We start from the raw sequence: 115,343 nt of genomic DNA on the forward strand, positions 1-115,343 counted from the left end.
CGTGAGTGACTTAAAGCCTATTGTAACTGTTTGTGGCGACGGCCAGCTGGCCCGCATGATGCAGCCGGCCGCCGCGGAGCTCGGTATTCACCTGCGGATTCTAGCCAGCAAGCCGGATTCTTCCGCGGCGCAGGTCACCCCGGACGTGGTGCTGGGGGACTATACCTCCCTGGAGGAGCTGCGCGGCGTGGCCGAGGGCGCGGATGCCATCACTTTCGAGCACGAGCACGTGCCCAATGAACACTCCGCCGCGCTTATCGACGCCGGTTTTAACGTCCAACCTCAGCCCACCGCCCTCATTTACGCGCAGGACAAGTTAAAGATGCGCGAAAAGCTTGCCGCATTTGGTGCCCCCGTGCCACGCTTTGCTGCGATCGACTCGGTGGCCGATGCCCGCGCCTTCTTCGACGCCGTCGATGGTCGCGTCTGCCTCAAGGCCCGCCGCGGTGGCTACGACGGCAAGGGCGTGTGGTTCCCCACCGCCGATAATTGCTTTGAGCTGGTTTCCGAGCTGCTCGAGGCCGGTACCCCTCTCATGGCTGAGGAAAAGGTGGACCTGACCCGCGAGCTTTCCATCCTCGTTGCCCGCCGCCCCTCCGGTGAGGCCAAGGTGTGGCCGATTACCCAATCCCGCCAGGAAAACGGCATCTGTGCCGAGGCCATCGCGCCCGCCCCCGGCCTTACCCCGGAACTTTCCCAGCGCGCTTCCGAGCTGGGACTATCTATTGCCGAGTCCTTGGGCGTGACCGGCGTGCTCGCCGTAGAACTCTTCGCCTTTGACGGTCCCGACGGCGAGGATATCTCCGTTAACGAACTGGCCATGCGTCCGCATAACACCGGTCACTGGACTCAGGACGGCTGTGTTACTTCCCAGTTTGAGCAGCACCTGCGCGCCGTGCTCGACCTCCCGCTAGGTGCGGTCGATGCGCTTGCCCCCGTCACCGTCATGGCCAATGTCTTGGGAGCCGACGAAGATCCTGCCATGCCCATGCCGGAGCGCGTTCGTGAAGTAATGAAGCGTTACCCGCAGGCCAAGATTCACCTCTACGGCAAGGATCACCGTCCCGGCCGCAAGATTGGCCACGTCAACGTTACCGGTGAGGACACCGACGAGACCCTGACCATCGCCCGCAAGGCAGCGCACTTTCTCGTGCACGCCGAATGGGCATAAAACTCTGCTTATAGAAAGGACAGCATGCAACCACACGTAGGCATCATCATGGGCTCTGATTCTGATTGGCCCACCGTTGAACCCGCCGCCCAGGTCCTCGCAGACTTTGGCATCCCCTTCGAAGTTGGCGTGGTCAGCGCTCACCGCACCCCAGAAAAGATGCTCGCATACGCAAAAGAAGCCCATACCCGCGGCCTGAAAGCGATTATCGCCTGTGCCGGTGGCGCCGCGCACTTGCCCGGCATGGTTGCAGCGGCCACGCCGCTGCCAGTCATCGGCATCCCGCGCGCTTTGAAGGAGCTCGATGGCCTCGATTCCCTTCTTTCCATCGTGCAGATGCCTAGCGGTGTGCCGGTCGCCACCGTTTCTATCGGCGGTGCAAAAAACGCCGGCCTGCTTGCTGCGCGCATTCTCGGGGCAGGTGACCCCGCTATACAGGACAAGATGGTGGACTACCAAAAGCAGATGGCCGAGGAAGTCGAGCAGAAGGATAAGAACCTGCGCGACAAGCTGCTGGGAGAGTAGCTCTTAGGAAAAGAAGTAAATAAAACAAGCACGTTTAGCCACAACCGCGGAGGTTTCGGCAAAACGTGCTTGTCTTCTGCGCGGTGACGTCGACGAACGCTAGAAGGGCACGCCGGAGCGCAAGATGACATTGGCAAACGGCGTGGTGGAACCGGTGCGCACGACAAAGGAGGCGCGGGCAACTTCGCGTTTGAGGTCGTCATGGGAGACCTCGGTGAGGGGTACTGCGGGAAGCAAGGAACGCACCTCGGTCGGGGTGGAATCGGCGATGGTGGCGGCTTCGACTACGACTTCGTCGAGGAGGGCGGCCAGCGTATCGGCAAAGGTGGGGATGCCAAAAATCAAAGTGAGGTCGATGACCGGCACCTCGTGGGGAATGGGCAGGCCGCAATCAGCGATGACAAAGGTATCAGTGTGGCCAAGGCGCGCAACGGCACCGGCGAGCGCGGGATTAAGGAGACCGGACTTACGCATTGGTGACCTCCGGCAAAGTGGATGCGGTCGTGGGGTAGGAGGGCTGCGCGCCGTTACCGGTGGCGGCGAAGGCGCCGACGCGGGCGGCGAAGGTGGCGGCATCGACAAGCGAGGCTCCAGCGAGGAGCTGGGCGCAAAAGGCACCTGCGAAGGCATCGCCGGCGCCGGTGGTATCCACGGCGGTCACGCGCGGGGTGGGGATATCCGCGCCGCCATCCGGGGTAGCAACGTGGGCGCCGTGGGCGCCAAGGGTCAGCACGACGGAACGGAAGCCTGCCTCTACCAGGCGGTGGGCGAGTTCGCGCGGGGCGCCGTCTGCAGGTAGGCCGAGCTGGTCCAAGATGAGCCCCGCTTCGTGTTCGTTGGCCAGCAGGGGATCGGCCTGCAGAAGCGAGTCACGGTCGACCTCGACTACCGGAGCGAGGTTAACCACCACGCGACCTTGCGCAGCGTCGACTGCCGCCTGAAAACCAGAGGCAGGGATCTCGCCTTGGAGGAGCACCACGTCGGCATCGGCGATGGTGGAGGCGCGGGCGGTGACAAAGGGGGCGTCGACAAGCGCATTGGCGCCGGGGGAGATGACGATGGTGTTCTCGCCATCGGCCGAGACGGTAATGACGGCGAGGCCGGTATTGGTATCGGCCTGCTCTACAGCACCCAGATCGATTCCGGAGGTGCGCATATAGTACATGGCGGGCTCAGCATAAGGATCGGAGCCCACCGCGCCCACAAAAGCCACGTTGGCGCCCAGCTGCGCCGCCGCAACTGCCTGATTGGCGCCCTTGCCTCCAGCTAAAATCTCGCCGCCGGAGCCCAGCAGGGTCTCGCCGGGCTGCGGGTGGCGCTCGGCGTGGACGATGAGATCGGCATTGATGGATCCGACGACGGTTAGCTTGCTCATTGGAAATCCTCTACATTGTCGCGGGTGACGGTGATGACCTCGACGGGGACGTTCTTCTCCGCCGTGCCACCGTGCAGGAGCGCTGCGGCTTGTTCGATGGCGCGGGCACCGAGCTCTGCGGGCTGCTGGGCGATGGTAGCTTCCAGCTTGCCATCTTTGACCGCCTTGAGGCCATCGAAGGTGCCGTCAAAAGCCACCACCTTGACCTCAGTACCGGCGCGCGAGCCCAAGGCTTCGACCGCGCCGAGCGCCATTTCATCGTTTTCTGCAAAGATCGCCTTGATATCGGGGTTGGCTTGCAGCAGGTTGGTGGCAACGTTGAGGCCCTCCGTACGGTCAAAATTCGCCGATTGCTTGCCGACGACCCGAATATCCCCGTACTTCGCAATCTGCTCTGCAAAGCCTTTGCCGCGCTCGCGCGAGGCGGAGGTACCGGCGGTTCCCTGCAGGATAAGTATCTCTCCCTTTTCCCCGATGGAGTGGGCGAGGGTATCCGCCGCCTGTGCGCCGCCGGCGACGTTATCGGAGGCCACCATGGAATCCAGTTCTACGCCGTTGACGTCGCGGTCCACGCCGATAACCGGCACGCCGTCATCCCTGATGCCGCGCACGGCCGGGGCGACGGCATCGGAATCGGTGGGGTTAACCACGACGACCTTGGCTCCCATCGACGTGGCATTGCCCAGTTGATTGACCTGTTGGGCGGGGTCATCGGAGGCGTCTTGGATATCCAGCGGAACGCCGAGCTCCTTGGCCTTATCTTGTGCGCCGTGGCGCAGCTCAATGAAGAAGGGGTTGGTCTGTGTCGACAGCGCTAGCGTGATGCGGTTGCGGTCTTCTTCCGAACGATTGCAGGAGGCAAGGCCAAGCGCGAGGGCGGGCACGAGAAGGGTGGCGATGAGCTTCTTCATGGTGGGTGCTCCTTAGCTGGCCGTCTTATTACGGATAACGTCGAAGCCGACGGCCAGCGCAATGACCAAACCAATGACGATCTGCTGCCAGAACGAGGAGACATTGAGCAGATTCAGACCGTTGCGGATAACGGCCAAAAGAATTGCGCCGACCAGCGTGCCGGTGGCCTTGCCCTGGCCGCCGGAGAGCGAGGCGCCGCCGATGACGACGGCCGCGATGGCATCCAATTCATAGCCGGTGCCGGCCTGAGGTTGCGCAGATTCGAGGCGGCCTGCCATGACCATGCCGGCCCAGGCGGCAAAGAAACCGGAGAGTGCGAAGACGGCGATCTGGATGCGCTTGACCGGCAGGCCCGAGAGACGGGCGGCCTCGAGGTTGCCGCCGATGGCGTACATGGAACGGCCGAGTACCGTGCGCTCTAGGATGAACCAGCACATGAGCCCGGCGATGACCATCATGATGATTGGAACTGGAAAGCCCGCGATATCGCCGCCAAAGGCGTTGACGGCTGGGGCGGTTTCAATGGGCGAGCCTTGGGAGATGACCAGGGTAAGTCCGCGGGCGATGGACATCATGGCCAGCGTTGCGATGAAGGACGGAATCTTGCCCCACGCGGTGGCCATGCCGCAGATGGCGCCGGCCAGCGCTCCTACGATAAGGCCGATGAGCAACGTGAGCCAGCCAGGTAGACCAGCGGTGGAGAACATATAGGCCGAGACCATGGCACCGAGCGCGGCGACCGAACCTACCGAAAGGTCGATGCCAGCGGTGACGATGACAAAGGTCATGCCGAAGGCCAAGATTGCCACCGTGGCGGCCTGGATGCCGATATTGAGCAGGTTCGCCACGGTAAGAAAGTACGGGGTGGCGATAAACAGCGCGATGCACAGGGCAATAAGGCCAACGAGTGCGCCATTATTCATCGCCCAGTTAACTACTCGATTCTTGGTCAAGCTTCATCCTTGGGGTCAGTTCCGGCAGGTGCGGCAGCAGCGGCGGAAGTAGCGGAGGTCACATTGGATACGGCGAAGGCCATGACCTCGTCTTGGGTGGAGTTCTTGGGGAGTTGGCCGGCGAGTTGTCCACCGGACATGACGAGGATGCGATCGGACATGCCGAGCACCTCGGGTAAATCGGAGGAGGCCATGAGCACGGCGCCACCGGCTGCGGTGACCTCATTAATAATGTTGTAGATTTCCACCTTGGCGCCGACGTCGACGCCGCGGGTGGGTTCATCGAGCAGAAGGACCTTGGAACCGGCCAGTACCCAGCGGCCGAAGACCGCCTTTTGCTGGTTGCCGCCGGATAGGTTGCGGATGGGCTGGGAGAGATCCGCCATGCGGATGCGCAGCTTTTCTGCTACTTCTGTCGCGCGGCGGTGCTGGCCGCTGCGGTCTGCAAGCCCCGCCTTGGCGGTGGGGTAGAGGGTGGCAAACCCCAGGTTATCGCCCACGGAGGCGTCAAGGACGAGCGCCTGGGACTTGCGGTCTTCCGGGATATGGCCCACGCCGGCGCGGATGGCGGCACGTATATCGCCGCTGCGCAGCTGCGTGCCGCCAACGCGGATGGAGCCGGAATCGTAAGGATCGGCGCCTGCGATGGCGCGAATGACCTCGGTACGGCCAGCACCCACGAGTCCGGCTAGGCCGACGACTTCGCCGGCATGGACGGAGAAGGTGACGTCGTGAAAGGCGCCGTCGGAAGTCAGCTCGGAGACTTCTAGTAGGGCCTCGCCGTGTTCAGGGGGAACCTTGCGCGGGTATTGATTTTCAATCTCGCGGCCAACCATGAGCCGGACCAGCTCGTCCTCGTCCGTATCGGCAGGGACTTCGGCAATGAAAGAACCATCGCGCAGCACGCTAATGGTCTCTGCAATTCGCGCTAGTTCCTCCAAGTGATGGCTGATAAAAATCATGGCCACGCCCTTGGCCTTGAGCTCCTCAAGCACGGCAAAGAGGGCATCGACCTCCTTACCGGTGAGCGCGGCCGTGGGCTCATCCAGGATAAGAATTCGCGCATTCATGGACAGCGCCTTTGCGATTTCTACGAGCTGCTGCTTGGCGACGCCGAGCTCACCCACCGGCATATCCAGGTCCACGTCCAAGCCGATGAGATGCAGCGCGGCTTGGGCCTGTGCCTTGAGGTGTTTGTGGTTGACCAACCCGAAGCGGCGCGGGGTGCGCCCGAGCATGATGTTCTCGGCCACCGATATGGTGGGAACGAGGTTGAGCTCTTGGTGGATGGTGGCGATGCCCAACGCCTCGGAGGCCTTGGTGTCGGGGATTTTAACCTCTGCGCCATCCACCACAATGCGGCCGGAATCTGGTTGGTGGACACCGGCAATCATCTTGATGAGCGTGGATTTTCCGGCGCCGTTTTCACCCAGCAAGGCTTGGACCTGACCCCGGCGGACGGTGAGATCCACGCCTTTAATGACTTCTACCTGGCCAAAGGATTTGGTTACGCTTTCTAAGCGCAATACGTGGTCACTCATGGCGTGGCCTCATTGAGGTGGTGGGCGGTGGACATGCGTGGGATGTAGCGGGTGTCTAGCACTTCGCCCTCTGGCTGGCGCTTTTCGTTAATAGCCGCGATGAGCTTAGCCGTGGCGGTCTCGCCCATCCGTGCAACATCCTGGTCCACTACCGAGATGGGGGAGGGCTGGAAGCGCAGGTAGATAAAATCATCGAAGCCCACGAGCGCGATCTCTTCTCCGATGCGCTTACCCGCATTATGGCAGGCCTCTAGTGCACCGGCAGTCATCATGGAATCGCCGGCAATAAGCGCGGTGACGCCCTCCTGCAGGAGCGCGATGGCTCCCTTATAACCTTCGCGGTGGCGGTAGCTGCCGTGGTGGATGTGGGTAGGCATCCCACGCGTGGCGGCCTTGAATGCTTCGAGTCGCTGCCGGCCGGTGGAGGTTTCCTGAGGGCCGGACAGGTAGCCGATATGCGTGTGCCCTTTCTCCTTGAGCTGTTCCACGGCCTGTTCGATTCCCTTGTGTGGATCTGATAGCACTGCGGGAATCTGGCTCAGGGTCCGGTCAATGAGCACGAGCGGCCGGTAGGTGCGCGCCTGCTCGAGCGCTTCTTCGGCACCTTCGAGCGGTACGGCGATAATTCCGTCCACCTGGCGTTCCATGAGGGCATCGAGGGCCTTGACTAGCCGCTGTGGTTCCTCGCCGCAACTGGTAATCATTGTGGCTAGACCCTGTTTATCGGCGGCCTCTTCAACGGCTGCCGCCATCGCGGCGAAATAGGCATTATCCAGGCTGGGGATGACTAGACCGATGGCATTCGACCGGGAGCTACGCAAGGCGCGGGCCTGGGCGTTGGGCCTATAGTTCAGCTTGACGGCCGTGTCCTTGACACGTTGGCGCGTGGATTCAGAGATAGCAGGGTTGCCCGAGAGTGAGCGGGACGCGGTAGAAATGGATACTCCAGCAGCAGCGGCCACGTCTTTAAGGGTGGTTCCGGCCATGCTGACCTCCTTGGGTTTTAAGGCGTATGAGCCATCGTCTGGCCCTACGGGGTGCAATCGATTGCATGCTCGAGTTAAACCTAAGGCCTTTTCTATCTTTCTGTCAAGGTGTGGCGAGTCTATGCTGGTATCCATGTCTGACCCGCTCCTCGTGTTGGGTTCCCGCGTAACCCACGGCTATCCCGGCGCTATGTTGCGTTCGCGTCTGGATAAAGCGCTGGCCCTTTATCATGGCCAGCAGATTATTGTCTCTGGTCGCGGCGAGGCAGGTCCGATGGCCACTTATCTTATTGAGCGCGGCGTACCTGCTGAGCGAGTAGTGGTGGAGCCAGACGCCACGAGTACCAATGAGAACCTGGAAAATGCACACCGCTTGGCCCCGCACGCCGTTTTGCAGGTGGTGACCAATGATTTTCATGTCCTGCGCACAACGCTGTGGGCCCGGCACCTAGGTATTGCTGTGCGCGTGCATCCCGCGCGCACCCCGTGGCGGTTAATGCCGCGTAACTATCTGCGTGAAGTTCTAGCTACCCCGCACTCCGCAGCGCGAATAGCGTGGCGGCGGGTGTGTAGATAGCACTGCCGCTTAGTTGGGGGGCTGTTGAGTCCCTTTCAGGTGTCCTCAACCCCCGAAAGAGGTTAACTGCAGGTTAACTCCATGGCGGTGAGCTGGTGAAACGGTAGATATACGCTCCTTATTATGCAAACGATTGACCGGCGCTTTGCCGTGCTCCTAGGCTAAATCCAACGAAAGTTATAGCCAGAAAGGTCTTTGTTATGACCAGTGGAGGAGCGGCTGGCTCTGACGCTGAATACCCCAGCGTCGCCATTTCTCATGGCGATTACGCGGCCGAGATTGCCCTTTTCAGCGGTGCAGTAAAGGCGCTGACCTATCGCGGCGCACCCTTGGTAGAAAGCTATGAGGGCAAGCCACCACTGATGGCCGGTGTGGTGCTGGCGCCGTGGCCCAATCGCACCGAAGATGGCTGGTTTGAATGGCAGGGGACTGTCCACCAGCTAGAAATTACGGAGCCGGAGCGCAATAACGCCATCCACGGCTTCGCGGTGGACTGGTGGCGGGTAAAAGAACGCACAGAAAGCCGAGTGATCCTCGCTTTTGACATTGAGCCGCGGCACGGTTGGCCATGGGCCATTCAGCTGGAGGCTACCTATGCTCTCGATGAGCAAGGATTGCACCACCGGCTGACCGCCCGCACCGCGGACCCCGGCGAGGTTCCCTTTGCCTATGGCCTCCACCTCTACCTTTCCCCACAGGGAGCTGGGGCGGAGGAAGCGGTGCTGAGTGTGGACGTCGGCAAGCGCCACGTGCTAGACGCGCGCAACCTGCCTACGGGCAAGACGGAGCAGGTGCGCATTGTCCACCAACCCATCGCCGAGGTGGATTGGGACGATTGCTTCCACGGTGAAGGGCCGCTGACGGCCAGATATACAGCCGGTGGAAAAGGTGTGCGGCTGGAGATGGGCGAGGGCCTGAACTGGGTGCAGATGTTTACCCCAGCCAACTTCCCGCGGGAACAAGGCCCAGGCAAGGCGCTTGCGGTAGAGCCCATGAGCGCGCCGCCGAATGCGCTGCGTAGCAGGGAAGACCTCGCGCGCTTGAGTGCTCAAAATCCACAGACTTATACGCTGCTGCTGGCAGCAGAAAATAATAACTAGAAAGGTCAGCCATGGAGACTGCTGAATCCGTATTGAGGCTCGATGCCTCTTGGGCGGATTACTTATTGGTAGCCATCTACTTCCTCTTCGTTCTAGGCATTGGCTGGGCCGCCAAGGCCAGGGTGTCTAGCTCTATCGACTTCTTCCTCTCCGGTCGAGGCTTGCCCGCCTGGGTGACCGGACTGGCCTTCGTCTCGGCCAACCTAGGCGCGGTAGAAATCATCGGTATGTCCGCCAATGGTGTGGAGTATGGCTTCCAAACCATGCACTACTTCTGGATCGGTGCCATCCCCGCCATGGTCTTTTTGGGCATTGTGATGATGCCGTTCTACTACGGCTCCAAGGTCCGCTCGGTGCCGGAATTTATGCGCAAACGTTTTGGCAATGCCGCGCACTTGGTCAACGCGATTTCCTTTGCCGTAGCCCAGCTGCTCATTGCAGGTGTGAACCTGTACCTGCTGGCCACCATCGTAGAGGCCCTATTGGGCTGGCAGATGTGGGTATCGCTCTTGGTCGCCGGGTTTATTGTGCTGTCCTATATCACCTTGGGGGGCCTTTCGGCCGCCATCTATAACGAGGTGCTGCAGTTCTTCGTTATCATCGCCGCGCTTGCCCCACTAACCATTATTGGGTTGAACCGCGTGGGCGGCTGGAGCGGGTTAAAAGACGCCGTGGCCAATGACTCTCACTTCCACACCTGGCCGGGCACGGACATCTCCGGCTTCGAAAACCCGGTGTGGTCTGTCATCGGCATCGTCCTAGGCCTAGGCTTCGTGCTCTCCTTCGGCTACTGGACCACCAACTTCGTAGAAGTCCAGCGCGCCATGGCCTCGGATTCTATTTCCGCGGCCCGCAAGACCCCGATTATCGGTGCCTTCCCCAAGATGTTCGTACCTTTCCTGGTGGTTATTCCGGGCATGGTTGCTTCCGTGTCCGTGGCTGACTTGATGGAGGAGCGCGCCGAGCCGAACGACGCCATCCTGCTGCTCATGCGCGACCTGCTACCCAATGGCCTATTGGGTGTGGCAATTGCCGGTCTCTTGGCGTCGTTCATGGCCGGCATGGCGGCAAATATCTCGGCTTTTAATACCGTCATTTCCTATGACATCTGGCAGACCTACGTGGTCAAGGACCGCGAGGATGCCTACTACTTGAAGTTCGGCCGCATCGCTACGGTTATCGCCACCGCTATTGCCATCTTCACCGCGCTTTTGGCACAGAACTTTGGCAATATCATGGACTACCTGCAGACCCTGTTTGGCTTCTTTAATGCGCCGCTATTTGCCACCTTCATCTTGGGTATATTCTGGAAGCGCATGACCCCGCACGCTGGTTGGTCCGGACTGGTGGCCGGTACTGGTTCCGCCATCGTTTTCTGGTACGTCGCTTCTTTCACGGACATGATTAACCTTCCAGGCCAGGGCACCGCCTTCGTCGCGGCCGGCGTGGCCTTCGCCGTGGATATCGTGGTCTCCATCGTGGTTACCTTGTTTACCCAGCCCAAGCCGGATGCCGAGCTGGTCGGCTTCGTTTCCTCCGTAACCCCCAAGGACCACTTTGAGGACTACACCGAAAAGTCCTTGCCGTGGTACCAACAGACCGTCCCGCTGGGCATTATCTGCCTAGTTATGGCCGTAGCACTCAACGTCATCTTTGCCTAAGGAGCCCAACATGTCTGAGAAAAAGCGCGCGGGCGCATTCGACCTGCGCAACGTCATCGCCGCACTCCTCGGCCTCTACGGCCTCATCTTGCTCGGCTGCTATTTCTTCCTTGACCCAGGCATTAACCCAGATACCGGGCAGGCCAAAAACGTCAGCGATAACCTATGGGCAAGCCTTGCTTTGCTGGCCGTGGCCGCCGCCTTTGTGCTGTGGGCGCGCCTGAAGCCCATCACCATCCCAGGAGAAGACTAATGGTTGAGATTACCTCCGCCACGCTTGCCGACGGCCGCGAAATCCTCTACTTCGACGACCAGCCCCACCCTGACCGCGTGCTCGTTGATTCCCGCGATATCCCTACCGTAGCCCCTGCTTCCGAGATGCGCCGGGATCCCCTGACAGGAGACTGGGTGGCCTTTGCCGCCCACCGAATGAACCGAACCTTCCTGCCACCTGCCAATGAGAACCCGCTAGCGCCCACGCGCGAAGGCCAGCTGCCCACGGAGATCCCCAGCCCTAGCTATGACGTGGTGGTCTTTGAAAACCGCTTCCCGTCTTTTGCTACCGCGGCCGACATCGAGCACCCCGAGGAGGATAACCTGTTTGGCATGGTGCCGCGCCTTCCTGCGCGCGCCCGCTGTGAGGTGGTCTGTTTTACCGAGGATCCCGCCCTTTCTTTCAAGGATTTGCCCGAATCCCGCATTCGCACCGTTATTGAGGCGTGGGCTCATCGCACCGCCGCGTTGTCCCAGATTGACGGTGTGCAGCAGGTTTTCCCCTTCGAAAACCGTGGTGAAGAAATCGGCGTGACCCTCCAGCACCCGCACGGCCAGATTTATTCCTATCCATTCCTCTCGCCGCGCCTGCGCTCCATCGTGGATTCCGCCCGGGCCTACGACGGCGACCTCTTTCAGGATCTCCTCGATCGTGAGCGCGCCGCCGGCACCCGCATCATTGCTGAGACCGAGCACTTCACCGTCTTCGTCCCCGCCGCCGCCAAATGGCCGTTGGAAGCTATGGTCTTGCCCAATGAACACATCCCTGACTTCGCCGCGCTTAGCGACGCCCAACGTGCCGACCTCGCACCCTTGCTTAAGAAGCTGTACTCCGCGGTGGACCGCTTCTTTGATGGCGTGGACAAGACCCCCTATATCGCCGGCTGGACCCAGGCACCGGTGGACAAGGCACTGCGCCCAGGCATCCGCATGCACCTGCAGCTCTTTTCGCTTATGCGATCGCCCGGCCGCATGAAGTACCTCGCCGGCTCCGAGTCTTCGCAGGCGGTGTGGATTAATGACACCACCCCGGAGCGCATTGCCGCCCGGTTCAAGGAGATCTGGGATGCTTAACTGGATTGAGACCCGTACCGATGAGGAGCTCGCTGCCGCTGCGCGCGCCCTCTTCGCCTCTGCCTTCCCGGATTCGCCCGAGCCCGCCGGCGTGTGGGCCGCTCCCGGCCGCGTGAACCTCATCGGCGAGCATATCGATTACGCTGGCGGCGCCTCCATTCCCTTTGCGCTGGAGCAAAATACCGCCGTTGCTGTCGCGCCTCGCAGCGATGGGCTTATCCGCATAGCTTCCGAGTTCGACGGCTCCATCGCCCATGCAGAGCTTCCGCTTGCCGATGTTCGTCCGGGCCACCCCGCCGATTGGTCCGGCTACGTTGCTGGCACCGTGTGGGCCGCTACCGCGGCGGGCACGCTGTCATGCACGGGCCTTGATATCACTATTGTCTCCGACGTCCCCGTCGGCTCTGGCCTGTCTAGCTCTGCCGCCCTCGAGTGCTCCACGGCCGTGGCCGCGTATGAGCTCGCGCACGGGCATTCTCCCGATGACGCTGCCCGCAGCCAGCTGGCGCAAGCCTGCATTCGCGCCGAAAACGAGGTGGTCGGCGCCTCTACCGGTGGATTGGACCAAAACGCCAGTCTCTTTGGCCAGCGCGGCAAGGCCCTCTTTTTGGACTTTTCCACTGGCGCCGTCGAGCGCGTGCCTTTCAATATCGAGGCCCAAGACATGGTGCTGCTCATCGCGGACACCAATGCCCCGCACACGCTTTCCGACGGCCAATACGCCTCCCGCCGCGGCATCATCGACGCCGTCCAATCTGCCGCCGGTTGCTCCATCCGCGAGATCTCGAATGCCGTGGACTTTGCCGCCACCGTCAATCCCGCCGAGGCGGAACTCTATCGCCGCCGCGTGCACCACGTGGTGGAAGAAACCAACCGGACCCTAGATGCCGCTACCGCGCTGGCATCTTCCGATCTAGATACATTCCGGCGTCTTATGCGCGAGAGCCACATCTCTCTGCGCGACCTTTATGAGGTCACCACTCCGGAGCTCGACTCCGCTTTTACCGCGGCCGGAGAGCTGGGCGCTCGCATGACCGGTGGTGGTTTCGGCGGCGCGGTTATCGCGCTCATCCCGCACTCCTCCGTCGAGTCCACCGCCCAAGCCATTTATGATGCTGCGGTTTCGCGCGGCTTTCCGGAACCTACCTTCTTGGTTGCGCGTCCGGGTGAAGGCGCCAGGCGCTTGGTCTGACTCCGCGGCCCGGCTCGGCTTAGCCGCGACCCTCCCAGCGCGCCTCTTGTCGTTGGGTCCATACTGATCAGGCTGATCTGAAGGCCGGGCCGCCTCAGATCGGCCTTAATTCCCTCAATTCGGCCTGATCAGATCAGCCCCAAAGCCCTAAGCGTTCGGGTCACAACGCCAAGAGAGCTTTCTGGATCCCCTCGCGCAGAGTCTCGCGAGACTGCTTCATCGGATGCGCAATCGCGCGCAACCCCATGTACGCAATCTGGTCGGCCGCCCGATTCAGCGGATCACCCGCATGCCCAAGTACACGGCGAATGTCGACCTCGCATTGGCCTTGGATATCGCCCCAAGCTTGCTGGAATCGGGACCGCGCACCCGAAGACACCCCTCGCCACGTGCGTCCCGGCCGCGACGCTTTAGAGCCGCGCTTATGCACAATCTGCTCGACCGCCTCCAAAGCGGCTACGGAATCGGACTCAATAACCGCCTTGCGCGCACCCACCTTGAGCAGGTATTTCAGCGCGAGCGTCAGTGCTTCGAGCTCGAGCTCATCCGTGCTCGCCTTGGTTTCTCGAGTTCGTAACCGGTAGTCGCCGTTGCCCGCAACGAAGCACATCGACCCCTTGAATACGGTATCCGAGGAAGCGTCGGTGGCTATGCGAACCACGTCGCCCTTGGACCATGAGGAGGCGCGCGAGAAGTTCGGCCACCAGTGTGCTTTCGGCGTCTCTACCTGTGCCGCTTGCTTCTTTTTCGGTGCTTCACCCATCTTGCGCGCCTTCCGTGCAGTAAGGCCGGCTTGTTTTCGGCGCACGGAGCTCGCGCTCTTCGAAGCCCTATTTTCTTCCGCAAAGCTTCCCGTCACCGTGAAACCGTCTGCCGTGAGTGCCGCTCGCAACGCATTCTGCCTGCGACCAGTGACAATCCACACCCGTCCGTCGAGTCCCTTGAGTGCGCGTTTGACCTCCCGTACGGCGATATCGACGATATCGCCCTTCTTAGTCTGGCCGCGGCGCACAAAACGCGTCTGCTTAGTATTGACCGCGATGACCCAGCCTTCGATGGTGCCGTTGGGGGCGGAATCCCAACGCTCGTCCCAGAGCGCGACCGCAACATGGATTGGTGCCGAGACCATGCCCGAGGTGATCTTGCGGGTACCGTAGGTGCGCGATTGCGTACCGGTAAGTTCTGAGAGCTCGATGGGTTCCATTATCTCTAGTAAAGCACGGTTAACCGCGCTGCTGAATTATCCCCGCACACCACCGCATTGAACTACTTCCCCTTAGGTCGAATGTGATCGAGCCGATCTGAGCACAACCCGCCCTCAACTCAGCCTCAACGCTCTCAATTCGGCCCGATTACCTTGGACCTAAAGTTCCGCCTCTCACTGAAGGTTCTCGGAAGTTCACCTTCCTGAGCCCCATGACGCGTGCTCCGCCCCTCCAGTAGTGAAGATGAAACCATGATTACAGATCACTTCATCAACCTTCGTTACGCCGGAGCCGAAAGTCCGCACCACTTAGCCCTCCAGTGCGGTGAGCTCACCCAGATAGCGCCCTGGGTCGCCGTTCCCACGGCCACCTGGAGGCAATGGGTGCGCCATAAACAACAATTCGCCAAAGTAGTCGCTGCCGGGTGGAGCACCCACCGCGCCGTCCTCATCAGTAAATCGGCCGCGCGGCTGTGGGGAATGTGGGTAATTTCCAGGAAAGGGGAGGAGGTGGAGTTAGCGGTGCCTTCGGGAAGCGTTCCCCCACGCAGGCTCACCGCGAAGGGCTATCGGTACCGCCGGGTAAAGTCCCTCCAGGAATCCACGGTGACGGTAGCAGGTGTGCGCACCACGCATCCCGCCCGCACCTGCCTCGAAATCGCCCGGCTACACGGCTTCCCAGATGGCCTGGTAGCTACCGATTCTGCTCTCAGGCAACACGGCGTCACCACCTATGACTTGCGCGAAGAACTGGCAAGAATGCAGCGCACTAGGGGACAAGCAGCCATGCGTAAGGTTATCGAGCACGCGTATGGCGGATCGGAATCGCCCTATGAGTCCTATCTGCGAGCCCTCATTATCGAGCGTTTCCCGCAGGTGAAAATTGAGCCGCAGAAACCGCTGCTCGGGAAGTATCGGGCGGATCTCTGTCTCGATGGCTGGCTGGTGGTCGAGGTCGATGGCGATGCCAAATATGACGGTACCTACGGCAAGGAGCCCGTCCACGTGGTCAAGCAGCAGATAAAAAGGCAGCGAGCGCTAGAAAACCGCGGATACGTGGTGCTGCGCTTTGGTTCCAGCGAGGTGAAAGCGTCGGACGAGGCATTGCGGATAATCGCTAGCCACTTGGGAAAACGCGGCAGGAAAGTAGCCTAGATCACCCCCGCGCCACCCCACAAAGCATAAAAGTTGTTGAACAAAAGGCATAGCAACCCTTAAGATGATGCGCATCACAAATTTAATGCGACCTGCATCACGAAAGGTAAAATCTAGTGAGTGCTGAGACATCACACGCCACTCCGGCGCGGGCGGAGGATAAGACCCCGCCAAAGGGCCTCGGCGCCATGGCCGGTGCCATGTTCCTCATGGCCACCTCCGCCATCGGTCCGGGATTTTTGACCCAGACCTCGGTCTTTACCGTGCAGATGGGGGCTTCTTTCGCGTTTGCGATTATGCTGTCCATCCTCGTTGACATTGCCATCCAGCTCAATGTGTGGCGAGTGCTGTGTGTAAGCGGTATGCGCGCAAATACCTTGGGTAATACCGTTCTCCCCGGCCTGGGCTGGGTCCTCGCCGTATTCGTCTTTATCGGCGGCGCGGTCTTCAATATTGGCAATATCGCCGGTTCGGGCCTCGGTATCAACGCGATGCTGGGCATCGATGCGCGCATCGGCGGCGTCATCGCCGCAGCTATCGCCGTTTTTATCTTCCTCTCCCGCAAAGCCGGCATGGCACTTGACCGCCTTGTTGCCGTCCTCGGTGCGGTCATGATCCTGCTCATGCTCTACGTCGCGGTGGTCAGCCAACCACCGGTGGGCGAGGCACTAAAGAATACCGTCGCGCCAGGCGAGATTGACTTCTTCGTCATTACCACCATCATCGGTGGCACCGTGGGCGGCTATATCACTTTTGCCGGCGCGCACCGACTCATTGATTCTGGCCACACCGGCGTGGAAAACGTCAAGAACATTACCTATACCTCGGTCAGCGGCATCGTGGTAACCGGCATCATGCGCATGCTCCTCTTCTTGGCGGTGCTCGGCGTGGTAGCCACTGGGGTGGCGCTTTCCGATGACAACACCGCGGCCGATGCGTTCTACCATGCCGCTGGCGAGTTCGGCCTGCGTGCCTTCGGCGTAGTCCTCTTCGCTGCCGGTTTGTCCTCCGTTATCGGTGCGGCCTATACCTCGGTGTCCTTTGTGACCTCCCAGGAGACCTCGACGCGCACCCGTAATATCCTCACCATCGTCTTCATTGTGGTGTGCACGGTGGTCTTCGTGGCCATTAACTCCGCTCCGCAGAAGCTGCTCATCTTCGCTGGTGCCATCAACGGCCTTATCCTGCCCATTGGCTTTGCCCTCGTGATGTGGGTGGCCTGGCGCCGCCGCGACCTTTTGCATGGTTATAAGTACCCCAAGTGGCTTCTGGTCATTGGCGCCTTGGCGTGGGTACTGACCATCTTTATTGGTTTCAAGGCCTTTTCCGGCATCACCGAACTATGGGCTTAATGCGGACCCCGGAGCAGGTGCGCGAGTATGCGCGCACCCATGAAATGGCCACCACCGCTGGCCATGCCCGTGGCTTTATGCAGGCTAATCTGCTGGCGGTGCCGCAGGAATACGCCTTCGATTTCTTGCTTTTTGCCCAGCGCAACCCCAAGCCGTGCCCAATTGTGGGCGTGCTAGAGGCGGGGCAGTACACCTCCGAGCTACTTCCAGGTGGAGATATCCGCACCGATATCCCCGCCTACCGCGTCTTTGAAAACGGTGAGCACAGTGCCACGCTTGGCGACGCCACCTCGTACTACACCCCAGACATGGTCAGCTTCCTTATCGGCTGCTCCTTTACCTTTGAAACTGCCCTGCAGGATAACGGCATAGAGGTCGCGCACATTGCCCAGCAGCGCAATGTGCCGATGTTCAAGACCTCGATTCCTACCACCCCGGCCGGGGTCTTTTCCGGTCCCATGGTGGTGTCCATGCGGCCGATTCCGGCCGCACAAGTCTCCGATGCCGTGCGCATTACCTCCCGCTACCCCTCGGTTCATGGCGCCCCAGTGCACGTAGGTGACCCAGCGGCCATCGGCATTGCGGATCTCTCGTGTCCAGACTTTGGCGAGCCGGTAGAAGTACCAGACGGCTGCCTACCGGTCTTTTGGGCCTGTGGTGTCACCCCACAAGCCATCGTGATGGAATCCAAGCCGCGCCTGGCTATCACGCACGCGCCGGGGCAAATGTTAGTGACAAATGCCCGCGATCAAGATTTTCTCATTCCTTAATCCTCGAGCACGGCGAGGATCTTGCCGCACGTATTCATGAGGCTGTCATGTGCAAGCGTGGCAGCCTCATCCCGTTTTCCATCTGCGATGAGCGTGGCCAAGGTGATATTTCCTTGAATATGGTCCGCATGTAGTTGCGGGTAGCGCGGGATGGCCAAGAGGAAGGTAAGCCGCATGCGGGCGAGTAGATTATCCATCTGCTCATTCAGGGTGGGGGAGCCTAGCGCGGCCACCAGCGTGCGGTGGAAACGCTGATTGATGGCGGAGACTTCCTGGTGCTCGCCGCGCGCCGCGTAGTCGAAGGCGGAGGAAGTGAGGGTGACGAGTGAGGGGGCGTCGGGAAAAGCGCCCCAACGTACCGCGGCCGGTTCAATGGCTGCGCGGGCGGCGAAGAGATCACGGATATAGTCTGCATCTGGCATTGCGAGGAAGACACCCCGGTTAGGGATGCGCTCGACAATGCGCTCCGCGGCGAGCCTCGTGAAGGACTCACGCAGGGTATTGCGCGAGCAGTTGAAGCGTTCGGCTGCCTTGACCTCGCTGAGGCGCTCGCCGGGCTGGAATTCGCCTGCGGAAATGGCTTCGCGCAACGCGGAGGCGACAGACTGGGAAAACATGCTCACAACTGTACTAAAAAGTTGTGCACCTCACATTGAATATGAGGTGTACAACCCCTACACGAGCATTAATCGATGGTCGCAATAACCTTCGAGGAATCCAGACGGTCTCCCTCAGCAGCCAAGAGCTTGATGGTGCCGCCGCGCGGCGCCTTAATAGCAGATTCCATCTTCATGGCCTCTACAGTGGCGATGGCATCGCCTTCGGCTACGGTATCGCCGTCCGCGACGTTCCACGCCACAAGGTTGGCCTCGAATGGGGAGGTGACTGCGTTGTCATCGGTGGACTGCGCACCAGCCGAAGATGGTGCCGTGGATGCAGAGCCGCCGGCCGAGGCGGCGCCCGGTGCGGCAAGGAAATCTACTGGAACGCCAACGTTGACCAGCTTGCCATCGATCTCCACGGCAACATTGCGACGCTGGGTGTAGATGGCTTCGACCTTTTCCACCTGGTTGGCAGCAGATGGGCGGTAGTTGTGGTCAACCCAGTCAGTAAAGACACCAATCTCGGAAGCCCCCGCGGCAGCGGCATCCTCTGCCGGGGCAGCGGTACCGATGAGCGCAGGCTCGTCCATCATGTCGCGGTGGAACGGCAGCACGGTGCGCACGCCGGTGACGGTGAATTCGCGCAGGGCAAAGCGGGCGCGGGCCAAGGCGATCTCGCGGGTCGGGCCCCACACCACCAGCTTGGCAATCAGCGAATCATAGTAGGGCGGGATGATGGAGCCAGAGCGTACCGCGGAATCAACGCGGATGCCCGGGCCGGTCGGCGGCTCGAAGGAGACAATGGTGCCAGGGCACGGAGCGAAGCCATTGAGGATGTCTTCGGCGTTGATGCGGAACTCAAAAGCATGGCCGTGGGATTGTGGATCCTCATCGAAGGACAGCGGCTCGCCGGCCGCGATGCGGAATTGCTCAGCGATGATATCGGTGCCGGTGACCGCCTCGGTAACGGGGTGCTCGACCTGCACACGGGTATTGACCTCGAGGAAGGATATGGTGCCGTCTTCGGAGACGATGTACTCGACAGTGCCGGCACCGACATAGCCCACCTTGGCGCAAATGGAGCGGGCGCCTTCGATGATGCCGTTGCGTTGGGCGTCGGAAAGCGCGGGTGCTGGGGCTTCCTCAATGAGTTTTTGGAAGCGGCGCTGGGTGGAGCAATCGCGGGTGCCGAGCACGCGCACATTGCCGTGCGTATCGGCCAGCACCTGGGCCTCGACGTGGCGCGGGTGGGTGAGGAACTTTTCTACGTAGCACTCCGCGCGGCCGAAAGCCTCCATGGCCTCGCGGCCAGCGGAGTTGAACGCGCCCTCGATTTCTTCCATATTGTCTACGACCTTCAAGCCGCGTCCGCCGCCGCCATAAGCGGCCTTGATGGCAATGGGCAGACCGTGCTCTTCGGCAAAGGTGCGGGCTTCTTGCCAATCATCGATGGGATCAGAAGTACCAGGTGCCAGTGGTGCGCCGACCTCTTCGGCCACGCGGCGGGCAGCAATCTTGTCACCGAGTAACTCAATATGCTCGGGCGAAGGGCCAATCCAAATCATTCCGGCTTCAGTCACCGTGCGGGCAAAGTCGGCGTTTTCGGACAAAAAGCCATAGCCTGGGTGAATAGCATCTGCACCGGCACGCACCGCGATATCAAGCAGCGCGGGTACGTTCATGTAGGTATCGGCAGCCGTATTGCCCGGCAGCGCATAAGCTTCATCTGCTACCTGGGTATGCAAAGCACCCGCATCTGCTTCGGAGTAAATGGCGATGGACTTAATGCCTAGGTCGCGGGCGACGCGGGCGATACGCACGGCAATTTCGCCGCGGTTAGCAATGAGGACGGTTTTAATCTGCATTTTTATCTCCAGTGTTCAAGGCTTGAGGTGCTACGAGTTCAAAATTCACGCGTGCGCCGGGCGGCAGCTGCGCGGCAATATCAATATCTTCTTCCAAAACGGTGGCGATGACGGGGTAGCCACCGGTCACAGCGTGATCGCGCAGGAAGACTACGGGTTTGCCATTGGGCGGGATTTGGATGGATCCGGCGACCATGCCCTCGGACGGAAGTTCGCCGTCTTTAACGCGCTCAATCGGCTCATCGCCATCGAGGCGCAGGCCCACGCGGTTGGAATCTGAGGTGACGGTCCATTCAGCATCCAGGAAGGCGGAGACATTATCGCCAAACCAGTCATCGCGGGGACCGAGCACGCAGCGCAAGGTAGCGCGGGTCTTGCCATCGGAGCTTTCGCGTACTCGTAGTGGGTTGGAAAGCTGGGCATCGGTCATGCCGGTAGAACGCGGCAGCACACCGATGACATCGCCGGTGGTGACGGGGTCTGGGCCGAGGCCCGACAGGACGTCGGTGGCTGCGGAGCCAAGCTCGGATTCGGCGATGATGCCGCCGCGAATAGCGACGTAGTTGCGCATGCCTACCGTTGCGGGATCCACCGTGACGGTTTGCCCGGCCGTGACCAGGACAGGACGGGCGAGGTGAACCGGCATCTCACCAAGGCGGACACGGGCGGTCGCACCGGTGACGCAAATGACGGTATCGGTGAGCGCGTGGAGCTTAATGCCGCCAATATTTTCCAGCACGGTTGCTCCGCGCGGGTTGCCCACGGCCACATTGGCGGTCGCGGCGGCGGCGCGGTCCGCAGCACCCGATGGGGTCACGCCGAGGTCGCCCACGCCTGGGCGCCCCAAGTCTTGGTAGAGAGTGAGTAGGCCGGCATCGATTACCTCCATGCGCGGCAGGCGGGCAGGAGCGCGTTTAGAGCGCGCAGAGTGATCGACGAGCTCCGGTAGCTTATCCACGCTGCGGTAGCGCACGCGGTCGCCCGGCTGCACCAAGGCTGGCGGGTTGGCATTGGAATCCCACATCGGCGTATTGGTGGTGCCCAGCAGCTGCCAGCCACCTGGGGAGACGCGTGGGTAAACCGCGGAAAACTCGCCTGCAATGCCTACGGCACCGGCCGGTACTGCGGTACGGGGGCTGGAGCGGCGCGGCACGGCGCGGGCCAAGGACGGATCCGAAGGCGCGCAGTACGTAAACCCTGGGGCAAAGCCACCGAAGGCGGCAGTCCACTCGGTGGAGGTATGCCAGTTGATGAGTGCCTCGCGCGAGAGGCCAAGTAGGTCTGCAGCCTCATCGACATCTTTTCCGTCATAGAGCACATCGATTTCTACCGTGCGCGCCTCTGCGGTCGCGGCTGTGGCAGGGGAAAAGTGTTGCAAAAATTCCGCCGCATCGCGCGCCGAATCGGGTGCCTCAAAGGTCAGCAGCAGGGTAGTGGCGGCCGCAATGCAGTCCACCTGATTCTTCAAAGGCTTGGCAGACAGCGCAGCGTGCCAGTCCATGACTTGGTTTAATCCCTCCAAGTCAATGAGCAATGCGCGAGTGCCCACAAAATTAATGTGCATTAGATGAAGCTCCGAATCTCGATACCCTCAGCCCGCAAGCGCTCCACTACGCCGCGTAGCAGCTTCACCGCGCCGGGGGAATCACCGTGGGTACATACGGATTGCGCATCTACCTCGAGCTTCGTGCCATCCACGGCGGTAATCGAACCGGTTTGTGCTACCTCGAGCACTCGCTGTACCACCTCATCGGCGCTATCCAGCACCGCATTGGCTTCCTTGCGTGAGACGAGCGTGCCATCGGGGTTGTAATTGCGGTCCGCAAAAGCCTCACGGATGACGGTGAGCCCGCTTTGCTTGGCGACGTCCACTGCTACGCCCCCAGGCAGCAACATTACCGGCAAGTCACCAAAGGCCTTGATGCCCTTGATGACGCCCTCTGCCTGTGCCTTATCCTTCACGATCGCGTTATACATCGCACCGTGTGGCTTTACGTAGGAGACCTTAGTGCCATTGGCGCGAGCCAAAGCATCAAGTGCACCGATTTGATAAGTCACCTCATCGGCGAGTTCGTTCGGGTTGTAATCAATAAAGCGGCGACCGAAGCCTGCGGCGTCGTTATAACCCACGTGCGCGCCTACGGTCACGCCGGCCTCTGCGGCTGCCTTCAGTGTGCCAGCAATAGAGTGTGGGTCACCCGCATGGAACCCGGTGGCCACGTTTGCTGAGGACACCATCTCCAGCATCGCCGCGTCATCTGCGACCGGGTTGCCTGCAGTGGTCTCTCCCAAATCCGCATTGAGATCGATATGGAGCGCGGACATTCAACACCGTCCTTAAGATTGTTGAACAATTCGAATGGGCTTAAGTGTAACCCTCGACACTGACATTTGTGAAGCTGATTACGTTTGCACTACCCGCGTGTACACCCCCACCCGTATACGGGAAACCGCCCCGTCTCGGAGAAGGGATCCGAGACGGGGCGGCATAGCTCGCTAGAGTCCAAGAGTTCCTAGGCCCTAGCTTTATAAATCTTTAGCGTCCGTAGTTCTGGACGGCGTAGAGCTTGCCTTCAGAGTTGATGGCAACGCCAACGCCGATGGTCTTGGCGCGTGGGTCCAGCATGATCTTGCGGTGGCCCGGGGACTCGTACCAGAGCTTTACTAGCAGCGCATCGGAGTAGTCGCTCCATGCCTGCAGCACGTTCTCACCGCCGGCCGGGATATTGGCTGGGTAGTAGTTCCAGTGCTGCGGGCGGTGGCTGAGCTTATCGGCGCGAACCAGCTGATTGGCCCAATCCTGGGCTAGGCCATTGAGCGCACCGTTGGCGCGAACCGGGCGCAAGCCGTGTGCCTTGCGGTAGTCGTTGGTGTAGTTGATGATGTTCTGGACGCGGCTGGAAGCTGGAGCGACCGGTTTTGCAGCGGCAGCCGGAGCAACGGGAAGATTGGCGGAAGGTACCGGAAGGTTCACGCCACCGAAGCTACTCAAGGAGCTCGATGCCTCTGCAGGAGCTACGCCAACGCCGAGGGCGACGGCTGCTGCAAGTGCAGGAGCGACGAACTTCTTGGCGCAGAAGTGAACTTTGGGGGTAAACATAAGCGGTGCCTTTCTGCTGGAACCTAGCGGGTATCACAAGGGTGGAAATCGCGGGGTGTTCACGGCGAATTTCCGTTCCTCTTCACTTAAAATTTAATCAATTACCACGGGGTAAAAGCCAACTGACCAGCAATTATTAGGATTCCTAAAGATGATTTCCCGGAAAACTAATTACTTCTTAGTTATTTCTCGATTTGAGCTAGGAAACCCCTAAATTCCCTCAGTGACGGCGTTGAACGCCTCGCCCCACGGGGGTAATTTCCAATCCATATCTCAGGTTCCCGGAGAAATGAGGTTGATTTAAGGTATATGGGTCTAGTTTTAAGCCAGCCACCGGCGAAACTGGCCAGTTTCTTGCTAGAGCCTATGAAGAACCTTGTGGTTTCTGGTTGTCATAAGATTTATGAGATTCCACCATGTCGGCACATAGTCTCGCCGGAGCCTTTTAGGCGCATTGCCCCGTCCGTGGGGGCAGCAGAATCGCGGTATCTTCGCGCTGTTTAGGCATAAAAGAGCGCTCAGCGGAGAAATCGCTGAGCGCTCGCAAAAGTAAGGCTTTTTAAGCCTGGCTGGTCGCGGCCGCCTTGTTAGTAGAGGGGGCGGGCGAAAGGGCCGAGGAAATGATGTCGGCGGCTTCCTTCCGGTTCCGTGCTCCGTGGAGTTGGGCGCGGAAGTCTTCCTTCATGATGTTGCGTGCGAGCTTGGATAATAGCTTGAGATGCTGCTTTCCGGCATCGTCGGGAACGGCGATAAGGAAGGCGAGGGTGGTTGGGTCCTCGCCCTCGGCCCACGTGACACCTTGGGGTAGGCGGGCGAAGGCAAGGGTGGGTACCTTTACCCCGGCAGACCGCGCGTGAGGAATGGCTACGCCGTGTCCCACACCGGTGGAACGGGTAGATTCGCGCTGCAATGCGGCGCTAGCGACCGCTTCCGCATCGGACATTCGCGGAGAGGTGAGCTTCACTAGGGAACGAATGACCTCTTCGCTGGAAGAGCCCAAGTCCTTATCCAGACTGATCGTGTCCACGGCTACCAGCGGTTTATCCTTGCGCTGCGTCAACCCTACTAGCAGGAGGATAAGGCCGGCACAGACCGCGATGCCGGCGAGCATGGCGATAAAGAAACCTACGACATTGTCTACGGCGCCGAGCGCCGCGACGATTGGCCCGCCGTGCATCACGTGGTCTTGCGCGCCAAATGCTCCGGCAAGTGCACCGGCTACGGCACCACCAGCAACATTGGCGGGAATAACCTGCAATGGACGTGCGGCAGCGAGCGGAATAGCGCCCTCAGTAATGCCGAAGAATCCCATGAACAATGCCGCGATGCCGGCATCATTTTCCGCTTTGTTAAACCAGCGGCGACGCAGAAGCGTCGCTACGCCCACGGCAAGAGGTGGCACAGCAATGGCGCAGGCCGCCATGCCCATCGGCGCCGCGTTGCCAGCCGCGATCATGCCGCCGCCAAAGAGGAAGGCTGTCTTATTGAAGGGGCCACCCATGTCGAAGGCAATCATGGCGCCAAGGATGAGGCCCAACACGATGACGGAGGATCCCTGCATGCCGGCGAGGTACTCAGTCATTGTTTCGAAAGCGGCCGAGACAGGTGCGCCAATGAGCAAGATAAAGATAAGGCCCACGATGAGTGTGGTGAAAATCGGGATGACAATGATGGGCCAGATCGGTGCAATGAATTTGTGCACTGGAATCTTCTTAATGGCCAGGGCCACATAACCAGACAAAATACCGGTGACAATGCCGCCCAAGAAGCCGGCACCCGTTTCAGACCCATATAGTGATCCGGTGGTGGCGATGAGGCCGGTGATAAGGCCAGGCGCAAGGCCCGGTCGGTCCGCGATGCCCACAGCGATGTAGCCGGAGAGAACTGGAACCATCAGTGAAAACGCCAGAGCGCCGAGTTCATTGACAGTGTTCCAGAAGCTATCTTCTGGAATCGCCATGCCCTCAGGCGTGGGGGTGCCACCGATAGAGAGGGCTACCGCAATGAGCAAACCGCCGGTAACTACGAACGGGATCATGTGCGAGACGCCGTTCATCAGCGCTTTGTACAAGGTCTGGCCAATACTATTTTTGCGGGGCGCTTCTTCTTCCTGGCTGTCTGTAGATCCTTCCCAGCGCGCAGCGCTTAAGGACCTGCTTAGTAGTTCCTTTGGGTGTTTGATGGCCTCGTCCACGCCGGTGGCCTCGAGGCGTTTGCCATGGAAGCGGTCTTTGGAAATTACAGTATCGGCACCAATGACAATGGCATCGGCGTCTTCGATATCTTGCTTGCTAAAGGTTCCTTCGACGCCGATAGAACCGTGAGTTTCAATCTTGATGCGGTAGCCCAGTTCTTGGGCTGCGGCCTCAAGGTTCTCGGCCGCCATATAGGTATGCGCGATGCCCGTCGGACACGCCGTGATGGCGAGGATGAGGGGCGATGACTCTGAAGTGCTCATGAGTCTTATTAAACGGCAAACGTTTGCGTTGGCACAATAGGGGATTGTCATCTAATGCGCCGGTACGCTGGAAACACCCGACCGCAGAAAGGGACGCCACGCCGTGAGTAAAGCATCGCCGGATAATATCTTGCTCTACCTGCCGCAAAAGCAGGAAGACCAAGTACGCGAAATCTTTGCCGGCCTTGCCCAGCGCGGCTTTCCCGTCCAACATCAACGCCCGCACATTACTGTGACCTTTTCACCGCACATGCAGCCAGAGGTCGTGGATTTAGCGGCGCAGCTGCTGCCGCCTGTCATGCCGGCAGATTTCCGGCGGGTAGGAAACGTCGTTTTCGGCACCAAGCGCAAGCAGACGGTGGCTTGGCTGCTTGAAACGACCGACGAGCTAGAAATTGCCGCGCGAAAAATCAGTGCCGCCAATCCGGACGGGCGCGGGCCGCGGTGGACCCCGCATCTGACCATGGGGTTGCGCCTGCCGCGCGAGGAGGTTCCTGGCTATATCCACGCAATGGATGAGCTCACCTCAGCGCATTTCAAGGAGCTTAGCGCCGTAGAAGCCGCCTATTGGCGGCCGCGCACGCAGGAAAAGACAGTACTGGCCGAGGCCTAGAGCAGGGCTTGTAGAGCACGGGCAACGCGCAGCACGGTCAGGTCCTCGCCCGGCTTGCCGACGACCTGCACCGCATCACCCACGCCTTTTTCCTCTTCGCCGCGCAGCGGCACCGTAATCGCCGGCCATCCAAGCACATTGAAAGGCTCGGTCCAGCGTCGCAGGCTCGCGGCCGATTCCGCGGTATTCTCCGGGGTGATATCGGACCACTTGAGGGGGCCGGAATCGAGGGTAGGGGTAAGAATAATGGGGGCATCGCCAAGCAGGGCAAGAGCCTTTTCGCGCAGCTCTTTCACGCCCTGTGCAGCTGCGTCATAATCTTCCTGGCTGATATTTTCTCCGCCCAGCACTCGCTGCAAAATGACATCCTGGTACCTTTCGCGCTGGTCCAGCAATGGCCGGTGGACATCATAGACCTCTTTCAAGCGCATCGGCTCGTAGAGCTCGGCCGTGGCGGCGATGGTGTCTTCCAAGTCCACGCCCTCGGTGAGCTTAAAGTCCGAGTGCTCTAGCACCGCCAAAAGATCTGCGAAGCGCTCTCCCTTGGCCTTGAGGGCCGTGACATCAAGAGCAGAAACATCCTGCGCCGCGGCCGGTTCCTCATCTGCGGTAGCAATAAAGGCCTGCTCAATGAGGTCAATTGAGCTGGCAAAGAATCCAATGCAATCAAAGCTCGGGGCGAAGGGGAAGACACCTTCTACCGGAATGAGCCCGAAGGTGGGTTTGAACCCCAGCACGCCCTGGCAAGCAGCAGGCACACGCACCGAGCCGGCGCTATCAGAACCCACCGTAAGCTGCAGCGCGCCGCAAGCCACCAAAGCGGCAGAACCAGAGCTAGAACCACCGCCGCAGATTTCGGGATCGCGTGGGTTGATAACGCGACCGTAGGCCGAGGCATCGCCCAAAATGCCATAGGAAAACTCCTGCAGGTTCGCCTTCGCTACCGGCAGCGCACCCTTCGCCGTCAAACGCTGCACCACTGGTGCATCCTTAACCGGTGCGCGCCCAACTTTGACCTTGGTGCCGCAGGTAGTAGCTACGCATGCCACATCCACGATGTCCTTGAACGCCACCGGTTGCCCCATGAGCGTGGGTGATTCATCCACCGCGTGCTCATCAAACGGGATGACGGTAATCACCGCGTTAAAATCCTGCTGGGCTCGGTGCAGGCGATCAGAAAGTGTAGCCATAACGGAAGCTAAGTCCTTTCAACGTCGGCGTCCTCTGCTGTTTACTATGTATTAGAAGAATGCAGATGTTACTACCGTACATCAGGAATCGGTGAACAATATCCCGTTTCTAGGCAAAGCACCGCTTGCATGGTGTTACCCAGCAAAAATCCCCAGTGCATCCCATGCCAGCCAGCCTCCTTCGCGGAGGGTGAAGACGAGCTGGTTCTCTCCTTCCTTCAGGGTGTCTTCGGCGAGAGCAAACTCGATTGCTGCCGGTCGCAGCGGGGTCGGTTCCCCGCTGGCATCGCCTTGGCGCGAACCTTGCGTTGCGCCTTGCGGGAGCTCTATTTGTTTATGAAAATCATTAACCGTGATATCGAGAACACCGCCGAGCTTGGTGGTATCAATGAGCCACAGTGCCAGTGCCGCCTTTGAGGCAGGCTTATCCAATTTCACCGTCCACTTCAGCGTGTAGGATTTGCTGCCGGCCCATTTATCGCCGGGGCCGGGGAGGAGATAAGGGACGTCGGCAGGCGTAGCATCCGGTCCAACGGTGATCGTCTGGTCTGGGTGCGCAGTGACGATCTTCTTGTAGTCCTTTGGCGAGTACTGGAACTCTGTGCCTTTTCGATCAAAGGAACCAATCGTGGCTAGCGCTTGGCCAGCAGTGACCGAAGGCAGGGAGGTAGACGTTGCCTTGCCAGAAGGAGCGGACTCGGTACCGGAAGCATCTACTACCTTGACGTAGTAGGACCACTTTTCACCGGCGACGTCGCGCCGGGAGTGGTGGAAAAAGGGGAAGATGGTCTTGCCCAACAGCACGTCTACACCATTGGGATCGGTGCCGATGACACGGTAGTGATCCAAGACGACGTCCCAGGAAACAGGCTCCCAAGTGACGTAATTTTCCATGAGCTGCGGTTCTGCCTGAATGTTAGCTACGGCCGGTGGAGCAGCACTCGCGGTAGGAGCTGGGGTAGAGGACCCTTGGTCAGAGGAATGTTTGCGGGAAGAACCGTGGCGAGAGGAAGAAGAGGAAAGCGAGCTAAAAAGTCCCATGATGAATTGTCCTTTCGGGGTTTAGAGGGAGCGCAGCGTGTGCTCGCCGGCATTGGTACGGAAGGAGAAAGCAGTCTCGCGCGGGGCGGTATCATCGCGCTCAATCCAGGGCACGACGACGAATTCGGAATCGAGGTGCTCGCGGGTAGCGTGCACTTTGATGTAGCCACGGCGCTTATCCATGGCCTTCACATATGGCTTTTCCAACCACTCGGTGCTCTTGGAACCGGCAAAGCCATCGCCATCGGAAGCAATGGAGGTCGCGACCAATTCCACGCCGACGGGCTGGCCCGATTCGGATTGAATCTCGGCAGCGCAGTGTTGGTGAATATCGCCGGTAAAGACAACGGGATCGCTTACCTTAGATAGGGACTCGATAAGGCGGCGGCGCGCTGTTGGGAAGCCGTCCCATTGGTCGGTGCTATCGGCGATTGGTACGACGACCACGCTATTGACCACCACGTTCCACTGTGCCGGGGAGGTGGCGAGCTTATCGTTGAGCCACTGCTCCTGTTCCGCGCCCAAGATGCTGGCATCCTCCGCGGATTCCTCGCGGTATTGGCGGGTATCGACCAGGTTGAAACGCATTAGCGTGCCCACGTCGAAGGAATCATAAATGCGGTTATTGGGGCCTTCGGGAAGCGCGGGCGGGGCGACCGGAAGATTCTCATAAAAGGCACGGTAGGCAGCTGCGCGCTGGTAGAGGAAGTGCTCGGCCTTGGTGCCAATCTCGGACCATTTGCCGGCGTAGTTATTTTCTACTTCATGGTCATCCCACACAATCGCCATCGCGGCGCGCGCATGCGCGGCCTGCAGGTGCTCATCAGATTTGAAGAGCGAGTAGCGCAGGCGATATTGCTCCAGAGTCTCCACCTTTGCCTTGAAAACATCGGGCACGCTTGCGCCCTGGCGCCACAAATTATCTCCTTCCACAATGCCGTATTCGTAGATATAGTCGCCCACGAAAATGGTCATATCCAGGTCTGGTTCCTGCGCAATATGCTTCCACGGGGTGAAATAGCCGTGATACCACGCTTGACACGAAGCTACGGTGAAGGTGAAATCATCCACCTTCGCGCCGGGTGCGGGCAGAGTTTTAAACCGACCTACTGGGCTTACCTTGCCATCCACGCGGAAGCGATAAAAATACTCAGTTGCCGGCTCCAGCCCAGTGACCTGCGGATGTACCGAGTGTGCCAGCTCGCGTTGGGCTAAGGCCTCGCCCTGCTTGACGACGTCCCCAAACCCCTCATCCTTCGCAACTTCCCAACCCACGCGGACATCGCCGCCGGTCATGCCGCCGTGACCATCCTCAGCCAGCGGTTCCGGGGCCAAGCGGGTCCACAGGATCATGGAATCATGCCGCGGCGTACCCGCCGCTACGCCCAAGCCAAAAAGCTCCGAATCCTGCGGCAGATCCCCACCTCGTGACGATCCCCATGAGCTTAGGCTCGACTGCGCACCCGCCTTTGCTGGTGCATTAATACCCGCAGCCACCGCCGCGGCCGACACACCTGCAATCTGCAGGAAGTTACGACGATTAAAAGAAGAACGACTATTTGAATAAGGCATACAAAGCTCCACAAAAGGTTTAAAAGGAACTTTTTCAGCCTAAGCAGCCGCGGTGAATCGCTGGTTAAATCAGCATGAAATCTATGGACTCCAAGGATCGTTCTCGAGGCAGTATTCAGCCGAATGTTCTGCCTGGCAGTTAAACCACCACTTCTGGTTTTCAGCGCGCATCTGCTCAACCTCAGCGGAACGTGTCATATAAGCCGGGATGCTGGGATCATAATCCGAATCTGAGCCGCCAGTACCGTTGCCTACCGGGGACGAGCACTGAGACGGATCGGAGACGTAGTGATCTGTTTGCGGGCACCGGTAGGGGTATTTTGCCATTTGCTCGTCGTGGAGGTTTTGGCATTCTTGCGCCCAGCGGATAGTTCCATCGCTGTACCAACCGTTGGTAGTCCAGCTACCGCCGCCGTAGACGCACTCGGTCAGGGTGGGTTCTGAGGTGGATTCGGTGGTGTTCGCTAGGGGAGCGTCGGCAAGCGAAGGCTCAGCTTCCGCTGTCGGTTGCGGCTCCGAAGAGGACGGCTCGGGCGCAGAGCTTGTGGAACTAGAGCTGATAGTTGAACTATTGGCCGTGCTGGAGGAACTAGTTGCGGTTGCTCCTGACGGCTGCGAATCCGGAGAGGAACAGGAAGCCAAAGAAAGCATCACCGTTATGAGAGCGACGAAGTAGGAGAGAGTTTTCATAATCTATGGATAGTAGACAATGAGAAAATATCTGGAGCGCAGGATTCATCAACTACATTGAAAGCCATGACTTCCACCACCTCTGAGCCCCCAAAGCTCCAGCCAAGCTCCTATATCCCGTTGATGTTCGCACTGCTTACTGCGGTGTTTGCGTTCCAGCTCAATGCGTCGATGCTCTCGCCAGCCTTGGCGACGATGGAAGATGAGCTGGGAGCTACCACCGCGCAGATCGGCCTGACGCAAACGGCATTCTTTACGGCCGCAGCATTGTTCTCACTGTTCCTGCCGCGCTGGGGTGACCTCATCGGACGCAGGAAGGTCCTCGTTGGCATGATGGCGGTAGCTGCGCTGGGCTGCGTGGTATCAGCCATTGCACCGAACGTCGCTGTGCTGCTTATCGGCCGCATCATTCAAGGCGTGGCAGGGCCTACGGTCCCACTGTGCCTGATTATGCTGCGCCAGCAAGTGCTCAATGAACAGCAGTACGCCCTGTTGCTGGGCATTGTGACCTCGGTAAACGGTGGTATTGCCGGTGTGGATGCGCTGGCCGGCGGCTGGCTGGCAGGCAACTTTGGCTACCGCTCGGTCTTTTGGACCATGGCAGTTCTGTGCGTCATTGCAGTAGTAGCGGTGCAGGTATTTACCAAGGAGTCCACGGCCGCCGAAACCCCGCGCATGGATTGGGCAGGAGTTCTACCTCTGGCCGTGGCGCTGGGTTGCGTTCTTACCGCATTCAACGAAGCCGGCAAGCTTGCTGAGGCCAATTGGCTCCTCGTCATCATCCTTCTCCTCATCGGTGCCGCCGGCTTCTGGGCCTTCTGGAATGTGGAGAGGAAGGTCGCCGATCCGCTCGTACCGGTGGCCTACCTCAAACAACGCCGCACGTGGGCACTGCTTTCTACCACGCTGCTCACCATGACCGGTGTCTTTGCCGTGATGAATGGCCTTATCCCTAACCTTGGCCAGGATGCAGATGCCGGCGCCGGAATTTCTGCCAGCGCCATTTCTTGGGTCACGCTCACCCCATACGCCCTCGCCGGCTTGGTCTTCGGCCCGATTGCCGGCTGGATGGCCTCCAAGTTGGGCTATAAATACGTCTTGCAAACCGGCCTCATCGGTACCGTCGTCGGCCTGATTATTTCTATCTTCGTGGTTGGTGCCCCGAACGCGTGGACCCTGCTTCTCGTCTCTATTTTCTTGGGCGTGACCTACGCGGGCATTGCCAATATCATGCTCAATGGCTTAGGAATTGTGCTCTCGCCGGCCGATAACCAGGGCTACCTGCCCGGCATGAACGCCGGCGCCTTCAACCTAGGCGCGGGCTTGTCCTTTGCAGTGCTGTTCGCGGTTTCCGGGTCTTTCGAGCATGGTTACCGCGCGGGCATGATTGCCGGCGTCATCATTCTGCTTGCAGCCCTAGCTTTGTCCTTCCGCATTCCACGACCGGAGTCCATCGGTGACACCGTGGCGGCCGTCAACGCCCGAAAGTAGGCTCGTGGCATGACGCGAAAAATCATTCTGGACTGCGACCCCGGCCACGATGACGCGGTGGCCCTGCTTCTAGCCATGGGCAACCCCACCATCGAGCTGCTGGGAATTACCACCGTGGGCGGCAACCAGACCTTGGATAAGGTCTCCCATAATGCCCTGGTGGTCAAGGAAATCGCTGGTCACCCGGAGATTCCCGTTTATGCCGGCTGCGACCGCCCACTCGTGCGCCCCGTCGAGGTTGCCGAGGCCATCCACGGCTCCACCGGCATGGACGTGGAAGGCGTCCAACTTCCGGAACCAAGCACCGCGCTTGCCGACGCCCACGCCATCGACTTCATCATCGACACCATCATGTCCCACGAGCCCGGCACCATCACCCTCGTGCCTACTGGGCCGCTAACTAATATTGCGATGGCCGCGCGCAAGGAGCCGCGCATCGTCGAGCGCGTCAAGGAAGTAGTCCTCATGGGCGGCGGCTACCACGAAGGCAATTGGTCCCCAGTCGCCGAGTTCAATATCAAGATCGATCCTGAGGCCGCCCACATCGTCTTTGAAGAGCCTTGGCCCGTCACCATGGTTGGTCTCGACCTCACCCACCAGGCGCTTGCCACCCTGGAGGTCGAAGCAGAAATCAAGGCTTTGGAGACCCCAGTCTCGGAGTTCGTCGTCGGCCTTTTCGGCTTCTTCCGCAAGGCCTACCAGGCCAACCAAGGCTTTGATAACCCGCCGGTCCACGACCCGTGCACCATCGCCTATCTCATCGATCCGAATATCGTCCAGACCCGTAAAGCACCCGTCCACGTCGAGCTTGCCGGCACCCTTACTACCGGCATGACCGTCACCGACCTGCGCGAGCCTGCCGACGCCTCCTGCCACACCCAAGTCGCCACCACCCTCGACCACGCCGGTTTCTGGCGGCTGGTTACCGAGGCCCTCAAGAACCTCGCCTAGGCCACTTTCGTCCCGCGAGCCACCCAACTTTCAGCCACGTTATCGCCCCTAAGCCCTCAGTTAGGGGCCATAGCGTGGCTGTTTTCTCTTGGCAGAGGCTCCCACCGAGTGGTTTATGCGAAATCACGTAGTCGGTGAACCAATTCAGCCATGGAACCGTCCTTAATTTTCTGGTGGAAGTAGCTTCCGCCGAGCATCTGCGACACCTTGATGTGCTGAGTTAGAACAGCTAGCACTTGGGCATCGTTCATTTCAGAAGGCACGGTGGTGGAGATGAAACTATCGAACTCTTTACCATCAAATAATGCTTCAGGATTCGTGGTGCTGAATTCTTCAAAGTCCTTGATGAATTCTTCGCGAAGCGACTCAGTATTTTCGGGTGCATCCGTCAGCTCTCTAGCTTCAACCAGTTGATCAAAGAATTTGGTTAGCTCTGCGTATTTGCCAACAGGGGTTTCGTTATTCTGGTCATCTATGCCTTCCGCTGGGTCCGTCTTGGAAGCGGGGAAGGTAAAAACGAGGTCTTCAGTATTTAGGTCGAGGTGTTCGAAAAGAGCGCGCAGGAACCAGATTTTAGCGGAGGTGTTGTTTCCCACTTGAGCATAGAGACCTTCCTCGATTTTTCTATAGGAGCGGGTCTTCTCAGTCGCAGGCTTTTCAAAGCGCAAAAACTTCGAAGATTTCGCGAAGGAGAAAATTTCGGTGCGATGCTCGTGGAGTAGATAGCTTAGTACCGCTTCGACCATATCAGCCCAGGATTTCGTGGTCTTTCTAAAATCGCCGAACTCGAACCCACTTATTTTTCTGCCACTGAAATCTTCGCTGTCTCCCATTGGCTCCTTGGGGAGAATGGCTTTCGGCGGCGTGAAGTCAGTGGTTTTAGAGGTCCAGAAGTTGAGCGCCTTATCGGTGAGAAGCTCGTTTCTCTCTTCAAGCTGGATCAAGGTCCAGCGGTCGGACTTCTTAAGAAGATCATTAAGGCGATACGGCGAGCTATCGAAACCATTCTCCATTGACTTCTTGGCCTTGAATGGAGAATTCGAGTAAGAGGAGTTGTAGCCCGTGACAGTTAGATTGCCAATTCGGTTTATCCAGGTCTCATGAATTTCCTTGGCTTTGTCACCAAGTTCTTGGCGCCAAGTCTCAGTAAGTGTTTGGGGCATGATGTGCTCGATGGAAATCTTGTTTTCGGCCAGAGCAGAGGAGACATCACGAATATCTTTTGAGCTGCCGTTTTCTAGACAATTGAAGAGATACTGACGCCAGTATGCTCGAATATTGTAGAAATCCTTTGTTGCGAAGGACTCTCTAAATTCAGCGTCGGTTGGGAAACGTCCGCTGCCCGAACGCCTATTGAGCTGATAGATGACGATTGGTGCGAAAGGAGCCCCGTCAGTATGCAGCTTTCTGACCTCTGAGTACATAGTCGCGAAGATCTTATTGAGCGAGTTGGTGGCGATACCAGTGACAAAACGTCGGACAATGTAGGACTCAATTGTGAGCAGTACCTCGAGGAAATCCTCGGGCGTGGTTTTGTGCTCGTGGGCGTCACGCAGAAGCGGCATGAGGAACGGGAGTACTACCGCACCCATAATCTCGTTCATCCGCTTAAGTTGCGTGTCTACTGCAGGATATCCGGTATCGGATTCTCGAATTTCTCGGAAATACTTGGAATAGGCGTACAAGTCATCCAGTAGTTCTGGCATGCTCGTTTTTCGCTTGGAAGCGAATGCTTTAAAAGCCTCGTATACGTCCTGTTCACGTGGGGTTTTAGTGGTGTAGGTAGTGAGGTACCAACGAATGAATGAGTCAGTCTGAAAGCGACAGTTAGCTTCAGTTGGATTCCAGCGATCGTTATACAACTGCTCTTGTTTGGCTGAATCCAACCCCATGAGCACGTAGTTGCGGACCTTGTCAGCTTCCTTAAGCTCTAGGCCGGTGGAATTGAGGCTTTCGAAGATGCGCTGCGGCTCGTCGTACTCTTCGAGATCCAAGTGCATTACTTCAAGGCGGCAAATCGCATTCCAAACTTGGTCAGCGTTTAATTGAGTAGAGCGCAGCTTTTTTCGGAAAAAGCGGTAATTAGCCGTTACGTTGGAGGAGCTGATGAATTCGCTTTCAGGGCCAAATAGTTTCCGGTAGGCCTTGTCATCATCTTTCACCGGTTTAAGTTTGAAGCGCGGGTTTTCTTTGTTTTGGCCGATCCGAAGGTAGTCCGAAATGATTTTCTCGGCCAGCGTGGGATCTTCACTTTGTATTTCGCCCTCTTGGAGGGCGTGCGCGAATGCAAGCATGAGGATACTGACGGTTGTAAGTCTTTGTTGGCCGTCGATAACAATCCAATTCCAAGAATCTTGGTTCTTTCCCACCACCGCACCGAAGAAGTGTTTCTTTCGCTCGCTGCTAATTATTTCTTCCAGATCATCGAATAGCCGAGCACACTGTTTATGCTGCCAGTCGTAGTTGCGCTGGTAAACGGGAATGAGAAGACAGCGATTATTACCATCATAAAGCGTATAGATTTCACGGATACTGCCGCGCATGAAAGGCCTTTCGCGAGAGAGAATAGACGACAGGGCCATAATAGATGACATAAATGGTGTTATTCGGGCAGAGGTGAGTACGTAGTCAAGTAGGGCAGCGCTCGATTTCTGCATAAACTCGAGGGGTAGACACCACTAACCCAAGGAGCCACCATGAAGCAGCACCCTTTCCGCCACGTCGTTGTCATGGGAGTATCAGGCTCGGGCAAGACAACGGTGGGGGAGGCGCTCTCGCCGCTGGTTGGGCTGGAGTATCGCGATGGCGATGATATGCATCCGCAGGCCAATATCGACAAGATGGCGGCGGGAACTCCGCTCAATGATGCGGATAGAGAGCCCTGGCTGAAACAGATTGGTCAGTGGTTGGCGGATAGGCCGGAAGGCGCGATGGTGGGCTGTAGCGCGTTGAAGCGGAAATACCGGGATCTTATTCGCCAGTACTGCCCGGGTGTGGTGTTTGTCCACGTGCACGGGGACTTTGATGTGCTGTATGAGCGCATGCAGCATCGGCCGGGGCACTTTATGCCGGCATCGCTTTTGCAATCGCAATTCGATACCTTGGAGCCGCTGGAAGATGACGAAACCGGCCGGGTCTTTGATGTGACACGGCCTGCGTCGGAAATTGCGGGCGATGCCGCAGCATGGATTAAAGCGGGTACTTAAAGCTGGCGCTAGAAGGCGGCTGCGGCGCCGTACATGACCAGGACTAGGGCGAAGCCGATAACGGAGATGAGCACCTGGTTGACAGTCCAGGTCTTAAGCGTGGTCATGGTGTCCATGCCCATGAGACGGCCGACGAGCCAGAAGCCGGAGTCATTGACATGGGAGCCGAAGACGGAACCGGCGGCGGTTGCAACAACGATAAGAGCGAGCTGGAGCTCGTTGAAGCCACCAGCTTCTACGGCTGGGACCATGAGGGCGGCAGCCGTAGTTAGCGCAACGGTCGCCGAGCCTTGGGCCAGGCGCAGGGCCACGGCGATGAGGTAGCAGGCCAGGATGACGGGGATGCCGAGGCCGGAAAGGGAATCAGCAAGCGCATCGCCAATCCCGGAGGTACGCAACACACCACCGAACATGCCGCCGGCACCGGTGATAAGCACGACCGAGCAGATGGGGCCGAGGGAGGAATCGACAAGCTTTTCCAACGCGGTCTTTTCTACGCCACGGCGCAGGCCCAAGACCACGAGCGCGACGAGGAGGGTAATCAGCAGGGCAATGGGGGTTTGGCCCAGCATGACAAAGAACCGTACCCACGCGGCGTCGGCGTCGATGGTGCCATAGGACGCCAAAGCATTGAGACCGGTGTTAAAGAAGATGAGCACCATCGGGATGAGCAGGATGGAAATCACCGTGGCGGCAGAGGCAGGCTTGTGAGGTTGCTCGTCCTCCGTGAGGAGGGGACCGGCGATGGCATCGGTTACCTTGATGGGGAATTTCTTACCGGAGAGCAGTCCAAAGCGGTAGCCGGAGATATACCAGGTGGGCAGGGCTAGGATGAGTCCGACTAAAAGAACGAGACCCATATCGGCGCCGTAGAATTCGCTGGCTGCAACGGGGCCCGGGTGCGGCGGCAGGTAGACGTGCATGACCGAGAATGCGCCAGCTGCCGGCAGACCGAAGGCAAGGACAGGGCCATTCAAGCGGCGAGCGACGGCGAAGATAACCGGCAGCATCACAATCAGGCCGGCATCGAAGAAAATGGGAAAGCCCATAATGAGCGACGCTAGGCCGAGTGCTAGGGGTGCTTTGGATTCGCCGAAGCGGCGGACCATGGCGTCGGCAAGCGATTTAGCGCCGCCGGAAGCCTCCACCAGCCGGCCGATCATGGCGCCCAAGCCTACGAGCAGTGCCACCGAACCTAGGGTGGAGCTAAAGCTCTCTGTCATGGTGGGCACGATTCCGTCGAGGGGAATGCCCGCAGCCAGCGCCGTGAGTGCCGAGACCACCAATAGTGTGAGGAAGGCGTGAAGCTTGAAATAGATGACCAACACCAAAGTTACGGCGATGGCGGCCACCGCAATGCCCAGCAGCGGGCCGGTCGACAGGGTGGGTTCCCACGTATCCATGGGCGGACTCCTTTTCTAATGCAAACCTTTGAATAACGGCAACGTTAGCAGTAGGCCTGTGTGCCGCCTAAAACAATCGGATGAATGCGACCTACCCAACACGTAGCCGGGTAAAGACAGAAAAATCCCCTAGACACAGTGCTGGGCCTAGGGGAGAGGAGTCGTCGGGCGTTTAGTCGAACTGACCCTGGATAATAGCCGCCGCATCCAGCGGGGTCACATGGTAGGAGATGGGGTTCTGGTTAGCGCCGGCCATGAGCGCGCCGGCGCAGGAGTGACCGGCGCCCATCATGTGGCCCAGCTCGTGAGCGATGGTGCCCTGGACTGCTTCTGGGTACTGGGCATTAGGAATCTTGATGAAGACCATCTTGTGATCCGGGTAAGCGGCACCCTGGACGTAGCCATTTGGGTCGGGCTTGAAGATGATGGCGATGGTGTCATCATCAGCCTCAGAAGGCTTAACTTCCTTCAGGGAAGCCTTGCCCTTGAGGGCCTTGTTCCACTCGGCAACCGCGGCATCCAGCTGCTTGCGGTACGGGAAGTTTTCGACCACCTTGTACTCCAGCACGCCATCTTTGAAGTACGGCTTTACGGAGTCTTCATCGTGGAGAATGGAAGGATCCGGGACCGGCTTGCCATCGTTGGCCAGCTTGGTGATGGTCTTGCAGGTGCCCGGAGAAATAAGGGAGCGAACTGGGTCGCTCTTGGCGCTGGCGGCCGGTGCGGCGACGGTGCCGAGGATGGCTGTTGCAGCCAAAGTGGCGGCAGATAGCTTCTTGAAAGAAGGCATAGGCAGTGAATTACCTTTCGGTTGATTTTAAGGTTCGCTGAGTGCAATATTCCGAGCAATATCCGTGGTAAACGGCACTGCACGGGCGTCTTATGTGTGCGAGCATATATCAGTTTCTTATCTTCTGCAAAGGGAAAAATAAGAATCTAAGGTGTCAACTGCCTATTTGCTGCTTCTAGTTCAGGCGCTGCCCGGTGGTGGTGCTAAATAGATGCACTCGGTCCGGGTCGGGGGAAACGTAGAAAGTATCGCCCACCGCATAGCGGCCGCGGGCATTGACCAGGATGCCGGTCTGACCGCCCATGCGGGTAGAGGACTTAAGGATGCCATCGGCGGAGCTGCTGCCCGCGGCGTCGTTCAGGTCGCCATAAACGTAGGTCTGGTTACCCAGTTCCTCGATATGCGCGACAGTAAACTTTGCCCCACCGTTGCCGGTATCGCTTAACTGCCAGTCTTCAGGGCGGATGCCCACGGTGACAGTCTCAACGCCATCGAAGTTGTAATTGGCCAAGTTGATGGGGGTAGAGCCGATACGCAGCTCCGAGGAGTTATGGGATAGGTCGTAGATATTCATCGCCGGGGAGCCAATGAATCCGGCGACAAAGACGTTCTGCGGGCGGTCATAAATGGTACGGGTGGTATCCACCTGCTGTAGGACGCCGGCGTTGAGAACTGCGACGCGGTCACCCATGGTCATCGCCTCCGTCTGGTCATGGGTGACGTAGACGGTGGTGGTGCCAAGGCGGCGCTGCAGGTTAGAGATCTGCGCGCGGGTGGATACGCGCAGCTTGGCATCCAAGTTGGACAAGGGCTCGTCCATGCAGAATACGGCTGGCTCGCGCACGATGGCGCGTCCCATAGCTACGCGCTGGCGCTGGCCGCCGGAAAGATTGGCGGGCTTGCGGTCCAGCAAATCTTCCATCTGCAGGATCTTCGCAGCCTCTTGCACGCGAGACTTAATCTCGCTTTTAGGGACCTTGCGGTTTTCCAGTGCGAAAGACATATTCTGCGCTACGGACATATTGGGGTAGAGCGCATAGTTTTGAAAGACCATGGCCACGTCGCGGTCCGAGGGGCTCACCCCGGTGACGTCCTTACCACCGATACGAATGGAGCCGCGGTCGGTGGGCTCGAGGCCGGCGAGCATACGCAGGCTGGTGGACTTACCGCAGCCGGAGGGGCCGACAAGGACCAAGAATTCGCCGTCAGCAATATCGAGGTTGAGGCGGTCAACGGCGGGGCGCTTAGCATCCTTGGAGTAGATGCGGCTTGCGCCATCGAAGGTGACAGTAGCCATGGTTACCTTTCAGAATGTAGTGAGGGGAGGAGGGCGCCAGGGGGAGCCTACTTATTGATGACGGTCTTGACCTGGTTGTCATAAATGGACTGCAGGGTCTTTTGCAGGTCTGTAAGCACCTTGGTGACGTCATCGCGGTTGGTGACAATCTTTTCGAAAGCACCACCAATCTCCTGGTCCGCGCCGGGCAGGAAGACACGGGCATTATCCTGCGGGCGAGTCTCCGGAAGTTGCTTGATGGCGGTTTCGAAGTTCGGGTTTTCCTCCATGAACTTCTTCTGATCCTTGTTGTCTACCGCGGTGGAGCGCACCGGCATATAGCCCACGTTCTGGGACCAGTAGCAGGTGTTTTCCTCATTGGTGATGAAGTCGATGAGCTTAATTGCAGCCAACTGGCGGTTCTTGCTGATGCCAGCTGGGATGGCAAGGCCAGCACCACCGGTAGGGCAGGCGCCCTCGCCAGTCGGGTTAGGCAGGAAGGCGGTACCGAGCTCGAATTTGGCGGTATCGGTCAGGCCTGCCAGGTCACCGGTGGACAGCACAGTCGCGGCTGCGCGGCCGGTGCCGAACTCCATGGCCATGTCATTGCCCACGTAGGAGTAGCCCTTCTTTTCATCGGTGATGTCTTTGAGCCACTCGACGGCCTTGATGGTCTTGTCATCGGTGAACTTCAAGTCCCACTCATCGGAGTAGGCACCGCCCTTGGACCACAGTGGGCCTTGGAAGATCCAGCCCAGGTAGTCCACGGCATCGCCCCAGCCAAATGGCTTCATCTTGGAATCGGCCGCGGCGAGCTTCTTGGACCACTCGTCCATCTCATCCCAGGACTTCGGGCCGCGGTCAGGCAGACCGGCCTTCTTCCACGCATCCTTGTTGTAATAGAACAACGGCGTGGAACGAGCGAAAGGAAGCGCAAAGTGGCCGCCGTCGTAGTTGTAATCCTCGTAGAGTGGCTGCACATAGGTAGACAGGTCGATGCCGGCTTCCTTCGCCAGGTCATCCACGTTGGCGACCTGGCCGTTGATGGCAAAGTTGTACCACCAGACGTCGGAAAGCACCACGATGTCCGGTAGATCTTGGCCGGTGAGCGCGGCGTTGAATTTCTGTGCAGCCTCTTCGTAGTTCTTGCCGGCATCAACGAGGTTGACCTTGATATCAGGATTCTCCTTTTCAAAGCGGGAGATGATTTCCTTCTCAATGTCCTTAGACGTGCCCGGGTGGTTGGACCACCAGGTCAATTCGGTGACTTCACCATCGCCGCCTTTGTCTTTACCGCCTTGTGGGTTAGTAGAAGAGGTGCCGGCGCAAGCGGCGAGAGTGGTGGCAGATGCGGCTGTGGTAGCAAGGGCGAGGAATGTGCGGCGTAGCATGTAGTTCTCCTGAAAAATCCTGGTTAAGGGGGGGAAATAAAGTATGTGGAAACGGCGAGCGTGGGTGGGGTAGAAGTCCTTCTATCCCTTGACGGCGCCAGTGGTCAGGCCTTGAATCATGTACTTTTGCAAGGCTAGGAAGATGATCACCATCGGGATGATGGTGAGGATGGTGGCGGCCATAACCGGACCCCAGTTGGTCACGCCATCGTTGTTTTGCAGCATGGTCAGGCCCACCTGCAGTGGGGCAACGTCCTCAGTATCGGCCATGAGGAATGGCCACAGGTAGGTATTCCATTCATTGACCATGGTGATGACGGAAAACGCGGTCAGCGTTGGCCAAGAGACCGGCAGGAGCACCTTGGTAAGCAGGCGGATGGGGCCGGCGCCGTCCATACGGGCGGCTTCCACCAGCTCATAGGGCAGGGATAAAAAGTGGTTGCGCATGAGGAAGGTGCCGAAAGCCACGCCGGCCAGCGGCACGATGATGCCCACGAAGGTATTGCGCCAGCCCAAGGAATTGACCAAGGCGTAGTTAGAAATGACGGTGATCTCGCTGGGCACCATGAGTGAGGAAATGACCAACAAGAACACCAGATGGCGGCCTGGGAAGCGCAGGATGGCCAGCGCATAGGCAGAGATGACACCAAGCACAATCTTGATGATGGACAGCACTGCGGTAATGACTACCGAGTTGCGCAGGTAGGTCCAGAAAGGCACGCGGGTGGTGGCATCGGAGTAATTCTCAGTCTCCCATACCGGCGGCAGCCAGTTGACCGGATCTGTATAAATATCGCCCTTGGCCTTGAAAGAGGTCATGAGGATCCAAAAGAGCGGGAGACCAATAAGGAGCAGTACCGCGAGGATGCCCAAATAGCCGCCTACGAGCTTGGCGCGACGGGTGGTGGGGGATTCATCCGTGACCATGTGAAGGGTTGAAGTAGCCATAGTGGGTTAACCTCGCTTATCCATGATGCGTACCTGGATCAGGGTGATGATGAGCAGGATCAGGAACAAGATGGTGGCGGCAGTCGCACCGTAGCCGGCGCGGAAGTTGACGAAGGTCTCGTTATAAATCTGGAAGACCAACGTCTGCGTGCCATTGCCCTGTGGGCCGCCACGGGTCATGACGTTGATGATGTCGAAGACCTGCACGGAGTTAAGAAGCACCGTGATGGAAAGGAAGAAGGTCGTATTGCGCAGCTGCGGCATGGTCACACGCCAGAATTTGCGCCAGCGTCCGGTGCCGTCGATAGCGGCGGCTTCATCCAGTTCCTTGTCTAGGCCTTGGAGCGCGGCTAGATAAATGACAAAGGTATATCCAAGGTTTTTCCACACGAAGGTGAACGTCACCATGAACATCGCCCAGCCTGGCACGGCATAGAAATTCGGGGAGTCGATGCCGAACCAGCCCAGCATGTCCTGGATGAGGCCAAAGTTCGGGTCAAAGACGAATTGGAAGGCGATACCAATGGCCGCGCCAGAGATGGCATAGGGCGCGAAGACCACCGAGCGTGCAAAGTTGCGGCCCTTAATGTTCTGGTTGAGCAGCAATGCCAGTGCTAGACCGATGATCATGGAGCCAATGACCGCAAAGAATGTAAATACCACAGTGTTGAGCACGATGGTCTTCGTATCCTCGCGGCTAAACCACTCCACATAATTGTCCAAGCCTACAAAGGTGGAGGTAGGGCTGGAAATATTCCAATTGAAAAAGGATAGCCGGATATTATCTAGCAGCGGCCGGTAAGTAAATACAGCCAGCAGGATCAGGTTCGGCGCTAAAAGCGCTGCGGCCAGCAGCCATTCCTTGTGGCGATTGCGCGCTGCTTTGCGCACCAGCGCCGCAGAATCACTGGGGATTTCCGTGTGGGCGTGACGGGCGATGGTAGTGCCTGAGTTGCCGCCACTGAGAGAGTCTTCCTGAAAGGTCACTCGGTCAATCTAGGGTGGACGGGTGAAGCCCAGATACATGAAAAACAAACAATCAGTGAATTATTAATGTCCGATGGGTTAAAAGTGGATGCGTCATCAAATTTTTTTAAAAACTCCAGCTCAGCAGGCCGTGGTGCCTGTCTCTTTTCCATAAAACTATGGCTGGCATTACAAAAATGCCTTGCTTGCCGACGCCCACCTTCCTCCCACCCTTCTACACTGGCACCCATATTCCACCGCGATTCCACAAGGAGGAAGCAATGTCTGTCCGCACTGTCTGCAGCAACTATGACTCCGTCAAAGTTTGGCAGGAGCCACTTTATAAGGACCTGCATCAGCACCCGGAGCTATCAATGCAGGAGGAGCGCACGCTTGGCATCATCAAGGGCAAGCTTGCTGACCTCGGGTTTGAACAAGTGGATGTAGGCGGTGGCGTGGTTGGCATCTTAGAAAATGGTGCCGGGCCAACTGTCATGCTGCGCGCGGATTTTGATGGCCTACCAGTCAAGGAGGACACTGGCCTGGATTATGCCTCCACCGATACCGCTCTTGACCCGGATGGAAACCCCATATCCGTCATGCACGCCTGCGGTCACGATTCGCACGTGGCCAGCCTGCTGGGCATGGGTGCGCTCATGGCGCAGGCCACCGACCAGTGGTCCGGCACCCTGCAACTAATTTTCCAACCGGGCGAGGAAATCGCTGCCGGTGCCCAGTCCATGGTGGATGACGGTCTGGTAGATAAGGTAGCAACTCCCGATGTTGTCCTAGGTCAACATGTTTTTGCTAGCCAATTTCCTGCTGGCACCGTTGCTCTTGCCGCAGGACCCTTCATGTCCACCGCGGTAAGTCTGGATGTCAAGGTTTATGGCCAAGGCTCGCACGGTTCCATGCCACACCGCAGCGTCGATCCAGTGGTGCTGGCCAGCTCCATTGTGATGCGCCTTCAGACAGTCATTTCCCGCGAACTAAGCCCTTCCGAGTTTGGGGTGTTGACCGTGGGTGCTATCAATGCCGGTTCGAAGGCAAATATCATTCCCTTTGAGGCTAACCTGAAGATCAACGTGCGTGCCTATAGCGAGCAAGTACGCGATAAAATCTCCGGCGCCATCGAGCGCATCGTCAACGCTGAGTGCCAGGCTGCCGGTAGCCCTCAGCCTGCTGAATTTAACTATCACGATGCCTACCCGCTTACCAGCAATGATGACGAGACCACGGCGCGGCTCCAGAAAGTCTTCACATCCTACTTCGGCGCCGACCGCGTTCTTACCGCAGAACCCCTCACAGCCAGTGAGGATTTCTCCACCATTGCGCGTGCCTTTGGGGTTCCCTATTGCTTCTGGGTATTTTCCGGCCGCGAAGAGGGAAAAGATGTTCCCAACCACAGCCCGCACTTCGCCCCGCTGCTCCAACCCACATTGCGCACTGGCACCGAAGCACTTGCTGCCGCTGCATTGAGCTATCTGGGCAACGACTAAGCGGGAAACTGTACATGGCCGCACGGTTCTTAAAAGATGTGCGGCCATTGCTGCTGGCATCCGGGCTGTGGGGGAGTAGTTCATAGCCGCCAATTCTGGTGAGTTTTCTCTATGCAAGGTTTTCCTGCGTCCACCGTTTCTTAGTGCAATTAACCGGCAGACCCCTAAAACAGCTCCAACGCCCGGGCCTCACTTGGGGCCGCAGGGCGCTGGAACTGGTTCTCTCTATCTCTCTTGCGTTCTCTCAAACGCATGAACTTAAGATAACTCCCTAGCCTGTTACAGGCCTGCGTTTTACCTGTGAGTATTGTGGTAATGGGGTGGAAATCGCCATATAAACGCGCAGACCAGCCCACGGTGTAAAAGGCGGCGACCTCTAGGTCGATGAAGAACTATTCATAGGGGTGCGGTTCTGCGTAGGATTCTAGGTAAAACTAAAAGTGTGTTCTCGGGCTTCGGTTGGGGTCGAGAAGCCTTTAAATAGGCGCTAAAACCGTGTCAGAGGAGGAGATGTGTCGCAACAATTTGATCCAGAATTGCACCGGCAAATGGGCGTGGAAGCGGATGTTGTCTTGCGGGTGGGAATGCTCCTAATGGGTGCCGGCACTTCTGGTTACCGTGTTTTAAGGGGGATGAAACGCAGTGCGCGAGCTTTGGGGTTTGACCACTTAGATGCCACAGTGGGTTTGACGCAGATTACTTGTACGTTCCACCGCGGGGAATATTTCAGGACAGTGATTGCCCGGCAACATTCTCCTGCGGTTGATGCTTCGCGGATAGAAGCCTTAGAAGACCTGACCCATAATCGGCTCTATGCGGGGATTACTGCCCAAGAATTGGCCGCAAAGCTGGATGTTATTGAGTTTGGAGTCAAAAAGCGCTGGAGCGGTTTAGTTCTTTCTTTTGCCGCCGCGATCGCGTGCGCGGCGTTTGCGTATCTTAACTGTTTCCCGCTAGAAGCGGTGGGGTTGGTGGCTCTAGCGGCGTTTGCAGGCCAGTTTGTGCGGTACACGGTTCTCCACCGGCACGTCCATCAAATCGGGGGAGTAATTGCTGGCGGGGCAACGGCAAGTATCGTTTTCTTCCTTTTAACGGAATTTTTTGGTGCGATAGGCTCAGTGGCTCCGAGTGAATTGTCCTCGGGCGTGGTAGCAGCGGTTTTATTCTTGATCCCCGGATTTCCTCTTTTCTCTGCTTTGATCGACATTGCGCGTTTTGATTTGGACGCAGGAATAGTCAGGTTAGGGTACGCCTTCACTGTTATATTTACAGCGACTTTCACAGTCTCGATGGTTAGCTGGTTGACACAACTTACCCCTGATCCGCCCGCCCCTGCACAGGATATGAAGTGGTTTTTGTTGGCGCCGGTCGCAAGTTTTCTGGGAATTGCTGGCTTTGCCTTTCTTTTCAACTCTTCCCGCCGCATGGTTTTGGTCGCAGCGTGTGTCGGAACGGTGGCAAACGAGCTCCGTTTGATCCTCATTCACGCAGGTACAACTATTTTCTTTGCGGCATTCGTGGGAGGACTATTGATTGGGCTGTTAGGTGCGGTTGCTTCTAAAAAGGCGCGCCTTCCTCGTATTACAACGACCGTTCCGGCTGCCGTGATTATGATTCCGGGGGTTACAATGTTTCGAGCAGTGTTTTATTTGAATGACGGTCAAATGGATCAAGCTTTGGCAAACGTTGCGACAGGAATGATGGTGGTTGGTTCTATTGGCGCCGGATTGGTGTTTTCTCGCCTGCTAACTGATAAGGATTGGGCATTGGGCCGACTTATTGATTTTGATAAAAAAATTCCGCAGAAGCCCTCTACAGCATGAAGTTAGGGTCTTAACTGGGAAAACGCCTGTGGCCCCCACTTCCTTTCGGAACTGGGGGCCACAGGCGTCTCTCTCACTGTTTCCATATATCGGCATGTGCCGCCCTGTGGAAACTGCAGGGGGTTCTCTCTATCTCTCTCATATGCGCTCTCTCAAACGCACGATCTCAGTATGGGGCACTGTGCTGTAGTGTCCATGAGGCTCGGCTGTTGGGTGGCTGTTAATGGCTGGGAGGGGATGGATAAGGCGCTGACAAGCGTAACACTTGTGGGGGAGTGCAATATTGGCGCATAAAAGTGACGTACACCATAAGTTGATTCTGTAGGGTTGAGGGCATGCGCGCAGCGGGCCTGCGCCGTTTTCAACTGCTTGTATAGCTACAGAATTGAGGTGAGGAGCATGTCTCCTCTCACTTCCCAACCCCCAGCCAATGATGCCGTGCCGGCACAGGTGGAAGATACAGAAGAAACAAAACGCCAGCATCGCTCGGCCATAAAGGCAGCGTTTATAGGCACCTTCATTGAGTGGTTCGATTACGCAGCCTATATCTATATGTCCGCGATTATCTCCCGAGTCTTTTTCCCGGAGATGGAAGGCCGCCGTGCCCTGATTATGACGTTTGCGCTCTTTGCGCTGTCATTCTTGGTGCGGCCTTTGGGTGGCATCGTATGGGGTCACTTCGGTGATAAACACGGACGCATCCAGACCCTAACGGTCTCCATTGTGATGATGTCCCTGGCTACCGCGTGCATCGGTTTCCTTCCTGGCTATGCCACCATCGGCTTCGCCGCGTCCCTTTTGCTGCTGCTGTGCCGCATGGTGCAGGGCTTTTCGGCAGCCGGTGAGTATGCAGGCGCGGCCACGCACTTGGCCGAGATCGCTCCGGCCGGCAAGCGCGGCATATATTCCGCGGTGGTGCCGTCCGCTACGGCTTCCGGCTTGTTGCTGGGCTCGCTCATTGCCTCGTTGCTGACGGGCGTGCTCGACGATGCCGCCTTGGATTCCTGGGGCTGGCGCGTGCCTTTCTTGATTGCGTTGCCTTTGGGCATGTACGGTCTGTGGATTCGCCGTCATACGGAGGAGTCCTCCCACTTTGAGGATCAGGATGAACCGGAAGAATCTCCGTTGCGGGAGGTGCTCAAGTATCCCAAGGCCTTGGCCATTGCCTTTGCTGGTGCGGTGCTCAACGCCATTGGCTTCTACGTCATTTTGACCTACCTGCCCACCTACCTCTCAGAAGAGTTGGGTATGGCCGCAACCCCGGCGTTTATAGCGTCCTCTGTTGCCTCCGCATTCTATGTGGGCTTTGCCTTGCTTACCGGCATGCTTTCGGACCGCCTGGGCCGCCGCACGACCATGCTGTGCGCGGCCGCTTTTATGGGCGTGACTATCATTCCGGCCTTTATGCTTCTCGACGGCGCCGGAATCCTCCTCGTCATTATCATTCAGGTCTGCTTGGGTGGCGTGCTGGCGCTCAACGACGGCGTCCTGCCCTCCTTCCTTTCCGAGCAGTTCCCCACGCACGTCCGTCTATCCGGTTTCGCTCTGACGTTTAATACGGCCAATGCTGTCTTTGGCGGTACTGCTCCGATGATCGCCACCTGGCTTATTGATGTCACTGGTCTGCAGCTTGCCCCTGCTTTCTATTTGGTGGCTGCGGCGCTGGTGACTGGAACCGCGGTGCTATTCGCGTCGAAAAAGAATAAGCTGCACCAGTAGCGTTTCGCTATAAAAGGATAAAACGCCTGCGGCCCTCGGAACCGGAAGGAACCGAGGGCCGCAGGCGTCTCTCTCTACAAGGTGTTTCCATGTATCGGCCTAAGCCGCCCTCTGGAAACTGAGGGGTTCTCTCTATCTCTCTCGTATGCGCTCTCTCAAACGCATGATTTAAGTATGGGGCACGGGGCTGCTACCACAATGGATTGTGCCTGATAGGTCCCTGCTAGTTGCTGAAAGTTTACTGCTAGCCCATTTGTAGCTTAATAGTCATAACTTTCGGCAGTATTTGCATCCGCGCCAATGCGTTGCAAGTGTGTGCGGCGCCTTTTCCTGTTCTGACATGTTGTCTCCCGCCTTGTCAGACAGGAAAAGTAATTGTCGAACCACTTTTTTATGGGATTATTGGAACATTCCCCAGATGGTGGCAAAGAGCACGATAAAGCCCATGACCGCCACGAAATAGTTGGTCTTTTTGCCACGGAAGCGGGCTAGGGCGTCCACTCGGTAAATGACCCAGATGGGAAGCAGGTAGGTCATGAAGGCGAAGAAGACGCCGCCCACGACAGAAATCATGTCCAGGATGGAGGGGTTGAAAATTCCTACCAGTGACGTGGCGATGAAGATGAAGAGGTAGGTCCATAGGTCGAGCGTGCGGGCAGACATCTTCTTTGTGGATTTCGGTGCGGCCAGGTTGAAGAGGTACTGGGTGCCCTCGATGGTGCCAAGGGCATGGCCGAAATAGGAAGAAGCCACCGCACAAATAACCACGATGGGTGCCATGTAGGCCATAAATGGGGTGCCGGTTTCGTTGGCGAAGTAGGAAAGTACCGGCAGGTTCTTGTCATTTGCCTCCTCCATGCCGTCTGCGCCCATGGCCAGTGCGCAGGACCAGACAAAGAACATGGTGAAGACGGTCGGCAAGATGGCGGAATTGCGGATAACCTTATCGGACTGTGCGTGGTGGTCCGCTCCGTATTCCTTTTCCATGCCCAGCGAGAATTGGGAAATCGCAGCAACGAAGGAGAAGGAGAACACCAAGACGGGAAGGATAAGGATAATGGCCTTGATAGCCCCGCCAGCGGTGTGATCGCCGGCCTCCATGAAGGAGCCGAGGTCCCATTGCGGACTGAGGTAGAGCGATACTGCTGCCAGCGCCACGATGAGCGGATAAACCACGAACTGGGCAATCTTCAACATGATGGCATTGCCAAAGGCAAGTGCCAGCGTCATCAGTCCTACGCACAGCGGTGCCAAGATATAGCGAGAAATTTCCGGCCCACCTAGCTGGTTGACGATGAAACTATCGACCGTATTAGTAATCGATACGCCGTAAATGAGCACCACCGGGAAGATGGTGAACCAGTAGATAATCGCGAGGATAATGCCGTTGCCCCGGCCAAAGAAGTGGGTGAGTACTGCAAGGACGTCTTCGCCATGCAGCGGCGAATAGCTAATGATCCAGGAGAAAGCACGGTGGGCCAGGTAGGTCATCGGGAAAATGAGCAGGGTGGCTACCAGTAGCGGGATGAAGCCGAAGCTGCCGGCGGAAATCGGCAAGAAGAGGATACCTGCGCCCACGGCAGTGCCGAAGAGCGTGATGGTCCACTGGCTATTGACGGCCTTATTGGTAGTCACCTGGCTGCCGCTTGGGGTGTCTGCGTTGCCGGTAGTGGGTGAACTGGCCGGTGAAGCAGGCGCATTCGCAGTCGTGTGAGACATAGAATTCATCCTTCAGTATGTGTGAATAAGACAACATAAACAATCTATCTGAAGGTTTTGGCGAACGAAAGTAAAAGTGTGATCTAATTTAAAGAAATATTAAAGACCGCCGCACCGAGGGTGGTGCAACGGTTTTTGGGAATCTTGCTAAGGCTTGGCAGCTAGTCCGCGATCAGGTTTTCTTCCTTCAAAAAATCGAGTGCCACGGTGGTGTAGTCCTCACCGTCGACGTCGACGCGGGCATTGAGTTCCTGCATCTTTTCGTCGTTAAGCAGCTGTGAAACGATCAAGAAGAAGGCCGCCGCACCATCAGTGGTGCAGCGGCCTTCTCTTTGAGACTGGCTAGGAAACTATGTTCCTAGGGAAGAAGTAGGGGTTCTTAGAACAGACCCTCAGCCTTCTTGCCAAAGTCATTCAAGGTGTGCTCGCGGGAATCAACGTTCTGGTCGTTGTGCTTGGAGTCATCACCCTTGATGCGGGAGGTCTGGGTTACCTCGATGTTATTGATGAGGCGGCCTTCCTTGGTCTTGCCATCGCCGAAGTCCAGGTTCGCAATGCGAGCCTCTTCGCCAGCGTTAATCGGGTTAGCCAAGGTCACCTCGAAGGAACGGGTAGAGGTCTTCTCGTTGAAGCCCAGGTCACGGATGTGAGCGCCGTTGGAGGAACGCGGAGTGATGAGACGGTCAACGCCCTTCGGGCCCTTGGCGGTCTTTACATCAACGCGGAACTGGGTAGCTGGGAACCCGCCGTAGTAGCGCTCGGAGCCAACGTTCTTGGCGCGGACTGCAACGGTGCCTGCGAAGCCAGCGTGCTTAGCGTCGGAAACGGTCATGTAAGGTTCGAGGTCGAGCTTGTGCTTGGAGTCCTTCTTGTCCTCCTTGGCATCAACCTCTTCCTGCTTCTTCTTGTCAGCAGCCTCTTCGTTCTTGCCCTCTGCCTCAGAAACCTTCTCGGCATCTTCCTTGGCGGTGCCCTCGGTGTCCTTGATTACCTCTGCGTCAGCCTCGAGGTTCTTGTCCTCTTGCACAACCTTCGGGTCGTTGACGTCGGTGGTGTTCTGGGCATCCTTGTTAGGAGCGTAGGAATCAGACAGCTTGTCGTACAGTTTGACGCGAACTTCGTTCTTAACCGGCTGCATTGCATTCCAAGCGGTCGGGGTGGACCAGGTGCCGTTTGGCTTGCAGTACTGCTGGGTACCGGTCATGTTCAGCACGCGGAAGCCGTAGGTAGCTTCACCGGTGTGGTTTGGCGGAACGTCGTAAGGTCCGATGGACTGGCCAGCCTCCCAAGACAGGGAGTAGGAGGCGCTAGCACCAATCTTGGTTGCGATCTCGTGGGAGATGCCTGCGGAGCCTTCAGCATTCTTGCCGGAGCCCTTGCCGCCCAGGTTCATGGACGTGGTCTCGGTGCGGTCACCGTTGACGGAAACGGAGATGGACTGGGACTTGGACAGATCCTGCTGCAGCGGGATGTCCTTCTTGGTCTGGTTGGTGGTGGAGATGGTGCCGGCCGGCAGGAAGCGATCGGAAACCTTGTAGACCACGGTGCGGTGGTCCTCCCACGGGTTACATACCGGGCGAGGGTTCAGGACGTTCGCCTTCATGTGATCGGAACCGTGGGTGGTGTGGATGATGGGCAGCTGCGGGTTCAGGGCCGGGGTTTCCGGGTAGGACTCGGTCTGGGTGGTTGCGCCAGCCAGCGGTGCCGCGAATGCGGTGCCGGCGACGATGAGGCCGGCGGTCAGGCCGGTCATGCGACGACGAATCGACATCTAGAACTTCTCCTAATGCAGGTAGAAAATGAATGAACTTATGAATGAAATCCAGCAACTCTCGACGTTGCGCTAAGAAAACGCTAAAACACGCTTAAAGTTACGTCATCTCTTAGATGTCTATATATCTTCCCCAAAGAAAGGTCAATATGTTTTATATAGACCGAGCTGTTTAATGGGGGTTGTTCCCGCTAAGTGGTCGATAGTGCGTCAAAAATTATTGATGAATAGATGTCTATACATCGCTCGTTTGAGACGAATCGACGTATCCCCTATGTGGGGGTATTTTGCTATTTTCTAAAGTGGTGCACGAGTCTTGTAGGGAAATTGTAGGTGTGTCACTGTATGCGTCGTGCGCTGCATTTGAGCGGGTGAAAGGCGGTTATAAAATGCCTGCTGGTGAATGTTACATGTCATAAGTTATAGGCGTTTACATGGCAGAGGTTGGTGCTTTTCGCAACCGGAACTGTCCAGGATGTTCCGAAGAGGGTGGGGTGCAGGGCTAGAAGAGGGCGGATTCAACGATCAGCATGAGGGCTGCAGAGATGGCCACAATGATGACGATGCGGTTGAGCAGTTTCCTATCTATAAATCGGTTGAGGTAGTTCGCTGCGATAAGTCCAATGACAATAAGGGGGAAATAGGCCGCCGCAGCGGTTACTTGGGTGCTGCTGATCTGTCCATTGAGCGCCAAAATTATAAGAGAAATTAAGGTTCCGAGGACGAAGGTGCCCGCCAAAGTGCCGCGGGTACGGTTCGGATCAAAACGCTTCATAATCAACGCCATGGGCGGGCCGCCTATGGAAGTGGAGGTGCCCAGGATGCCGGAGGCTACGCCGGCGATGAGCGTATTGAGGGTGGTCGGCCGCGGGCTCCATCCCAAACTGGATAGGGTCATGGCAAAGAGTACGGCGGAACCGATGAAGATGGATAGTCCATTGGGGGACAGACTCGCGATTGCCCAAGCGCCTATTAAAGAACCGGGGATGCGGGCAAGAGAAGAGATTCCCACCACGCGCCAAGAAGTCTCGCGGTAGGAGCGCGATAACGTATAGCTAGAAATGCACAACGCGAGCAACAGAATGAGCGTGGGTAGGAGCTCAGGCCGAATGAGCGCGATGATGGGCGTGGCAATGGTCCCTAAACCAAAACCGATGGCGCCCTGAGTGATGGTGCCGGCAAGGATGAGGAGGCCGATGAAGATATAGGACCATGCGTCCGCGGAGATTCCCAGAAACATAACGAGTGCTAAGTGTATCTGGGCTCAATCCTGCCGACTAAACCTAGGAAAGGCGAGCTGTCACTTTCTCATTGGAGGCGATTTCCTCCAACCGCTCTGCTGGGCACACGCCGGCAACGATGACGGCGGAACCTCCCGCGGCGAGGGGCTCGAGCACGGCGCGGGAAAAAGACTCATTATCAGACCAGCCGGTAGATAGCAGGCGCTCGGCGCTCGCAGGAGTATTGACGAGTTGCGGCAGTGGCTGGGTTTCACCAAAGTACTGATCGCCGTAGAAGCGCACGGTAGGGCCGAAATCAATAGCGCCAGTGGGTAGATCGCCGCCGGATTCTACGACGCCGCGGCCAAAGGGGTCCTCGCTGATGAGCACGATATCGGCTTGGGGTTGACGATCATGGGCGGCGGGGTAGCGGGAGGGGGAGGTAAAGACGACGTCGGCAAGCGCGGCAGACTCGCCAAAGCTATAGGAAGGGCCGGAGCCGAGCGCACCCAAGGCCACAACGGCCGCTTGCCACGAGGAGGGCAGATCGATGGCAATGGTGGAATCTGCCTCTAGGTCGAGCTCTTCTTCCAACATATTGGCGATCTTCGCTACCCAATTGTCGAGCGTTTGCCCGGAAAAATCCATGCGTGCGCCGGTGGTCTCGTTATATACGGTAAGGCGCGGAGAGGCGGCATCGGCATGCAAAAGATGGGCGAGTAGTTCCATACTCGCCCATCGTAGGGGAGAAGTGCTAGTTCACGCAGCGCGGGCCATCGCCACCGGCGTCGATTTCTGGGGAAACCTTGGCGGTACCGAAGTCATCGCCCGGGGTGCCTACCGGCTGGCTGGACTTGTCTTCCTCCGGCTCTTGGGCGCTGGCCTCCTTATCGGAGGGGCCCTGGTAGTCATCGGTGGCCACGACGATGAGGGTGTCATTATCGAGCTGCGGGTTCTCTGCCACCGGCAGGCCACCCAGTTTCTTGGCTAGGGATTTCGCCTCCTTGCTCGTCGGATCAGCGGCTACCACTTGCGACTCACTGTAGATGCCCGGTTGCGCGTTAGCGGAGCGCTCTACCGTATAGCCCTTGCCCTCAAGCCAAGAGCCGATGCCGGAAGCTAGGCCGTCAATATTGCCGGCGTTGAGGACGTGGATATTGATATTAGGATCGACGTCCTTGTCCTTGTCCGCCTTTTTCTGCTTGTCCTTATCCTCGGCCTTGGCCTCATCGGTGGCTTCATCGTGGGACTTAGCCAAATCGTCCATGAAACGGTGAACCTCGGCGGCGTCGATAGTGACGATAGATTCGCCATAATCGCCCTGGCCGTCGATGGAGGTAACAGGGATGGTGGTGAAGGTGACATTGCCGCCTGCCAGGCCGGCAAGCTGGGTAACAAAGCCCATAATGTCCCAGCCCTCATCGATGACTACGGAGCGTTCCACCGCCTTGGCAATCTTGGAAAGCTTGGAGGGATTAGCCAGGGTGTCATTGTCCAAGATCTTATTGACCAGGGAAGCCATAAAAGCCTGCTGGCGCACGATGCGGTCGAGGTCGCCGCGCGGCAGGTTGTAGCGCTGGCGCACAAAGGCTAGGGCCTTGGCGCCATCGAGGGTCTGCTTGCCCTTGCTGAACTTAGCGCCAGACATATCGTCATTGACGTCATCATTGAGGCAGACTTCGACACCATCGACGGCGTCGGTAAGCAGGGTAAAGCCCAGCAGGCCCACCTCCGCGTAGTGGTCGATGGACACACCGGTCAAGGACCGCACCATGGCCAATAACCCTTCGCGGCCGGCCTCGACGCCCTGCTTTTCGATGTCCTTATCCGAGTGCGGCTTCTTTTTGCCCTTTGCTTCTGCCTCTGCGTTTTCCTGCTTGAGCTCGTCCACCTTGGCGTTCTTGTGAGAGGCGAAGACAGCATTCATCTTCATATTGCCGTACTCCGGATCCTTAACATAGGTATCGCGCGGAATGGACACGGCGGTAGCACGGGAACCATCCTCCGGAACGCGGATGAGCATCATGGTGTCGGTATTTTCCTCACCATCGGCCACGCCCGCGTGCAGGTCTGCTAGTTCCTTATCGGAGAGGGGATCGCCCTTAGCATCGGTGCGCGAATCCTTGCCCACCAGCAAGATATCCACCGCGCCATCGAGCGAGTCACCGGAAAGTCCCTTGCCGCCTAAGGACAAGTCCTTGGCAGAAGACATACCATTATCAAGCCGGCCGACGGTGGCATAACCCACGCCAGATACCACCAGGATCAGGGCGGATAGCAGGGCTACGATCGTCTTTATGGCCGTGGAACCTTTTTGCTTTACCGCACTAGCGGCAGAGGGCGCCGGCTGAATGGTGCGCGCCCGGCGAGTGTTCTCAGAAGTCACAAGTGGAGGCTTTCTAGATTGGTGGGGATCTGGAGACAGTTTAGGGCAGAACGTTAAAAACTTAGTGATCCGCGTCCGATTTCGCGTGTTCGGGCAGTGTCCCTGCCCAGCGCGAGGAGTGCTTGTGACTAAGCTCGTGGCCATTGTGACTACTCCAACTCAACTCCCACTGGCCGTGATCACCGTGACTTATAGTCCCGGACAATACCTCGGTAGTTTTTTAGACTCCCTGCCGAGTGCGTACGCCCGCGGCACCAAGGTGGTGCTTGCGGATAATGGCTCTACCGACGGTGTTCCCGAGGCTGCCGCCCGCGAGCGCGCCGGGGTAGATTTCCTCGATACCGGCGGGAATATCGGCTATGGCGCCGGCATGAACGCCGGTGCCCGCTTCGCCCGCGAGCGCGGCGGAGTAGATGAGGAATTTTTCCTGATTTCCAACCCGGACGTTGCCTTTAGACCGGGATCTATCGATCGGCTCATCGAGTGTGCCCGCAAATGGCCGGACGCTGCGGCCGTGGGCCCGCGCATAGTAGAGCCGGACGGCACCAATTACCCCTCTGCCCGTGCCGTGCCTACCGTCGCCACCGGCATTGGGCACGCCCTCTTTTCCTCGATCTGGCCCTCTAATCCGTGGTCGCGCGCTTATCGCAATGAAACCGATATGACTACGCAGCGGCCGGCTGGTTGGTTATCTGGTTCCTGCCTTCTTGTGCGTTGGGAGGCTTTTGAAGCCATCGGCGGATTTGATGAGCGTTACTTCATGTACCTCGAAGACGTAGATCTAGGCGATCGCTTCGCGCGCGCCGGCTACCAAAACATTTTCTGCCCAGAAGCAGTCATCAGTCACGCCAAGGGGCATTCCACACAAGCACACGCCGGCGCCATGCTACGCGCGCACCATGACTCCGCCTACCGCTTCCAAGCAGACCGCCACCCCGCCTGGTGGCAGGCCCCATTGCGTGGTGCACTGTGGCTGGGGCTGCGGGTGCGTGGGTTAATTGCCTCGGCATCGGCAGGTTCTTAGGCCGCGGTGCGCGTGCCGTTGACCTAGATTGCGCTTTTAAGCTCTACACTGTCCCTCAGAAAATCACCGAATAAAACTGTCTGCATACATAAGGAAGACTATGACTGAAGCAGTCACCACTCACGGTGCCAGCACGGATGCAGTGATTCTCGTTGGCGGTCGCGGTACCCGCCTGCGTCCACTAACCATCGGTACACCGAAGCCGATGCTGCCGACGGCCAACTATCCGTTCCTGCAGCATCTTCTCGCCCGCATCAAGGCCGCCGGCATCGAGCACGTGGTCATGTCTACCTCATATAAGGCTGAGGTCTTTGAGGAGTACTTCGGCGACGGTTCGGACCTAGGCCTGGAGATCGAGTACGTGGTGGAAGAGACCGCACTCGGTACCGGCGGCGGTATCCGCAATGTCTACGACAAGCTGCGCAATGACACCGTCATGGTCTTCAACGGCGATGTGCTGTCCGGCATGGACCTGGAGGGAATCCTCACCACGCACCATGACAAGGACGCCGATGTCACCATGCATCTGCTCAACGTGGCTGATCCTCGTGCCTTCGGCTGCGTGCCTACCGATTCCAATGGTCGGGTAACCGCCTTCTTGGAAAAGACTGAGGACCCGCCGACCAATCAGATCAACGCCGGCTGCTACGTCTTCAAGCGTTCGGTCATCGAGTCTATTCCGGCCGATCGTGTCGTCTCCGTCGAGCGCGAGACTTTCCCGGGACTGCTGGCAGAGGGTCGCCTCGTTGTCGGTCACGTGGACAACTCCTACTGGCGCGACATGGGCCGCCCAGATGACTTCACTCGCGGATCGTCGGACTTGGTGCGCGGCATTGCGCCTTCCCCGCTGATTGAAGGCAAGACCGGCGAGTCCTTGGTGGATCCTTCGGCCGGTATCGCTGGTGGCGTGCTGCTGCTGTCCGGTACTGCCGTGGGCCGTGGTTCCGAGGTAGGCGCCGGATCTCGCCTCGAGGGCACCGTCGTCTTCGATGGCGTGCGCATTGAGCCAGGTGCCATCATTCATAACTCCATTATTGCCTCCGGCGCACATATTGGCGCCAACGCGGTCATTGAAAACTGCGTCATTGGCGAGGGCGCCCACATTGGAGCGCGCTGCGAGCTTCTCGACGGCATGCGTGTCTTCCCCGGCGTTTCCATCCCGGACGCTGGAGTGCGTTTTAGCTCCGATGCTTAACGCTCCTGCCGTGGGCTGGGCCATGCGATAAGTCTGACTGGGATAGGCCGAACTGAGGAAAATGAGTCCTTGGTTCGGCCTTTTCCATGCGGAATTACTCAGCCTGTCCTTCTAAAGCTGCCACCATAATGCGAAATCTGTGCAGCGTTGGTGAGTACGTAGATCCCTTCTTTGAGAGATTGTGCGCGCGACACGCCGGAATTTTCTGAAAATTGTTGACAGAAAAACGGGGTGCCACTACATGTAGTACCCCCTACCTATACCCCCAGTGGGGAGTAGTTGTTACAGATGTGACGCGTGGGGATCGTGTGCTGCGTTTTTGCCGAAAAGTGCGAAGAAGCCGCTAATTCGGGTTGACGATATTTAGTGATCCGGTGTGAAATTACATCAGTGAAAGAAACAGCGGCCGACGCCGTTACTTCCACACCGGCCCAGCGGGGTTACCCAAAGGGAATGTGGTGTACGGTCGGTTGCACTGATTAGAATTACCCAACCTCGGAGAAAGGAAAAGGCGTGGACAAAATGGCTAATAACAACGCCATTCTCCGTGGCGGTGCTGCTGCAGAGATGTCACTCGATGAACTCTTCGGTGCCGTCGAGCAGGAGTGGCAGGACCAAGCGCTGTGCGCGCAGACGGACCCTGAAGCATTCTTCCCTGAAAAGGGAGGTTCTACCCGTGAGGCTAAGCGCATTTGCCAGGCCTGCGCGGTGCGTGATGAATGCTTGGAGTACGCGTTGGAGCACGACGAGCGCTTCGGTATTTGGGGCGGGCTATCGGACCGTGAGCGCCGCCGCCTCAAGCGCGAGATTGGATAATTAAGGTGTCCAGAAAGGCCCCGGGCAAGCACATGACGTGCGGCCCAGGGCCTTTCTGCTGGGTCATATCGTGAAGGTGGCTACCAGCTATAGCGTGGATCCACTTCCTCCGGGTCCAAGTTGAGATAATTCGCCACGAGCGCGGTAATAACCGTACCTAGAAGCTCGGAACGCTCGGACGGGGTGGAAGCGCGCTGCTCGATGGGCATGCGGAAAATGACCAACCGGGCGCGCGTGGGGTGGCCGGCGGAGTCTACGCCGGCAGGAACCACGCGCCCGAGGGGGACCGGCCCATCGGCGATAATCTCATCCGGGAGCACGGTCATATCGGGTGAGAGCCGCATGCGCGGAATGGTGTCTACGGCTAGGTCGAGGCCACGCAATTGCGGGGCGAAGGAGTTTTGGATGGGGGCATAGGCCTCCAAGACGGCCATGTCGAAGTGCTCGCGCGCGCTGCGGTAGCGCGGAGTCTGCTGGGGGAGGAGGGGTCCGCGCATGCCGTGGCCGTGTCGGTCGCGGGCGGGGCGGATGTGCGGGCGAGCGGCGGTCATGCCCTGATTCTAAGGCGCAGGTGGTCTGGATTTAGCGGAGCCACGCCGGGGCGAAGACTATCTAAATCTCAACTAAGGGTTTAGACTTATGCGCTGTGACTATTTCTCGCCATTGCTCCCGCCCAGGCTGCGGCCGCCCCGCCGTGGCGACATTGACCTATGCGTACGCGGACCAGACGGCCGTGGTCGGCCCGCTGGCGGAAGAAGAGAACCCGCACAGTTGGGACCTGTGCGCCACGCACCGCGATCGCATCTCGGCTCCGGTGGGCTGGGAGCTGGTGCGCGTCGATCGCATCGAGCTGGATGAGGAAGACGATCTGATGGCCCTGGCAGAAGCGGTCAAGGAAGACGGCCGCGTGACCACCGGCTTGGTCGATGACGGTAGCGCCGGTTCGGGGGCAGACCCTATCGACTATTCCGCGACCTTTGATGGCGCTGACCCAGCTAATTCGAATCACCCGGTCTTTCGTACCCGTCGCGTGGCTTATGCCAAAAAGGCCCGCCGTGCCCACCTTTCGGTTGTACCCGATGAAATAACGCCGGCGGAATCGGAACTGGACTGACACGGACCCCGCAGTGCAGTAGTTTCCCTGCGGGCGAGAGTACTATTGCTGGGTATGCGAACTCGTGAGCAGCTTGATGCAGTAATTAAGGCCTATGACGTCCGTGGCGTGGTGGGCGAAGACATCGATGAACACTTCGTGCGCGATACGGGCGCTGCGTTTGCCGCCATCTTGCGTGAGGAAGGCGAAAATACCGTGGCCGTCGGCCACGATATGCGTCCCTCCTCACCGTCTTTGGCGCGCGCCTTCGCTGAGGGTGTGACCTCGCAGGGCCTCAATGTGACCCTGTTGGGGCTGACCTCTACCGACGAGCTTTACTACGCCGCTGGTTCCCTGGAGTGCGCGGGCGCTATGTTTACCGCCTCCCACAACCCAGCCAAGTACAACGGAATTAAGCTCTGTCGTGCCGGCGCAGTGCCTGTGGGCCAGGAGACTGGTTTGGGGCAGATTAAGCAGATGCTTATTGAAGGCACCCCTGAGTACACCGGCACTGAAGGTGCGATTGCAGAGCAGGAGATTCTGGCTGGCTATGCGGACTTCCTACGCAAGCTGGTGCCGTTGGAGGATTCCAAGCCTCTCGTCGTGGCTGTAGATGCCGCCAATGGTATGGGTGGCCACACCGTGCCGGCTGTCTTCGATGGCCTGCCTTTCGAGGTTCGTGATTTGTACTTCGAACTTGACGGTACCTTCCCGAACCACGAGGCTAATCCGCTGGACCCGAAGAACCTGGTGGATCTGCAGAAGTTCACCGTGGAGCAGAAAGCCGATATTGGCTTGGCTTTTGATGGTGATGCGGACCGCTGCTTCGTCGTGGATGAAAAAGGCCAGCCTGTTTCCCCGTCTGCCATTTGCGCGTTGGTGGCAGGACGCTACTTGGATAAGTTCCCCGGCGCTACCATCATCCACAACTTGATTACCTCTAAGACCGTGCCGGAGCTCATCAAGGAAAAGGGCGGCACCCCAGTGCGCACCCGCGTGGGTCACTCCTTCATTAAGGCGCAGATGGCTGAGCACAAGGCCGCCTTCGGCGGTGAGCACTCCGCGCACTATTACTTCCAGGAGTTCTGGAATGCTGATTCCGGCATGCTTGCCGCTATGCACGTGCTGGCAGCGCTCGGACAGTCCGATAAGCCGCTAAGCGAGCTCATGGCAGAATACTCCCGCTATGAAGCCTCTGGTGAGATCAATTCCACCGTGGAGGATCAGAAAGCCGCTACCCAGGCAGTGCTGGATGAGCTGGCGGATAAAATTGAGTCCGTCGATGAGCTGGATGGTGTGACCGTCGAGCTCAAGGGAACCGAGGCATGGTTTAACGTACGTGCCTCCAATACGGAACCGCTGCTACGCCTCAACGTAGAGGCAAAGACCGCCGACGAAGTTCAGGCCATCGTCGACGAAGTCCTCGCCATCATCCGCCGTTAAACCTCGGCGCGCGAGTGGGAGACCATGTCCTCCCACTCCACGAACTTCTTGCGTTCGCGGCCCTCGCGTTCGCCCAGTGCGCGCTCGGCCGCGTCTAAACGCTGCCAGTCTTGCCACGTCAAGTATTCGATTCCCCGCTCGCTAAGGACCTCGGTGATATCTGCGTCGCTGGAAGGGGAGGGGAGGGTGCCGGAGGCGGCGTCGGCAAGCAGCATGCCAATCGTTTCCGTGGCATCGGACTTGGTATTGCCAATGAGCCCCACTGGCCCGCGCTTAATCCATCCGGTGGTGTACAGGCCCGGAACTACCTTGCCGGCCGCATCGATGACATGGCCACCATCGTTATTGATGACGTTTTTGTCCTGGTTGAAGGGCACGCCATCGACCGCATCGGAGCGGTAGCCGGTGGCGAAATAGACCGCCTGCGCCGGCCATTCGGTGAACTTCCCGGTACCGTGCACGCTGCCATCCCCATTAAGGGCGGTGCGCTCGGTCTTAATCCCGCTGACTTTGCCGTCCTTACCCATGATCTCCACCGGCTGCTCAAAAAGGTGAATCTGCAGGGTGTGCGGTGCCTTTTTCGGATCTCGAATGGCGTACTGCTCGAGCACCTGGCACACCAAGTCAGTGGACTTGCTTTCTTGGCGCGCGGCCAGCGAAGCCTCGTCATAGTCAATGTCCTCCGGGGAAACCACGACATTAATGGACTCGGAATGGTCCAGCTCCTTGAGCTCCTGCGGGGTGAACTTGGCCTGCGCCGGGCCGCGGCGGCCGAAGACGCGCACGGTCTCGGCCTGGTTCTGGGCCAGGGAATCGTAGACATTATCGGGGATTTCGGTCACCTTGAGCTCGTCACCAGTCTTGGCCAGGATGCGGGAGACATCAAGGCCCACGTTACCCACGCCGATGACTGCGACCTCTGTGGCGGAAAGATCCCAATTGCGCTCGAAGCGCGGGTTGCCATCGTAGAAGCCCACGAACTCGCCGGCACCATGCACGCCGTCGAGGTCCGCGCCGGGGATATCGCGGTGGCGGTCGCCCACGGCGCCGGTGGCAAAGACCACGGCATCATAATGCTGCTGCAGCTCATCGACGGTGATATCCCGGCCGATGTGCACGTTGGTCAGCAGGCGAATCTGCTCCGTATCGAGTACGCGGTGGAGGGATTTAATGATGCCTTTAATGCGCGGATGGTCCGGTGCTACGCCGTAACGGATGAGGCCAAAGGGGGCGGGCATCTGCTCAATGAGGTCAATCTGTACCTCACCACCGGTCTTTTTTACCAAGATGTCGGAGGCATAGATGCCGGCTGGACCGGCACCGATCACGGCTACTTTTAAGGGCTGATTCATGTTGTGCGAAGGCCTTTCTCTTTCTCGCGGGGCTAGACCGCTGGGTTCATTTTCTTAGCTTTATCTTTCTGGCAATTGAACCGTCTGGTCTAGATTGCGGCAAGGCTAAGAATTAGTTTCTAAAATTATTCTGACTTTTGCGCAGTTTATGGCGATTTTTTACTTGAAAATAAAAAAGACCGCTTTGTCTGTCTGATTTAGACGGGTAGGTTGTCTTTCAATACTTAGGAAAGGCAGGTTGAGATCTACACCATGACCACCGCGACTAATACCAAGCGCACTCCCCGCGCCAAGAAGCCCGAAGGCCAATGGAAGATTGACGGTACCAAGCCCCTCAATAACGATGAGGTAATTAAGCAGGAGGATGGTGGGCTTTCTGCCAAGCAGCGCGTCATCGATATCTATTCCAAGCAAGGATTTTCCTCGATCCCTTCTGATGACCTAGCTCCTCGGTTCAAGTGGTTGGGCCTTTATACCCAGCGCAACCAAAACTTGGGCGGTGAGATGACCGCTAAGCTTTCTAACGCTGAGCTGCAGGATGAGTACTTCATGATGCGCGTGCGCTTCGATGGTGGCCGCGCCGATCCCGCCAAGCTGCGCGCTGTGGGTGAGATCTCGCGTGATTATGCCCGCTCTACCGCGGACTTCACGGACCGCCAAAATATCCAGCTGCATTGGATTCGTATCGAGGATGTGCCCACCATCTGGGACAAGCTTGAGTCGGTGGGGCTGAGCACGCTTATGGGGTGCGGCGACGTGCCCCGCGTTATCCTGGGCTCGCCTGTCGCGGGCGTGGCAGAAGATGAAATTATTGACGCCACCCCGGCCATTGAAGAGATCAAAAATAACTATCTGCCGCGTGAGGAGTTCCATAACCTACCGCGCAAATTCAAAACCGCCATCTCTGGCAACTCCCGTCAGGACGTCACACACGAGATACAAGACGTCGCCTTCGTAGGCGTGAACCATCCAGAGTACGGCCCTGGATTCGATTGCTTTGTTGGCGGAGGCCTTTCTACTAACCCGATGCTCTCGCAGTCCCTCGGCGCCTGGGTTCCCCTAGAACGCGTGCCTGAGGTGTGGGCCGGTGTGGTCGGCATCTTCCGTGACTACGGCTTCCGCCGTAATCGAAACCGAGCCCGCCTGAAGTTCTTGGTGGCTAAGTGGGGCATTGAAAAGTTCCGCCAGGTGTTGGAAGAGGAATACCTAGATGAGCCGCTGCTGGATGGCGTCCCGTTGGAAGTCGAGCCCGGCTCTCGCGATCATCTTGGCGTGCACCGCCAAAAGGACGGCAAGTTCTACGTGGGCGTGAAGCCTACCGTGGGCCATGCCACCGGCGAACAGCTCATCGCTATCGCAGACGTGGCTGAGAAATTTGGGATTAGCCGTATTCGCACTACCCCGATGAAAGAGCTGCTTTTCCTCGACGTCGATGAAGAGGACATCCCGAGCCTATCCTGTGCGCTCGACGAGACCGGACTGTATTCCCAGCCATCCGAGTTTCGCCGTGGCGTCATTTCCTGCACCGGGCTGGAGTTTTGCAAGCTCGCGCACGTGACCACCAAGGCCCGCGCCATCGAGTTGGTGGACATCCTGGAAGACACCCTGGGTGATCTGGATGTGCCGATTTCCATCGCGCTTAACGGCTGCCCCAACGCCTGTGCGCGTTCACAGGTAGCAGACATGGGCCTGAAGGGGCAGATCGTCACTGATTCCGAGGGCAACCGCGTCGAGGGTTTCCAGGTCCATCTAGGCGGCGCCCTTGGCCTGTCTCCGGACTGGGGCCGCAAGCTGCGTGGCCACAAGGTCGTGGCCGATGAGGTGCCCGAGTACGTCATCCGCTTGGTCAACAAATACAAGGAGCAGCGCGAGGAAGGTGAGCAGTTCCGCCACTGGGTTTTGCGCGCAGCTGAGGAGGACTTGCAGTGAATTTTCGCCGCCAGCCCAATCCCAACCGCAACCATCCCAGCTTCTGCCCGTATTGCGCCGGAACCGACCTCTTTCCGGACGAGGAAGACGATTTTGCCTGGAAATGCCAGGAATGCTTGCGGATTTTCTCCGTGCGTTTCCACGGCCAGGACGATGCCCCGGTAGCCCCTGCACCGGCTGTGTCCTCCAACGAAGCACTGAAGCGCTCGCTTGCCCGCCGCGGCCACACCACGGCGCCAAAGGCTTAAGGATGCCCCATGCCCGCACTCATTACCCTGTCCCACGGTTCACGGCATCCGGGTGCTGCGGCCGGAATTGAGCGTTTGACCCAGGCCACGGGCTTGCGTCCAGCTCGCGCGGCGCACCTGGAATTCAACGAGCCCGACCTCACCGCGGCCGCGCTCGAGCTTGCCCAGATGGGGGAGACCGAGGCAATCGTGGTTCCCCTGCTTTTCACCCAGGGTTATCACCAGCGCGTTGATGTTCCGCGTGCGCTTGCCGCAGCCTCCCAGACCTCACACTTGTCCCTCCACCTCGCCGCAGGCCTCGGCACCGGCGAGGACCTCGCCCGTGTGCTCGCCTCTCGTACCCGGCCTGGCGACGCCCACGTGGTCATCTATTCCGTTGGTTCCTCCGATTCAGCGGCGAATGATGCCATACGTGAGCTCGCCCACCGCACCTTCGCGCTCACCGGCGTACCCGCGACGGTGGAATTTGCTACCCGCGGTGGCCGCGAGGGGATCGTGCGCCTGTGCCGCGAGCATGCGGACCCTAAGCGCGTGCGCGTCATACCGCTCTTTGTCACCGAGGGGCTGCTCCTAGACCGCTTGGCGGGTGTTCCCGCGACCGTTGAGCACCCGCTCGGCACTGATATTTCAGGCCTCGTCGCAGATCGTTTTCATCATGCACGCCGCGGTGCACAGGAGGTATTCGCGCCATGCTAACTCTCATTCTCATCGCCCTCGCCGGTGCGGCCGCCAACCTCGTGGACGGTGGCATCGGCATGGGGTTCGGCGTCACGTCTACCACGATGCTGCTCCTTGCCGGCCTAGGTCCCGCGCAGGCCTCTGCCGTCGTGCACACCGCTGAGCTTGGCACCACTGCCATTTCCGGTTTGAGCCACGCACGCTTCGGCAACGTGGACTGGAAGACGGTGGTCCGCCTTGGCGTCCCCGGCGGTATTGCCGCGTTTGTGGGGGCCACGTTGCTTTCGAATATTTCCACTGCCGCTGCTGCACCGGTGACCGCACTCATCCTGGTAGGCATTGGTGCTAACCTCATCTGGCGGTTCTCCCAACCGCGCCGCCGCGGTTCCGCCTACAAGCGCTCGCATTCCACTCCGTTTCTCGCCGGCCTTGGCCTGGTGGGCGGATTTGTCGATTCTACCGGTGGCGGTGGCTGGGGTCCCGTGTCGACCTCCACGCTTATGGCCATTGGTCGGGAGCAGCCGCGCCGCATTGTGGGCACGGTCAACGCCGCCGAATTCCTCGTGACCTTGGGTGCCACCGCGGGCTTTATCGTCGGCCTCTGGCACGACATCGTCGGCAACCTTGCCGCCGTTATCGCGCTTCTCATCGGCGGCGCCATCACTGCTCCGATCGCTGCGTGGCTCATCTCCCGTATCAACCCAGTCCTGCTTGGTGGATTGGTGGGCACGGCCATCGTAGGGCTTAATATCAGCAAGGTTATCGGTGGCGCCGAGACCTACTTTGGCTGGTCAGTGCCATCAGCAGTTACCTCGATAGTCATCGCCGTCGTGGTCGCTGCTGGTGCGGCCGCAACAGTTCGTGGCACGCTGCGCACTACGCGTGCCCGTGCAGCGGAATTGGAAGCAGAAAACGCTGAGGAAGCCGCCCACGCGGACTTTCATGCCCCGGATTACCCAGAGCGTGTCGCCGCCGCCCATCACTTCCACGGTTCGCGCAGGTCAGGTGTCACCATCGTGCAGGATAAGGCGCCCGAAAGCCCCGCCTCGGACCGAATGTAGCGCATCGACTGCGGCCTTTGGCCAGGCAATAGACCAAGGTTTGGCTGCAGTAGGCGGAACGCGGCCGAAAGTGGGGTTAGGGCTTATGCGAGTCTTGCTACCCTGAACCCGCTAGAGGCCGGCCACCTCGCCGATGACATAGACCGCCGGCGAGGAGATATCGTGCTCTGTTATCGTCTGCGCCAGTGTGGCCAAGGTGCAGCGGTAAGCGCGCTCGGTAGAAAGCGTGCCTTCTTGGATGATGGCGCAGGGGGTGGAAGGGGAGAGGGAGGCTGCAATAAGCGTGCTAGCAATCGCCGGTGCATTCTTAACCCCCATAATGACCGCCAGCGTGGCGCCAGAACGGGCGAGAGCTTCCCAGTCCACCAAGGATTTCTCGTGGCCGGGTGGTAGATGCCCGGAAACCACCGTGAAGCCGTGGACGATGCCGCGCTGAGTTACCGGAACGCCAACGGCTGCGGGAACGGAAATAGCTGAAGTTACGCCCGGTATGACCGTGGTGGGAATCGAAGCTTCCGCCAGCGCTTGAACTTCCTCAAATCCGCGCCCAAAGACGAAGGGATCGCCTCCCTTAAGGCGGGCTACCTTGCGGCCAGAGCGGGCATGAGTGATGAGTAACTCGTTGATCTTTTCCTGCGAGATTGACTTCTTATAGGGGAGTTTAGAGACGTCAATGAGCTCTTTGGAAGAAATATCACACAGCCTATCGAGCTGCGCTGTAGGTCCCAGGTGATCGGCGAGAATAACCTCTGCATCCTGCAAGGCGCGCATGCCGCGTACAGTAATGAGGTCCCACGCGCCGGGGCCGCCGCCAATGAGGGTCACGGGATGGATCTGTGCCGAAGTCATGGGACTCCATCTTAGTGGGTGCCCGACTATGCTTAAGCCACATGGATACCGGTAATTATGATGCCGAAACCGTGCGCTTTTTTGATGTCGCGCACGAAGGCGCTCAAATCCGCCTATTGGCCGGAGAAGTGGAGCTTTGGAGCGAGGCGCTCCGCGGGCTTAATCCTCGCTCGCTGGTCATAATCCCCACCGATGCGATTGCCAGGGAAGCCGCCCACTTGGGTGTCGGCCTTGCAGAGCCGCTGCGAATCCCGCTCGTCGTCACCGAATCGCTCCCGCGTTACGTGGGAGCATTGGACGTGGTTGTTGTCGTAGGCGAGACCGGCGAATGCGATTGGGCTTCGCGCGCATTAATTGCCGCCAGCCAGCGCGGCGCCACCACCGTTTTGATTGGCCCGGCCAAGGGCCCGCTCGTGGAGGACTGCCCGGACGATACCCTCATCGCCCCCTGCCTACCTACGGCAGAGGGCAGTTCGCCTGCCCACAACATCGCCGCACTGCATGCTCTGTGCTGCCTGCTCTACCAGGACCCGACCGCGGTGAAAGAGATCCTGGAGGATCTTGCTGCAGCCGTGGACCGCGAACTCGCGCAGCTTTCCCCTGAGCGCGATGCCACTACCAATCCGGGCCGCCAACTGCGCGAATTTATCGAAGGCGCCCGCATCATCCACTCCTGCGTGCTCGACCCTTATTCCTTTTCTGAGCGGCGTGAGCACGTGCAGATCGACGCCCTCGTCGCTCGTATGGCTGCGACCATCTGGGCGGTGCATGGCCTGCCGAGCGCTTTCGTGGACCCTGCGGAATTGCGACGCGCACTCGACCGAGATTCCGATAGCTCCCGAGCAAATGATCTCTTCTTTGACCCCTTCATTGATGGCGATGGCACTACGGATGCTTTGGTACCCTTGAAGGTGATTTTCTGGGGGCAGGAAGAGGCGAACCTGCCCAACTCGCTTGCAGTCCGCAGCATTGACCCGGAACCGGGCCTCGGGCATCTTGCCCGCTCACTGCAGCTTATTACGCGGAGTTTCTCCGCGACCGCCTACGAGATTTCTAAAGGATAGAAACACATGCAGCTGTTGCACAGCGCCACCCGCAACTATTCCTGGGGCTCGCGTACCCTCATCCCACACCTGCAGGGTCAGCCCGATTCAGAAAAGCCCGTCGCAGAGCTGTGGTTCGGCGCCCACCCCGGAGACCCGTCTACGGTGGATGACCGCCTTCTCAATGAGGTCATTGCGGAGGATCCAGCAGGGCAGCTAGGCAGCCGCGTTTCCGCCGAGTACGGTGAACGCCTGCCTTTCCTCCTCAAGGTGCTAGCGGCCGAGGAGCCGCTATCCCTACAGGCGCACCCGTCGAAGGAGCAGGCAGAGGAAGGTTTTGCCCGCGAGAATGCCGCTGGGATTGAACTCACCGCACCCAACCGCAACTACAAGGACGATAACCACAAGCCCGAGCTTATCGTTGCGCTCACGGATTTCTATGCCATGGCTGGCTTCCGCCCGCTGGCGCGCACTCGCGAGCTTTTTGCTGCCTTGGAGTGCCCCGAGCTGGATCATTACGTTGCCATGCTGGACGAGGACCCCTCGGTAACCACCGAGTCCGCCAACCTTCGCGTTCTCTTTACCACGTGGATTACCATCCCGTCCGCCAAGCGCAAGGAACTCATCGCCGCCATAGTCTCCGCTGGTGAGCGCCTTATTGCCGCGGACCCGGCCGATTGGAAGTCCCGTGTAATGTCCACGGTGCTGGAACTCAACCAGCGTTACCCGGGCGATATCGGTGTATTGGGTGCACTGTTGCTTAACCACATCGAACTTTCTCCCGGCGAGGCCGTCTACCTAGATGCGGGCCAGCTGCACGCCTATGTCTCCGGCCTTGGCGTAGAGATTATGGCCAACTCCGATAACGTTTTGCGCGGCGGCCTTACCCCCAAGTTCGTTGACGTTCCCGAACTAGTCAAGGTTCTCACCTACGCGGCTGCCGATGAACCGCGTGTTCAACAGCAGGATAAGTCCGCTCAGAATAATGTGCACGATGCCGCCGCATGGTCTTACCCGGTCCCGATTGAAGAATTCCTGCTAGACCGTGTAGAGCTTAGCGGAGCATCTTCTGTGGATTTTGATTACGATGGCCCGACCATCGCCCTGTGCACCGCAGGCTCCGTTACCTTTACTGATGCCGCCGGCAAGACCCTCACCGTGACCCCCGGCCAAGCCGTCTGGTTGCCTGCCTCTGAGGGGCGAGTCACTGCCACTGCGGCATCCGACGCCGCCGACCTCTTCGTCGCCCGCGCTTAGCCCGCCTGCGCTTGGCTCGCCTGCGCACCAGCGCGCTTTGCCGAACCCCTCTTCGCCGGGGTTCAGGCGAGGTGTGGAATTTCAATTCCGGCGCGCTGCCGCCGCTTTCGTCGCTGCGCGAGTGCCTCATATGGCTGTTTCTTTCACAGCTCTAATGGTCCGGCGCATACAAAAGCACGTTTCCTCGAAATTCGCGTTCAGAATCGAGGAAACGTGCTTTTTGTATTCAGCTAATTGCGCAGTGGGCTATGGATTAGTGCGAAGCGGCTGCTGTGCGCGGCGCCTGCTTGGTCGGCACGAAATCGGTCGGCTCTTGGTTCTGCTCGGCAGAAGGCTGCTCTGCGGCGGCTTGATCGTCGCGTGGTACTTCTGCCTCTGCGACCTCTTGCTGCTTGTTTTCGGTTAGTTGTCCCCGGTCCGGGTTGGGCTTGTTCTCACCAGTGGTTGTGCCCGTCCCATTTTGCTCCGAAGGCTGCGTCGGGGAAGGCTGCGGAGCGGACGGGGCAGTGGTGGTTTGCGGAGCGGTGCCGCCACTGCCGCCGTTGTTGCCCTGTGGGGAACCGGTAGCCTGCGAGCCGTTTTGATTGCTTGGGTAATCAGGCGTCGGGCGCAGAACGCCTTGGCCGGTGTCTTGTTCACCCTGGATGCTGCCCATACCCTGCGAGGAGGCTCCTTGTGGGGAAATATTCTCCGGACGATAAACCTTGGTGGGCTGGGTAGCCGCCTGCGGGTGCATGACCGCATTGGGGGCTAGATACGGATCACTGTTATGCGGCTGGTGGTGCTTCGAATCGCCGGACGAAGCTGTAGAGCTTGTCGCATGTGCAGAGCGCTTGTTTGAAGGCGAATGGTCCGTGGGAGAAGTGGTGGTTTCCTCGGCCGCAGTGTGCGTCGGGGAGACGGAGGTGGTCCCGGACTGATCCGCGGCATTGGAATAGTTAGCGCTCGGCGAGCTCATGCGCCAGACTGTGAATCCGACGACGGCCGCGGCTATCAGTCCGGCCACAATGAACACGTAGACGCGGCGCGAATCTGGCTTCATCGTGGCTGTCCTTTCTGTGAGGTGGGCTGATTTAACCCCATAGGAGGTGGCGGTATAGCACCGCGGTAACAAGTTGGTAACGAGACTATCATGTTTAGGAAACATTGCTACGGCGTTGCGATTCTGTGATACGCCAACAAAACGCCAGTTCGCGGATGTAGGATGCCCTGCAAACCTTTTCATTGCGTGCTTTCTTTAGCTGGGAAAGCGTGTATAAATGGCGCTGAAAGCACCGAAGGAGTCAAAAAGTGAGTACTTGGGACGAAGATATTTTCAGCACGGACCTCAACGTCGATTTCTTGGAAGAAATGGCAAACCTCGATGAAGAAGGGGTAATTCGCGCCGTTGAGGATGCCTGCGAAGTAGCACATAGCAAGCCACAGCTCAGTGAAGAAGAGGAACAGAACGCGCAAGCAGCAGCCACCATCGCTGCCATTTGGGCTGGCGCGCCCTTCAGTGCGGGCGAGGTTGTTGAAGACTACCCCTATATTAGGGAGCTGGTGGGGTCTGGCAGCGAAACCTTGACGGAAAATGCCCTCGAGGTACTAGAAAATGTCGAGGAAGAATATGACCTCGAAGCGTTTATAGAGGCCCTGTCCTAAGCCATACCTACTGCCCGCAGCAGTGGCCTCATGCCAGACAAAATAGAAGGGAAGGTACCCCACACCTATGCTTATCAGCATCGAAGGCATCGACGGTGCCGGTAAGAATACGCTGGTCTCCACAATCAGGGAGTCGTTGGATCGACCCGTGGAGGTCATCGCCTTCCCGCGCTATGCAGAATCGATTCACGCCCAGCTCGCCCAAAAGGCGCTCTACGGAAAAATGGGTGACCTGACAGATTCGGCATATGCCATGGCAACTCTTTTTGCCTTGGATCGTTACGGCGTAAAAGACCAATTGCAGCGAGCTAAGGGTACGGACGCCGTGGTGCTATTGGATCGGTATGTGGCTTCCAATGCGGCATATTCGGCGGCGCGACTCGAAGACGATGCCGTCATGGACTGGGTGCATGATCTGGAATTTGGCACTTTAGGCCTGCCGCAAGCGGATCTGCAGGTTTATCTGGATACTGCGGTAGAAGTGGCGTCGGAAAGAGCGCAGGCAAGAGCCCAAGCAGATGCCAACCGGGAGCGTGACCGCTACGAGCGCGATGGCGGATTGCAGGAACGCACCGCCGCGGCCTACCAGCGCCTAGCAGATGCGGGCTGGGGTGGACGCTGGATTGTCACCGCCGATGCGGATACTATAATTTCAGCGATAAAAGACCTTGTAGGAGAATAAAACGTGGCGCCCAAGATTTTGGTAGTCGATGACGATCCGGCTATCTCGGAGATGCTGACCATTGTGCTCGAGTCTGAGGGACTTAAGCCCATTCCGGTCATGGACGGCAATGACGCCGTGCCCGCCTTTGAGCAACACGAGCCGGACCTCATTCTGCTGGACCTTATGCTGCCGGGCATGAACGGCGTGGATATCTGCCGCGCCATTCGCCGTGAATCCTCCGTACCCATCGTTATGCTGACCGCCAAGACGGATACGGTCGATGTGGTGCTAGGCCTTGAATCCGGCGCGGATGATTACATCACCAAGCCATTTAAACCCAAGGAACTCATCGCCCGCATTCGCGCGCGCTTGCGCCGCACCGATTCCGCGGAGTCTGAAATTTTGGAAGTAGCGGACCTCATCATTGACGTGCCGGAGCATACCGTGCGCCGCACGGATGGTACCGAACTGAACTTGACTCCTTTGGAATTTGACCTGCTGCTGGAGATGGCGCGCCGCCCTGGCCAAGTGCATACGCGTGAGTCGCTGCTGGAGTCCGTATGGGGCTACCGCAATGCCTCTGATACGCGCTTGGTTAATGTCCACGTGCAGCGCCTACGCGCCAAGATCGAGCATGATCCGGAGGATCCGCAGATTGTGCTGACCGTGCGTGGCGTGGGGTATAAGACCGGTAAGCCCGGCGCCGGGGAGTAAGAACCATCGGCATCATTGAGCGTTTAAGGCGTATTCGAGACGCCTTCATTACAACGTGGCGTACCTCTTTGCAGGCGCGCGTCATTGGCATGATTTTGGTCGCTTCCTCGGTGGTCATGATCATCTTGGCCTACGCGTTGGTTTCTGTGCTGACTCAGCGCTTGGTTAGCCAAAAGGAAGACGTGGCGCAGCAAGAGCTGGAGCGTGCCCGCACGGCCGTGGAACAGCAGATTGATGCCACCAGTTCCGCCAATTCGGTGCAGGTACGCATCAATTCTGCACGTGCGGCACTAGGCCAGCTCTCTGCCCAGCAGGGCGATGCCCAGGCGGTTTATGAACCGGTCATCGTGGTGGAAAACCAGGATGGCTCGGTTATTACCTCGCCAGAAGGTTTCCCCGTGCCGGATCAGTTGCGGGAGATGGTGGATCAGGGTCAGATTGCGCAGCAGTATTTCCCGGCTCCGCGGGAAAACGGTGAGCATTACAACGCCCTGCTGGTAGGAACACCTACCGATACCGATATCCCGCATACCCAGGTCTACTTGGCACTGTCCATGGAATCGGAAGAATCCACCATGGCGTTGATGCGCGGCCTGCTTTCAGCGGCCGGTGTGGTCGTCGTGGTGCTGTTGGTAGGCATTGCCTGGCTGGCGACCCAGCAGGTTATTACGCCGATTCGTTCGGCCTCGCGCATTGCACAGCGCTTGGCGGCTGGTCACTTGAAGGAACGCATGGCCGTCGATAGCGACGATGAGATGGGGCGCCTAGCCGCGTCCTTCAATAACATGGCCGATAAACTTTCTTCCCAGATTGCGCAGCTGGAGGAATACGGCGACTTACAGCGGCAGTTTACTTCCGACGTCTCCCATGAGCTGCGTACCCCATTGACCACCGTGCGCATGGCCGCGGACATGATTGAGGCCGAAAGCGATAGCTTGCCGCACGGCGCCCAGCGAGCTTCCCGCCTGATGTCAAGCGAGCTCGATCGTTTCGAGGAATTGCTCGCGGACCTGCTAGAGATTTCTCGCCACGATGCCGGCGTGGCGGACCTGTCTACCGCCGCCATTGATCTGCGCTCCTGCGTGGAGTCCGCCTATGAGCAAGTCGAACATTTGGCTCGCGAGCTCAACGTAGAGGTCCAGCTCAACCTGCCGGATGAGCGCATCGCCGTCGAAGCCGATTCACGCCGCCTTGAGCGCATCTTGCGCAATCTTTTGGCCAATGCCATCGACCATTCGGAAGGCAATCCGGTAGCGGTGGATGTCGCCACCACGGAAACCGCGGTGGGCGTTACCGTTACAGACCATGGCGTGGGCTTGAAACCGGGCCAGGAAGAGCTGGTATTTAACCGCTTTTGGCGCGCGGATTCTTCCCGTAAACGCCACTCCGGAGGCACCGGCCTGGGGCTGGCTATCGCCCGCGAGGACGCCGTCTTGCACGGTGGCACGCTGGATGCCAACGGCTACGAGGGCTTTGGCTCGCGCTTCCGGCTCATTATTCCGCGCACTCCAAATACCGAGGTGGGAGAAGAACCCATCTCCGTGGAGATCCCTGGCGCACCCGTAAACAACCCTGCGGAAGGCGGCTCGTTGCCGGAATCGACCCCAGATGCCGGAGTTGAACTTCCAGAAGCGCAGGACTCTAGCACCGATAATCCGGGTGTCGAACCCGCCTCTGCTACGCCTGCCATTGCATCCGGGATGAGCTCACCGCGCGTCGAAAAGAGCGATAAGACTACCACTGGCCAGGCGGAGGGGGATGGCATCCTATGGCCCTCGGAACGAGAGCTCAACCGTGGTGCGGCCGCCCCAGATAGGCGCGCCTATAAGGCCCCGGACTTTGAGGGGAGGAGGAAGTGAGCGTGTTCAGCAGCAACTATTGCAAAACCGCGGTCTTTAGTACCGCAGCGGTCGTGCTTTTTGTCAGCGGTTGTTCCACTCTGCCGAGTGACACCGGGCCGCAGGTGGTAGGGACCTACCAGCGACAGGAAGACAGTCCTGGGGAAGTTATTGCACCGCAACCGGGCGATGACCCGGATCTGACGTTGCGAGATTTCTATCAGGCTTCGGCCGTGCCCGGAAATGATCACGAAGTCGCCCGTGGTTTTCTTACGGATACTGCCCGTGGTGCATGGGACGCCAGCGGCGATGTGATGGTGGTCGATAGCCTGGATATCGTTACTGCGCCCGCCAATAAACAAAGCTCGAAAGATAATGAACGCGCCTTTACAGTACGTGGCACTATTATCGGCCGCCTGAAATCCGGTGGCGCGTATGTCCCGGAAAATGAGGGCTATGAGGCAGTCATCTACATGAAGATGCAAGACGATAGGTGGCGCGTCGATGGCCTGCCGGCCGGAGTGGTGATGGAGCGCAATGAAATGCGCAACCACTACGCCCCGCAATCGCTGTACTTCTATAAGCAGAGTAACGATGCGCTGGTTCCGGATCGTCGCTGGTTGTATAAGGGGGGCGAAGAATCGGAGTCGACGCTTATCACGTTGTTGATGGAGGGGCCTTCGGCCAGCATTGCCCCTGCCACCCGCCGTGCGGCGGGGGAGAATGTTACCTATGCCGGCTATGACCGCGAGCAAGGCTACCAATTCGAAGGCCTAGTGGACTTGGACGCCCACGACCGCACTCTCTTTGCCGCCCAACTGGTGTGGACGCTTAGCAAAGCCGGCCATACCGGTCCCTTTAAGGTCAAGGCCGATGGCGGTGACCTGGTGGAAGGTATGGATAGCTTGAGCGTGGATGACTTTGCGGACTATAACCCGGAAGAAAGCAGCACCGCGTTGTCTAAGCTCTACGCCCTTAATGAGGGCAACCTGCTGGAGGTAGACGATGGCGTGGCCGAGCCCGTTCAATCCACCTTGGGCAGTAGCGGAGACGTGCAGTCCGTGGATGTGGCCGATAGCGGCCTCGTTGCGGCCGTGCGCCGCAAATCCAATAATGATTTCTCCCTGCAGATAGGCGAGCTCGATGGCCAGCTGCAGGATGCGGTGGATGGTCCCACGCTGGCACGGCCGACCTTTGAATACAACGGGCAAGCCGCGTGGACTGTGGTTGACGGAGATCGCATCGTGCGCGTGGTGCGCTCCAAGACCACGGGCCGCATCTCCAAATCCGAGGTGGATGCCCGCAGCATTGACGATATTGAGGGCGAAATCTCCGTCATCCGCTTGTCCCATAGCGGTGCCCGCGTGGCCATGGTTATCGATGGGCACGTGTATATCGCGGCGGTTGCCCAATCCAGCAGTGGGGATAAGCGCATCGTCAACGCCCGCGAGGTCGGCCCAGAAGTTTCCGGTTCGGCGCTATCGTTGGACTGGAATATGGATGGCTCGCTCATCGTTGGTACCTCCTCGAGCCAGTCACCCGTCTGGCGCATCGAGCAGGATGGTTCCTCGGCTTCGACCATGCCTACCGGTAATATCACCGCCCCCGTGGTGGCTGTAGCTTCCTCGCCCACCAAGCTTTTCATCACTGATTCTCACGCCATGCTTGAGCTACCTTCCACCGTGATGGATGAGACCAACTGGCGTGAGGTCTCTGGGCTGCAGGGCCGGCGTTCTTCCCCTATCGTTTCTAACTAGCCGTCGGAAGGCTTGTGCGGCTAGGGGGGAGGCAACACGATGAGCTTGGGGGAGCTTATTTTTCCGCGCGCGTGTGCTGGATGCGGCGCGCCGGGCGAGGTGTTGTGTGAACACTGCCGCGAGCACTTGCGGCACCCGCCCTACTTGGTAGCACGGCCCCGGCTGCTGGGGGCGCCCGTGTATGCCCTTGGCTCTTATTCCGATATTCGCCGCCGCATCATCATTGGCATGAAGGAGCGCGGCAACCAGCCGGTTCGCGAGTATGTCGGGGCCGTCTTTGCAGCTGGGCTGGCCTATCTGAGTGCCCGTGGTGATATCCCGCGCGAGTTCACCCTTGTTCCTGCGCCTACCCGTCCGCGCTCGGCGCGGGCGCGCGGGGGAGACCCTGTGGCCGCTGTGTGCCATACAGCGGCGCAGCTGCAGCGCGTGGGCGTGTGCGCGGCTCTTTCCATGGGGCAGTCCACCGCGGATCAGTCCGAGCTTAACGCGCAGGATAGGTGGGCTAACCTGCAGGGGCGAGTCCGCGTTCATGCTCCCATTGCTCGCGCCCCTGCGCTGCTTGCCGACGACGTCGTTACCACCGGCGCCACCCTAGCCGCGAGCATTGCTGCCCTGCAGGCCGCGGGCGTAGAAGTATGTGGAGCATTGGTCTTTGCGGATGCCTAGATAAAGGCGGGATCTACCCTCGAGGTAGGGGAGCGGGAAAAAATTTCGCCCTGTCAGGTCATAACCAGTGATACCATGAGGAGTGTCACAGAGAGATAGCTACTGTGATTGAATCCAGTCCCCACTACTCAAGGGAGGCATTTCAATGTCCCAGCCAAACAAAGCTCAGGTAACGATTACGGGCCGTAATGTCGAGGTCCCTGATCACTTTCAAGAGCGAGTCAATGACAAGCTGGCCAAGATTGAACGCCTTGACCCCACCCTGACCTTCTTCCACGTGGAGCTGCAGCACGAGCCGAACCCGCGCCGCGATTCTGAAGCGGATCGCATCCAGATCACCGCTACGGGTAAGGGACACATCGCCCGTGCCGAAGCAAAGGAAGATTCTTTCTACGCTGCGCTCGAGACCGCCTTGGGCAAGATGGAGCGCTCCCTGCGCAAGGTGAAGGTGCGCCGCGAAAACGTCAAGAGCGGTCACCGCGCGCAAAAGGGCACCGGAGAGATTGCCGCTGAGATGGTGGCACAGGCTGAGGCACAGCGCGCCAAGGAAGAGCGCTACGTTGACCCTTATGCTGAGACCGTCGAGGATGTTCGTCCCGGCCAGATTGTGCGCACCAAGGAGCACCCGGCTACCCCGATGAGCGTGGATGATGCCTTGAGCGAGATGGAGCTGGTTGGCCACGACTTCTTCCTCTTCGTTAACGAGGAGAATAATAAGCCCTCCGTGGTTTATCGCCGCCACGCCTTCGACTATGGCCTTATCTCCCTGGCTGAAGACGCGGAGGCCTAAAGCGCTCGCACTTTCCTGAGGTAATGACCCCGCTGCATAACTGCAGCGGGGTCGAATTCGTATCAAGGGAAATGGTGTCTTGGTGGGGGGGAGGTTCGACGTCGGCAAGCGGCTTTAAAGGCTTAGATATGCCAGATGAAGGTTGCGCGCATGCCCTATGCGCTAGGCGGAAGGTGCTTTGTGAATGCGAGTGAGTACAATAGCGACGAGTTAACTTTATTGTCGCGACTAGAAGGACTAACTAACCGTGTTTGGACTTTCCAAGCTGCTGCGCGCGGGCGAGGGCCGTACGGTCAAGCGCCTGGGCAAAATGGCAGACGACGTAATTGCCCTTGAGGATAAGTACGCGGAGCTTTCGGACGAAGAACTTAAGGCAAAGACCGATGAGTTCAAAACTCGTCTTAAAGACGGCGAAGTGATGAATGACATCTTGCTCGAGGCATTTGCCACCGTCCGCGAGGCTGCCTGGCGCGTCCTCGATCAAAAGCACTACCGCGTGCAGATCATGGGTGGCGCGGCCCTGCACTTCGGCAACGTTGCCGAGATGCGCACCGGTGAGGGCAAGACCCTGACCTCACTCCTGCCTGCCTACCTTAATGCGCTTGAGGGCAAGGGCGTCCACATCGTGACCGTCAATGATTACTTGGCAAAGCGCGACGCGGAGATGATGGGCCGTGTCCACCGCTGGCTCGGCCTGTCCGTAGGCGTCATCCTGTCTGAGATGCGCCCACCAGAGCGCAAGGCTGCCTACGATTGCGACATTACTTACGGCACCAATAACGAGCTAGGTTTTGACTACCTGCGCGATAACATGGTGCGCTCCCTCAATGAAGTGGTGCAGCGCGGTCACAACTTCTGCATCGTGGATGAGGTTGACTCGATTCTTATCGATGAAGCCCGAACCCCGCTTATCATCTCCGGCCCAGTAGACGGTTCCTCCCAGTTCTACAGTGTCTTCGCCCAGCTGACACCGCGCATGCGCGAAGGCATCCACTACGAGGTAGACCACAAAAAGCGCACCATCGGTGTGCTGGAAGAGGGCGTGGAATACGTAGAGGATCAGCTCGGCATCGATAACCTCTACGCCCCGGAGCACTCCCAGCTGGTGTCCTACCTGAACAACGCCTTGAAGGCCAAGGAGCTTTTCACCCGCGATAAGGACTATATCGTCCGCAATGGTGAAGTCATGATCGTCGACAGCTTCACCGGCCGCGTGCTGGCCGGCCGCCGCTACAACGAAGGCATGCACCAGGCCATCGAGGCCAAGGAGCAGGTAGAGATCAAGAACGAGAACCAGACGCTGGCTACCGTTACCCTGCAAAACTACTTCCGCCTCTATGAGAAGATCTCCGGCATGACCGGTACGGCAGAGACCGAAGCCGCCGAGCTGCATTCCATCTATGGCCTGGACGTAGTGCCGATTCCTACCAATAAGCCAAATCAGCGTGCGGACCACTCTGACCGCATTTACAAGACGCAGGAAGCCAAGTTCGCCGCCGTGGTGGACGATATTGCTGAGCACGTCGAGGCCGGTCAGCCAGTACTGGTAGGTACCACCTCTGTGGAGCGCTCCGAGTACCTGTCCCAGCTGCTATCCAAGCGGGGAATCAAGCACAACGTGCTCAACGCTAAGCACCACGAGGAAGAGGGCCAGATCATCGCCCGTGCCGGCCGTCCTGGCACCGTAACCGTGGCTACCAACATGGCCGGCCGTGGTACGGATATCGTGCTTGGTGGTAACCCCGAGGTCATCCTCGATGAGAAGCTGCGTGAGCGCGGCCTAGATCCATTCGAGGATGAGGAAAAGTACCAGGAGGCCTGGGAGGCAGAGATCGATGCCGAAAAGGAACACTCCAAGAAGTTGGGTGACCAGGTCCGCGAGGCCGGTGGACTCTACGTGCTGGGTACTGAGCGCCACGAGTCGCGCCGCATTGATAACCAGCTGCGTGGTCGTACTGGCCGCCAGGGTGACCCGGGTGAGACTCGCTTCTACCTGTCCATGCGCGATGAGTTGATGGTGCGCTTCGTGGGACAGTCCATGGAGAACATGATGAATCGCCTCAATGTGCCGGACGATGTTCCAATCGAAGCCAAGATGGTCTCCAACTCCATTAAGGGCGCCCAGGCGCAGGTGGAGAACCAGAACTTTGAGATGCGTAAGAACGTTCTCAAGTACGACGAGGTGCTTAACGAGCAGCGCAAGGTGGTCTACGCTACCCGCCACGATATCCTCGATGCCGGCGATATTCAGGACAATATCCGCGGCATGATTGATGACACCGTTTCCGCTTATGTCGCCGGCGCTACCGCCACCGGCTACGTGGAGGATTGGGACCTAGATGCGCTGTGGAACGCATTGGATTCCCTGTACGGTCCCACCATTCCCCACGAGGAACTGGTCGAAGGCTCCGAGTATGGTTCCCCAGGCGAGCTTTCCGCTGAGCAGCTTCGCGACGCTTTGGTAGAAGACGCCAATAACGAATATGACAAGCTCGAGGAATCTGTAACCGCAATTGGCGGCGAGCAGCAGATGCGCAATACCGAGCGCATGGTCATCCTGCCGATTATTGACCAAAAGTGGCGTGAGCACCTCTATGAGATGGACTACCTCAAGGAGGGCATTGGCCTGCGCGCGATGGCGCAGCGCGATCCGCTGGTGGAGTACCAGAAGGAGGGCGGCGAGATGTTCAATGCGATGAACGAAGGCGTCAAGGAAGAGACCGTCCGCCAGCTCTTTATGCTGCGCAAGCAGTTCAAGCAGCAGGAAGAGGAACAGGCCGGTGAGTCTTCGACCGCTGCGAACAACAACGGTGGGGATACCGTAGAGGCCTAAAACCCGGTGTTCTTTCTCAAACTCCGCCCCGCACCCACTCTTAAAAGTGGGAGCGGGGCGGGTTTCTTTTTAGGGAAAAATGAGTAGAATATAAGAATCTTGTCCAATCTGCTTTTTTCCTGTGAGGAACTCCACTGACGATGCGTCGCCGTTCTTTGCGTCTAGGAATTACGACGCTTCTGTCTGCTACCTTGCTTGGTGGCGCCACCCCAGCCGTGGCGTATGAGATGCAGCGCGACTCTGCGTCTTCTCTGCGCATCATCTTGGACTCGGGCGAAAAACTAGAACAGGACAACGCGGCAGCGGCCATTTTGGCTATCGCTACCCAGCGTAAGGAAGCGTTGGTGGCAGATGGAATTTTGTCGCAGGAGAAAGCGGATGCTGCCTTTGACCATTATTTTGGCGCATCCCGGCTCAATACTGCGCGCGCCGATGGCAATATCTATGCCACACCGCTCGATTTCCCGTGGGAGCCCGAAGCGCGTCCACAATCGCGGGAAGGCAAGCAGTTCACCGAAGCTGCCGTGCTGGATTACCTTGACGTGCTGGGTGCCAACTATGCCCAGGCGGTGATTCGCGCCGAGCTGGGTGAATTCACTAAGGATCTGCCGCAGTCCACTGCAGGCAATGCAGAGTCTTCTCCGCGGCCACAGAGGCCCGCCACCGGGGATACAGGCTCCGCCTTCCCGGATGAGTTCTCGGATTACGCGTCAGCGCTGCGCGATATCGTCACTATCACCAAGCAGGTCAATGCTCCCTTGGAAAAGGCCGCAGCAACCCACCGTGGTGTGAATACCGTACTCGCGGATGGCACTGCTGATGACAATTCCGGGCTATCCGTCCTGGAAGGTGGTCTGCTGACTACCGGTATTGCGGCGCTAGCAAGCGCTGCCGGAATTGGATGGTCCGCACTGAACTGGTCCGATATTCTTTCTCAACTCGGCCAGTTCATTTCCTAGGCGGTGAGGTCCGTTCGCATAGCTTAGAGCAAGCGGAACGAGGTTAATCCCGTGTGACTGGCTGATCCTGTAAAAGCATGCTGCTGTTGACCTATATAAACAGAGCCGAAATACTCTCCGTTTGAGCGCGCGTGCAGGCTTGTCAATTGCAATCTGTCCGTGGTGTAGGGGCTGGAGCGTTGGCGCACCCACGAGCCAATATGCAGCCGGATTGCGTCCGAATAGCGCGCGGAATTGAGGTGAGCTAGCGGCCGATAGCCGGCAGCAACCTCGAGTGCGAAGATTACCCAGCCTTGGATGCGGTGTTGGGCGGCGACCTCCGCGGACGTCGGCAAGCGGCCGTAGCGCACGCGATGAGGCGCGAGGAAGAGTTTGAGGTGTGAGTAGCCAGGGATGGGCTCGTACATGATGGGGAAGTAGTGCTCCTGAATAAGGGCAGGAGGCGGACGCGTGATAATTGTCTCATGCCCGGCTCGCGGCCGCCATTTCTGAGGGTTTCCTGAAAGGGGTGGCCGCGAATGCGCGCGCGGTTCGCTATACTCTCGGGGAGTTAAAGAGAAAATCGTAACCAAAGGATTTAAGTACATGCGTGGTCTGATCGTTGACTATGTCGGCGTCCTCGACGGCACCGAAGAAGATAACCGTCGCTGGAAGGCGCTGCTGGCCGCCGCCAAGGCAAATGGCGCGGCAACCGCCATCCTCTCCAATGACCCGGGCGGTCCAGGCGCGGAGCACATTCGCGAGTGGGAGTACCGCGGAAACGTAGATGCAGTTATTCTCTCTGGTGAGGTTGGGGCGGAAAAGCCAGAGGTCGCTGCATTTCAGGCGGCCGCAGATGCCCTAGAGCTTCCGCTCAATGATTGCGTCATGGTTGATGATTCTATTCTCAACGTCCGCGCCGCCGTGGAAACCGGCATGGTGGGCTTTTTGTACACCAGCTTTGATCGCGTTTCCGTAGAAATCCAGGCTGTCTTCGATATTGAAGGTGAGTTTTAGTGGCTAAAGCCCGCGTCTACATTCCCGCAACCTACGCCATGCTGGCGGAATTGGAAGAAACCGGTTCCCTTTCTGCGCGCTCCGGCTGGGGTTTCATGGTGACACCAGCGCTGCAGGATTTCTATACCGAGGGCGATGAAGAAGAGATTGCCTACTCGGCATTCCTCGAGGCATCTATGGCCTCTATGCGCCTTCTGGCCATCGGCGATGAAGAAAAGTTCCCGCATCGCCGCGTGGTCATCTCCGTGGACTTGGATGATTCTGTCATCACCCCGCGACCGGATATGGGCGAGCCGGTGGTAGAACTCCAGCCGGCGCAATTCAGCAAAGACGATCTAGCGGCCATCCACGTGGATATTGCGGAATCCGAAGAAACCACCGCGAAGGCCATCGAGGCTATTGACACCGCAGACCTTGGCGATGAGGACGCGGAGCTGGCCGTGGGAGATGCGCTGGATAAGTTTATGGCCTTTTATCACCCCAGCGAACTGCCTTTCCTCGTAGAATTGCTCTAAAACTGAAGGAGAAAACATGACTCAGCGTTTCAAGAACCTGGCTGCAGCTACCGTTACCGCAGGCGTAGCCCTCATTTCCGCGCCAGCCGCTCTGGCGGCCGATACCACCCCGGCCGCAGATGCCGCTGCCGATGCCGTGCCCACCACCCCGTGGCTAGCGCTGCTAGAGACCTCGTCCCAGGGCACTTGGGGCCAGATCCTGGATGTGGTCTTTGGCATCGTAGATGTCCTGCTAGGCGTGATGGCCGATACTGGCTTCCACCTTTAATTTTCCCAGTCCACGTTGGTGCGCAGGGCCTCGAGCAGGCCGCGCACCGCGTCGCGCCGCCGCGCACTGGCGGTATCCGGGGGGATAAGCGCAGGGTCATCCAGCCCGCATTCTGGGTCCGCAGGCGGGCCCATATGCGTACAACCACGGGGGCAATCCTCGACGGCGGCCGCAAGATCTTCAAAGACACCGAGCACGTCATCAGCATCCACGTGTGCGAGGCCGAAGGAACGAATGCCGGGGGTATCGATAATCCAGCCGGCAGAGTATGCATCATCGGCGGGGAGGGGAAGCGCTACCGATTGGGTAGAGGTATGCCTGCCTTTGCCTACGCCCGATACTTCCCCCGTCTCCCTATCCGCATCCGGAACCAGGCGGTTGACCAGGGTGGATTTGCCCACGCCGGAGTGGCCGATGAGCGCGGTGACGTGGCCATCGATGTGCTGGCGCACGGACTCGAGGCCGTCTTCGACGCCGGCTTTCACCACCGTGACATCAAGATCAGCAAACTCGGCCGCGAACGGCTCAGGATCCGTGAGATCTGTTTTAGTCAGGCACAAGATCGGGTGGATATTGCCCACGAAGGCGGCGATGAGGGCCCGCTCGACAAACCCGGAACGCGGTGGTGGATCGGCCACGGCGGTGACGATGAGCATCTGGTCCGCATTCGCCACCACGATGCGCTCATAGGGGTCGGTGTCATCGGCGGTGCGCCGAAGGACGGAGGTGCGCTCTTCCAGCTTCACTATGCGCGCTAAGGTGTCCTTCTTGCCGGAAGTATCGCCCACGACACCTACGCGGTCGCCCACCTCGATGGCGGTGCGGCCGAGTTCGCGGGCGCGCATGGCGGTGACCCGTGGGCCGTCATCTAGCGCGACGCCCCATCGCCCACGGTCTTTGGTGATGACCATGCCGAACTTGGCATTTTTATGTTTGGGACGGTCCTTGGTGCGCGGCCGCGAACCCTTGCCAGGGCGCACGCGCACGTCGGATTCATCAAAGGAACCGAAACGCCTAGCCATTGCTCTCCTGTTGTTCGGGGTCCAGCATCGTCTCCCACATGCGGTCGAAGCCAGGAAGGGTCTTCGAGGTGGTAGAAATATCCTCGATCTCTATGCCCGGCACCTTCAGACCGAGGATGGCACCCGCGGTGGCCATGCGGTGGTCCGCGTAGCACGGCCATTCTCCACCGTGGAGAGGGACGGGGTCGATGTGCAGGCCGTCGGCAAGTTCGGTGACCTTACCACCGAGGGCGTTGATATTATCCGCCAGCGCCTTCAAGCGGTCGGTCTCGTGGCCGCGCAGGTGAGCTATGCCGGTAAGGGTAGAGGGGGTGTCTGCCAGGGCGCACAACGCAGCGACGGTAGGGGTGAGCTCGCCAATATCACCCATATTGCGCTCAATACCCTGCAGCGCTCCGTCTTTGGAGCCCTTTGCAGTGACAAATCCCGGCTCTTGGGTGACCATAACGCCCATATCCACCAAGATATGGCGAATAGCGTCGCCCGGCTGCGTGGTATTGGCGGGCCAGCGCTTAATGGTCACGCGGCCGCCGGTGACAGCAGCGGCGGCAAGGAAAGGCGTGGCATTGGACAAATCCGGCTCGATGTTCCACTCTCGGCCGGCGATCGGGCCAGGGTGCACGGTCCACGTATTCTCGCCGGAGTCTACGCGCACGCCTGCCTGGCGCAGCATGCCCACGGTCATTTCCACGTGCGGCAAAGAGGGCAAGGGGCCGCCCTCATGGGTTAGGGTGATGCCCTTTTTAAAACGTGCACCGGCTAGCAGCAGTCCGGAGACGAACTGCGATGACCTAGAGGCATCGATGGTGACCTCGCCGCCTTCTGGCACCCCGTGCGAGCGCACGGTGAAGGGCAGGCTATCGCCGTCCACCTCTACGCCAAGGTGGCGCAGCGCATCGAGGGTGGTGGACATGGGGCGGGCGTAGGCCTGCTCGTCGCCGTCGACAAGCACGGCGCCATCAGCCAAGGCTGCAACCGGCGGGATAAAGCGCATCACCGTGCCTGCTAGGCCGCAATCTACCGTTGCGCCCTTGAGCGGGCCTGGGGTGACGTGGATGTCCTCGCCGTCGTGCTCGAAGCGCACGCCCATAGACTCCAACGCCTTTTCCATCAACTGCGAATCCCGCGAGACCAGCGGAGCGCGCAGGGTAGAGGGGCCATCGGCCAACGCGGCCAAGATGAAGGCGCGGTTGGTAATAGACTTCGAGCCCGGCACGTGCTGGGCCCACGTAATGGGGCCTGCCGCTTGCGGGGCGGACCATGGTTGAGACATATCGTCCATAATAGAGGGCATGTGCGGAAGATTCGTTCTTTTTACCGAGTCCCTCCTTGATGAGGTGGGAGAGCTGCCCGGAGTCACCGAGGTACATGCCCCGCAAGGAACCCCAGGGCCCCGCTACAATATTGCGCCTACCCAGCCGGTGGCCATCGTGCGCGTGCGCGAAAGCCTTGCTCAAGTCGATCCTGCGCGGTGGGCGCTATTGCCGCACTGGAAGAAAGATCTTGAGGGCCCGCCGCTGTTTAATGCGCGGGCGGAGACCGTGGCCTCCAAGCCTTCTTTCCGGCACGCTTTTAAGGGGCAGCGCTGCCTCATCCCGATGAATGGTTACTACGAGTGGCGCCAGGAAAAGGGCGGCAAACAGCCCTACTTCGTGCGCGCGGAGGAAGGCCTGTTGTGGGCCGCAGGCCTCTGGGACACCGGCTTAGACCGCCTGTCCGCCACGATCATTACCACTGCAGCCACGGAAGAAATGGAGTGGCTGCACCACCGCCTGCCGCGCTTTTTGGCGGCCGAGGAAATGCGCACCTGGCTAGAGGGCAGCCCCGAGGAGGCCGCCGAGCTGCTCTTGCCGACGCCCCTGCGGGGCTTCCACACCCACCCCGCCGACAAGGCCGTGGGCACTGTATCCAACGACTATCCAGAGCTACTCGGCGAGTAGATCGGCAAAGCTGGCGTCACACAGCTGCGCGAGGTCCTCCGCATTGAGTTCGATATCTAGCCCGCGGCGCCCGCCAGAGATGAAGACGGTATCGAAAAGGATGGCGGTTTCCTCGATAATGGTGGGCAGTGGATTCTTCTGCCCGAGCGGGGAGATGCCGCCGGGAATATATCCGGATGACTTAGAGGCGTCGTGCGGATCGGCCATGGCGGCTTTGGAAACATTGTGTGCGACTGCGGCTTTTTTCAAGCTCAGGTGGTGGGTAGTAGGGATAACGCACACCGCCAATTTGCGCTTTGGTCCCTTGCCCGCGGTTAAATCGATGACCAGGGTTTTGAGCACGCGCTCCGGCTCTACGTCTAGAGCTGCGGCGGCGTGATCACCGAAGTGATCGGTGCCCGCTTCAAAGGTGTATACGTGGTGCTCGATACCGGCGTCTTCTACAACTTTGAGCGCTGGGGTGGCTGCGTGCGGGGACTTTTTAGACATGACTGGGATTCTAACGCTAGGCGTTAGTATGGAAATTGTGGCTAAAGAAACAATCAGCGAAAAGGAGCTGCAGCGCCGCTTTGAAGCGGAAGCGCTGCCCTTGCTAGATCAGCTCTACGGTGGTGCCTTGCGCATGACGCGCAATCCCCAAGACGCTGAAGACCTAGTGCAGGAGACCTACCTCAAGGCCTATAAGTCCTTCCATTCCTTTACTCCGGGTACGAATCTCAAGGCATGGCTTTATCGCATCATGACCAATAACTACATCAACTCCTACCGCAAGGCGAAGCGCCGGCCAACGGAGTCCTCGGCTGATGACTTGAGTGATTTTCAGCTCTATACCACCGCCGGACATGATTCCACCGGTCTGGAATCCGCCGAGGTAGCCGCGCTCAAGGACATGCCGGATTCCACCATTTCAGAGGCCATGAATGACCTGCCCGATGATTACCGCATGGTGGTTTATTACGCGGATGTGGAGGGCTTGGCATATAAAGAAATTGCGGAAATCATGGACACTCCTTTGGGCACAGTGATGTCTCGGTTGCACCGGGGAAGAAAACTACTCCGAAAAGCGTTGAAAGACGTGGCACGAGAACAAGGTATTGGATTAGAACACCCAGACATGGAGGAGAAGTAATGGAACGCGCAACGGAACACAACTGTGGTGCGTGTAGCTCCCCAGAGGTACAGGCCCTCCTGTGCGAGCTTCTCGATGAATCCACCACCTATGCCCGCGCGCTCGCCATCCGCGAGCACATCGCCCAGTGTGATTTTTGTCAAAAGCGCCTCGAGAGCGAGGAGATTATTCGTTCGCTGGTGCGCAACTGTTGTAACGGACAGGCCAAGGCGCCGCAGGCGTTACGCCGCCGCATCTCGGTTGAAATCACCCGCATCGAGACCACCTGGTAGTGCGGACATACGGCACGGGCTGCTAAGCGGCCTGCGCCGATTCGGCAAAGCAAAAGCCCGGCTCCTACGGTCTGTGATGACCGAGGGCCGGGCTTATGTGCTGTGCGTTATGCGCCAGGACGCTTGCCGTGATTAGCGGACTTCTTGCGGCGATCCTTGCGCTTGCGACCACGCTTGCTCATTGCGCACTCCTTCGTTGAGGGTAACTGAACTTTATTCAACTTTAGCGGCTAAGGGCGCCGAAACGAAAATTGGGGGCCGATGATTAAGCGGAAACGCGGGCGCGTCCACGGCCGCGGTTACGGCGGCGCTTGAGGGCGCGGCGCTCCTCTTCAGATAGACCGCCCCAGACGCCGGCGTCCAAGCCGGACTCCAGTGCCCACTTCAGGCAGGAAGAGGCAACGGGACAACGGTTGCAGACCAACTTGGCCTTAGCGATTTGGGTAAGTGCAGGACCAGAATTGCCTACTGGGAAGAACAGCTCGGGGTCTTCGTCGCGGCAAACAGCTTCGTGGCGCCAATCCATGATTGATATCTCCTAACAAAAATTCGACAGCAGAAAGCACAAGCACTTTTCATAAATGAAAAGCAACCAATGCCATGGGTGGGTGGTTGTGTGAACTGGTCTGCGCGCAGTGGGACCCGGTCTCGAGGTCGGGCCAGCGTCGCCGCCGCCAATGGTCCACATTGTGGTTACTTGAAGTTTCCTTCAAGTTAAGAAGAGGTTTACGTCCTCTTTCTTTTTGCTACCCAAGAATCATGACATGTTTACTCAGGCTCCGCTAGGGGTAGAGGCGAAAATGTGGTAAACATCACTGAATGGAAAGTGATGTGGGGGTCATTTAGATAGACGCTGGAGTTGAAAGAAGCCTGTGAGAAACGCGCTGAACTGGCGCATTGACTGAAACTACTTGAGTGTGGTGACTGGAGAAGCGTCAAATCTGTCCGGTTAGCCCTTGCCCCCGCGAAACCTGAGTGGCGCACAAGAAAATGGCGTTGCCCGTGAGTAGACTGTGGGCTTGTGTCCAAACAAAACAAGAAGGTAAACACAAAGCAAAATGCTGCCTCCACGCGGTCGATTAGTGGGGAAAAAAAGACCCAGCACGGTGCGCCGCAACCAGTCCTCGTGGCCGCAGCACTCGCCGTGATTCAGTCCATCGCCGTAATCTGTTTTGGCATCTTCCTGATCGTGCGCGAATTGACCGGTGCGGAAAACGGCTCCATGGTGTCGGATTCGGGCTCTGGAAGCTTTGTGGGGCTAGGCACCGCACTCTTTATCTTTATCGTGTTTGGTTTTGTCATCATTGGCGCTTGGGCCATGGTCAAGGGAAAGCGCTGGGGTAGGGGAGCCATTATTTTGGTGGAGCTAATCTTGGCGGCTAGCTCCTTCCAAATGTTTAGCGGTGGATCGCCGCTACTGGGCGCGGTGACATTGCTGAGCGCCGCAGTGGTCATCTTCTTGCTGATGTTCGTACGCGCCTCCACTGAGTGGGCGGCAGCAAACTTCTAAAGTCATCTTCACGTGTAAAAGGCCGCGCCCGGGAAAACCCGAAATGCGCGGCCTTTTTATGCGATGGTGGGGTACTAATCGGCGCTAAGGCCCACTACCTTATCGCCGCGGGCTTCCACAATGGTCTCGCCCGCTAAAGTGAGATAAACGGCACCGTGGTAGGCGCCGCGGTCAACCGGGATGGTTCGCAGGGTCTTGCCAGTGGACCAGTCCATGACTGCAATTCCTTCTTTGGTAGGCACCAGCATCTGCTCGTTGACAGCGATGGGGGTGCCGATGGCCTCTTCCACGATGCGATCAACCGAGAGGTCGCTCGGCTTAAAGAGGTAAAGCCGGGAGCCATCAAACCAGGTCATATGGTGCGGCAAGTCCGCAGTTGCCGGCGCGAAGGGGGAGTCGCCGGTGTCTATAGCCGGAGAAGGCTCTGCTGGGGAAGAGTCGAGCTTTTTACCTTCATTGTTATATGACTCGATGGAGGGGTGTGGTCCTGGCCGGTATACGGCGGCGGCCTTTTGGCCTACGGCGACAAGGCGGGCGCCATCGGTAGCAATGTCCACATCGGCGGCGATGTCCGGTTGACGGGAATCATCGGGGGTGGTGTCTTGGAAGCGCAACCAGGTGGTATTCGGCTTATCGGGGCAGGACTCGGTCAGGGCTAAGTTCTCGGTACGGGTAAGGGCCGAGCTGAGCGTGCAATCCTCATGCGGTTGCTTGTCCGGTTCTTGTTTTGCCTCCACGTCACCGTATTCAACGGTACGCACCATATCCGAGCGCCACAGATCGATGCGGTCGGTGGAGGCCGTTCCTACCCGGTCATTGGAGGATATGGGTACTACCTCGTCCGAATTTATGGCACTACGGGTGCTGTCATACTCACCAGTCGCGGCATCAATCGCCACGGTATCTCCGCAGCCCAGACCGGTCTTATAAGTAGCTACTATCTTGCCCCATGCAGCAGACAGTGAGCACAGTTCGGCGTCAGTGCGCTCATAGGTCCATGCTTCGGAACCGTCCGGATTGGTAGCCGTGAGCGTGTGATCCGCATGCGTGATGGTCAGGCCGTGCGCCGAAACCGCCCGGTATTGGCCAGGCACCGGTTCATTGGGGAGGCTGAAGGACTCGTGGAGGTTAGTCGGAACTGTGGAAAGTGCGGGTGCATCCTTTTCCCCAGGAACGGCCGCCTGGCTCAAATGTGCCTGATTGATATTGGCAGTGACGGCTGCACCGCCTACCGCGATGGCGCAGACCACGGCAATGATGCCGGTGGCCTTCCAATCAGAGAGCGTGGAACGCAAAATGGGAGCCTTAGTCATCGGCGGCCTCCTCGTCGGCGCCGGGAGCTGCCGCGGCGCGCAGTGGTACGGGTGGGGGATTTCTCGCGGACTGAAACCTGGCCTACAACCTTGGTCTCGGGGCCTACGGTCTCCTCAGCATCCGCGGGGATGTCTAGCGCTTGGGCCAGCTCTGGGGAAGTAGAAAACCATTGTGGCGGCTCCGGCTCTCCCAAATCCAGCTCATCGTTAATGACTTGCCATTTGCCCAGCTCATCGTAGCCCACCAAGGTGATGGCGGTACCGGTATGCCCGGCGCGACCCGTGCGACCAATACGGTGGACAAAGGTCATTGGATCATCTGGTACCTGGTAGTTGATGACGTGAGTGACATCATCGACGTCGATACCGCGGGCAGCAATATCGGTGGCGACCAGGATGTCTACCTGGCCGGAGCGGAAGGCCTGCAGGGATTTCTCGCGGGACTTTTGCCCAAGGTCGCCGTGGACGGCTCCCACGCGGAAGCCGCGCCGGGCGAGATCATCGGCCAAATGGGCGGCCGCTCGCTTGGTACGGGCGAAGATGATGGTGCGCCCGCGGTCGGCAGCCTGCAGGGCGTGCGCGACGATGGCAACCTTATCCATGCGGTGAGCTTGGAAGGTGACCTTGCGGGTGGAGGAATGAGTGAAATCCTGCTCGCCCGATTCGGCGCGGATATGGATGGGCTTATCCATAAAACGGCGGGCCAGCGTTAAAATCGCGCCCGGCATCGTAGCGGAAAAGAGCATGGTCTGGTGCGCATTGCCATCCAGAGCCTGCAGGATGGCCTCCACCGAGGGTAAAAAGCCCAAATCTAGCATCTCGTCGGCTTCATCGAGTACCAAGATGGCCACGCGGTCTAGTTGCAGATTGCCGCGCTCGTGGAGATCGATCAGGCGGCCAGGTGTACCGATGATGACATCGGCGCCCTTATTGAGCTTTGTGATCTGTTCCTCGTAGGGCCGGCCTCCGTAGATGGAAACCAAACGCACCGGTATGTCAGCGGCGGCTACCTGCAGGTCTTTGGTGACCTGCTGGGCAAGCTCACGGGTGGGGACCACCACGAGGGCGCGCGGGGTGCCATCGAGCTCTTCGATATCGGCATCATCAAAGACACGATCCAAAAGCGGCACGCCAAAGCCGTAGGTTTTGCCCATGCCGGTGCGCGCTTGGCCAATCAAATCCTGACCGGACAAAGCGATGGGCAGGGTTAATTCCTGGATTGCAAAAGTACGCGTGATGCCACGGGTGGCGAGTCCATCGCAGATTTCGGCCGCAACGCCGAGTTCCGCGAAGCTCGGTGGCTGGGATTTTATGTCAGACACACCTTGATAGTAGCCGGGATGGTTATAGTGGGGCCATTGACAATAAAACTCTAGTTAGAGGAGGAACCCTCATGGATATCAAGTTTGGCTTCGCAGACACCGCTCGCGAGCTGGTCATTAGCGCTGCAGGTGACCAGGCTGACCTGACGCAGAAGATCAATAGCGCCCTGGCGGATAACTCCACCTTGGAACTGGAAGATGACAAGGGCCGCAAGTACCTCGTGCGCACTGACCGCGTGGTCTACGTTGAGGTGGGCATTGCGAAGAAGCACGCCGTGGGATTCGCCGGCGCCTAAAGACGAGCGCACCGGTCTGCTGATTCAGATTTTTAAAAATAAACGGGTAACCTAAGGCCCCATGGAAGACAGGGAGACTCGCCACGCTCACCGGAGCCAGGGCCATTCGCCGGACCACCCTAATGCGGTGGTCCGGTTTGCGCGTCAATATGGCTGGTGGCGCGTGGTGGCTATCCCTTTGATGATCGCCTTGACCATCTGGTTCATTGTCGATATCGCCACCGCTTCCTCCTCTGAAGAAGGGGCGGAAGAAACTACCACAGCTGCCCCGACGAGTGCCGAGAAAATCGGGCCTGATCCGGCTGATGCGGAAGCGGTCAAACGGGAAATTAGTGAGATGCCGCCCGGTGGGGCGTTTACCAAGCAGGGAAAGGGCACTTTCCATGAGGTGGGCGAGCCCGGCGCCGTAGCCGGTAAGGGTGGCGCGCAGAAGGTGCGCTATTCCATCGAGGTGGAAGATGGCCTCAATACCGCACCGTATGGCGGCGATGATTCTTTTGCAGCCATGGTGGAGGCCACCCTTTCTGATCCGCGCGGCTGGACCGCGCACAAGGACTTCGAGTTCGAGCACGTGGCCTCTGATGCGGATCCAGATACCCGTATCCAGCTGACCTCCTTGGGTACCGCCGCGGAGCGGTGCGGGGAGAAAATTGAAACGGAAACCTCCTGCCATACCACCATTACTGGCGAGTCCACCACGGTTATTAATGAGGCTCGCTGGGTGCGCGGTGCGACGCCGTTTGAAGGCGATATGGGTAACTACCGCCAGTACGTTATTAACCACGAGCTGGGCCACGCCATTGGCTATGCGGCCCACCAGCCGTGTGGTGGGCAGGGCAAGTTAGCTCCGATCATGATGCAGCAGACCTTGGATCTCAATAACAAGGCATTGCACGATCGCAAGCCCAGCGAGGTCTATCCTGATGAGGACGTGACCTGTGCAGCTAACCCGTGGCCTTTCCCCAACCCGGATAATAAGGATCCCCACCAACCCGAATAGGAGTTAAGGATGCCGCTTCCCCCAGAGCATGTTTTAAGCGCCTTTCACGCGGAAACTGGTGCTACCGGTACTCGCCGCGCTCAGGGCGATCAATTAGGCCCGGTGTGGGATAACGGCATCAAGGTGGGGGACGTGGTCTATTCGCAGGCCAGTCCTTTTGCTGCATGGTCCGCCAAGACGCGCGAGCGCCTAAGTGTGCAAGGCGCCCGGGTTTCCCGGCCAATTTTATCTAGCGATGGCCGTCATACGGCCGCTGGCTGGAAGGCCACGCAGTTTATTCCGGGGCAGGTCCGGGGGCGCATTGATGAAACCGCACAGATGGCGCTGCGCCTTGATACGGCTATGGCCGAGGTGGCACTTCCCACCGGGCAGCGTGACGATGTCTTTGCTCGCGCGGAGCGCGCCGCGTGGGGAGAAACGGGGGAGGCCTATCGCCCAGCTCTGCTTGCCGACGTCCCTCTTATCCCCGCCCACACCGCTCTTCTCACCACCACGGTCTATCACGGCGCCAACCCGCCGGGAATCGTGGACATTGTGCCGAGCGAATTTCCGCGCCCAGCCGGTTGGAGCGCCGCCCTAGTCATCGTCGACGGGCTTATTGCTCAGGCGGTTGATGATGAGATCTGCCAACGCTTTAGCCACGTGCCGGGCATGCAGGAGCTGCTCTTGCGTGCAGTGTCGTATCGTCGTCATATCAACGATCTGCATCCTGCTTCGCATTCAAACGCGCGTTCGCACATTGAACGGGTGGAGCAATATCTGGTGTCGCGGGCATCTGCCATACTGGAGCGGTGAGTTACGACCCCCATTCCACCGCGCGTGCGGGAGTGGTCCTCCCACCGTCCCCGCAAGTGCGCCTCGTTCCCCGTACCCCGTCCGCCACGGCCCGCAGCTGGCCGGTTGACCTGCCCGAATCCGGTTCCTGGAAAGTAACCGGTGCGGCAGGCAGTGGCGTGTCGAGCTTCCTTATCGATACCGTCATTCATGCCCTGGACAGAGCCCAGGAAACTGGCGCGGATCCCTCCGGCATTCTCGTTATTGCGCCCTCGAAGGAATCCGGTGCCCGATTGCGCCGCGAACTTTCTGAACGCCTCGAGAATTACGCCGCACAGACCTCAATGGTGCGGTCTGTGCACTCCTTGGCTTTTGCGTTACTGCGCACGGCGGCCGAGGAGGAGTTACGGCTCATTACCGGTGCGGAACAAGATGCCGTCATTCGGGAGCTACTTATCGGTCAAGCAGAGGACGGCCACGGTTCCTGGCCAGAAGAGATGCGCCCCGCGCTGGAATATGTGGGCTTTGCGCGGCAGTTGCGCGATTTCCTTTTGCGCTCCATTGAACGAGGTCTGGGCCCAGGAGACCTGGAGCGCCTAGGCCACGAATATGGCCGCCCTATGTGGTCCGCCGCGGGCGAATTTCTGCGCGAGTATGAGCGCGTGCAGCTCCTCTCCCGTTCCCATTCATACTCTGCTGCAGAGTTGGTTACCGCGGTTCTCCAACGCCCTGAATTACTGCGCGATCATCCCTTCCACACCATTGTCGTCGATGATGCTCAACTGCTCGACCCCACCGCAGGAAAGCTCATTCTTGGGCTAGCTGCGCAGGCCAACCTCGTAGTTGTGGGTGGAGATACAGCCCAATCTGTCTTTGCCTTTCGTGGTGCTAGCTCGCGCTTTTTGCAGGACTTTCCAGCCGAGCATGACATTGAGCTCACCGAGTCCTACCGCAGGCCCACACCGGCGTGCATCTCTATCGTGGATTCGGACGGTCGGCTGCGCGACGTCGTAGCTAATACCGTGCGCCGCCGCCACTTGGAAGATGCCGTGCCCTGGCGCGACATCGCTGTCATTGTGCGCTCTACTAGTGACATTGGCCAAATGCGCCGCACCCTCCTAGCCGCCGGTGTGCCCGTACATATCAATCCCACCGACGTTGTCTTGGCCGAACAGCGTTTGGTCTCCGCTGTGCTGCTTGCACTGCGCGCCTTGGAGGAGGAACTATCTAACTCTGAGTTGGAAGAACTACTCACCGGACCTGTGGGTGGCGCCGATCCTGTCACCCTGCGCCGACTGATCCGCGGCTTGCGCCGCTGGGATTCCACCACTCGGGGCATCGATAGCCTCCGGGGCCTTCTCTACGGCGAGCTCCCAGACTTCAACGGACAGCTCACTGAACGGGAATATTCGATCCTCGAACGCGTTCGTGCAGTGCTCAGTGCCGGCCGGGAAGCGCTCACTTCCGGCGCTTCGGTGGAGGAGATTCTGTGGGCTGTGTGGAGTGCTACCGACCTGGACAACCGTCTACAGGCCTCGGCCTTGCGCGGTGGTGCAACGGGCTCGCAGGCCGACCGCGACCTAGATGCAATGATGGCGCTTTTTGACGCTGCTGGAGACTACGTAGAACGCCGCCCGGATTCTTCACTGAGCGCGTTTTTGACCCATATCACTGAACAAGAACTTCCCACCGGCGTGCGTGACCGCCGTACCGCCATTCCGCAGGCCGTAGAAATCCTGACCGCGCACGGTGCAGTGGGCCGCGAATGGGATACCGTCATCGTGGCCGGCGCCCAGGAAGGCAGCTGGCCTTCGCTAGGAGAGACTGGCTCCATCTTCGGGCAAGAAGATCTTATCGATCTCCTCGACCACGATATTGATCCCGATACTCCCGTCAGCCACATCGCCTCCCGCTTGGCAGAGGAGCGTCGTCTCTTCCACGTCGCTACCACCCGCCACCGAAAGCGCTTGCTCATTACTGCCGTGGAGAATCCAGAGGGCGATACGGTCTCCGAGCCTTCTCGGTTCATCGACGAATTCGCCGGACGTGGTGTCGATGTTCCCGGTCAAGCTGCGCGTCGCCAAGCAAAGCGGGCGCTGCGCCGCGCCCAACTCCCGCGCGAATTGGGCCTCGATGTGCCCGAACCCGCACCCGTTTCTTTGCGCGATGGTCTGGAGATTGATCCACTCGATGTTGCGGTGTTGTCCGTGCCGGCCTTTGTCGCGCAGCTGCGCCGGGTAGTTAGCAATCCGGAATCTGGTGAGGTTGAACGCAAGCAAGCTGCCCGCCAGCTCGCGCGGTTAGCGGCGGCCGAGATCCCCGGCGCCCACCCGGAGCAGTGGTGGTCGGCGCGTTCCGTTGCGGCTGAACTGCCGTTGCATACTAGCGGCAGTTTATCGCCCTCTCGCGTAGAAGCGTTGCTCAACTGCCCGCTCAAGGCTGTGCTGGGCAATGTGGCTGAGGATCCAAGTACCGAGGAACACCTGCTCCGCGGTACGTTGGCCCACGCCTTCTTTGAAGCCATTGGCCGCGGTATGGATGCGGAAAAGGCCAAGCTTTTGGTGATGGAGGCTTTCGAGCGCATCCAGGACGTGCCGCAGTGGCAATTGCGATTCAAACTCGATGAGTTTTCCGCGCTATTGGACCGCGCCCGCGAATGGGCGCGCCAATCTGAGGTCAATCAAGAACTAGTGGGCGTGGAAATTCCTGTGGGCGTACATGTCGGTGAAGGCGTGCGCATCGGCGGCTATATGGACCGTCTCCTTCGCGATGAAGAAGGAAACTACTTGGTCGTGGACCTCAAGACCGGGAAAACCCAACCGGCCAAGAAAGAAGCCGAAGACCATGTGCAGTTAATGACCTATCAGCTCGCGCTTGCCCATGGTGCATTCGACGGCCATCAGGTCCACGACGGTGAAGGAATGCCGCGCCAGGGAGGGGTGCTGGTTTACCCGGGCGCAACCACTAAGAAGATTGGCGAGATTTGGCAAAGCGATAAATCTCCGGAAGCACTCGAAGAATTCGCCGCACTTCTGCCCCCGCTGGTGGAGGAAATGCGTGGTCCGCGCATTACTGCGCGTACCAATAAAGACTGCGATAAATGCCCAATTCGCTCCATCTGCCCCGTGCAGGAAGAAGGAAGGATGACCACCGATGCCTAAGAGCAACTTTTCCCCACAGCAAATCGCTGCGGCCTTGGGCAAGGATTTCCCGCCTACCGACGAACAAGCTCATGTCATTGAAGGCCCATTTAGCCCCAAACTCGTGGTTGCCGGCGCTGGTGCTGGCAAGACAGAAACCATGGCCTCGCGCGTGGTGTATTTGGTGGCCAATGGTTATGTGCGACCTGAACAGGTTCTTGGCCTGACCTTTACCCGCAAAGCCGCGCAACAACTGGAGCAACGCATTCGCAGGCAGCTGATTCAACTGCGCGATTCCGGTCTCATCCCACCAGGCAGCGATGTGGCAGAAGCATTAGAAAACATTGCGCCGAAGGTATCCACCTATGACTCCTACGCCGGAGAACTCGTTCGTGAATACGGCCTATTAGTTCCGGTTGAGCCCACCGCGCGCATCATTACTGAGGCCGAGCGCTATTCCTTAGCCTACGATGTGGTGCGCAATTACACCGGCCAACTAGAAGACGATCGCACCCTAGCCACAATCACCGAGACCCTGCTGAGCCTCAGCCAGGATATTGATAACGGTCTCAAAGACACGAGCCATATCGCTGAGCATGCGCGCGATTTTCGCGCAGATATCGATAACCTTGACAAATCGAAGAAGAATGGCCCCGAATACTCTCAAAAGCTGCTGGGCTATATCCAGACACAGGAACGCCGTGTGCAGTACGTACCGCTGCTGGAGGCCCTGAAAAAGGAACAATCCGAGCGACAAGTCATCACCTTTGGCGAGCAAATGTCTGTCGCCGCCCGAGTAGCGCGTGATTATCCTGTTGTGGGCAGGCAACAATCCCAGCGCTACAAGGTTGTCATGTTGGATGAGTACCAAGACACCTCCTATGCCCAGCGCGTTCTACTTCGAAGCCTTTTCGGCGGCGAGAAAGATGAATTGTCGGTTACGGCTGTAGGCGATCCAATGCAGGCCATCTACGGCTGGCGCGGCGCGACCTCTGAAAACCTCACCGCCTTCGTGGAGGATTTTCCAGTCGAGTCGGGCACACCTGCTCCGAAGGACCAATTGACTACCTCGTGGCGCAACCCTTCTGGTGCGCTGGATTTGGCTAACTCAGTGGCGGAGAGGGTATTTGAAGGTGTTGAGCGTCCCGTGGATGAACTTTCTGCCGCCCCATATAAAGGCGAGGGTGAAATCCAGCTGGCCTACTTTGAAAGCGAAAATCGCGAGCGCGAATTTATCGCCGAGCATTTGAAAAAGCAGTGGGACAAACGCGAGGGAGACACCTTCAGCGCAGCGGTTTTGGTGCGTAAAAATAGGCAGTCCGCACCTATCGCTGCGGCTTTAGACAAGGCGGGCGTACCTAATGAAATCATCGGTCTCGGTGGTTTGTTGTGGCAGCCAGAAATCCAGGATCTCGTGGCGATTGCCACGATGCTCGTACGCCCAGAAGATCTGTCTGCAGCAGTGCGGGTACTGGCTGGCCCTATGTGCGGTTTGGGGATTAGCGATATTCAAGCCCTCGCTTCGCGTCAACGAAACCTCGCCGGAGCAAGGGAGGAGCGCTTGCGTTGGGAACCAGGAATGGACCCGGAAGATTACCTGCGAGCGCAGTTGGAAGATGTCACCGCAGAAGAACCGGATCAGCGCGTTGGCCTTGCCGACGCCCTGGCTGACTTGGGGGAGAGGGACCGCTATACCCCACAGGGCCTTGCCCGCATGGAAGAGGTATCTGCCAAACTGCGGCACTTGCGCACCTATTCGCTATCCAAGCCGCTGGTGGACATCTTCGCTGATATTGAGGCATTGTTTAACATCCGTACCGAAGTCTTGGCGCGCGGAAGCGCGGGGGGAACGGCCCACTTGGATAAATTTGCCGATATCGTCGCTAGCTTCCACGGTGATTCTTTGTACGCACTCTTGGACTATTTTGCGCTTGCACTCGAAAAGGAAGATGGCCTTGATCTGGGTGAGGTTCCTTCCGCCACGGACCGTGTGCAAATTATGACTGCGCATAAGGCCAAGGGCTTGGAATGGGAGCATGTCTGCGTGGTGCATGCTGATTCTTCTAGCTATAACGCGCAAGCGGAGACCTTCCTTAGCAGGATCGACAAGGTCCCGGGGGAGGACGACTATATTGAGGTCCCAGAGGATGCCGAAAAGCGCTCGCAGTTCCAAAACGCCTGCGAAGAATTTAAGAAAGCAGATAGTGCCCTAAAGGCGGAAGAATCTGCGCGCCTTTTTTATGTTGCATTGACCCGTACCGAATCCACGCTGACCGTTACTGGCTCGGGAACCAATAACGCTTCTGGGAAGAGCAAGAAGGCGCCCTATGAATACCTAGAGCGCCTGAAAGAGCAATTCCCGCAGTACGTGGTGGAATGGTCCGTGCCAGATGAACCGTCCGAGGAGGACTTTGGTGAGAGCGCACAGTTCCCAGCGCTGAAGGCTAACCCTGAGGCAGTTGCCGGTGCCGATGCGGTGCTTGAGGCAATGGAAGAACTTCCAGACCTCAGCCACGGTGAAACCTTTGAGTTGTGGGAGCAGGAAGCTGGCGCTCTTATTGAAGAATACAGGGCTCTGCAACAGCCGGTGGTAGACGTTGAGCTACCCAGCGAGCTGACTGCTTCTGACATGGTTGCGCTGCGGGCAGATCCACTCCAGTTCGCACGCAGGCAACGCCGTCCAGTGCCGTTTAAGCCGAATGCTTATGCCAAGCGCGGTACCGCCTTCCACGCGTGGTTGGAGGACCGCTTTGGCAGCCCTGCACTATTGAGCGAGGAAGAGCTGCCGGGTACTGATGAGGCGGCGGACTATGACTTGGAAAAGCTGAAAAAAGCTTTCTTGAGCTCGGAGTGGGCACAACGTCAACCGGAATACGTAGAAGCGCCCTTTGAAATCACCATCGGTGAGGCCGTGGTGCGCGGGCGCATGGACGCGGTATTCCGCTTGGACGACGGCACGTGGATGGTGGTGGACTGGAAGACAGGCCGCCCACCCCAAGGGGAGGCTATGGACGCCGCCAAGATACAGCTTGCGGTTTATGCAGAGGCATGGCAGCGTATCCATGGCGGAGAGAAGATTCGCGCTGCTTTCTACTATGTGCACGATGGTTATACCTTTGAGCCAGCCCGCCTTCCACGTGGGGAAGAGCTAAAGAAACTCCTTGAATCGTCAGTTGAGCACCAAAAGGGCTAAGGTATGTGAGCGGTTGCGTAAGCACGCAATCTCTTGAGCAATCATTCGAGACCAGAAAAGGCGGGGCTAGTGGGCAAAAATCGTGCGCGAGCTATGAAGTCGCACTTTAAGAGTCGCTTCTTGCCGCAGGTTGAGCTGTCCTCGCAGCCGGACCACGCGCTCATTGACGTCATTACGGTGCCGAGGGATGAAAATTCCAGCCCGTGGCGTCAGTTGGGCAAGCGTGTGCTGTGGGCTTTAGGCATTGTTGTCTTCGTGACAGTCGTGGTCTATTTGGACGGCGGTGGATATAGCGAGGACATGTCGCTTTTGGATTCCGCCTACTATGCTGCGGTGTCGCTAACTACAGTGGGCTACGGCGATATCGTTCCTGTGTCCCCGCAGGCCAGGTTCATTAACTTAACGCTTATTACACCTGCCCGCCTGATCTTCCTTGTTTTATTGGTTGGCGCGACCTTGTCCGTGCTAACGGATAAGGCCCGACGTACTTTCCAAATCCAGAACTGGAGAAAGCAATTGCGTAACCACACCGTCGTTATCGGGTATGGCACCAAGGGCGCCGGAGCGGTGGCCGCGCTGCTGGCCGATGATGTTCCGTCCTCCCAGATCGTGGTCATTGATACCAACCGTGCCTCCCTAGCTCACGCAGAGCACCACGGCCTAGTCACCATTTTTGGCTCCGGCACAAAGCAAGACGTATTGAAGATCGCTGGGGTAGAGCACGCAAGCTCTATTGTTGTAACCCCATCTACGGACGATACAGCGGTGCTGTGCTGCCTTTCCGTGCGAGAGCTTGCACCCAAGGCCAAGATTGTGGCGTCGGTTCGCGAGTCTGAGAACCGTCACCTGCTGCTGCAATCTGGTGCCGATTCCGTGGTCACCTCCGCTGAGACTGCCGGCCGACTACTGGGCCTAGCTACCGTGACCCCGACGGTGGTGGAGATGATGGAAGACCTGCTTTCACCTAATGAGGGCTTCTCCGTGGCAGAGCGCGCCGTGCGCGAGTTTGAGGTTGGTTCTAACCCACGCCACCTGGCAGATATCGTGCTTGCTGTCCTGCGCAATAATGAGCTGCACCGAGTGGATACCGCGGACGCCTCCGCGTTGAAGCCGGGAGACCGATTGCTGTATATCAAGCACGAGATGGAACAGCCCATTGAGGTCATGGACGATGATGACGAGGGCTAAATGTTCCTCCCAGTAACTCCTAGTGGCCTCGTACCGGTTACGGCGGTGGGGGAGCCTGTGCTGGTGAAAGAGGTTCCCGGGGGCGTCGGCAAGCAGGTCGTGGTGGACCTAGGCACCTTGCAGGCATGCTTGGTCTCGGAGGATAGCGCCGGGAAGTTAGGCCGTTTAGAAAGTGCAACCTTCTTTGCAGACCAGCCGGTTATCCTGCAAGCCATCGCGCTTATCCGCAACCGACGCGAACAGCGCTTTGATCCGCGGACCGGACGCCAGCTGGACTACCCGGCGCCGGGAATCGTTGGGCGCGATCCGCACGACGAGAAACGGCTGGTCTTCCCGCGCTTGGATCCCGCCGTCATTGGGCTCATTCGCCTCAGCGGTACAGACCGGATTTTGCTGGCGCGTAATCGCCGCCGCAATAGCTTATTCTCTTTGATCGCTGGTTACGTTGAACCCGGCGAGACTGCGGAGGCAGCCTTTGCACGCGAAGCGCTCGAAGAAACCGGGCGTAGGGTGGACCATATTCGTTATTGGGGCTCGCAGGCGTGGCCACCGAGCGGCTCGCTTATGCTGGGCTTTTGTGCACAAACGGCTGATGTCCACCCCACCTGCCATACTGATGGGGAACTGGAAGAGATCCGGTGGGTGGAGCGCTCCGAGCTGTCTGGGCTTTCGCTTCCTCGTCCGGGTTCAATTGCACACACGATGATTATGGAGTGGTATCACGGTGACTAAGCCGGATTTGTCCCTGCTGGATGAAGATCAGCTGCGCGCGGCCACGGCACCGCGCGGGCCCGTGTGCATCTTGGCTGGCGCGGGTACGGGCAAGACCCGCACTATTACCTATCGCATCGCCAACCTGGTAGACCAAGGGTTTGTGAGCCCGCAACGCGTGCTCGCGGTGACCTTCACGGCGCGGGCAGCCGGAGAGATGCGCGATCGTCTGCGCACCATGGGTGTGGCCGGCGTACAAGCGCAGACCTTCCACGCCGCGGCGCGTCGCCAGCTGAAGTATTTCTGGCCCCAGGTAGCGGGGGACCTTCCGTGGCAGTTGCTGGATAATAAATTCCCGCTGGTCGCTCGCGCGGTGCGTTCGGTGGGGTTGGATAATTCCAAGGATATGATCCGTGACGTCCTAGCGGAGATCGAGTGGGCTAAGTCCGCGCTGGTGAGCGCCGAGGATTATGAGTCTGTGATCGCCACTACGGACCGCAGCGCTCCGGCTGATCCCGCCAAGGTGGCAGAGGCCTTTCGCCGCTACGAACAGTCCAAGGCCACACCGGACATGATGCACCTGGATTTCGATGACCTGCTCATGCACATCGCGGGTGCCATTGAAAATGTGCCGGCAATTGCAGAAACCTTCCGGGAGCAGTATCGCACCTTTGTGGTAGACGAGTATCAGGACGTAACCCCGCTGCAGCAGCGGGTGCTCAATGCCTGGTTGGGCGAGCGCGATGACCTCACCGTGGTGGGTGATGCAAATCAGACCATCTATTCCTTCAACGGCGCCTCCCCGGACTACCTGCTCAATTTCTCCCGCACGTACCCGGATGGCACCGTGGTCAAGTTGCAGCGTGACTACCGCTCGACGCCGCAGGTAACGGACTTGGCCAATCGGGTCATTGGCAAGGCCACAGGGCGTGCAGCTGGCACACGCTTGGAGCTGCAGGGCATGCGCGAGCCTGGTCCGGAGCCCACCTTTAAGGCCTATGAGTCTGAAGAGACTGAGGCCCAGGAGGTTGCCGGCCAGGTTCTCACACTGCTGGATCAGGGCGTGCCGGCCTCTGAGATTGCCATCCTCTACCGCATTAACGCTCAATCGGAGCAGTTTGAGCAGGCGCTTGCTGACGCCGGAGTGGTCTACCAAGTCCGTGGCGGCGAGGGCTTCTTCCGCCGCCCGGAGATCCTAGAGGCCATTCGCGTTCTCATCGCCGCGACCCGTCGTGAGGACTTGCCGGAGGACCCGGTGGCAATTGCTCGCGCCGCCTTTGTCGAGTTGGGGCTAAGCGCCACCGAGCCGCAGGGCGCGCAGGCCCGCGAGCGCTGGCAATCCCTCAACGCATTGGTAGGGCTCATCGAGAAGATTGTGGAATCGGCTCCTGGCATAGATCTCAACGGGGTGTTGGGGGAACTGCGCCGGCGCTCCACCGATAAACAGGCCCCAGCTATGGAAGGCGTCACGCTAGCTACTGTGCACGCTGCCAAGGGCTTGGAATGGGATGCGGTGTTTCTCGTGGGGCTGACAGAAAAGCTCATGCCTATCAACCACGCTATCAAGGCGGGCGATGAGCAGATTGAGGAAGAACGTCGTTTGTTCTATGTCGGCATTACCCGCGCCCGCGCGCACCTCGCACTGTCGTGGGCGTTGGCGAAGACCACTGGTTCGCGAGCCTCGCGCGAGCGTACCCGCTTCCTCGATGGAATCGTACCGGCGGCCGAAGACGCCTCTGGCAAGGGGACTCGCTCGCGCCGCCCGAAACGCTGCCGCGTATGTTCAGGTCTGCTGGGAACACCGGCCGAAAAGGTTATCGGCCGCCACGAAGACTGCGAGGGAGGCGGAGATGAAGAGGTCTTTTCTGCCTTGCGCTCGTGGCGTTCCCAGGTTGCGCGCGAGGAAAAGGTGCCGGCCTATGTTATTTTTTCCGATGCCACCCTGCAGTCCATGTCGGAGGAGCTTCCTGCCGATGAGGCAGAAATGCTGTCCATCTCTGGTGTAGGCCCCAGCAAGCTGGAGCGCTATGGCGCCCAAGTACTAGAGGTCATTCGTTCGGTGCGCAGCTAGCCAAGTTGGTTTTCCGCCAAAACATACTGGGCATCGCGGATGCGCAATGATGGTGCGCTGCTGGTGGTGACCGTAGACATCGACTTCCCACTGCTGTCCAGGGCGCGGCTTCGCGGTCGGCGCTCCCGGCGGCAGCGGCCGCCCCATAAGCCGCCGAATGATCACCTGCGTATGTGCCGAGACCGCATCGAGCACCACGGCTTCTGGGGTGCGGCGCACGCGGGGTAATTGGGTGCTGATGATATTCCAGCGCGGGTCCGTATCCACGCGGGACAGGTGCGCACACAGTGGGCATGGGCCTCGGCCCTGCACGCGTACCGGCCCAATGATGCCACGATTGTCCAATAAAGACACCGGAAGCCACGTGGTGTCCGTCCCCGCCAGTGCATTGGCGCAATCCAGCGGGCAGTGCAGCTGGTCTACGGCCAGGACCGGATACATGCCGTCGAGGTCGTGGATATAGGAAAAGATATTGTCGTCCTCTAACGGGATGCGAACTTGGAATCCATCTGCCTCCAGGCGTGCGCGTAAGCCTTGCGCCAGTGCGGATTCTCCCATTAAGACAAGAGTGTCCGATTTCTCTACGGCCTCTTTATAAGGCCAAAGGATGCCATAGTCTAGTGCGTCCTCGATAAGGCTAAGCGCTGCCGCTTCCTCCAGCCCTGCGGCACGTAACCGATGAGACAAATCTTCTGGCCTCACTGGCTCGCGAGCGGTATTGAAGGCCGCCGCGACGGAAAGCGCATTGCCCGTTTCTGCCACACCAACGCGGGTGGCATCCATGCCAAATTGAACCACCGTTTCCTCGCGGCAAAACACTGCGCTGCCCGGCGCCAAAACTACCTGGGTGACACAAGCCCCCACGCCTATACCCCTTTCCCCGATGCATGTGGATTCCATTGCACCACAGGTACAATCACCTGTCATGTCGAGCACGCAGCCCCCCGCACCACAAACCCCAGAGGTCAAAGTCATTCGTTCCGCCAAGCGGAAGAAAACCGTGCAGGCTCGCATGGTCTCCGGGGTACTCGAGGTACGCATCCCCGCCTGGATGTCCGCTCGCGATGAACGCGAGGCAGTGGCGGATATGTTGGCGCGGGTAGAAAAGAAACAGGGCAGTAGCCGCCGCTCGGACGCGCAATTAGAAGAGCGTGCTCGGCGGCTTAACGCGGCTTTCTTAGACAGCCGCGCTACCATCGGCTCTATTCGTTGGGTAAGCAATCAAAATACGCGGTGGGGTAGCTGTACTACCTCCACCGCGAATATTCGGCTGAGCGACCGGCTACAACACGTGCCGGACTATGTGCTGGATTCGGTAATCATTCACGAGCTCACCCACACCTTCATCCCGCGCCACGGGCGGGATTTTTGGCAGTGGGCGGACAGGGCGCCCCACGCTGAGCGGGCGAAGGGCTATCTTGAGGCCTACCAGCGCTGGGGCTGCTAGTTTTCGTCGTCCTCGTTGCCCTTTTCTTTCTGCTCGTCTTGACCATCGGCTTCCCCGGTCTCATCGCCCTGAGTAGCAGAGGAATCCTCACCGTTTTTGAGCATTTCCTCCAGCTTGGCAAACTCTTCCTCAAAGCCCTCATCAGGGCCGTCATCCAATAGGGAGTCGATAAAGGCGGCAGGGTTATCTAGGTGCTCTGCAGTTGGCAGGAAGTCCGGGTGGTCCCACGCCTTATCGCGCTTTTCCGCACCCACGGCAACGGTAGCGCGGCGCCACAACTCAGCGGCCTCAGAAACCTTGGGGGCGTTGAGCTCGATACCAACGACCTTGCTGAAGGCGTTTTCGGCAGAACCACCAGTGCTACGGCGGTGCGCCCATGCCTGGGTTAGCTTCGAGGTGGATGGGATGCGCTCGCCCAGTGCCTCTGTGACGACGTGCTCGGCCCAGCCTTCCACCAATGCTAGTAGGGTTTCTAGGCGAGAGGCTGCCGCAGTGTTCTTGGACGTGATGCGTGGGGAAAGGTCCATGCCTTGCAGCTTGCTCATCGCATCCTGGATTGCCTGGGGATCGCCGGACTCTAGGTTGAGCTCGCGGGTGACTTCCTCCAAGTGGGAGGTGTCAATGACCAGACCGATGGCATATTCCTCCACAGAGGAGACGATGCGCTCTACCAACCACGGCACGTGCTTGAACAGGCGCTGCCGCGCGGCCTCGCGCGCTGCAATATAGACCAGCACCTCTTGGCCAGGAATATTGAGCTCCCGGGCGACCTTCTGAATGGTCTGTGGCAATAGTGCCACGGTATTGGCCGGGGCGATGGGAAGACCGAAATCAGAGCCGGTCAACGCCTGCGCAGCCAAATCACCCAAGGCGTGACCGAGCTGCATGCCAAAGTTCATGCCAGACATCTGACTCATCATCTTGGTCATCGGGCCCATCATCTCGCGGGCTTCTTCCGGCATCGATTCCATCTGGGCATCATTCATATGCTCCGCCACCGGAGTGACCATGCGCTGCCAGGCCGGCATGGTTTCTTCCAACCACTGCTTGGAATCCCACGCCTTGGCCGTGCCGGAGGCGGTGGGCAGGTAGGTGGCGTCATCGAGCCACAGCTCCGCTAGGCGGACGGATTCCTCCACTGCCTTGGTATCGTCCGCGCTCACACCCTTTGACTGGGAGATTTGCTGCAGGGCGATGCGCTTGGCCATGTCGTAGTTAACAGGGCCGGAATTTTCCGGCGAGTTCATAGAAGAGCCCATGCCGGACAGCATCTGACCGAACTGGTTCAGCATGTCACCGAGGCCGCCACCATTAGCGCCGCCGAATGCGCCGAACGGGTTCTGGTCACGACGTCCGTCATTATCGTCGTCATCATTATTGGGGAAAGAAAAACCGAATCCGTTGCTCATGCGTCCTAATCTACCGACACCATCCGGCTAGTTTCCATGATCCCTGCTACGCTGACAGCGAACACGACGGCAAAGGTTGTAGGGTAGTGATTCGTGAATTCTCCTGCTAGCCGTCGCGTCCGCACCATCGCCTGGGGTGCTATCCCCGTCGTCTTAACCGGTGCGTTGGTATCGCTTGACCATATTCCCGGCACCGATGTGTCTTTGACCGTCCCCTATGCTGCCGAAGGCCCAGGCCCCACGGTAGACACATTGGGGGAGGTAGACGGCACCCAGGTCGTTGACGTTCAAGCCCCGAAAACCTATGACACGGATGGTCACCTCAACATGACTACGGTCTCCGTGCGTACCAATATGACCTTGGCCCAGGCGCTGGGACGCTGGATGATGACCGATGACACCATCGTGCCCATCGATACCGTCATCCCACAGAACATGAGCGATAAAGAAGTAGAAGAGTCCAATAAGCAGGCCTTTACTCAGTCCGAGTCCGCAGCGACTCTGGCAGCCATGGACTACCTGCATTTGCCGGTAAAGATCTCCATCGCAGAGGTGCTGGATAAGGGTGCTGCGCAGGGCAAACTGAAAAAAGATGATGTCATTACCGCCGTGGCGGGCAAGGAAGTCTCGGAGCCGGGTGAGGTTCAAGACATCATCAAGGAAAAGAGCCCCGGCGATAAGGTCACGATGACCGTGGAGCGTGGCGGCAAAAAGCACGAAGAAGAAATAGAGCTAGGGGAAAACCCCCACCAGAAGGGGCAGGCGATGCTGGGCATCGCCATGCTCTCGGTCCCTAAAGACGATATAGAGGTCACATACAACCTGCAGGATATCGGTGGTCCATCCGCTGGCATGATGTTTACCCTGGCGGTCATCGATAAGCTCAGCGAAGAAGACCTCACGGGCGGCAAATTTGTGGCCGGTACCGGCACCATTCAAGAAGATGGCAAGGTGGGCCCCATCGGCGGCATCCAACATAAAATCGCCGCCGCCCACGCAGCCGGCGCGGAACTCTTCCTGGCGCCACAAGATAATTGCTCCGAAGCCGCGGCGAGCGACCACGGGGACATGCCCATCGCGGAAGTGTCCAACCTGGATGAAGCGGTATCCACGATGAAAGACTTCGCGGACGGCAAGGAAATTAAAACCTGCCAATAAGCGGCCTACTTAGCTAGGCCCAGTTCCTTGATCTTCTCTTCCGGATCTTCCTGGTCTGAGGAGATCATCTGCTGCATGACCATGCCTTCTTTATTGTCCACCACGGTAATAACCGCCGTGGTGCCCAGCGTGGACCAGCCCACAACGCGGTCGCCGCTATCCTCAATGACCTGCGAGCTGCGCAGCTCAGTAAGCACCTGCGTGGTCTGCTTTGCCTTGGAGTGTGAGCGGAAGAACTGGAACTGGCCTACCTTCGGCCCAGAGCAGTTATACGAGTCATCCCCGCCCGTGGAATCGCAGCGATCGAAGTACGCGAAAAGCTCTTGCGGTGCCACGGGCGCGAAGATGTCATAGGCCTTGGACACAGACTTTTCCATTTTTTCGCTCCCAGGCTCTGTGCTTTCCGACGCCGCCTCCGAGCTCGCCGCCGCACTCGACTCGACGCTGGATTCAGCGGCGGACTTGGAGCTGGATGCGGTGCTGGTTTCCTCAGTGGCATCCGCCGCAGTGGGAGCGGACTCGGCGCTGGCAGTGGTGGTATCTACGGGGACGTCGGCAGGCGCGGCATCATCCGAGGAACAGCCGGCAGCGCTCACGCCTACCCCCAGCAGGAGTGCTGCTGCGGTAGCGCGGGTAGCGGTCAGGCGAGTGAGAGTAAAGCGTCGCACGGTAGGAAACTGCTCCTTAGTCGCAAGCGAGAATTGTCTTTCCAGTCTAATCTAGTTCATCCGGGTCCTGGCTCAGCCCATAGCGCAGGGCCGCGATAATCCCGGGTGCTACCTGGGGGCCGCCGCGCAGCTGGATGTCATCCTCCGCGAATGGCCCGGCTGCTTCCAACTCCTCTTCGGTGGGGCGCAGCTGCAGCAATGTGGTTTCAATCCCTTCCTCACGCAGCGCACCGGAAAACAGGCGCGCCGGGCGAGGGGAGGGGTCCTCGCTGGAGGTATCGCGGAACCTAATCTCTTGGGCCAGGATGACGCCGGCCACCTCCCGCGGCCAAGCCAAGCGGGAGACATAGTCGGCCAACTGCTCAGAACCGGGCTCAATGTTTTCAGGCACATTATCCTGCACGATAAGGGTAAGCGGCGCCGCATCTTCCTCATCGAGGGCGGCAAGCTGGTCTGCTACCAAGTGGGTAGGAACGAGCGCGAAGATAGTGGGGCGGGCGTCCCAGCCCTCTGCATGGACGAATTCCACGGCTTCGGTCATCGCGCGGTTTAAAGCTGGCTGTGATAATTCGGGGGAACTCATAAACATCCTTATTCGTTATCTGTGTATTGCTTCCTTAAGCTGGAAGAAGTCTACAGGTTTTAAATTCGCACTATTTGATTGGAGCTGGCGTTGTCCTTAGGGTCATCCACACCAGCCGCCCCGTTGAAGCGGCCCCCGCGGGTCGCGACAATCATTGCGGCCATCATTGCCCTCCTTTTGTTCATCGGCCCCATGTTTGTGGGCCTGTACACGGATTGGAGGTGGTTTGGTGCGATTGAATACCGGAACGTCTTCACCACCGCGATTATTGCGCGGATAGTGCTCTTTATCATCTTCGGCTTCATCGCCGCTGCCGTGGTGTGGGCCGCGGGCTTCTTTGCCTGGCGCGGGCGTCCGGATTCGCTCGACCTTGGGGACTTGAACTCGCCGGTGTATCAGTACCGCAAGTCCATTGAAAAGTCTATGGGCGTCTTCTTCAAGGTCATCCCCGCCATCGTGGGCATCATTGCCGGTTTCATCGGCCAGGCTAATTGGCGCACGGTCCTGCTATTTTTAAACGGCCAGGAATTCGGCCAACAGGACGCCCAGTTCCACCACGACCTAGGCTTCTATGCCTTCACGTTGCCGGTTTTGAAGATGGTGGTCAGCACCCTATCTATCCTGTTGATTTTGGCGTTCCTCATCGCGCTTTTCGGTCACTATGTGCTGGGTGGCATCCGCATTGGCAATAAGGCCGCAGGAGTTCGCGGCTCCATTTCCCACTCGGCTCGCCTGCAGCTGGCGACTACTGCCGGCCTGTGGATGGTTGTTCAGGTCATCGGCTACTGGTTGGAGCGCTACGAGCTCCTATATGCCCAGCACGATCTCTTTACCGGTGGTTCCTATACCGATATTCATGCCTACCTGCCGGCGAAAATCATCTTGATGATCATTGGCGTCTTTGTGGCGGTGGCGTTGTTTATGGCCATCGTCATTAAGGACCTGCGCATCCCGGGTCTGGCCGTGGTGTTGATGTTGCTGTCCTCGCTGGTTATCGGCCAGGCATGGCCGCTGCTGATGGAACGTTTTTCCGTGCAGCCAAACCGTCAGGCAAAGGAAGAAGAATCCATCGCCCGCAATATTGAGGCCACGCGCTATGCCTATGGGCTTACCGATGACCACGTCACCTATGAAGACAACTGGGGTGGGGACGAGGTCTCTGATGACAAGGTGGCTTCTGATAACGCCACCATCAATAACCTCCGCCTGCTGGATCCGGAGATTCTTTCTCCTACCTTCACCCAGATGCAGCAGCTGAAGAATTTCTACGGCTTCCCAGAGACGCTATCGATGGACCGCTATGAGATCGATGGTAAGAAGCGTGACTTCGTCGTTGCTGCGCGCGAGCTGGATCCAAATGAGTTGCGGGAGAATCAGTCCGACTGGATTAACCGTCATACCGTCTACACCCACGGCAATGGCTTTGTGGCAGCGCAGGCCAATAAGGTCGATGAGGTAGCCCGCGATGCGGGCTCTGCCCGCGGAGGCTTCCCCATCTTTACCGTTTCTGATCTGCAGACCCAGGCCGGTGAGTCGGAGGGCGAAGGCGAAACCCAAGACGCCGAGAAGTCTCTGGGCATCAAGGTAGACCAGCCGCGCATCTACTATGGCCCGGTTATTGCTGGCGCTGCCGATGGCATGGATTACGCCATTACCGGCAAGACTGGCGATAACCCGGTGGAATATGACACCGATAGCTCCACCTATACCTATGACGGCAAGGGTGGCGTCGGCATTGGCAATATCTTCGACCGCACTATGTACGCCGCCAAGTACCGCGAGCTGAACTTCTTGCTTTCTGACCGCGTCGGCAGCGAGTCAAAGCTCCTCTACGACCGCGACCCGCGCGAGCGCGTGGAAAAGGTTGCTCCGTGGCTGACCACCGATTCTGCTACCTACCCGGCCGTAGTGGATGGCCGCCTGAAGTGGATCGTCGATGGCTATACCACTTTGGAGTCCTTGCCTTATTCCCAGCGCGCTTCGCTTTCCGACGCCACCCAGGACACCCTCAATCCTGATGGCACGACCCAACGCCTTGTCAATGACAAAGTGGGCTATATCCGTAACTCGGTAAAGGCCACCGTCGATGCCTATGACGGCAGCGTGGATCTCTACGAGTTCGATAAGAATGACCCAGTGCTCAAGGCTTGGGAGGGAGTCTTCCCGGACGTCGTCAAGCCAGAGGCAGAAATCTCTGACGAGCTACGCCAGCACTTCCGCTATCCGGAAGATATGTTCAAGGTGCAGCGTGACCTGCTGGCGCGCTACCACGTGGATGACCCGAATGTATTCTTCAACAACGATGCCTTCTGGTCCGTGCCGAATGACCCCACTGCGGAGGAATCTCGCCAGCTCAACCAGCCGCCTTACTACGTGATGGCCGCAGATCCAGAGACCGGCAAGCCCAGCTTCCAGCTGACGACCTCTTATCGCGGCTTGAACCGCGAGTTCCTGTCCGCACACATGGCTGTCTCCTCCGATCCGGAAACTTATGGCGATATCACCGTGCGGGTGCTGCCGACCAATACGCAGACTCAGGGCCCGAAGCAGGCGCAGGATGCGATGATGTCTTCTGACCAGGTCGCCCGAGACCGCACCCTGTGGGAAGGCACTAACGACTTGCACAACGGTAACCTGCTGGCCCTGCCAGTAGGTGATGGCGAAATCCTGTACCTTGAGCCGATTTACTCGCAGCGCAAGGACCAGGCCTCTGCCTTCCCGAAGCTGCTGCGCGTACTCGTGTCCTATAAGGGCCGCGTAGGCTACGCCCCCACTATCGGTGATGCCCTTGAACAAGTTGGAATCGATGCCAAGGCTGCTCAGAATATTGAGGAAGTCGACGGCGATTCTGGCGAAAAGACCGACACCAAGGACGACAAGAATAAGAAGGATGCCAAGGAAGATAAGCAGTCGGCCCCAGCCTCCGCTCCTTCCTCTTCCGACCAGGCAGGCGCCATCGATGACATCAACAAGGCTTTGAAGGGCCTAGAGGATGCTCGCGATGGTTCCTTCGAGGAATACGGCCGCGCCCTGGATGAACTCGATAAGGCAGTTGAGTCTTATCAGAAGACGGAAAAGTAGTTCTTTCACTCTTTAAAAGCAGCGATTAAGGCACCTGACCAGCGGATTTGGGTAGGTGCCTTTCCCTATGTATAGTTACATGAGTCGCCAGGACAGAGCGAATACACTTAGTGTTAACGTACTGTTCAAGCGCAGATGATGGAAGTCATCTCGACGCGGGGTGGAGCAGCTCGGTAGCTCGCTGGGCTCATAACCCAGAGGTCGTAGGTTCGAATCCTGCCCCCGCTACCAACTTCCGGGCCCCTACCAGTGGAAACGCTGGTAGGGGTCTCTTTCGTTTTATGCTGAAATCGCCATTTGGTGCACTAGTCTCAAAATCCTGCACCGCGCAATCCCGCAACCGGATCTGCGCTTCACAAAGAGATCACTGCAGCACAACGACGCGGATATGATGATTTTGCCAAGAATTTCGGTCCTGACGTCGATACCTATACTCGGAACGAAGTGAGAGCCATCGAGGTAGAGGCGCACACCTCGGTCGGATTCAGCCAATCTGAAGCGGAAGCACTAACCGATTATGGTATCGAGAAGCTCAAGCAACAAGGCTTGTCTCAACCTACAAATATCCCGTGGAACCCTGGAGTGTTATAAGAGTGTTAACGCAGCCCACCAACGAACAGCTGACGCAATTTCAATCGGACCTCGAAGACATCGTCACGCCAACCATGGAACAGCTTCACACGCGAATCCAGGAAACAGGGCCCCTGTCATCTGATGACGCAATCAGATTCGTTGCAGATATCACTGCGCTGACAATATTCGAGCTGGCCGAGCGACTTGACGGAAACGCTGACAAACCCGGCGCCCTCAGCTACAGGTTCGCTGCAGCAGAAGGGGAAGAAGTGCGCCTGCCTGCCGAAGTGCTCAGCGCCATCACCGGATGGCTTTCCGCTCCACAGGATCGAAACCCCCTCGCCGGGAAGATCAGCCACCCGTACCCCTTCGACTTTTACGGAGCGAAAGACTATGCATAGCGATTCCGCACTGCTGCTCATCGGACGACTGTATGCGAAAGTTTACGACCAATCCATGGACTCGGATGCCGCTGAGCACCTCCACCACCTGCTGAGCAATATTCATGACACCACCGCCATCGATGAGGCCATCTACGCCTACCAAGGCGAAATACTCGGCATCCTGCTGGATTCAGTGAATCAGTCCGACTCGCTCGAGTTGTACACGGCGAGTACGTCGCAGCGCGAGTCTCTTAACTTGGCCATCACCGCCCTCGAAGATACACCTCAGTCTATGGTGGCACTCGACGCAATTGCGCAGTTGGCGCAGGTTGAACCACCAGCTCCCGGCCAAGCCAAAATCGACATCCCCACGGAAAATCTCTCGAGCGACGCCCGAAAACTTTCAGCGCTCGGCCTCCACCAGGGCATCGCCATTTCGGTCCCGCATTTGGGCATTCCGATCTTGGAAGGCGACGAAACCACTGACATCTCCACCTCGTCTACTGTATTGGGCGAGCAACGTTACGCCTCTGCCAAAGCCGTACCCAAGTGGCTGACTCACTTGTCGGAGGCTCCGTCCGCTAGCTTCGTTACGTACCAGAATTCGCACGGCGAGACCCTCCAGGTCAAGTTTAATGCCAAGGGAAACTACTTCCCGCTTCTTCTCACGAACCATAACGGAGACCGCCGCCTCGACAAACTACCGTCCGCGAGACAAGCCGAAAACCACATCGTGGCCTGGCTAGACAATTCACAATCACCGATCATCTAGCTGCCACTCAAAAGCGGTTTGGGTCTGTTTACTTTGGAGATAGAAAACTGGGGCCTGACCCCCCGACGTGTCTAATTTCCGGGGTCAGGCCCATGAATGTCATGCGCAGGCTAAAAACGGTGGCCTGATTAAGATAAACTGATTGGTAAGGAATTTGTTGTGAAAGAAAGAACGATCATTCCGGGAATACTTTTTGGAATTGTCTTGGGCGTCGCAACCCTTTATGGCGGAGTGCTCCTGTCCACATGGCTTCCAATACCTTTCGTCTTCTATGGGCTACCTCTACCTTCATTGGTGGTGTTGGGTGTATTAGCCATATCTGTCTACATGTTGAAAAAGGATCGGCTTAGCGACCGATCATGGCGTGCTTTTGCCTTCACATTCGCCGCGGCTTTCGTCGTATCAGCGTTCTTATGGGTGAGCACCATTTCTGGCTATGGAAACTTCGCATAGCCTATAGATATGGAACCGTTGTAAGGCCAATGACAGTTAGCCCCTCTAGATTGATGAACTGCTCCCCATTCGCCGATGAGGGCCATTTTCGTTTTCTTCGGCGGCCAGCGGCAATGGGCACGGCTTGCACTGGCTCTGGCTCAGGGCGCGCCGGTGCCGCTGCTCGACGAGCCTACGACCTTCCTTGATCCCGCCCACGCGATTAGTGTTTTGGAGCTCGTTCGCAAGCAAGCCCGCGCTGGTAAGACAGTCGTTGTTGTGCTGCACGACCACATGTTGGCTGGTCAGTACTCCGACACCAGGGCGGTTATGAACAACGGCGAGGTCATAGCCCGGGGGACTCCCAAGGAAGCACTGCGGAAGGATATTTTAGCCGCAGCCTACGGTATCGATGTAGAAATCTGGGACGATCCTTTCAGCGACGCCCCCCGTCATCGTTTCCCGCGCTGTGCTCAAGGGCTAGAGCATTCGAAAGATGAACACCAAAGACCGCAGTTTGGAGTTCGTTCGCAGAGGCTGTAGATGATCGTGGCTAGAGCGGATTTCGGTTTCCGCTCCTCACCGCTATCCCTCATGGAACTCATCCTGTGGCTGCATGGTCCGTCATGGAGAGGGAAGCAATCAGGCTCTAGACAGTAAACCCTTATAAAGCTAAGGTAAGCCTATGCAAAAGAGAGACTTCATGAATGTGCGTGCAGTTATCGCACTTGTAGCCACCCTAGCCCTAGGCGCAGGCCTTGTTGCGTGTTCTTCTGATTCTTCTCAGGGACCGGGTGAAGATAGGAAAATCGA

At 58.5% G+C, this 115,343-nt stretch carries 104 protein-coding genes, 1 tRNA gene and 1 pseudogene (1 of these 106 cut by a window edge); 61 read left to right on the plus strand and 45 right to left on the minus strand.

From position 1 onward, the window contains the following. Window positions 1–55 precede the first annotated feature (55 nt). On the plus strand, window positions 56–1,171 hold the full coding sequence (locus tag ACP8J1_RS02830; RefSeq protein WP_051139247.1) for a 5-(carboxyamino)imidazole ribonucleotide synthase: 1,116 nt from the start codon (window positions 56–58) through the stop codon (window positions 1,169–1,171). Between the two features lie 24 nt (window positions 1,172–1,195). Beyond that, window positions 1,196–1,696, plus strand: coding sequence for a 5-(carboxyamino)imidazole ribonucleotide mutase (gene purE / locus ACP8J1_RS02835; protein ID WP_023027818.1), 501 nt, complete (start codon window positions 1,196–1,198; stop codon window positions 1,694–1,696). Between the two features lie 99 nt (window positions 1,697–1,795). On the opposite strand, the gene rbsD is transcribed toward purE, so the two are convergent. The 6 genes from rbsD to ACP8J1_RS02865 are packed head-to-tail and all read right to left on the minus strand — an operon-like array spanning window position 1,796 to window position 7,463. Further along, window positions 1,796–2,170 (minus strand): D-ribose pyranase, encoded by a 375-nt coding sequence (gene rbsD / locus ACP8J1_RS02840; protein WP_023020714.1) that lies wholly within the window; start codon window positions 2,168–2,170, stop codon window positions 1,796–1,798. After that, the gene (locus ACP8J1_RS02845; protein WP_023020715.1) at window positions 2,163–3,071 is read right to left on the minus strand and encodes a ribokinase; all 909 of its coding nucleotides are present in this window, start codon (window positions 3,069–3,071) and stop codon (window positions 2,163–2,165) included. Before ACP8J1_RS02845 ends, rbsD begins: the two co-directional genes overlap by 8 nt. Then, window positions 3,068–3,982 carry a substrate-binding domain-containing protein gene (locus tag ACP8J1_RS02850; protein ID WP_023027819.1) on the minus strand — a complete coding sequence of 305 codons (915 nt, stop codon included), beginning with the start codon at window positions 3,980–3,982 and terminating at the stop codon, window positions 3,068–3,070. The genes ACP8J1_RS02845 and ACP8J1_RS02850 overlap by 4 nt, the downstream gene beginning before the upstream one ends. Before the next feature lie 12 nt (window positions 3,983–3,994). Further along, window positions 3,995–4,936, minus strand: a complete 942-nt coding sequence (locus tag ACP8J1_RS02855) for an ABC transporter permease (RefSeq protein ID WP_023027820.1) — start codon at window positions 4,934–4,936, stop codon at window positions 3,995–3,997. Next, window positions 4,933–6,477 (minus strand): sugar ABC transporter ATP-binding protein, encoded by a 1,545-nt coding sequence (locus tag ACP8J1_RS02860; RefSeq protein WP_023020718.1) that lies wholly within the window; start codon window positions 6,475–6,477, stop codon window positions 4,933–4,935. The genes ACP8J1_RS02855 and ACP8J1_RS02860 overlap by 4 nt, the downstream gene beginning before the upstream one ends. After that, on the minus strand, window positions 6,474–7,463 hold the full coding sequence (locus tag ACP8J1_RS02865; protein WP_023020719.1) for a LacI family DNA-binding transcriptional regulator: 990 nt from the start codon (window positions 7,461–7,463) through the stop codon (window positions 6,474–6,476). The genes ACP8J1_RS02860 and ACP8J1_RS02865 overlap by 4 nt, the downstream gene beginning before the upstream one ends. A gap of 133 nt (window positions 7,464–7,596) precedes the next feature. Between ACP8J1_RS02865 and ACP8J1_RS02870 the strand changes: the two genes are divergently transcribed. The 6 genes from ACP8J1_RS02870 (at window position 7,597) to galK (ending at window position 13,340) form a co-directional block, all read left to right on the plus strand. After that, window positions 7,597–8,040, plus strand: a complete 444-nt coding sequence (locus tag ACP8J1_RS02870) for a YdcF family protein (RefSeq protein ID WP_198010445.1) — start codon at window positions 7,597–7,599, stop codon at window positions 8,038–8,040. 200 nt (window positions 8,041–8,240) lie between these two features. Beyond that, window positions 8,241–9,140: an aldose epimerase family protein gene (locus ACP8J1_RS02875; protein ID WP_486697034.1), complete on the plus strand. Its 900-nt coding sequence runs from the start codon at window positions 8,241–8,243 to the stop codon at window positions 9,138–9,140. An 11-nt stretch (window positions 9,141–9,151) separates the two neighbouring features. Further along, a complete protein-coding gene (locus ACP8J1_RS02880; RefSeq protein WP_023020722.1) occupies window positions 9,152–10,801 on the plus strand; it encodes a sodium:solute symporter family protein in 1,650 nt (549 codons plus the stop codon). A 10-nt stretch (window positions 10,802–10,811) separates the two neighbouring features. Then, entirely contained in the window at window positions 10,812–11,054 is a 243-nt protein-coding gene (locus tag ACP8J1_RS02885) for a hypothetical protein (protein ID WP_023020723.1), read from the plus strand. After that, the gene (gene galT, locus ACP8J1_RS02890; protein WP_023020724.1) at window positions 11,054–12,148 is read left to right on the plus strand and encodes a galactose-1-phosphate uridylyltransferase; all 1,095 of its coding nucleotides are present in this window, start codon (window positions 11,054–11,056) and stop codon (window positions 12,146–12,148) included. Before ACP8J1_RS02885 ends, galT begins: the two co-directional genes overlap by 1 nt. Next, entirely contained in the window at window positions 12,141–13,340 is a 1,200-nt protein-coding gene (gene galK / locus ACP8J1_RS02895) for a galactokinase (RefSeq protein ID WP_023020725.1), read from the plus strand. Before galT ends, galK begins: the two co-directional genes overlap by 8 nt. Window positions 13,341–13,500: 160 nt before the next feature. Here galK and ACP8J1_RS02900 read toward each other — a convergent pair whose 3' ends face one another. Continuing rightward, window positions 13,501–14,544, minus strand: a complete 1,044-nt coding sequence (locus ACP8J1_RS02900; RefSeq protein ID WP_023020726.1) for an RNase H family protein — start codon at window positions 14,542–14,544, stop codon at window positions 13,501–13,503. A 252-nt stretch (window positions 14,545–14,796) separates the two neighbouring features. Between ACP8J1_RS02900 and ACP8J1_RS02905 the strand changes: the two genes are divergently transcribed. The 3 genes from ACP8J1_RS02905 to ACP8J1_RS02915 all read left to right on the plus strand — a co-directional run bounded on the left by ACP8J1_RS02905 (window position 14,797) and on the right by ACP8J1_RS02915 (window position 17,821). Then, on the plus strand, window positions 14,797–15,699 hold the full coding sequence (locus tag ACP8J1_RS02905; protein WP_023020727.1) for an endonuclease domain-containing protein: 903 nt from the start codon (window positions 14,797–14,799) through the stop codon (window positions 15,697–15,699). A gap of 188 nt (window positions 15,700–15,887) precedes the next feature. Next, complete coding sequence (locus tag ACP8J1_RS02910; RefSeq protein WP_034656254.1) at window positions 15,888–17,051, plus strand: NRAMP family divalent metal transporter; 1,164 nt, start codon at window positions 15,888–15,890, stop codon at window positions 17,049–17,051. Continuing rightward, window positions 17,042–17,821, plus strand: a complete 780-nt coding sequence (locus ACP8J1_RS02915) for a putative hydro-lyase (protein WP_198010446.1) — start codon at window positions 17,042–17,044, stop codon at window positions 17,819–17,821. Before ACP8J1_RS02910 ends, ACP8J1_RS02915 begins: the two co-directional genes overlap by 10 nt. Here the strand turns inward: ACP8J1_RS02915 and ACP8J1_RS02920 are convergent. The 6 genes from ACP8J1_RS02920 to ACP8J1_RS02945 all read right to left on the minus strand — a co-directional run bounded on the left by ACP8J1_RS02920 (window position 17,818) and on the right by ACP8J1_RS02945 (window position 25,846). Continuing rightward, window positions 17,818–18,438 (minus strand): GntR family transcriptional regulator, encoded by a 621-nt coding sequence (locus tag ACP8J1_RS02920; RefSeq protein WP_023020730.1) that lies wholly within the window; start codon window positions 18,436–18,438, stop codon window positions 17,818–17,820. The genes ACP8J1_RS02915 and ACP8J1_RS02920 overlap by 4 nt on opposite strands. Before the next feature lie 68 nt (window positions 18,439–18,506). Then, window positions 18,507–20,288: an acetyl/propionyl/methylcrotonyl-CoA carboxylase subunit alpha gene (locus ACP8J1_RS02925; protein ID WP_023020731.1), complete on the minus strand. Its 1,782-nt coding sequence runs from the start codon at window positions 20,286–20,288 to the stop codon at window positions 18,507–18,509. Then, complete coding sequence (locus ACP8J1_RS02930) at window positions 20,278–21,852, minus strand: 5-oxoprolinase subunit B/C family protein (RefSeq protein WP_023020732.1); 1,575 nt, start codon at window positions 21,850–21,852, stop codon at window positions 20,278–20,280. Before ACP8J1_RS02930 ends, ACP8J1_RS02925 begins: the two co-directional genes overlap by 11 nt. After that, on the minus strand, window positions 21,852–22,613 hold the full coding sequence (locus tag ACP8J1_RS02935) for a LamB/YcsF family protein (protein ID WP_023020733.1): 762 nt from the start codon (window positions 22,611–22,613) through the stop codon (window positions 21,852–21,854). The genes ACP8J1_RS02930 and ACP8J1_RS02935 overlap by 1 nt, the downstream gene beginning before the upstream one ends. 211 nt (window positions 22,614–22,824) lie before the next feature. Then, window positions 22,825–23,388 carry a CAP domain-containing protein gene (locus ACP8J1_RS02940; protein WP_023020734.1) on the minus strand — a complete coding sequence of 188 codons (564 nt, stop codon included), beginning with the start codon at window positions 23,386–23,388 and terminating at the stop codon, window positions 22,825–22,827. Window positions 23,389–23,947: 559 nt separating this feature from the next. Then, a complete protein-coding gene (locus ACP8J1_RS02945) occupies window positions 23,948–25,846 on the minus strand; it encodes a fructose-specific PTS transporter subunit EIIC (RefSeq protein ID WP_023020735.1) in 1,899 nt (632 codons plus the stop codon). A gap of 103 nt (window positions 25,847–25,949) precedes the next feature. Here ACP8J1_RS02945 and ACP8J1_RS02950 point away from each other — a divergent pair, with 103 nt between their 5' ends. Further along, entirely contained in the window at window positions 25,950–26,459 is a 510-nt protein-coding gene (locus ACP8J1_RS02950) for a 2'-5' RNA ligase family protein (protein ID WP_023020736.1), read from the plus strand. Here the strand turns inward: ACP8J1_RS02950 and ACP8J1_RS02955 are convergent. The 4 genes from ACP8J1_RS02955 to ACP8J1_RS02970 form a co-directional block, all read right to left on the minus strand. Further along, complete coding sequence (locus tag ACP8J1_RS02955; RefSeq protein ID WP_023020737.1) at window positions 26,456–27,649, minus strand: amidase; 1,194 nt, start codon at window positions 27,647–27,649, stop codon at window positions 26,456–26,458. The two genes, ACP8J1_RS02950 and ACP8J1_RS02955, sit on opposite strands and share 4 nt — an antisense overlap. A gap of 135 nt (window positions 27,650–27,784) precedes the next feature. After that, window positions 27,785–28,690, minus strand: a complete 906-nt coding sequence (locus ACP8J1_RS02960) for a polysaccharide lyase family protein (RefSeq protein WP_023020738.1) — start codon at window positions 28,688–28,690, stop codon at window positions 27,785–27,787. A gap of 21 nt (window positions 28,691–28,711) precedes the next feature. Next, the gene (locus ACP8J1_RS02965; RefSeq protein ID WP_023020739.1) at window positions 28,712–30,262 is read right to left on the minus strand and encodes an alkaline phosphatase D family protein; all 1,551 of its coding nucleotides are present in this window, start codon (window positions 30,260–30,262) and stop codon (window positions 28,712–28,714) included. Between the two features lie 81 nt (window positions 30,263–30,343). Further along, window positions 30,344–30,952 (minus strand): hypothetical protein, encoded by a 609-nt coding sequence (locus ACP8J1_RS02970; protein WP_023020740.1) that lies wholly within the window; start codon window positions 30,950–30,952, stop codon window positions 30,344–30,346. Window positions 30,953–31,018: 66 nt separating this feature from the next. Here ACP8J1_RS02970 and uriT point away from each other — a divergent pair, with 66 nt between their 5' ends. Both uriT and uriH read left to right on the plus strand, forming a co-directional pair. Then, a complete protein-coding gene (uriT, locus tag ACP8J1_RS02975) occupies window positions 31,019–32,443 on the plus strand; it encodes a uridine transporter UriT (protein ID WP_023020741.1) in 1,425 nt (474 codons plus the stop codon). A gap of 9 nt (window positions 32,444–32,452) precedes the next feature. Beyond that, a complete protein-coding gene (gene uriH, locus ACP8J1_RS02980) occupies window positions 32,453–33,394 on the plus strand; it encodes a uridine-preferring nucleoside hydrolase UriH (protein ID WP_023020742.1) in 942 nt (313 codons plus the stop codon). A 113-nt stretch (window positions 33,395–33,507) separates the two neighbouring features. Here the strand turns inward: uriH and ACP8J1_RS02985 are convergent, their stop codons facing one another. Beyond that, window positions 33,508–35,988: a DUF262 domain-containing protein gene (locus tag ACP8J1_RS02985; protein ID WP_232212579.1), complete on the minus strand. Its 2,481-nt coding sequence runs from the start codon at window positions 35,986–35,988 to the stop codon at window positions 33,508–33,510. Window positions 35,989–36,090: 102 nt separating this feature from the next. Between ACP8J1_RS02985 and ACP8J1_RS02990 the strand changes: the two genes are divergently transcribed. Continuing rightward, window positions 36,091–36,600: a gluconokinase gene (locus ACP8J1_RS02990; protein WP_023020744.1), complete on the plus strand. Its 510-nt coding sequence runs from the start codon at window positions 36,091–36,093 to the stop codon at window positions 36,598–36,600. A gap of 8 nt (window positions 36,601–36,608) precedes the next feature. Here ACP8J1_RS02990 and ACP8J1_RS02995 read toward each other — a convergent pair whose 3' ends face one another. The 6 genes from ACP8J1_RS02995 to ACP8J1_RS03020 all read right to left on the minus strand — a co-directional run bounded on the left by ACP8J1_RS02995 (window position 36,609) and on the right by ACP8J1_RS03020 (window position 43,395). After that, window positions 36,609–38,003: a GntP family permease gene (locus tag ACP8J1_RS02995; RefSeq protein ID WP_023020745.1), complete on the minus strand. Its 1,395-nt coding sequence runs from the start codon at window positions 38,001–38,003 to the stop codon at window positions 36,609–36,611. 172 nt (window positions 38,004–38,175) lie between these two features. Then, window positions 38,176–38,793 (minus strand): zinc metalloprotease, encoded by a 618-nt coding sequence (locus tag ACP8J1_RS03000; RefSeq protein ID WP_023020746.1) that lies wholly within the window; start codon window positions 38,791–38,793, stop codon window positions 38,176–38,178. Between the two features lie 175 nt (window positions 38,794–38,968). Next, window positions 38,969–40,090: an ABC transporter ATP-binding protein gene (locus ACP8J1_RS03005; RefSeq protein WP_023027821.1), complete on the minus strand. Its 1,122-nt coding sequence runs from the start codon at window positions 40,088–40,090 to the stop codon at window positions 38,969–38,971. Window positions 40,091–40,137: 47 nt separating this feature from the next. Then, a complete protein-coding gene (locus ACP8J1_RS03010) occupies window positions 40,138–41,460 on the minus strand; it encodes an ABC transporter substrate-binding protein (RefSeq protein WP_023020748.1) in 1,323 nt (440 codons plus the stop codon). A gap of 81 nt (window positions 41,461–41,541) precedes the next feature. Continuing rightward, complete coding sequence (locus ACP8J1_RS03015) at window positions 41,542–42,387, minus strand: carbohydrate ABC transporter permease (RefSeq protein ID WP_034656258.1); 846 nt, start codon at window positions 42,385–42,387, stop codon at window positions 41,542–41,544. 27 nt (window positions 42,388–42,414) lie between these two features. Then, window positions 42,415–43,395: a carbohydrate ABC transporter permease gene (locus ACP8J1_RS03020; RefSeq protein ID WP_023020750.1), complete on the minus strand. Its 981-nt coding sequence runs from the start codon at window positions 43,393–43,395 to the stop codon at window positions 42,415–42,417. 260 nt (window positions 43,396–43,655) lie between these two features. On the opposite strand from ACP8J1_RS03020, the gene ACP8J1_RS03025 reads away from it, so the two are divergent. The 3 genes from ACP8J1_RS03025 to ACP8J1_RS03035 all read left to right on the plus strand — a co-directional run bounded on the left by ACP8J1_RS03025 (window position 43,656) and on the right by ACP8J1_RS03035 (window position 48,415). Beyond that, window positions 43,656–44,873, plus strand: a complete 1,218-nt coding sequence (locus ACP8J1_RS03025; protein WP_023020751.1) for an amidohydrolase — start codon at window positions 43,656–43,658, stop codon at window positions 44,871–44,873. Window positions 44,874–45,421: 548 nt separating this feature from the next. Then, window positions 45,422–46,696, plus strand: a complete 1,275-nt coding sequence (locus ACP8J1_RS03030) for a threonine/serine exporter family protein (RefSeq protein ID WP_034656263.1) — start codon at window positions 45,422–45,424, stop codon at window positions 46,694–46,696. A 399-nt stretch (window positions 46,697–47,095) separates the two neighbouring features. Continuing rightward, window positions 47,096–48,415, plus strand: a complete 1,320-nt coding sequence (locus ACP8J1_RS03035; RefSeq protein WP_023020753.1) for an MFS transporter — start codon at window positions 47,096–47,098, stop codon at window positions 48,413–48,415. A 399-nt stretch (window positions 48,416–48,814) separates the two neighbouring features. Here ACP8J1_RS03035 and ACP8J1_RS03040 read toward each other — a convergent pair whose 3' ends face one another. The 6 genes and pseudogenes from ACP8J1_RS03040 to ACP8J1_RS03065 form a co-directional block, all read right to left on the minus strand. Further along, window positions 48,815–50,134 carry an amino acid permease gene (locus ACP8J1_RS03040; RefSeq protein ID WP_302518388.1) on the minus strand — a complete coding sequence of 440 codons (1,320 nt, stop codon included), beginning with the start codon at window positions 50,132–50,134 and terminating at the stop codon, window positions 48,815–48,817. A gap of 161 nt (window positions 50,135–50,295) precedes the next feature. Beyond that, window positions 50,296–50,427 (minus strand): annotated as a pseudogene (locus tag ACP8J1_RS03045) (glycine betaine ABC transporter substrate-binding protein); the annotation flags it as partial. Between the two features lie 86 nt (window positions 50,428–50,513). Continuing rightward, window positions 50,514–51,905, minus strand: coding sequence for a hypothetical protein (locus tag ACP8J1_RS03050; protein WP_486697044.1), 1,392 nt, complete (start codon window positions 51,903–51,905; stop codon window positions 50,514–50,516). Between the two features lie 502 nt (window positions 51,906–52,407). Continuing rightward, window positions 52,408–53,145: a sulfite exporter TauE/SafE family protein gene (locus ACP8J1_RS03055; protein WP_023020756.1), complete on the minus strand. Its 738-nt coding sequence runs from the start codon at window positions 53,143–53,145 to the stop codon at window positions 52,408–52,410. Between the two features lie 43 nt (window positions 53,146–53,188). Beyond that, window positions 53,189–53,854: a TIGR03089 family protein gene (locus ACP8J1_RS03060; protein ID WP_023020757.1), complete on the minus strand. Its 666-nt coding sequence runs from the start codon at window positions 53,852–53,854 to the stop codon at window positions 53,189–53,191. A gap of 25 nt (window positions 53,855–53,879) precedes the next feature. Continuing rightward, window positions 53,880–55,511: an LCP family protein gene (locus ACP8J1_RS03065; RefSeq protein WP_023020758.1), complete on the minus strand. Its 1,632-nt coding sequence runs from the start codon at window positions 55,509–55,511 to the stop codon at window positions 53,880–53,882. 124 nt (window positions 55,512–55,635) lie between these two features. On the opposite strand from ACP8J1_RS03065, the gene ACP8J1_RS03070 reads away from it, so the two are divergent. The 3 genes from ACP8J1_RS03070 to ACP8J1_RS03080 all read left to right on the plus strand — a co-directional run bounded on the left by ACP8J1_RS03070 (window position 55,636) and on the right by ACP8J1_RS03080 (window position 58,546). Then, on the plus strand, window positions 55,636–56,535 hold the full coding sequence (locus tag ACP8J1_RS03070) for a glycosyltransferase family 2 protein (RefSeq protein ID WP_023020759.1): 900 nt from the start codon (window positions 55,636–55,638) through the stop codon (window positions 56,533–56,535). Window positions 56,536–56,635: 100 nt separating this feature from the next. Continuing rightward, window positions 56,636–57,730: a mannose-1-phosphate guanylyltransferase gene (gene manB, locus ACP8J1_RS03075; protein WP_023020760.1), complete on the plus strand. Its 1,095-nt coding sequence runs from the start codon at window positions 56,636–56,638 to the stop codon at window positions 57,728–57,730. A gap of 567 nt (window positions 57,731–58,297) precedes the next feature. Beyond that, entirely contained in the window at window positions 58,298–58,546 is a 249-nt protein-coding gene (locus ACP8J1_RS03080; protein WP_005528147.1) for a WhiB family transcriptional regulator, read from the plus strand. Between the two features lie 80 nt (window positions 58,547–58,626). Here ACP8J1_RS03080 and ACP8J1_RS03085 read toward each other — a convergent pair whose 3' ends face one another. Further along, window positions 58,627–59,097, minus strand: coding sequence for a metallopeptidase family protein (locus ACP8J1_RS03085; protein ID WP_023020761.1), 471 nt, complete (start codon window positions 59,095–59,097; stop codon window positions 58,627–58,629). Between the two features lie 95 nt (window positions 59,098–59,192). On the opposite strand from ACP8J1_RS03085, the gene ACP8J1_RS03090 reads away from it, so the two are divergent. Together ACP8J1_RS03090 and ACP8J1_RS03095 are read left to right on the plus strand one after the other, a co-directional pair. Then, window positions 59,193–59,660, plus strand: a complete 468-nt coding sequence (locus ACP8J1_RS03090; protein ID WP_023020762.1) for a DUF3499 domain-containing protein — start codon at window positions 59,193–59,195, stop codon at window positions 59,658–59,660. Window positions 59,661–59,714: 54 nt separating this feature from the next. Next, on the plus strand, window positions 59,715–61,082 hold the full coding sequence (locus ACP8J1_RS03095; RefSeq protein WP_023020763.1) for a phosphomannomutase/phosphoglucomutase: 1,368 nt from the start codon (window positions 59,715–59,717) through the stop codon (window positions 61,080–61,082). Here ACP8J1_RS03095 and ACP8J1_RS03100 read toward each other — a convergent pair. Continuing rightward, a complete protein-coding gene (locus ACP8J1_RS03100; protein WP_023020764.1) occupies window positions 61,079–62,434 on the minus strand; it encodes an FAD-dependent oxidoreductase in 1,356 nt (451 codons plus the stop codon). The two genes, ACP8J1_RS03095 and ACP8J1_RS03100, sit on opposite strands and share 4 nt — an antisense overlap. A 252-nt stretch (window positions 62,435–62,686) precedes the next feature. Here ACP8J1_RS03100 and ACP8J1_RS03105 point away from each other — a divergent pair, with 252 nt between their 5' ends. The 4 genes from ACP8J1_RS03105 to ACP8J1_RS03120 are packed head-to-tail and all read left to right on the plus strand — an operon-like array spanning window position 62,687 to window position 66,350. Further along, a complete protein-coding gene (locus ACP8J1_RS03105; RefSeq protein ID WP_302518382.1) occupies window positions 62,687–64,363 on the plus strand; it encodes a nitrite/sulfite reductase in 1,677 nt (558 codons plus the stop codon). Further along, entirely contained in the window at window positions 64,360–64,611 is a 252-nt protein-coding gene (locus ACP8J1_RS03110) for a hypothetical protein (RefSeq protein WP_023020766.1), read from the plus strand. Before ACP8J1_RS03105 ends, ACP8J1_RS03110 begins: the two co-directional genes overlap by 4 nt. Window positions 64,612–64,620: 9 nt before the next feature. Further along, the gene (locus ACP8J1_RS03115) at window positions 64,621–65,307 is read left to right on the plus strand and encodes a sirohydrochlorin chelatase (RefSeq protein WP_023020767.1); all 687 of its coding nucleotides are present in this window, start codon (window positions 64,621–64,623) and stop codon (window positions 65,305–65,307) included. Beyond that, complete coding sequence (locus ACP8J1_RS03120) at window positions 65,301–66,350, plus strand: sulfite exporter TauE/SafE family protein (RefSeq protein ID WP_023020768.1); 1,050 nt, start codon at window positions 65,301–65,303, stop codon at window positions 66,348–66,350. The genes ACP8J1_RS03115 and ACP8J1_RS03120 overlap by 7 nt, the downstream gene beginning before the upstream one ends. A gap of 111 nt (window positions 66,351–66,461) precedes the next feature. On the opposite strand, the gene cobA is transcribed toward ACP8J1_RS03120, so the two are convergent. After that, window positions 66,462–67,199: a uroporphyrinogen-III C-methyltransferase gene (gene cobA, locus ACP8J1_RS03125; RefSeq protein WP_023020769.1), complete on the minus strand. Its 738-nt coding sequence runs from the start codon at window positions 67,197–67,199 to the stop codon at window positions 66,462–66,464. Window positions 67,200–67,240: 41 nt separating this feature from the next. Here cobA and ACP8J1_RS03130 point away from each other — a divergent pair, with 41 nt between their 5' ends. Beyond that, window positions 67,241–68,263, plus strand: coding sequence for a hypothetical protein (locus ACP8J1_RS03130; RefSeq protein ID WP_023020770.1), 1,023 nt, complete (start codon window positions 67,241–67,243; stop codon window positions 68,261–68,263). 6 nt (window positions 68,264–68,269) lie between these two features. After that, a complete protein-coding gene (manA, locus tag ACP8J1_RS03135) occupies window positions 68,270–69,499 on the plus strand; it encodes a mannose-6-phosphate isomerase, class I (RefSeq protein WP_023020771.1) in 1,230 nt (409 codons plus the stop codon). Window positions 69,500–69,752: 253 nt separating this feature from the next. Here the strand turns inward: manA and ACP8J1_RS03140 are convergent, their stop codons facing one another. Then, on the minus strand, window positions 69,753–70,541 hold the full coding sequence (locus ACP8J1_RS03140) for a hypothetical protein (protein ID WP_302518375.1): 789 nt from the start codon (window positions 70,539–70,541) through the stop codon (window positions 69,753–69,755). Between the two features lie 248 nt (window positions 70,542–70,789). Here ACP8J1_RS03140 and ACP8J1_RS03145 point away from each other — a divergent pair, with 248 nt between their 5' ends. The 12 genes from ACP8J1_RS03145 (at window position 70,790) to ACP8J1_RS03200 (ending at window position 83,143) form a co-directional block, all read left to right on the plus strand. Next, on the plus strand, window positions 70,790–71,143 hold the full coding sequence (locus ACP8J1_RS03145) for a DUF4259 domain-containing protein (RefSeq protein ID WP_023020773.1): 354 nt from the start codon (window positions 70,790–70,792) through the stop codon (window positions 71,141–71,143). Window positions 71,144–71,210: 67 nt separating this feature from the next. Continuing rightward, window positions 71,211–71,825 (plus strand): dTMP kinase, encoded by a 615-nt coding sequence (locus ACP8J1_RS03150; RefSeq protein ID WP_023020774.1) that lies wholly within the window; start codon window positions 71,211–71,213, stop codon window positions 71,823–71,825. Window positions 71,826–71,828: 3 nt separating this feature from the next. Then, window positions 71,829–72,521, plus strand: a complete 693-nt coding sequence (gene mtrA / locus ACP8J1_RS03155) for an MtrAB system response regulator MtrA (protein WP_023027822.1) — start codon at window positions 71,829–71,831, stop codon at window positions 72,519–72,521. 68 nt (window positions 72,522–72,589) lie between these two features. Further along, entirely contained in the window at window positions 72,590–74,380 is a 1,791-nt protein-coding gene (mtrB, locus tag ACP8J1_RS03160) for an MtrAB system histidine kinase MtrB (RefSeq protein WP_198010447.1), read from the plus strand. Then, entirely contained in the window at window positions 74,377–76,116 is a 1,740-nt protein-coding gene (gene lpqB / locus ACP8J1_RS03165; protein ID WP_284835970.1) for an MtrAB system accessory lipoprotein LpqB, read from the plus strand. The genes mtrB and lpqB overlap by 4 nt, the downstream gene beginning before the upstream one ends. Before the next feature lie 177 nt (window positions 76,117–76,293). Further along, window positions 76,294–76,782 carry a ComF family protein gene (locus ACP8J1_RS03170; protein ID WP_232212580.1) on the plus strand — a complete coding sequence of 163 codons (489 nt, stop codon included), beginning with the start codon at window positions 76,294–76,296 and terminating at the stop codon, window positions 76,780–76,782. Window positions 76,783–76,927: 145 nt separating this feature from the next. Continuing rightward, entirely contained in the window at window positions 76,928–77,572 is a 645-nt protein-coding gene (gene hpf / locus ACP8J1_RS03175) for a ribosome hibernation-promoting factor, HPF/YfiA family (RefSeq protein WP_023020779.1), read from the plus strand. Between the two features lie 247 nt (window positions 77,573–77,819). After that, window positions 77,820–80,405, plus strand: coding sequence for a preprotein translocase subunit SecA (secA, locus tag ACP8J1_RS03180; RefSeq protein ID WP_023020780.1), 2,586 nt, complete (start codon window positions 77,820–77,822; stop codon window positions 80,403–80,405). Window positions 80,406–80,545: 140 nt separating this feature from the next. Further along, complete coding sequence (locus tag ACP8J1_RS03185; RefSeq protein WP_023020781.1) at window positions 80,546–81,364, plus strand: hypothetical protein; 819 nt, start codon at window positions 80,546–80,548, stop codon at window positions 81,362–81,364. A gap of 585 nt (window positions 81,365–81,949) precedes the next feature. Next, window positions 81,950–82,360, plus strand: a complete 411-nt coding sequence (locus tag ACP8J1_RS03190) for an HAD-IA family hydrolase (RefSeq protein WP_023020783.1) — start codon at window positions 81,950–81,952, stop codon at window positions 82,358–82,360. Next, window positions 82,360–82,875 carry a DUF6912 family protein gene (locus ACP8J1_RS03195; protein ID WP_023020784.1) on the plus strand — a complete coding sequence of 172 codons (516 nt, stop codon included), beginning with the start codon at window positions 82,360–82,362 and terminating at the stop codon, window positions 82,873–82,875. The genes ACP8J1_RS03190 and ACP8J1_RS03195 overlap by 1 nt, the downstream gene beginning before the upstream one ends. A 16-nt stretch (window positions 82,876–82,891) precedes the next feature. Beyond that, complete coding sequence (locus tag ACP8J1_RS03200; RefSeq protein ID WP_023020785.1) at window positions 82,892–83,143, plus strand: hypothetical protein; 252 nt, start codon at window positions 82,892–82,894, stop codon at window positions 83,141–83,143. Here the strand turns inward: ACP8J1_RS03200 and rsgA are convergent. Together rsgA and aroA are read right to left on the minus strand one after the other, a co-directional pair. Then, window positions 83,140–84,165: a ribosome small subunit-dependent GTPase A gene (rsgA, locus tag ACP8J1_RS03205; protein ID WP_023020786.1), complete on the minus strand. Its 1,026-nt coding sequence runs from the start codon at window positions 84,163–84,165 to the stop codon at window positions 83,140–83,142. The genes ACP8J1_RS03200 and rsgA overlap by 4 nt on opposite strands. After that, window positions 84,158–85,459, minus strand: coding sequence for a 3-phosphoshikimate 1-carboxyvinyltransferase (aroA, locus tag ACP8J1_RS03210; protein ID WP_034655798.1), 1,302 nt, complete (start codon window positions 85,457–85,459; stop codon window positions 84,158–84,160). The genes rsgA and aroA overlap by 8 nt, the downstream gene beginning before the upstream one ends. Here aroA and ACP8J1_RS03215 point away from each other — a divergent pair. After that, entirely contained in the window at window positions 85,458–86,105 is a 648-nt protein-coding gene (locus ACP8J1_RS03215) for an SOS response-associated peptidase (protein WP_023020788.1), read from the plus strand. The two genes, aroA and ACP8J1_RS03215, sit on opposite strands and share 2 nt — an antisense overlap. Here ACP8J1_RS03215 and ybaK read toward each other — a convergent pair. Further along, the gene (ybaK, locus tag ACP8J1_RS03220; protein WP_023020789.1) at window positions 86,091–86,594 is read right to left on the minus strand and encodes a Cys-tRNA(Pro) deacylase; all 504 of its coding nucleotides are present in this window, start codon (window positions 86,592–86,594) and stop codon (window positions 86,091–86,093) included. The two genes, ACP8J1_RS03215 and ybaK, sit on opposite strands and share 15 nt — an antisense overlap. Window positions 86,595–86,622: 28 nt before the next feature. On the opposite strand from ybaK, the gene ACP8J1_RS03225 reads away from it, so the two are divergent. Together ACP8J1_RS03225 and ACP8J1_RS03230 are read left to right on the plus strand one after the other, a co-directional pair. Then, a complete protein-coding gene (locus ACP8J1_RS03225) occupies window positions 86,623–87,234 on the plus strand; it encodes a sigma-70 family RNA polymerase sigma factor (protein WP_023020790.1) in 612 nt (203 codons plus the stop codon). Next, entirely contained in the window at window positions 87,234–87,506 is a 273-nt protein-coding gene (locus ACP8J1_RS03230) for a mycothiol system anti-sigma-R factor (protein ID WP_023020791.1), read from the plus strand. Before ACP8J1_RS03225 ends, ACP8J1_RS03230 begins: the two co-directional genes overlap by 1 nt. Window positions 87,507–87,613: 107 nt before the next feature. Here the strand turns inward: ACP8J1_RS03230 and ACP8J1_RS03235 are convergent, their stop codons facing one another. Further along, the gene (locus ACP8J1_RS03235; protein WP_100067784.1) at window positions 87,614–87,688 is read right to left on the minus strand and encodes a 50S ribosomal protein bL37; all 75 of its coding nucleotides are present in this window, start codon (window positions 87,686–87,688) and stop codon (window positions 87,614–87,616) included. 83 nt (window positions 87,689–87,771) lie between these two features. Further along, the gene (locus ACP8J1_RS03240) at window positions 87,772–88,032 is read right to left on the minus strand and encodes a WhiB family transcriptional regulator (protein WP_005322377.1); all 261 of its coding nucleotides are present in this window, start codon (window positions 88,030–88,032) and stop codon (window positions 87,772–87,774) included. A gap of 495 nt (window positions 88,033–88,527) precedes the next feature. Between ACP8J1_RS03240 and ACP8J1_RS03245 the strand changes: the two genes are divergently transcribed. After that, a complete protein-coding gene (locus ACP8J1_RS03245) occupies window positions 88,528–89,016 on the plus strand; it encodes a hypothetical protein (protein WP_023020792.1) in 489 nt (162 codons plus the stop codon). 74 nt (window positions 89,017–89,090) lie between these two features. Here the strand turns inward: ACP8J1_RS03245 and ACP8J1_RS03250 are convergent, their stop codons facing one another. Both ACP8J1_RS03250 and ACP8J1_RS03255 read right to left on the minus strand, forming a co-directional pair. Then, window positions 89,091–90,329 (minus strand): Rv3212 family protein, encoded by a 1,239-nt coding sequence (locus ACP8J1_RS03250; protein ID WP_023020793.1) that lies wholly within the window; start codon window positions 90,327–90,329, stop codon window positions 89,091–89,093. Continuing rightward, the gene (locus tag ACP8J1_RS03255) at window positions 90,326–91,651 is read right to left on the minus strand and encodes a DEAD/DEAH box helicase (protein ID WP_023020794.1); all 1,326 of its coding nucleotides are present in this window, start codon (window positions 91,649–91,651) and stop codon (window positions 90,326–90,328) included. Before ACP8J1_RS03255 ends, ACP8J1_RS03250 begins: the two co-directional genes overlap by 4 nt. A 71-nt stretch (window positions 91,652–91,722) precedes the next feature. Here ACP8J1_RS03255 and ACP8J1_RS03260 point away from each other — a divergent pair, with 71 nt between their 5' ends. The 8 genes from ACP8J1_RS03260 (at window position 91,723) to ACP8J1_RS03295 (ending at window position 104,024) form a co-directional block, all read left to right on the plus strand. Continuing rightward, window positions 91,723–91,947 (plus strand): DUF3107 domain-containing protein, encoded by a 225-nt coding sequence (locus ACP8J1_RS03260; RefSeq protein WP_023020795.1) that lies wholly within the window; start codon window positions 91,723–91,725, stop codon window positions 91,945–91,947. Window positions 91,948–92,008: 61 nt separating this feature from the next. Then, entirely contained in the window at window positions 92,009–92,947 is a 939-nt protein-coding gene (locus tag ACP8J1_RS03265; RefSeq protein ID WP_023020796.1) for a DUF3152 domain-containing protein, read from the plus strand. A gap of 9 nt (window positions 92,948–92,956) precedes the next feature. Then, a complete protein-coding gene (locus ACP8J1_RS03270; protein ID WP_302518355.1) occupies window positions 92,957–93,742 on the plus strand; it encodes a hypothetical protein in 786 nt (261 codons plus the stop codon). A gap of 32 nt (window positions 93,743–93,774) precedes the next feature. Beyond that, window positions 93,775–96,882 (plus strand): ATP-dependent helicase, encoded by a 3,108-nt coding sequence (locus ACP8J1_RS03275; protein ID WP_198010454.1) that lies wholly within the window; start codon window positions 93,775–93,777, stop codon window positions 96,880–96,882. Further along, window positions 96,875–100,054, plus strand: coding sequence for an ATP-dependent helicase (locus ACP8J1_RS03280; RefSeq protein ID WP_302518353.1), 3,180 nt, complete (start codon window positions 96,875–96,877; stop codon window positions 100,052–100,054). Before ACP8J1_RS03275 ends, ACP8J1_RS03280 begins: the two co-directional genes overlap by 8 nt. A 93-nt stretch (window positions 100,055–100,147) precedes the next feature. Beyond that, the gene (locus ACP8J1_RS03285) at window positions 100,148–101,242 is read left to right on the plus strand and encodes a potassium channel family protein (protein ID WP_302518351.1); all 1,095 of its coding nucleotides are present in this window, start codon (window positions 100,148–100,150) and stop codon (window positions 101,240–101,242) included. Then, window positions 101,243–101,974 carry an NAD(+) diphosphatase gene (locus tag ACP8J1_RS03290; protein ID WP_023020801.1) on the plus strand — a complete coding sequence of 244 codons (732 nt, stop codon included), beginning with the start codon at window positions 101,243–101,245 and terminating at the stop codon, window positions 101,972–101,974. Continuing rightward, window positions 101,967–104,024, plus strand: a complete 2,058-nt coding sequence (locus ACP8J1_RS03295) for an ATP-dependent DNA helicase UvrD2 (protein ID WP_023020802.1) — start codon at window positions 101,967–101,969, stop codon at window positions 104,022–104,024. Before ACP8J1_RS03290 ends, ACP8J1_RS03295 begins: the two co-directional genes overlap by 8 nt. On the opposite strand, the gene ACP8J1_RS03300 is transcribed toward ACP8J1_RS03295, so the two are convergent. Continuing rightward, the gene (locus ACP8J1_RS03300; protein ID WP_023029506.1) at window positions 103,995–104,888 is read right to left on the minus strand and encodes a hypothetical protein; all 894 of its coding nucleotides are present in this window, start codon (window positions 104,886–104,888) and stop codon (window positions 103,995–103,997) included. The two genes, ACP8J1_RS03295 and ACP8J1_RS03300, sit on opposite strands and share 30 nt — an antisense overlap. A 61-nt stretch (window positions 104,889–104,949) precedes the next feature. Here ACP8J1_RS03300 and ACP8J1_RS03305 point away from each other — a divergent pair, with 61 nt between their 5' ends. Next, complete coding sequence (locus tag ACP8J1_RS03305; protein ID WP_023020804.1) at window positions 104,950–105,471, plus strand: M48 metallopeptidase family protein; 522 nt, start codon at window positions 104,950–104,952, stop codon at window positions 105,469–105,471. On the opposite strand, the gene ACP8J1_RS03310 is transcribed toward ACP8J1_RS03305, so the two are convergent. After that, window positions 105,468–106,880 carry a zinc-dependent metalloprotease gene (locus ACP8J1_RS03310; RefSeq protein WP_023020805.1) on the minus strand — a complete coding sequence of 471 codons (1,413 nt, stop codon included), beginning with the start codon at window positions 106,878–106,880 and terminating at the stop codon, window positions 105,468–105,470. The genes ACP8J1_RS03305 and ACP8J1_RS03310 overlap by 4 nt on opposite strands. A gap of 93 nt (window positions 106,881–106,973) precedes the next feature. Here ACP8J1_RS03310 and ACP8J1_RS03315 point away from each other — a divergent pair, with 93 nt between their 5' ends. Continuing rightward, window positions 106,974–108,038, plus strand: a complete 1,065-nt coding sequence (locus ACP8J1_RS03315; protein WP_023020806.1) for a YlbL family protein — start codon at window positions 106,974–106,976, stop codon at window positions 108,036–108,038. A 5-nt stretch (window positions 108,039–108,043) separates the two neighbouring features. Here the strand turns inward: ACP8J1_RS03315 and ACP8J1_RS03320 are convergent, their stop codons facing one another. Together ACP8J1_RS03320 and ACP8J1_RS03325 are read right to left on the minus strand one after the other, a co-directional pair. Further along, window positions 108,044–108,706, minus strand: coding sequence for a hypothetical protein (locus tag ACP8J1_RS03320; RefSeq protein WP_023020807.1), 663 nt, complete (start codon window positions 108,704–108,706; stop codon window positions 108,044–108,046). 46 nt (window positions 108,707–108,752) lie between these two features. Continuing rightward, a complete protein-coding gene (locus ACP8J1_RS03325) occupies window positions 108,753–109,289 on the minus strand; it encodes a PPA1309 family protein (RefSeq protein ID WP_023020808.1) in 537 nt (178 codons plus the stop codon). Window positions 109,290–109,379: 90 nt separating this feature from the next. On the opposite strand from ACP8J1_RS03325, the gene ACP8J1_RS03330 reads away from it, so the two are divergent. The 6 genes from ACP8J1_RS03330 to ACP8J1_RS03355 form a co-directional block, all read left to right on the plus strand. After that, entirely contained in the window at window positions 109,380–112,370 is a 2,991-nt protein-coding gene (locus ACP8J1_RS03330) for a UPF0182 family protein (RefSeq protein ID WP_084278979.1), read from the plus strand. A 154-nt stretch (window positions 112,371–112,524) separates the two neighbouring features. Further along, window positions 112,525–112,601, plus strand: a tRNA-Met gene (locus tag ACP8J1_RS03335). Between the two features lie 362 nt (window positions 112,602–112,963). Next, the gene (locus ACP8J1_RS03340; protein ID WP_023020811.1) at window positions 112,964–113,344 is read left to right on the plus strand and encodes a hypothetical protein; all 381 of its coding nucleotides are present in this window, start codon (window positions 112,964–112,966) and stop codon (window positions 113,342–113,344) included. Next, window positions 113,337–114,098, plus strand: coding sequence for a hypothetical protein (locus ACP8J1_RS03345; protein WP_023020812.1), 762 nt, complete (start codon window positions 113,337–113,339; stop codon window positions 114,096–114,098). Before ACP8J1_RS03340 ends, ACP8J1_RS03345 begins: the two co-directional genes overlap by 8 nt. Window positions 114,099–114,626: 528 nt before the next feature. Further along, window positions 114,627–115,073: an ATP-binding cassette domain-containing protein gene (locus tag ACP8J1_RS03350; RefSeq protein WP_023020814.1), complete on the plus strand. Its 447-nt coding sequence runs from the start codon at window positions 114,627–114,629 to the stop codon at window positions 115,071–115,073. A 142-nt stretch (window positions 115,074–115,215) separates the two neighbouring features. After that, a protein-coding gene (locus ACP8J1_RS03355; RefSeq protein WP_023020815.1) for an ABC transporter substrate-binding protein crosses the window boundary here: on the plus strand, window positions 115,216–115,343 show its start. Its footprint extends 745 nt past the window's final position; only the first 128 of its 873 coding nucleotides appear in the window; the start codon lies at window positions 115,216–115,218; its stop codon lies off the right edge, out of view.

It is taken from the genome of Corynebacterium sp. LaCa_205 (assembly GCF_057458085.1).

Coding starts and splice junctions, on each gene's coding strand:
- ACP8J1_RS02830 (WP_051139247.1), top strand. CDS start 56: ATGATGCAGCCGGCCGCCGCGGAGCTCGGTATTCACCTGCGGATTCTA.
- purE (WP_023027818.1), top strand. CDS start 1,196: ATGCAACCACACGTAGGCATCATCATGGGCTCTGATTCTGATTGGCCC.
- rbsD (WP_023020714.1), bottom strand. CDS start 2,170: ATGCGTAAGTCCGGTCTCCTTAATCCCGCGCTCGCCGGTGCCGTTGCG.
- ACP8J1_RS02845 (WP_023020715.1), bottom strand. CDS start 3,071: ATGAGCAAGCTAACCGTCGTCGGATCCATCAATGCCGATCTCATCGTC.
- ACP8J1_RS02850 (WP_023027819.1), bottom strand. CDS start 3,982: ATGAAGAAGCTCATCGCCACCCTTCTCGTGCCCGCCCTCGCGCTTGGC.
- ACP8J1_RS02860 (WP_023020718.1), bottom strand. CDS start 6,477: ATGAGTGACCACGTATTGCGCTTAGAAAGCGTAACCAAATCCTTTGGC.
- ACP8J1_RS02865 (WP_023020719.1), bottom strand. CDS start 7,463: ATGGCCGGAACCACCCTTAAAGACGTGGCCGCTGCTGCTGGAGTATCC.
- ACP8J1_RS02870 (WP_198010445.1), top strand. CDS start 7,597: ATGTCTGACCCGCTCCTCGTGTTGGGTTCCCGCGTAACCCACGGCTAT.
- ACP8J1_RS02875 (WP_486697034.1), top strand. CDS start 8,241: ATGACCAGTGGAGGAGCGGCTGGCTCTGACGCTGAATACCCCAGCGTC.
- ACP8J1_RS02880 (WP_023020722.1), top strand. CDS start 9,152: ATGGAGACTGCTGAATCCGTATTGAGGCTCGATGCCTCTTGGGCGGAT.
- ACP8J1_RS02885 (WP_023020723.1), top strand. CDS start 10,812: ATGTCTGAGAAAAAGCGCGCGGGCGCATTCGACCTGCGCAACGTCATC.
- galT (WP_023020724.1), top strand. CDS start 11,054: ATGGTTGAGATTACCTCCGCCACGCTTGCCGACGGCCGCGAAATCCTC.
- galK (WP_023020725.1), top strand. CDS start 12,141: ATGCTTAACTGGATTGAGACCCGTACCGATGAGGAGCTCGCTGCCGCT.
- ACP8J1_RS02900 (WP_023020726.1), bottom strand. CDS start 14,544: ATGGAACCCATCGAGCTCTCAGAACTTACCGGTACGCAATCGCGCACC.
- ACP8J1_RS02905 (WP_023020727.1), top strand. CDS start 14,797: ATGATTACAGATCACTTCATCAACCTTCGTTACGCCGGAGCCGAAAGT.
- ACP8J1_RS02910 (WP_034656254.1), top strand. CDS start 15,888: ATGGCCGGTGCCATGTTCCTCATGGCCACCTCCGCCATCGGTCCGGGA.
- ACP8J1_RS02915 (WP_198010446.1), top strand. CDS start 17,042: ATGGGCTTAATGCGGACCCCGGAGCAGGTGCGCGAGTATGCGCGCACC.
- ACP8J1_RS02920 (WP_023020730.1), bottom strand. CDS start 18,438: ATGTTTTCCCAGTCTGTCGCCTCCGCGTTGCGCGAAGCCATTTCCGCA.
- ACP8J1_RS02925 (WP_023020731.1), bottom strand. CDS start 20,288: ATGCAGATTAAAACCGTCCTCATTGCTAACCGCGGCGAAATTGCCGTG.
- ACP8J1_RS02930 (WP_023020732.1), bottom strand. CDS start 21,852: ATGCACATTAATTTTGTGGGCACTCGCGCATTGCTCATTGACTTGGAG.
- ACP8J1_RS02935 (WP_023020733.1), bottom strand. CDS start 22,613: ATGTCCGCGCTCCATATCGATCTCAATGCGGATTTGGGAGAGACCACT.
- ACP8J1_RS02940 (WP_023020734.1), bottom strand. CDS start 23,388: ATGTTTACCCCCAAAGTTCACTTCTGCGCCAAGAAGTTCGTCGCTCCT.
- ACP8J1_RS02945 (WP_023020735.1), bottom strand. CDS start 25,846: ATGAGCACTTCAGAGTCATCGCCCCTCATCCTCGCCATCACGGCGTGT.
- ACP8J1_RS02955 (WP_023020737.1), bottom strand. CDS start 27,649: ATGGCTACACTTTCTGATCGCCTGCACCGAGCCCAGCAGGATTTTAAC.
- ACP8J1_RS02960 (WP_023020738.1), bottom strand. CDS start 28,690: ATGGGACTTTTTAGCTCGCTTTCCTCTTCTTCCTCTCGCCACGGTTCT.
- ACP8J1_RS02965 (WP_023020739.1), bottom strand. CDS start 30,262: ATGCCTTATTCAAATAGTCGTTCTTCTTTTAATCGTCGTAACTTCCTG.
- ACP8J1_RS02970 (WP_023020740.1), bottom strand. CDS start 30,952: ATGAAAACTCTCTCCTACTTCGTCGCTCTCATAACGGTGATGCTTTCT.
- uriT (WP_023020741.1), top strand. CDS start 31,019: ATGACTTCCACCACCTCTGAGCCCCCAAAGCTCCAGCCAAGCTCCTAT.
- uriH (WP_023020742.1), top strand. CDS start 32,453: ATGACGCGAAAAATCATTCTGGACTGCGACCCCGGCCACGATGACGCG.
- ACP8J1_RS02985 (WP_232212579.1), bottom strand. CDS start 35,988: ATGTCATCTATTATGGCCCTGTCGTCTATTCTCTCTCGCGAAAGGCCT.
- ACP8J1_RS02990 (WP_023020744.1), top strand. CDS start 36,091: ATGAAGCAGCACCCTTTCCGCCACGTCGTTGTCATGGGAGTATCAGGC.
- ACP8J1_RS02995 (WP_023020745.1), bottom strand. CDS start 38,003: ATGGATACGTGGGAACCCACCCTGTCGACCGGCCCGCTGCTGGGCATT.
- ACP8J1_RS03000 (WP_023020746.1), bottom strand. CDS start 38,793: ATGCCTTCTTTCAAGAAGCTATCTGCCGCCACTTTGGCTGCAACAGCC.
- ACP8J1_RS03005 (WP_023027821.1), bottom strand. CDS start 40,090: ATGGCTACTGTCACCTTCGATGGCGCAAGCCGCATCTACTCCAAGGAT.
- ACP8J1_RS03010 (WP_023020748.1), bottom strand. CDS start 41,460: ATGCTACGCCGCACATTCCTCGCCCTTGCTACCACAGCCGCATCTGCC.
- ACP8J1_RS03015 (WP_034656258.1), bottom strand. CDS start 42,387: ATGGTCACGGATGAATCCCCCACCACCCGTCGCGCCAAGCTCGTAGGC.
- ACP8J1_RS03025 (WP_023020751.1), top strand. CDS start 43,656: ATGTCTGTCCGCACTGTCTGCAGCAACTATGACTCCGTCAAAGTTTGG.
- ACP8J1_RS03030 (WP_034656263.1), top strand. CDS start 45,422: ATGGGCGTGGAAGCGGATGTTGTCTTGCGGGTGGGAATGCTCCTAATG.
- ACP8J1_RS03035 (WP_023020753.1), top strand. CDS start 47,096: ATGTCTCCTCTCACTTCCCAACCCCCAGCCAATGATGCCGTGCCGGCA.
- ACP8J1_RS03040 (WP_302518388.1), bottom strand. CDS start 50,134: ATGTCTCACACGACTGCGAATGCGCCTGCTTCACCGGCCAGTTCACCC.
- ACP8J1_RS03050 (WP_486697044.1), bottom strand. CDS start 51,905: ATGTCGATTCGTCGTCGCATGACCGGCCTGACCGCCGGCCTCATCGTC.
- ACP8J1_RS03055 (WP_023020756.1), bottom strand. CDS start 53,145: ATGTTTCTGGGAATCTCCGCGGACGCATGGTCCTATATCTTCATCGGC.
- ACP8J1_RS03060 (WP_023020757.1), bottom strand. CDS start 53,854: ATGGAACTACTCGCCCATCTTTTGCATGCCGATGCCGCCTCTCCGCGC.
- manB (WP_023020760.1), top strand. CDS start 56,636: ATGACTGAAGCAGTCACCACTCACGGTGCCAGCACGGATGCAGTGATT.
- ACP8J1_RS03080 (WP_005528147.1), top strand. CDS start 58,298: ATGTCACTCGATGAACTCTTCGGTGCCGTCGAGCAGGAGTGGCAGGAC.
- ACP8J1_RS03085 (WP_023020761.1), bottom strand. CDS start 59,097: ATGACCGCCGCTCGCCCGCACATCCGCCCCGCCCGCGACCGACACGGC.
- ACP8J1_RS03095 (WP_023020763.1), top strand. CDS start 59,715: ATGCGAACTCGTGAGCAGCTTGATGCAGTAATTAAGGCCTATGACGTC.
- ACP8J1_RS03100 (WP_023020764.1), bottom strand. CDS start 62,434: ATGAATCAGCCCTTAAAAGTAGCCGTGATCGGTGCCGGTCCAGCCGGC.
- ACP8J1_RS03105 (WP_302518382.1), top strand. CDS start 62,687: ATGACCACCGCGACTAATACCAAGCGCACTCCCCGCGCCAAGAAGCCC.
- ACP8J1_RS03115 (WP_023020767.1), top strand. CDS start 64,621: ATGCCCGCACTCATTACCCTGTCCCACGGTTCACGGCATCCGGGTGCT.
- ACP8J1_RS03120 (WP_023020768.1), top strand. CDS start 65,301: ATGCTAACTCTCATTCTCATCGCCCTCGCCGGTGCGGCCGCCAACCTC.
- cobA (WP_023020769.1), bottom strand. CDS start 67,199: ATGACTTCGGCACAGATCCATCCCGTGACCCTCATTGGCGGCGGCCCC.
- ACP8J1_RS03130 (WP_023020770.1), top strand. CDS start 67,241: ATGGATACCGGTAATTATGATGCCGAAACCGTGCGCTTTTTTGATGTC.
- manA (WP_023020771.1), top strand. CDS start 68,270: ATGCAGCTGTTGCACAGCGCCACCCGCAACTATTCCTGGGGCTCGCGT.
- ACP8J1_RS03140 (WP_302518375.1), bottom strand. CDS start 70,541: ATGAAGCCAGATTCGCGCCGCGTCTACGTGTTCATTGTGGCCGGACTG.
- ACP8J1_RS03150 (WP_023020774.1), top strand. CDS start 71,211: ATGCTTATCAGCATCGAAGGCATCGACGGTGCCGGTAAGAATACGCTG.
- hpf (WP_023020779.1), top strand. CDS start 76,928: ATGTCCCAGCCAAACAAAGCTCAGGTAACGATTACGGGCCGTAATGTC.
- ACP8J1_RS03185 (WP_023020781.1), top strand. CDS start 80,546: ATGCGTCGCCGTTCTTTGCGTCTAGGAATTACGACGCTTCTGTCTGCT.
- ACP8J1_RS03190 (WP_023020783.1), top strand. CDS start 81,950: ATGCGTGGTCTGATCGTTGACTATGTCGGCGTCCTCGACGGCACCGAA.
- ACP8J1_RS03200 (WP_023020785.1), top strand. CDS start 82,892: ATGACTCAGCGTTTCAAGAACCTGGCTGCAGCTACCGTTACCGCAGGC.
- rsgA (WP_023020786.1), bottom strand. CDS start 84,165: ATGGCTAGGCGTTTCGGTTCCTTTGATGAATCCGACGTGCGCGTGCGC.
- ACP8J1_RS03215 (WP_023020788.1), top strand. CDS start 85,458: ATGTGCGGAAGATTCGTTCTTTTTACCGAGTCCCTCCTTGATGAGGTG.
- aroA (WP_034655798.1), bottom strand. CDS start 85,459: ATGCCCTCTATTATGGACGATATGTCTCAACCATGGTCCGCCCCGCAA.
- ybaK (WP_023020789.1), bottom strand. CDS start 86,594: ATGTCTAAAAAGTCCCCGCACGCAGCCACCCCAGCGCTCAAAGTTGTA.
- ACP8J1_RS03225 (WP_023020790.1), top strand. CDS start 86,623: ATGGAAATTGTGGCTAAAGAAACAATCAGCGAAAAGGAGCTGCAGCGC.
- ACP8J1_RS03230 (WP_023020791.1), top strand. CDS start 87,234: ATGGAACGCGCAACGGAACACAACTGTGGTGCGTGTAGCTCCCCAGAG.
- ACP8J1_RS03240 (WP_005322377.1), bottom strand. CDS start 88,032: ATGGATTGGCGCCACGAAGCTGTTTGCCGCGACGAAGACCCCGAGCTG.
- ACP8J1_RS03250 (WP_023020793.1), bottom strand. CDS start 90,329: ATGACTAAGGCTCCCATTTTGCGTTCCACGCTCTCTGATTGGAAGGCC.
- ACP8J1_RS03260 (WP_023020795.1), top strand. CDS start 91,723: ATGGATATCAAGTTTGGCTTCGCAGACACCGCTCGCGAGCTGGTCATT.
- ACP8J1_RS03265 (WP_023020796.1), top strand. CDS start 92,009: ATGGAAGACAGGGAGACTCGCCACGCTCACCGGAGCCAGGGCCATTCG.
- ACP8J1_RS03270 (WP_302518355.1), top strand. CDS start 92,957: ATGCCGCTTCCCCCAGAGCATGTTTTAAGCGCCTTTCACGCGGAAACT.
- ACP8J1_RS03280 (WP_302518353.1), top strand. CDS start 96,875: ATGCCTAAGAGCAACTTTTCCCCACAGCAAATCGCTGCGGCCTTGGGC.
- ACP8J1_RS03285 (WP_302518351.1), top strand. CDS start 100,148: ATGAAGTCGCACTTTAAGAGTCGCTTCTTGCCGCAGGTTGAGCTGTCC.
- ACP8J1_RS03290 (WP_023020801.1), top strand. CDS start 101,243: ATGTTCCTCCCAGTAACTCCTAGTGGCCTCGTACCGGTTACGGCGGTG.
- ACP8J1_RS03305 (WP_023020804.1), top strand. CDS start 104,950: ATGTCGAGCACGCAGCCCCCCGCACCACAAACCCCAGAGGTCAAAGTC.
- ACP8J1_RS03310 (WP_023020805.1), bottom strand. CDS start 106,880: ATGAGCAACGGATTCGGTTTTTCTTTCCCCAATAATGATGACGACGAT.
- ACP8J1_RS03325 (WP_023020808.1), bottom strand. CDS start 109,289: ATGAGTTCCCCCGAATTATCACAGCCAGCTTTAAACCGCGCGATGACC.
- ACP8J1_RS03345 (WP_023020812.1), top strand. CDS start 113,337: ATGCATAGCGATTCCGCACTGCTGCTCATCGGACGACTGTATGCGAAA.
- ACP8J1_RS03350 (WP_023020814.1), top strand. CDS start 114,627: ATGAGGGCCATTTTCGTTTTCTTCGGCGGCCAGCGGCAATGGGCACGG.